Origin of the sequence: Plantibacter sp. ME-Dv--P-095 (assembly GCF_030209365.1) — a bacterium.
In the GTDB taxonomy this organism is placed as follows: domain Bacteria; phylum Actinomycetota; class Actinomycetes; order Actinomycetales; family Microbacteriaceae; genus Plantibacter.
Window position 1 is genome coordinate 341510 of record NZ_JARVSB010000004.1, and the last position, 113511, is coordinate 455020.

106 protein-coding genes, 5 tRNA genes and 1 riboswitch (2 of these 112 only partly in view) are annotated in these 113511 nt (G+C 69.3%); of the genes, 75 read left to right on the top strand and 36 right to left on the bottom strand.

The window, feature by feature from the left end; genetic code table 11:
* Nucleotides 1-373, top strand: partial view of a hypothetical protein gene (locus QRN26_RS06725; RefSeq protein WP_082455830.1) — the 3' portion only. The gene continues 224 nt to the left of window position 1, outside the view; only the last 373 of its 597 coding nucleotides appear in the window; the start codon falls outside the window, past its left edge; the stop codon is at nucleotides 371-373.
* Here the strand turns inward: QRN26_RS06725 and QRN26_RS06730 are convergent.
* Nucleotides 344-1669: an acyltransferase family protein gene (locus tag QRN26_RS06730; protein ID WP_285035978.1), complete on the bottom strand. Its 1326-nt coding sequence runs from the start codon at nucleotides 1667-1669 to the stop codon at nucleotides 344-346. The two genes, QRN26_RS06725 and QRN26_RS06730, sit on opposite strands and share 30 nt — an antisense overlap.
* Before the next feature lie 82 nt (nucleotides 1670-1751).
* Between QRN26_RS06730 and dinB the strand changes: the two genes are divergently transcribed.
* The 6 genes from dinB to QRN26_RS06760 all read left to right on the top strand — a co-directional run bounded on the left by dinB (nucleotide 1752) and on the right by QRN26_RS06760 (nucleotide 7052).
* Nucleotides 1752-3050 carry a DNA polymerase IV gene (gene dinB / locus QRN26_RS06735; RefSeq protein WP_285035980.1) on the top strand — a complete coding sequence of 433 codons (1299 nt, stop codon included), beginning with the start codon at nucleotides 1752-1754 and terminating at the stop codon, nucleotides 3048-3050.
* Between the two features lie 9 nt (nucleotides 3051-3059).
* Entirely contained in the window at nucleotides 3060-3389 is a 330-nt protein-coding gene (locus QRN26_RS06740; protein ID WP_056778008.1) for a hypothetical protein, read from the top strand.
* A gap of 50 nt (nucleotides 3390-3439) precedes the next feature.
* A riboswitch (TPP riboswitch) is annotated at nucleotides 3440-3548 on the top strand.
* A 36-nt stretch (nucleotides 3549-3584) separates the two neighbouring features.
* Complete coding sequence (locus tag QRN26_RS06745; RefSeq protein ID WP_056778005.1) at nucleotides 3585-4214, top strand: ECF transporter S component; 630 nt, start codon at nucleotides 3585-3587, stop codon at nucleotides 4212-4214.
* Between the two features lie 11 nt (nucleotides 4215-4225).
* The gene (locus QRN26_RS06750) at nucleotides 4226-5692 is read left to right on the top strand and encodes an ABC transporter ATP-binding protein (RefSeq protein ID WP_285035981.1); all 1467 of its coding nucleotides are present in this window, start codon (nucleotides 4226-4228) and stop codon (nucleotides 5690-5692) included.
* The gene (locus QRN26_RS06755) at nucleotides 5689-6489 is read left to right on the top strand and encodes an energy-coupling factor transporter transmembrane component T family protein (RefSeq protein WP_285035982.1); all 801 of its coding nucleotides are present in this window, start codon (nucleotides 5689-5691) and stop codon (nucleotides 6487-6489) included. The genes QRN26_RS06750 and QRN26_RS06755 overlap by 4 nt, the downstream gene beginning before the upstream one ends.
* Nucleotides 6486-7052, top strand: a complete 567-nt coding sequence (locus tag QRN26_RS06760) for a nucleoside/nucleotide kinase family protein (protein ID WP_285035984.1) — start codon at nucleotides 6486-6488, stop codon at nucleotides 7050-7052. The genes QRN26_RS06755 and QRN26_RS06760 overlap by 4 nt, the downstream gene beginning before the upstream one ends.
* Before the next feature lie 106 nt (nucleotides 7053-7158).
* Here the strand turns inward: QRN26_RS06760 and QRN26_RS06765 are convergent.
* Nucleotides 7159-7231 (bottom strand) — tRNA-Arg (locus QRN26_RS06765).
* Nucleotides 7232-7306: 75 nt separating this feature from the next.
* Between QRN26_RS06765 and QRN26_RS06770 the strand changes: the two genes are divergently transcribed.
* Complete coding sequence (locus QRN26_RS06770; protein WP_285035986.1) at nucleotides 7307-8323, top strand: acyltransferase family protein; 1017 nt, start codon at nucleotides 7307-7309, stop codon at nucleotides 8321-8323.
* A gap of 43 nt (nucleotides 8324-8366) precedes the next feature.
* On the opposite strand, the gene QRN26_RS06775 is transcribed toward QRN26_RS06770, so the two are convergent.
* On the bottom strand, nucleotides 8367-8585 hold the full coding sequence (locus tag QRN26_RS06775; protein ID WP_056006750.1) for an SCO4848 family membrane protein: 219 nt from the start codon (nucleotides 8583-8585) through the stop codon (nucleotides 8367-8369).
* A gap of 52 nt (nucleotides 8586-8637) precedes the next feature.
* Here QRN26_RS06775 and orn point away from each other — a divergent pair, with 52 nt between their 5' ends.
* The 4 genes from orn (at nucleotide 8638) to nadE (ending at nucleotide 10705) form a co-directional block, all read left to right on the top strand.
* Nucleotides 8638-9258: an oligoribonuclease gene (gene orn, locus QRN26_RS06780; RefSeq protein WP_056006747.1), complete on the top strand. Its 621-nt coding sequence runs from the start codon at nucleotides 8638-8640 to the stop codon at nucleotides 9256-9258.
* A 50-nt stretch (nucleotides 9259-9308) separates the two neighbouring features.
* Nucleotides 9309-9384 (top strand) — tRNA-His (locus tag QRN26_RS06785).
* A gap of 57 nt (nucleotides 9385-9441) precedes the next feature.
* Nucleotides 9442-9792 carry a metallopeptidase family protein gene (locus QRN26_RS06790; RefSeq protein ID WP_056006744.1) on the top strand — a complete coding sequence of 117 codons (351 nt, stop codon included), beginning with the start codon at nucleotides 9442-9444 and terminating at the stop codon, nucleotides 9790-9792.
* Nucleotides 9793-9883: 91 nt separating this feature from the next.
* Nucleotides 9884-10705, top strand: coding sequence for an NAD(+) synthase (nadE, locus tag QRN26_RS06795; RefSeq protein WP_285035987.1), 822 nt, complete (start codon nucleotides 9884-9886; stop codon nucleotides 10703-10705).
* Nucleotides 10706-10778: 73 nt separating this feature from the next.
* Here nadE and QRN26_RS06800 read toward each other — a convergent pair whose 3' ends face one another.
* Together QRN26_RS06800 and QRN26_RS06805 are read right to left on the bottom strand one after the other, a co-directional pair.
* Entirely contained in the window at nucleotides 10779-11492 is a 714-nt protein-coding gene (locus QRN26_RS06800) for a hypothetical protein (protein WP_157579805.1), read from the bottom strand.
* 79 nt (nucleotides 11493-11571) lie between these two features.
* A complete protein-coding gene (locus QRN26_RS06805; protein ID WP_056006735.1) occupies nucleotides 11572-11772 on the bottom strand; it encodes a hypothetical protein in 201 nt (66 codons plus the stop codon).
* Between the two features lie 281 nt (nucleotides 11773-12053).
* Between QRN26_RS06805 and QRN26_RS06810 the strand changes: the two genes are divergently transcribed.
* The 4 genes from QRN26_RS06810 (at nucleotide 12054) to QRN26_RS06825 (ending at nucleotide 15365) form a co-directional block, all read left to right on the top strand.
* Nucleotides 12054-12509, top strand: a complete 456-nt coding sequence (locus tag QRN26_RS06810; RefSeq protein WP_285035989.1) for a single-stranded DNA-binding protein — start codon at nucleotides 12054-12056, stop codon at nucleotides 12507-12509.
* Between the two features lie 22 nt (nucleotides 12510-12531).
* Entirely contained in the window at nucleotides 12532-13056 is a 525-nt protein-coding gene (locus QRN26_RS06815; protein WP_235522549.1) for a DUF6993 domain-containing protein, read from the top strand.
* A 68-nt stretch (nucleotides 13057-13124) separates the two neighbouring features.
* The gene (ettA, locus tag QRN26_RS06820) at nucleotides 13125-14807 is read left to right on the top strand and encodes an energy-dependent translational throttle protein EttA (protein ID WP_285035991.1); all 1683 of its coding nucleotides are present in this window, start codon (nucleotides 13125-13127) and stop codon (nucleotides 14805-14807) included.
* A gap of 84 nt (nucleotides 14808-14891) precedes the next feature.
* A complete protein-coding gene (locus QRN26_RS06825; RefSeq protein WP_056006727.1) occupies nucleotides 14892-15365 on the top strand; it encodes an acyl-CoA thioesterase in 474 nt (157 codons plus the stop codon).
* 26 nt (nucleotides 15366-15391) lie between these two features.
* Here QRN26_RS06825 and QRN26_RS06830 read toward each other — a convergent pair whose 3' ends face one another.
* On the bottom strand, nucleotides 15392-16264 hold the full coding sequence (locus tag QRN26_RS06830) for an acyl-CoA thioesterase (protein WP_056006724.1): 873 nt from the start codon (nucleotides 16262-16264) through the stop codon (nucleotides 15392-15394).
* A gap of 125 nt (nucleotides 16265-16389) precedes the next feature.
* Between QRN26_RS06830 and QRN26_RS06835 the strand changes: the two genes are divergently transcribed.
* The gene (locus tag QRN26_RS06835) at nucleotides 16390-17064 is read left to right on the top strand and encodes a DUF8185 domain-containing protein (protein ID WP_056777978.1); all 675 of its coding nucleotides are present in this window, start codon (nucleotides 16390-16392) and stop codon (nucleotides 17062-17064) included.
* A 3-nt stretch (nucleotides 17065-17067) separates the two neighbouring features.
* Here the strand turns inward: QRN26_RS06835 and QRN26_RS06840 are convergent, their stop codons facing one another.
* From QRN26_RS06840 to pepN, 6 genes are all read right to left on the bottom strand, one after another.
* Nucleotides 17068-18750 carry an FAD-binding dehydrogenase gene (locus QRN26_RS06840; protein ID WP_285035993.1) on the bottom strand — a complete coding sequence of 561 codons (1683 nt, stop codon included), beginning with the start codon at nucleotides 18748-18750 and terminating at the stop codon, nucleotides 17068-17070.
* Between the two features lie 76 nt (nucleotides 18751-18826).
* The gene (locus QRN26_RS06845; RefSeq protein WP_056006716.1) at nucleotides 18827-19255 is read right to left on the bottom strand and encodes a globin; all 429 of its coding nucleotides are present in this window, start codon (nucleotides 19253-19255) and stop codon (nucleotides 18827-18829) included.
* Nucleotides 19252-20259, bottom strand: a complete 1008-nt coding sequence (locus QRN26_RS06850; protein ID WP_056006714.1) for a mechanosensitive ion channel family protein — start codon at nucleotides 20257-20259, stop codon at nucleotides 19252-19254. Before QRN26_RS06850 ends, QRN26_RS06845 begins: the two co-directional genes overlap by 4 nt.
* Nucleotides 20260-20340: 81 nt before the next feature.
* On the bottom strand, nucleotides 20341-21015 hold the full coding sequence (locus QRN26_RS06855) for a response regulator (protein ID WP_056006712.1): 675 nt from the start codon (nucleotides 21013-21015) through the stop codon (nucleotides 20341-20343).
* Nucleotides 21012-22241: a sensor histidine kinase gene (locus QRN26_RS06860; protein ID WP_235528138.1), complete on the bottom strand. Its 1230-nt coding sequence runs from the start codon at nucleotides 22239-22241 to the stop codon at nucleotides 21012-21014. Before QRN26_RS06860 ends, QRN26_RS06855 begins: the two co-directional genes overlap by 4 nt.
* Before the next feature lie 201 nt (nucleotides 22242-22442).
* Nucleotides 22443-24986: an aminopeptidase N gene (pepN, locus tag QRN26_RS06865; RefSeq protein ID WP_285035996.1), complete on the bottom strand. Its 2544-nt coding sequence runs from the start codon at nucleotides 24984-24986 to the stop codon at nucleotides 22443-22445.
* A 144-nt stretch (nucleotides 24987-25130) separates the two neighbouring features.
* Between pepN and QRN26_RS06870 the strand changes: the two genes are divergently transcribed.
* The 4 genes from QRN26_RS06870 to QRN26_RS06885 all read left to right on the top strand — a co-directional run bounded on the left by QRN26_RS06870 (nucleotide 25131) and on the right by QRN26_RS06885 (nucleotide 28939).
* Nucleotides 25131-25754, top strand: coding sequence for a mycothiol-dependent nitroreductase Rv2466c family protein (locus QRN26_RS06870; protein ID WP_056777965.1), 624 nt, complete (start codon nucleotides 25131-25133; stop codon nucleotides 25752-25754).
* Nucleotides 25755-25789: 35 nt separating this feature from the next.
* Entirely contained in the window at nucleotides 25790-26278 is a 489-nt protein-coding gene (locus tag QRN26_RS06875; RefSeq protein ID WP_056006700.1) for a ribose-5-phosphate isomerase, read from the top strand.
* 62 nt (nucleotides 26279-26340) lie between these two features.
* Nucleotides 26341-27348, top strand: a complete 1008-nt coding sequence (locus QRN26_RS06880; protein WP_285035999.1) for an Fpg/Nei family DNA glycosylase — start codon at nucleotides 26341-26343, stop codon at nucleotides 27346-27348.
* A gap of 37 nt (nucleotides 27349-27385) precedes the next feature.
* Nucleotides 27386-28939: an amidohydrolase gene (locus QRN26_RS06885; protein WP_285036000.1), complete on the top strand. Its 1554-nt coding sequence runs from the start codon at nucleotides 27386-27388 to the stop codon at nucleotides 28937-28939.
* 113 nt (nucleotides 28940-29052) lie between these two features.
* On the opposite strand, the gene QRN26_RS06890 is transcribed toward QRN26_RS06885, so the two are convergent.
* Nucleotides 29053-29541 carry a Dps family protein gene (locus QRN26_RS06890; RefSeq protein ID WP_056006695.1) on the bottom strand — a complete coding sequence of 163 codons (489 nt, stop codon included), beginning with the start codon at nucleotides 29539-29541 and terminating at the stop codon, nucleotides 29053-29055.
* A 214-nt stretch (nucleotides 29542-29755) separates the two neighbouring features.
* Between QRN26_RS06890 and QRN26_RS06895 the strand changes: the two genes are divergently transcribed.
* Nucleotides 29756-30292 (top strand): gamma carbonic anhydrase family protein, encoded by a 537-nt coding sequence (locus QRN26_RS06895; RefSeq protein ID WP_285036001.1) that lies wholly within the window; start codon nucleotides 29756-29758, stop codon nucleotides 30290-30292.
* Here the strand turns inward: QRN26_RS06895 and QRN26_RS06900 are convergent.
* Nucleotides 30289-30480, bottom strand: a complete 192-nt coding sequence (locus QRN26_RS06900; protein ID WP_056006689.1) for a hypothetical protein — start codon at nucleotides 30478-30480, stop codon at nucleotides 30289-30291. The two genes, QRN26_RS06895 and QRN26_RS06900, sit on opposite strands and share 4 nt — an antisense overlap.
* A gap of 87 nt (nucleotides 30481-30567) precedes the next feature.
* Nucleotides 30568-30638: transfer RNA gene (locus tag QRN26_RS06905), tRNA-Gly, on the bottom strand.
* Between the two features lie 192 nt (nucleotides 30639-30830).
* Between QRN26_RS06905 and QRN26_RS06910 the strand changes: the two genes are divergently transcribed.
* The 6 genes from QRN26_RS06910 to clpX all read left to right on the top strand — a co-directional run bounded on the left by QRN26_RS06910 (nucleotide 30831) and on the right by clpX (nucleotide 35822).
* Nucleotides 30831-30904 (top strand) — tRNA-Pro (locus QRN26_RS06910).
* A 55-nt stretch (nucleotides 30905-30959) separates the two neighbouring features.
* Nucleotides 30960-32426, top strand: coding sequence for a trigger factor (gene tig / locus QRN26_RS06915; protein WP_056006686.1), 1467 nt, complete (start codon nucleotides 30960-30962; stop codon nucleotides 32424-32426).
* A gap of 81 nt (nucleotides 32427-32507) precedes the next feature.
* A complete protein-coding gene (locus QRN26_RS06920; RefSeq protein WP_056006683.1) occupies nucleotides 32508-33008 on the top strand; it encodes a tetratricopeptide repeat protein in 501 nt (166 codons plus the stop codon).
* 133 nt (nucleotides 33009-33141) lie between these two features.
* Nucleotides 33142-33735, top strand: a complete 594-nt coding sequence (locus tag QRN26_RS06925; RefSeq protein ID WP_056006680.1) for an ATP-dependent Clp protease proteolytic subunit — start codon at nucleotides 33142-33144, stop codon at nucleotides 33733-33735.
* A gap of 29 nt (nucleotides 33736-33764) precedes the next feature.
* Complete coding sequence (locus tag QRN26_RS06930; protein WP_056006676.1) at nucleotides 33765-34433, top strand: ATP-dependent Clp protease proteolytic subunit; 669 nt, start codon at nucleotides 33765-33767, stop codon at nucleotides 34431-34433.
* 111 nt (nucleotides 34434-34544) lie between these two features.
* Complete coding sequence (gene clpX, locus QRN26_RS06935; protein WP_056006673.1) at nucleotides 34545-35822, top strand: ATP-dependent Clp protease ATP-binding subunit ClpX; 1278 nt, start codon at nucleotides 34545-34547, stop codon at nucleotides 35820-35822.
* A gap of 68 nt (nucleotides 35823-35890) precedes the next feature.
* On the opposite strand, the gene QRN26_RS06940 is transcribed toward clpX, so the two are convergent.
* From QRN26_RS06940 to valS, 4 genes are read right to left on the bottom strand one after another with little or no spacing between them, the layout of a single operon-like run.
* Nucleotides 35891-37924: a M3 family metallopeptidase gene (locus QRN26_RS06940; RefSeq protein WP_285036005.1), complete on the bottom strand. Its 2034-nt coding sequence runs from the start codon at nucleotides 37922-37924 to the stop codon at nucleotides 35891-35893.
* Nucleotides 37925-37957: 33 nt separating this feature from the next.
* The gene (locus QRN26_RS06945) at nucleotides 37958-38203 is read right to left on the bottom strand and encodes a hypothetical protein (RefSeq protein ID WP_056777955.1); all 246 of its coding nucleotides are present in this window, start codon (nucleotides 38201-38203) and stop codon (nucleotides 37958-37960) included.
* Nucleotides 38203-38649, bottom strand: coding sequence for a GNAT family N-acetyltransferase (locus tag QRN26_RS06950; protein WP_056777952.1), 447 nt, complete (start codon nucleotides 38647-38649; stop codon nucleotides 38203-38205). The genes QRN26_RS06945 and QRN26_RS06950 overlap by 1 nt, the downstream gene beginning before the upstream one ends.
* Nucleotides 38646-41243 carry a valine--tRNA ligase gene (gene valS, locus QRN26_RS06955; protein WP_285036009.1) on the bottom strand — a complete coding sequence of 866 codons (2598 nt, stop codon included), beginning with the start codon at nucleotides 41241-41243 and terminating at the stop codon, nucleotides 38646-38648. The genes QRN26_RS06950 and valS overlap by 4 nt, the downstream gene beginning before the upstream one ends.
* 132 nt (nucleotides 41244-41375) lie before the next feature.
* On the opposite strand from valS, the gene QRN26_RS06960 reads away from it, so the two are divergent.
* Entirely contained in the window at nucleotides 41376-43580 is a 2205-nt protein-coding gene (locus QRN26_RS06960) for an acyltransferase family protein (RefSeq protein WP_285036011.1), read from the top strand.
* Here the strand turns inward: QRN26_RS06960 and QRN26_RS06965 are convergent.
* Genes QRN26_RS06965 through QRN26_RS06980 form a run of 4 tightly spaced genes read right to left on the bottom strand, consistent with a single transcriptional unit; the run spans nucleotide 43560 to nucleotide 48755 of the window.
* The gene (locus QRN26_RS06965) at nucleotides 43560-45233 is read right to left on the bottom strand and encodes a dipeptide ABC transporter ATP-binding protein (RefSeq protein WP_285036013.1); all 1674 of its coding nucleotides are present in this window, start codon (nucleotides 45231-45233) and stop codon (nucleotides 43560-43562) included. The two genes, QRN26_RS06960 and QRN26_RS06965, sit on opposite strands and share 21 nt — an antisense overlap.
* Nucleotides 45230-46108, bottom strand: a complete 879-nt coding sequence (locus QRN26_RS06970; RefSeq protein WP_056006654.1) for an ABC transporter permease — start codon at nucleotides 46106-46108, stop codon at nucleotides 45230-45232. Before QRN26_RS06970 ends, QRN26_RS06965 begins: the two co-directional genes overlap by 4 nt.
* The gene (locus QRN26_RS06975; protein WP_082455820.1) at nucleotides 46105-47082 is read right to left on the bottom strand and encodes an ABC transporter permease; all 978 of its coding nucleotides are present in this window, start codon (nucleotides 47080-47082) and stop codon (nucleotides 46105-46107) included. Before QRN26_RS06975 ends, QRN26_RS06970 begins: the two co-directional genes overlap by 4 nt.
* On the bottom strand, nucleotides 47079-48755 hold the full coding sequence (locus tag QRN26_RS06980; protein WP_502927371.1) for an ABC transporter substrate-binding protein: 1677 nt from the start codon (nucleotides 48753-48755) through the stop codon (nucleotides 47079-47081). Before QRN26_RS06980 ends, QRN26_RS06975 begins: the two co-directional genes overlap by 4 nt.
* A 155-nt stretch (nucleotides 48756-48910) precedes the next feature.
* Between QRN26_RS06980 and QRN26_RS06985 the strand changes: the two genes are divergently transcribed.
* The 5 genes from QRN26_RS06985 to ndk all read left to right on the top strand — a co-directional run bounded on the left by QRN26_RS06985 (nucleotide 48911) and on the right by ndk (nucleotide 55323).
* The gene (locus tag QRN26_RS06985; RefSeq protein ID WP_056006648.1) at nucleotides 48911-49555 is read left to right on the top strand and encodes a TetR/AcrR family transcriptional regulator; all 645 of its coding nucleotides are present in this window, start codon (nucleotides 48911-48913) and stop codon (nucleotides 49553-49555) included.
* 240 nt (nucleotides 49556-49795) lie between these two features.
* Nucleotides 49796-53164 (top strand): isoleucine--tRNA ligase, encoded by a 3369-nt coding sequence (ileS, locus tag QRN26_RS06990; RefSeq protein WP_285036014.1) that lies wholly within the window; start codon nucleotides 49796-49798, stop codon nucleotides 53162-53164.
* Nucleotides 53154-54533, top strand: a complete 1380-nt coding sequence (locus QRN26_RS06995) for a bifunctional folylpolyglutamate synthase/dihydrofolate synthase (protein ID WP_285036015.1) — start codon at nucleotides 53154-53156, stop codon at nucleotides 54531-54533. The genes ileS and QRN26_RS06995 overlap by 11 nt, the downstream gene beginning before the upstream one ends.
* Nucleotides 54530-54904, top strand: coding sequence for a DUF4233 domain-containing protein (locus tag QRN26_RS07000; protein WP_056006641.1), 375 nt, complete (start codon nucleotides 54530-54532; stop codon nucleotides 54902-54904). Before QRN26_RS06995 ends, QRN26_RS07000 begins: the two co-directional genes overlap by 4 nt.
* Before the next feature lie 2 nt (nucleotides 54905-54906).
* Nucleotides 54907-55323, top strand: coding sequence for a nucleoside-diphosphate kinase (gene ndk, locus QRN26_RS07005; protein ID WP_056006638.1), 417 nt, complete (start codon nucleotides 54907-54909; stop codon nucleotides 55321-55323).
* A 76-nt stretch (nucleotides 55324-55399) separates the two neighbouring features.
* Here the strand turns inward: ndk and QRN26_RS07010 are convergent, their stop codons facing one another.
* Nucleotides 55400-55999, bottom strand: a complete 600-nt coding sequence (locus QRN26_RS07010; protein ID WP_285036016.1) for a vitamin K epoxide reductase family protein — start codon at nucleotides 55997-55999, stop codon at nucleotides 55400-55402.
* A 320-nt stretch (nucleotides 56000-56319) separates the two neighbouring features.
* On the opposite strand from QRN26_RS07010, the gene QRN26_RS07015 reads away from it, so the two are divergent.
* On the top strand, nucleotides 56320-58704 hold the full coding sequence (locus QRN26_RS07015; RefSeq protein WP_285036017.1) for an Rne/Rng family ribonuclease: 2385 nt from the start codon (nucleotides 56320-56322) through the stop codon (nucleotides 58702-58704).
* A gap of 10 nt (nucleotides 58705-58714) precedes the next feature.
* On the opposite strand, the gene QRN26_RS07020 is transcribed toward QRN26_RS07015, so the two are convergent.
* Complete coding sequence (locus QRN26_RS07020) at nucleotides 58715-59005, bottom strand: DUF4031 domain-containing protein (protein WP_285036018.1); 291 nt, start codon at nucleotides 59003-59005, stop codon at nucleotides 58715-58717.
* A gap of 331 nt (nucleotides 59006-59336) precedes the next feature.
* Between QRN26_RS07020 and rplU the strand changes: the two genes are divergently transcribed.
* The 10 genes from rplU (at nucleotide 59337) to QRN26_RS07070 (ending at nucleotide 66465) form a co-directional block, all read left to right on the top strand.
* The gene (gene rplU, locus QRN26_RS07025; RefSeq protein WP_082455812.1) at nucleotides 59337-59645 is read left to right on the top strand and encodes a 50S ribosomal protein L21; all 309 of its coding nucleotides are present in this window, start codon (nucleotides 59337-59339) and stop codon (nucleotides 59643-59645) included.
* A 20-nt stretch (nucleotides 59646-59665) separates the two neighbouring features.
* The gene (gene rpmA / locus QRN26_RS07030; RefSeq protein ID WP_056006626.1) at nucleotides 59666-59923 is read left to right on the top strand and encodes a 50S ribosomal protein L27; all 258 of its coding nucleotides are present in this window, start codon (nucleotides 59666-59668) and stop codon (nucleotides 59921-59923) included.
* A 92-nt stretch (nucleotides 59924-60015) separates the two neighbouring features.
* A complete protein-coding gene (gene obgE / locus QRN26_RS07035) occupies nucleotides 60016-61590 on the top strand; it encodes a GTPase ObgE (protein WP_285036019.1) in 1575 nt (524 codons plus the stop codon).
* Nucleotides 61587-62366, top strand: coding sequence for a glutamate 5-kinase (gene proB / locus QRN26_RS07040; RefSeq protein ID WP_056006623.1), 780 nt, complete (start codon nucleotides 61587-61589; stop codon nucleotides 62364-62366). Before obgE ends, proB begins: the two co-directional genes overlap by 4 nt.
* A gap of 36 nt (nucleotides 62367-62402) precedes the next feature.
* Nucleotides 62403-63671, top strand: a complete 1269-nt coding sequence (locus tag QRN26_RS07045; RefSeq protein WP_285036020.1) for a glutamate-5-semialdehyde dehydrogenase — start codon at nucleotides 62403-62405, stop codon at nucleotides 63669-63671.
* Nucleotides 63672-63720: 49 nt separating this feature from the next.
* Nucleotides 63721-63930 (top strand): hypothetical protein, encoded by a 210-nt coding sequence (locus QRN26_RS07050; protein WP_056006618.1) that lies wholly within the window; start codon nucleotides 63721-63723, stop codon nucleotides 63928-63930.
* 10 nt (nucleotides 63931-63940) lie between these two features.
* Nucleotides 63941-64558: a nicotinate-nucleotide adenylyltransferase gene (gene nadD / locus QRN26_RS07055; protein WP_255353616.1), complete on the top strand. Its 618-nt coding sequence runs from the start codon at nucleotides 63941-63943 to the stop codon at nucleotides 64556-64558.
* 23 nt (nucleotides 64559-64581) lie between these two features.
* On the top strand, nucleotides 64582-65853 hold the full coding sequence (locus QRN26_RS07060) for a hypothetical protein (RefSeq protein WP_285036021.1): 1272 nt from the start codon (nucleotides 64582-64584) through the stop codon (nucleotides 65851-65853).
* Between the two features lie 55 nt (nucleotides 65854-65908).
* Entirely contained in the window at nucleotides 65909-66286 is a 378-nt protein-coding gene (rsfS, locus tag QRN26_RS07065; RefSeq protein WP_056006609.1) for a ribosome silencing factor, read from the top strand.
* A 106-nt stretch (nucleotides 66287-66392) separates the two neighbouring features.
* A tRNA-Ala gene (locus QRN26_RS07070) sits at nucleotides 66393-66465 on the top strand.
* A gap of 70 nt (nucleotides 66466-66535) precedes the next feature.
* Here the strand turns inward: QRN26_RS07070 and QRN26_RS07075 are convergent.
* On the bottom strand, nucleotides 66536-67363 hold the full coding sequence (locus QRN26_RS07075; RefSeq protein WP_056006606.1) for an aldo/keto reductase: 828 nt from the start codon (nucleotides 67361-67363) through the stop codon (nucleotides 66536-66538).
* 162 nt (nucleotides 67364-67525) lie between these two features.
* On the opposite strand from QRN26_RS07075, the gene QRN26_RS07080 reads away from it, so the two are divergent.
* Nucleotides 67526-69016, top strand: a complete 1491-nt coding sequence (locus QRN26_RS07080; protein ID WP_056006603.1) for a DHA2 family efflux MFS transporter permease subunit — start codon at nucleotides 67526-67528, stop codon at nucleotides 69014-69016.
* Between the two features lie 45 nt (nucleotides 69017-69061).
* Here QRN26_RS07080 and QRN26_RS07085 read toward each other — a convergent pair whose 3' ends face one another.
* From QRN26_RS07085 to QRN26_RS07095, 3 genes are read right to left on the bottom strand one after another with little or no spacing between them, the layout of a single operon-like run.
* Nucleotides 69062-70219 carry an FAD-dependent oxidoreductase gene (locus tag QRN26_RS07085; protein WP_285036022.1) on the bottom strand — a complete coding sequence of 386 codons (1158 nt, stop codon included), beginning with the start codon at nucleotides 70217-70219 and terminating at the stop codon, nucleotides 69062-69064.
* The gene (locus tag QRN26_RS07090; protein ID WP_285036023.1) at nucleotides 70216-70932 is read right to left on the bottom strand and encodes a methyltransferase domain-containing protein; all 717 of its coding nucleotides are present in this window, start codon (nucleotides 70930-70932) and stop codon (nucleotides 70216-70218) included. Before QRN26_RS07090 ends, QRN26_RS07085 begins: the two co-directional genes overlap by 4 nt.
* A complete protein-coding gene (locus QRN26_RS07095) occupies nucleotides 70932-72059 on the bottom strand; it encodes a type III polyketide synthase (RefSeq protein ID WP_056006593.1) in 1128 nt (375 codons plus the stop codon). Before QRN26_RS07095 ends, QRN26_RS07090 begins: the two co-directional genes overlap by 1 nt.
* A 47-nt stretch (nucleotides 72060-72106) precedes the next feature.
* On the opposite strand from QRN26_RS07095, the gene QRN26_RS07100 reads away from it, so the two are divergent.
* A complete protein-coding gene (locus tag QRN26_RS07100) occupies nucleotides 72107-72973 on the top strand; it encodes a UbiA family prenyltransferase (RefSeq protein ID WP_285036024.1) in 867 nt (288 codons plus the stop codon).
* On the opposite strand, the gene QRN26_RS07105 is transcribed toward QRN26_RS07100, so the two are convergent.
* Nucleotides 72960-74129, bottom strand: a complete 1170-nt coding sequence (locus QRN26_RS07105) for an aggregation-promoting factor C-terminal-like domain-containing protein (protein WP_285036025.1) — start codon at nucleotides 74127-74129, stop codon at nucleotides 72960-72962. The two genes, QRN26_RS07100 and QRN26_RS07105, sit on opposite strands and share 14 nt — an antisense overlap.
* A 116-nt stretch (nucleotides 74130-74245) precedes the next feature.
* On the opposite strand from QRN26_RS07105, the gene QRN26_RS07110 reads away from it, so the two are divergent.
* Nucleotides 74246-75418, top strand: a complete 1173-nt coding sequence (locus QRN26_RS07110) for a glycoside hydrolase family 3 N-terminal domain-containing protein (RefSeq protein ID WP_056006586.1) — start codon at nucleotides 74246-74248, stop codon at nucleotides 75416-75418.
* Between the two features lie 105 nt (nucleotides 75419-75523).
* On the top strand, nucleotides 75524-76078 hold the full coding sequence (locus tag QRN26_RS07115) for a YceI family protein (RefSeq protein WP_056006583.1): 555 nt from the start codon (nucleotides 75524-75526) through the stop codon (nucleotides 76076-76078).
* Nucleotides 76079-76141: 63 nt separating this feature from the next.
* Here QRN26_RS07115 and QRN26_RS07120 read toward each other — a convergent pair whose 3' ends face one another.
* From QRN26_RS07120 to QRN26_RS07130, 3 genes are read right to left on the bottom strand one after another with little or no spacing between them, the layout of a single operon-like run.
* Nucleotides 76142-77182, bottom strand: a complete 1041-nt coding sequence (locus QRN26_RS07120; protein WP_285036026.1) for an FUSC family protein — start codon at nucleotides 77180-77182, stop codon at nucleotides 76142-76144.
* 11 nt (nucleotides 77183-77193) lie between these two features.
* Nucleotides 77194-78231: an App1 family protein phosphatidate phosphatase gene (locus QRN26_RS07125; protein ID WP_056006577.1), complete on the bottom strand. Its 1038-nt coding sequence runs from the start codon at nucleotides 78229-78231 to the stop codon at nucleotides 77194-77196.
* Nucleotides 78232-78290: 59 nt separating this feature from the next.
* Nucleotides 78291-78971: a DedA family protein gene (locus QRN26_RS07130; RefSeq protein WP_056006574.1), complete on the bottom strand. Its 681-nt coding sequence runs from the start codon at nucleotides 78969-78971 to the stop codon at nucleotides 78291-78293.
* A gap of 200 nt (nucleotides 78972-79171) precedes the next feature.
* On the opposite strand from QRN26_RS07130, the gene QRN26_RS07135 reads away from it, so the two are divergent.
* The 9 genes from QRN26_RS07135 to holA all read left to right on the top strand — a co-directional run bounded on the left by QRN26_RS07135 (nucleotide 79172) and on the right by holA (nucleotide 93377).
* On the top strand, nucleotides 79172-80593 hold the full coding sequence (locus QRN26_RS07135; protein WP_056011283.1) for a cytochrome ubiquinol oxidase subunit I: 1422 nt from the start codon (nucleotides 79172-79174) through the stop codon (nucleotides 80591-80593).
* Nucleotides 80594-80602: 9 nt separating this feature from the next.
* Nucleotides 80603-81607, top strand: coding sequence for a cytochrome d ubiquinol oxidase subunit II (gene cydB, locus QRN26_RS07140; RefSeq protein WP_056006571.1), 1005 nt, complete (start codon nucleotides 80603-80605; stop codon nucleotides 81605-81607).
* Between the two features lie 9 nt (nucleotides 81608-81616).
* Complete coding sequence (gene cydD / locus QRN26_RS07145) at nucleotides 81617-83320, top strand: thiol reductant ABC exporter subunit CydD (RefSeq protein ID WP_285036027.1); 1704 nt, start codon at nucleotides 81617-81619, stop codon at nucleotides 83318-83320.
* A 4-nt stretch (nucleotides 83321-83324) separates the two neighbouring features.
* Nucleotides 83325-84983: a thiol reductant ABC exporter subunit CydC gene (cydC, locus tag QRN26_RS07150; RefSeq protein WP_350223913.1), complete on the top strand. Its 1659-nt coding sequence runs from the start codon at nucleotides 83325-83327 to the stop codon at nucleotides 84981-84983.
* The gene (locus QRN26_RS07155; protein WP_285036029.1) at nucleotides 84983-86344 is read left to right on the top strand and encodes an anthranilate synthase component I family protein; all 1362 of its coding nucleotides are present in this window, start codon (nucleotides 84983-84985) and stop codon (nucleotides 86342-86344) included. The genes cydC and QRN26_RS07155 overlap by 1 nt, the downstream gene beginning before the upstream one ends.
* Nucleotides 86345-86458: 114 nt before the next feature.
* On the top strand, nucleotides 86459-89020 hold the full coding sequence (gene leuS / locus QRN26_RS07160) for a leucine--tRNA ligase (RefSeq protein WP_056006556.1): 2562 nt from the start codon (nucleotides 86459-86461) through the stop codon (nucleotides 89018-89020).
* 125 nt (nucleotides 89021-89145) lie between these two features.
* Nucleotides 89146-89847 carry a ComEA family DNA-binding protein gene (locus QRN26_RS07165; protein ID WP_285036030.1) on the top strand — a complete coding sequence of 234 codons (702 nt, stop codon included), beginning with the start codon at nucleotides 89146-89148 and terminating at the stop codon, nucleotides 89845-89847.
* Between the two features lie 22 nt (nucleotides 89848-89869).
* A complete protein-coding gene (locus tag QRN26_RS07170) occupies nucleotides 89870-92296 on the top strand; it encodes a ComEC/Rec2 family competence protein (protein WP_285036031.1) in 2427 nt (808 codons plus the stop codon).
* A 25-nt stretch (nucleotides 92297-92321) separates the two neighbouring features.
* Nucleotides 92322-93377 carry a DNA polymerase III subunit delta gene (holA, locus tag QRN26_RS07175; protein ID WP_056006549.1) on the top strand — a complete coding sequence of 352 codons (1056 nt, stop codon included), beginning with the start codon at nucleotides 92322-92324 and terminating at the stop codon, nucleotides 93375-93377.
* Between the two features lie 177 nt (nucleotides 93378-93554).
* On the opposite strand, the gene rpsT is transcribed toward holA, so the two are convergent.
* The gene (gene rpsT / locus QRN26_RS07180; RefSeq protein ID WP_056006546.1) at nucleotides 93555-93815 is read right to left on the bottom strand and encodes a 30S ribosomal protein S20; all 261 of its coding nucleotides are present in this window, start codon (nucleotides 93813-93815) and stop codon (nucleotides 93555-93557) included.
* A 219-nt stretch (nucleotides 93816-94034) separates the two neighbouring features.
* On the opposite strand from rpsT, the gene lepA reads away from it, so the two are divergent.
* The 3 genes from lepA to hemW are packed head-to-tail and all read left to right on the top strand — an operon-like array spanning nucleotide 94035 to nucleotide 97763.
* Nucleotides 94035-95885: a translation elongation factor 4 gene (gene lepA / locus QRN26_RS07185; protein WP_056006543.1), complete on the top strand. Its 1851-nt coding sequence runs from the start codon at nucleotides 94035-94037 to the stop codon at nucleotides 95883-95885.
* Nucleotides 95882-96526: a DUF1990 domain-containing protein gene (locus QRN26_RS07190; RefSeq protein ID WP_056006540.1), complete on the top strand. Its 645-nt coding sequence runs from the start codon at nucleotides 95882-95884 to the stop codon at nucleotides 96524-96526. Before lepA ends, QRN26_RS07190 begins: the two co-directional genes overlap by 4 nt.
* A 10-nt stretch (nucleotides 96527-96536) precedes the next feature.
* The gene (gene hemW, locus QRN26_RS07195) at nucleotides 96537-97763 is read left to right on the top strand and encodes a radical SAM family heme chaperone HemW (protein ID WP_056006538.1); all 1227 of its coding nucleotides are present in this window, start codon (nucleotides 96537-96539) and stop codon (nucleotides 97761-97763) included.
* A gap of 111 nt (nucleotides 97764-97874) precedes the next feature.
* On the opposite strand, the gene QRN26_RS07200 is transcribed toward hemW, so the two are convergent.
* A complete protein-coding gene (locus QRN26_RS07200; RefSeq protein WP_235522547.1) occupies nucleotides 97875-98432 on the bottom strand; it encodes a DUF4870 domain-containing protein in 558 nt (185 codons plus the stop codon).
* A 215-nt stretch (nucleotides 98433-98647) separates the two neighbouring features.
* On the opposite strand from QRN26_RS07200, the gene hrcA reads away from it, so the two are divergent.
* The 14 genes from hrcA (at nucleotide 98648) to QRN26_RS07270 (ending at nucleotide 113342) form a co-directional block, all read left to right on the top strand.
* Nucleotides 98648-99670 carry a heat-inducible transcriptional repressor HrcA gene (hrcA, locus tag QRN26_RS07205; protein ID WP_056006531.1) on the top strand — a complete coding sequence of 341 codons (1023 nt, stop codon included), beginning with the start codon at nucleotides 98648-98650 and terminating at the stop codon, nucleotides 99668-99670.
* Nucleotides 99671-99724: 54 nt separating this feature from the next.
* A complete protein-coding gene (dnaJ, locus tag QRN26_RS07210; protein WP_056006528.1) occupies nucleotides 99725-100846 on the top strand; it encodes a molecular chaperone DnaJ in 1122 nt (373 codons plus the stop codon).
* Nucleotide 100847: 1 nt separating this feature from the next.
* A complete protein-coding gene (locus tag QRN26_RS07215; protein ID WP_056006525.1) occupies nucleotides 100848-101585 on the top strand; it encodes a 16S rRNA (uracil(1498)-N(3))-methyltransferase in 738 nt (245 codons plus the stop codon).
* 50 nt (nucleotides 101586-101635) lie between these two features.
* Nucleotides 101636-101989: an HIT domain-containing protein gene (locus tag QRN26_RS07220; protein WP_056006522.1), complete on the top strand. Its 354-nt coding sequence runs from the start codon at nucleotides 101636-101638 to the stop codon at nucleotides 101987-101989.
* A 76-nt stretch (nucleotides 101990-102065) separates the two neighbouring features.
* On the top strand, nucleotides 102066-103079 hold the full coding sequence (locus tag QRN26_RS07225; protein WP_082498636.1) for a PhoH family protein: 1014 nt from the start codon (nucleotides 102066-102068) through the stop codon (nucleotides 103077-103079).
* Nucleotides 103076-103543 carry an rRNA maturation RNase YbeY gene (gene ybeY, locus QRN26_RS07230; protein ID WP_056006516.1) on the top strand — a complete coding sequence of 156 codons (468 nt, stop codon included), beginning with the start codon at nucleotides 103076-103078 and terminating at the stop codon, nucleotides 103541-103543. The genes QRN26_RS07225 and ybeY overlap by 4 nt, the downstream gene beginning before the upstream one ends.
* Nucleotides 103543-104847 (top strand): hemolysin family protein, encoded by a 1305-nt coding sequence (locus QRN26_RS07235; RefSeq protein ID WP_056006513.1) that lies wholly within the window; start codon nucleotides 103543-103545, stop codon nucleotides 104845-104847. Before ybeY ends, QRN26_RS07235 begins: the two co-directional genes overlap by 1 nt.
* Nucleotides 104844-105752, top strand: a complete 909-nt coding sequence (era, locus tag QRN26_RS07240; protein WP_056006509.1) for a GTPase Era — start codon at nucleotides 104844-104846, stop codon at nucleotides 105750-105752. The genes QRN26_RS07235 and era overlap by 4 nt, the downstream gene beginning before the upstream one ends.
* A gap of 128 nt (nucleotides 105753-105880) precedes the next feature.
* Entirely contained in the window at nucleotides 105881-107152 is a 1272-nt protein-coding gene (locus QRN26_RS07245; protein WP_285036038.1) for an alpha/beta hydrolase, read from the top strand.
* Between the two features lie 156 nt (nucleotides 107153-107308).
* On the top strand, nucleotides 107309-109069 hold the full coding sequence (gene leuA, locus QRN26_RS07250) for a 2-isopropylmalate synthase (protein ID WP_056006507.1): 1761 nt from the start codon (nucleotides 107309-107311) through the stop codon (nucleotides 109067-109069).
* A gap of 128 nt (nucleotides 109070-109197) precedes the next feature.
* Nucleotides 109198-110382, top strand: coding sequence for an ATP-binding protein (locus QRN26_RS07255; RefSeq protein WP_285036040.1), 1185 nt, complete (start codon nucleotides 109198-109200; stop codon nucleotides 110380-110382).
* Nucleotides 110379-111068, top strand: a complete 690-nt coding sequence (locus QRN26_RS07260) for a response regulator (RefSeq protein WP_056006502.1) — start codon at nucleotides 110379-110381, stop codon at nucleotides 111066-111068. Before QRN26_RS07255 ends, QRN26_RS07260 begins: the two co-directional genes overlap by 4 nt.
* A gap of 106 nt (nucleotides 111069-111174) precedes the next feature.
* Nucleotides 111175-111933, top strand: a complete 759-nt coding sequence (locus tag QRN26_RS07265) for an ABC transporter ATP-binding protein (RefSeq protein WP_285036042.1) — start codon at nucleotides 111175-111177, stop codon at nucleotides 111931-111933.
* The gene (locus QRN26_RS07270) at nucleotides 111930-113342 is read left to right on the top strand and encodes an ABC transporter permease (protein ID WP_285036043.1); all 1413 of its coding nucleotides are present in this window, start codon (nucleotides 111930-111932) and stop codon (nucleotides 113340-113342) included. Before QRN26_RS07265 ends, QRN26_RS07270 begins: the two co-directional genes overlap by 4 nt.
* Nucleotides 113343-113349: 7 nt before the next feature.
* On the opposite strand, the gene QRN26_RS07275 is transcribed toward QRN26_RS07270, so the two are convergent.
* Nucleotides 113350-113511, bottom strand: partial view of a trimeric intracellular cation channel family protein gene (locus QRN26_RS07275; RefSeq protein ID WP_056006494.1) — the 3' end only. It continues 507 nt past the right edge of the window; the window shows 162 of its 669 coding nt (coding positions 508-669); its start codon lies beyond the right edge, outside the window; its stop codon occupies nucleotides 113350-113352.

Genomic DNA, 113511 nt, shown 5'->3' on the forward strand with positions numbered 1-113511 from the left:
GCGGTTGTTCCTGGCGGAGGTGCGTCCTCCGCACTTCGAGGTCTTCGATCGCGCCCTCGAACTGCAGGAACTCGCCTACCGTGCCTACGACGGCGCCTACCGGTGGGCGACGGACAGGATCCGCGAGTATGAGATCGCCCTGGCCGGACGCTCACCGAGCAGACTCGCCGACGTCTACGAGCTCATCCGCGAGCGCCAGTTCGAGTTACGTCGGCAATCCAGCTCGTTCCGACTGGACCTCGAGGTGCTTCCGATCTGCCGACCGGGTGCCTGGGTCGTCGCACCCGACACGATCGTGGTCAGTGAGTCGCTCCGGGACGACCGGGAGGCGTTTCGCGAGTGGCTACGACCGCTGGTCCACAGCCTGGTCTGATCCGCTCGCGACGCGCTCGACCGGCCGACGGGTCGGGTTCAGGAGCACGACCGCGATGATCGAGCCGGCGGCTCCGGCAGCGGCCATGGCGGCGGTGAGCGGGTGGGAGATCTCGGCGAAGGGCATGAGGAACGCGCTCACGACTGCGATCCACACAGCCACGTGCGCCGGCTTGCGCTCCGGGTCGAGGCGCAGCCTCCGGGGGTGCTCGACGCGGCCGAGGAGTGCTCCGACACCCGCCAGGAGGACCGCGACGACGAGCAACACGACCGGTCGGGTCCACCACCAGGCGGCGGTCAGCGGCTCCGCGAAGGGGATGCCGAGGGCGAGCTGCAGACCGGCGACGGCGATGATGAGGGGCAGGTGCCAGAGGTACACCGTCATCAGCCGGGACCCGATGAGGAAGACGACCGCTCGCGCGGCGCGGGTCCGCATGATGGCGGTGAGCAGAGGGTGCACCAGGGCGAGCAGGGCGAGCTGCCCGACGCCGAGGACGACGAGGGGGAGGGTCGGTGGGTTGAGGTTGCCGAGCATGCTGGTCGAGTACGGCAGCCAGGTCGTGATCGGCACGAGCGCGCCGTAGGAGATCAGCACCACGGCCACGAGGACGAGGCGCGGAACGGAGCGGAGACGTCCGTCGGCCAGGAAGAACCCGAACTGCTGCAGCAGCGGCCAGACGAACACGAGGTTGACGAGACCGATGCCCAGGAGGCCGGTCGAGTAACGGACGACGTCGACGAGGATCACGCCGGCCAGCAGTGCCGCACAGGTCAGGAAGGGGTGGCGGTCGTGGCAGGTGGCGAGGAACGGGGCGACCGTCTGGCACAGCAGGTAGGCGGCCAGGAACCAGAGCGGGGACCCGACGCCTGCGGCGACGGCCTCGATGATGGCGGGGTCGACACCGAGCGCCCCGGCCAGCCACAGCCCCGCGGCGAGGAAGAGCAGGACCGGGATCGTCGGCAGGGCGAGTCGGAAGACCCTGGACCGGAGGAAGTCGCTGGTCCCGCCACCACGTCGGACGGTGCTGCGCCAGCCGGTGATCGTCGCGAAGCCGCCCACGATGAAGAACAGCGGCATGATCTGGCCGAACCAGGTACCCGTGTCGAACCAGGGTTGCTGCTCCAACGCTCGGGAGATGCCGATCGTGCCGTCCGGCTCGACCGCCACCGCGACCATCAGGAGGTGGACGATGACGACCGTCACGACGCAGGCGACGCGCACGAGGTCGAGGGCGAGGTCCCGCCCGGAGAGGTCTGGGACCGCCGGGGCCGACCCGGTCCGCGTTCGCGTGCTCATCGCCGGACAGCCTAGCGCCGCCGAGCGCTCCCACCTCGGCCCCTGTGGGGAGCGTGTCGGAGGTGACTGCGACAATGGAGTCATGAGTCGGCAGGATGGAGCGTCTCGTCGCGTCTCGGCGCACGATGCCGACGACAGCGGTACCCCCATCCTCCACGTCGACATGGACGCCTTCTTCGTCTCGGTCGAGCTCTTGGAGCGGCCCGAGCTCCGTGGCCTGCCCATCATCGTCGGCAACAAGGAGGGCCGCTCGGTCGTCACCTCCGCGAGCTACGAGGCCCGCAGGTACGGGGTGCGTGCCGCGATGCCCGTGTCCCAGGCCATGCGCTTGTGCCCGAGCGCGGTCGTCCTCCCGCCGCATCACGGCCGGTATCGCGAGTACTCGGATCGCGTCATGGAGGTGTTCGATTCGGTGACCCCGCTCGTCGAACCGTTGAGCATCGACGAGGCGTTCCTCGACGTCTCCGGGGCGGTGCGGTTGCTCGGGAGTCCGCGCACGATCGCGGCGCTCGTCAAGCAGCGGGTCCTCGACGCCACGGGGCTTCCCTGCTCGGTCGGTCTGGCGGCGACGAAGTACGTGGCGAAGCTCGCGTCGGGGCTGTCGAAGCCCGACGGACTCCTGGTCGTGCCGGCTGCTGAGACGCTCTCCTTCCTGCACCCGTTGCCGGTCGGGGCGCTGTGGGGCGTCGGTGGACGAACCGAGGAACAGCTCACGAACCGGGGCATCCGGACCATCGGCCAGCTCGCCTCCACCCCGTTGTCCATGCTCCAGCGCGCCGTCGGCGAGGCGTCCGGACGCCGGCTCCTCGAGCTCGCGAACGGGATCGACCCGCGTGGAATCGAGTTGGCGCGGCGGGAGAAGAGCGTCAGCCACGAGGTGACATTCCCGACGGACGTCGCAGACCCCACCGTGCTGAAACGAGAGCTGTTGAACCTCGCGGGACTCGTCGCGATCCGCCTCCGGAAGGGCGGGTACGCCGGTCGGACGATCAGTATCCGAGTGCGCTACGCGGACTTCAGCGTCGTGACCCGGTCACGGACCATCGGCGAAGCGACGAACGTCGGACGTCGCGTCTACGACGAGGCGGCTTCGCTCTTCGACGACCTCGATCGCGGAGGGCGTCTGGTCCGCCTCGTCGGCGTGAAGGTCGATCAACTGGTGCCGGCCGAGGAGGCCGGATCGGCGTTGTGGGATCCCGATGAGGAGTGGCGCGGTGCTGAACAGACGATCGACCGGGTGGCCAGTCGCTTCGGCGACCTCGCGATCGCTCCAGCCTCGCTCCTCGGGAAACCGCGGCGACGAGGGCTCGGGAGTCGAGGCGACTCGCAGGGTGCTGGGAGCACGGATCAACCCCTTGGACCGGCGGATGCGCAGCGGTAGCGTGGCAGCATGACGAATCTCGTGGAGAAGCTGGCAGAACAGACAAAGGGCCTCGGCGTGACCGCGGCCTACGGGGAGCAGCAGGACATCGACGGCACCAAGCTCGTGCCGGTGGCCCTGACGTACTACGGCTTCGGTGGCGGGTCCGAGGGTGACGGCGACGACGCACCGAGTGGCGGCGGAGGCGGTGGCGTCTCCATCCCCGTCGGCGCCTACATCAAGACCGACGAGGGCCTCCGGTTCGACCCGAACCTCATCTCACTCATCGCCGTCGCCATCCCGTTCATCTGGGTGAGCGGCAAGGCGCTGTCCGGGCTCATCAAGGCGCTCAAGAAGTAGCCATCCCCGTCGTACCCCTGCCGAGCGATCCTGCGCGGCAGGGGTTAGACTCGTGCCACCACGGGAGTCCGGTGAACCGGGCTGAGAGGAAGGTATTCGCCTTCGACCGTCGAACCTGATCTGGATCATGCCAGCGCAGGGAGACCATTTCTCGCTATCCCGTGCTCTTTTCCGTCTACAGGAAGGGCACGTATCGTGTCAGCATCGACCAAAATCTCCTCGTCTGAACGCGCCGCCGCGCGGAACCTCCGCTGGAGGGTCGTCGACATCGTCGTGGTCGCCGTCCTCGGTGTCGCCACCGGCCTCATCTTCTGGGCGTGGAACACGCTCGGATCCCTCTGGTACGCCGGAGCGAGTGCCGTGACGCCCGGCTTCGGCGGCATCGCCGTCGGCATCTGGCTGCTCGGCGGCGTCCTCGGCGGGCTCATCATCAGGAAGCCCGGAGCGGCCGTCCTCGTCGAGACCATCGGAGCAGTCGTCTCCGCGCTCATCGGGAACGCCTGGGGCATCACCACCGTGTACTCGGGACTCGCCCAGGGGCTCGGCGCGGAGCTCGTGTTCGCCGCGCTGGCGTACAAGCGCTTCGGCCTCGTCCCGGCCATCCTCGCCGGTGCGGGCGCCGGTGCCGGCGCATGGCTGCTCGAGCTGTTCATGTCGGCGAACCTGGAGAAGGGTGCCGAGTTCAACGCGATCTACCTCGGCTCGCTGCTCGTCTCCGGCGCGATCCTCGCGGGCGTCGTCGGTTGGGTCCTCGTCAAGGCGCTCGCCTCCACGGGGGCGCTCAGCCGGTTCGCCTCAGGGCGGGACGCGCGGCGCGAGGTCTGAGCGTGGTCGGTATGACCGGTCCGGCGCGCGTCGTCGCCCGTGACTGGGGGTGGCGTCACGCCGGTCGGAAGGCATGGGCGGTCAGCGACCTGGACCTCGTCATCGAACCGGGGGAGCGGGTCCTCCTCCTGGGCGCGTCCGGCGCCGGTAAGTCGACCCTGATCCACGCGCTCGCTGGAGTCCTCGGCGGAGCGGACGAGGGTGAGTCCCACGGGTCGTTGCTCGTGGACGGGGTCGCGCCGGAACGGGCCAGGGGGCGGATCGGCCTCGTGCTGCAGGACCCCGATTCGCAGGTCATCCTGTCCAAGCTCGGCGACGACGTCGCGTTCGGCTGCGAGAACCTCGGGGTCGAGCGCGAGGAGATCTGGAGACGGGTCGTCTCGTCGCTCCAGGCCGTCGGCCTCGACCTCCCGTTGGACCACCCGACCTCCGCGTTGTCCGGCGGACAGAAACAGCGCCTCGCCCTCGCCGGGGTGCTCGCCATGCAGCCCTCGCTGCTGCTGCTCGACGAGCCGACCGCCAACCTCGACCCGATCGGCGTCGCCGAGGTCAGGGACGCCGTCGCGCGTGTGGTCGACGACGGTTCGTCGACCCTGGTCGTCATCGAACACCGCGTCGACGTCTGGCGCGATCTGATGACGCGGGTCGTCGTGCTCGATGCGGACGGAGGGGTCCTCGCGGACGGTCCTCCCTCCGTCGTCCTCGACGATGTCGGACGCCGGCTCGCCGACGCCGGCGTCTGGGTGCCGGGCATCCCGCTGGGGCTGCCGCCCCGCCGGATGGTGCAGCCGAGCGCAGCCGTCCTGACGACGTCCGACCTGACGATCGGACGGCTCCGTTCCCAGGCGGTGCAGGAGCACCTGGACCTCGCCGTGCCGGAGGGCTCCGCGACGGTGGTCGTCGGACCGAACGGGGCCGGGAAGTCGACGTTGGCCCTCACCTTGGCCGGACTGCTCCCCGAGCTCGCCGGAACGGTGGACGCTGCTCGCGGCCTCGCCGGCGGGATCGGTCCACGGCCCATCCGCTGGAAGTCGACCGAGCTGCTCACCCGCATCGGGACGGTCTTCCAGGACTCGGAGCATCAGTTCGTCGCCGCGACAGTGCGCAAGGAGCTCGGCGTCGCCCTGCAAGCGCTGCGGTGGACACGCGCCGCGATCGACGAGCGGGTCTCCGAAGTCCTCGACGCCTTGGGGTTGGCCGCGCTCGCCGAAGCGAACCCCTTCAGTCTCTCGGGCGGCCAGAAGCGACGACTGTCGGTCGCCACGGTGCTCGTGGCACGACCCGCCGTCCTCGTCCTGGACGAGCCGACGTTCGGGCAGGACCGCTTGACGTGGCTGTCACTCATGCGGCTGCTGCACCTGGAGCTCGAACGCGGCGCGACGATCGTGTCGGTCACGCATGATCCAGGGGTCATCGAGCATCTGGGCGACCATCGGATCCGGCTCGAGTCGCGATCGGCAGCGGGGCGTGCCGCATGACGCGGGTCACGGCACCGGACCGTCACGCGAAACTCCCTCGCCAGGCGCCGCTCGACCGGGTGAACCCGGTGACGAAGGTGCTCGCGGTGCTCATCCTGTCCGTCCCGCTGCTGCTCACGATCGACTGGGTCAGCGCCACCGCCGCGGTCCTCCTCGAGATGGCGCTGCTCCCGCTGTCCGGTCTCCGGCTGTCGCCGTTCCTGAAGCGGTCGATCCCGGTGCTCGTCTTCGCGCCCATCGGCGGGATCAGCATGCTGCTGTACGCGAAGCCGGGCGGGACGGAGTACCTGTCGCTCGGTTTCGTCCGGGTGACCGACAACTCGATCGAATTGGCCGTCGCCGTGACCATCCGGGTGCTGGCGCTCGGCCTGCCGACGATCCTGCTCTTCGCGCGGGTGGATCCGACCGACCTGGGCGACGGGCTGTCCCAGATCGCGAAGCTCCCGTCGCGGTTCGTCCTCGGGATCCTCGCGGGGGCGCGGATGCTCGGGCTCTTCATCGACGATTGGCGCAGTCTCGCGCTCGCCCGTCGTGCCCGAGGGCTCGGCGACCGTGGAGCGGTCCGGCGCTTCGCCTCGATGGCGTTCGTGTTGCTCGTGTTCGCCATCCGCCGGGGCAGCAAGCTCGCGACGGCGATGGAGGCACGGGGCTTCGGCGCCCCCGTCGAGCGAACGTGGGCCAGGCCGTCGCGGCTCGGCGTGATCGATCTCGTGGCGGTCCTGGTGGCGGTCGCGATCATGGCCGTCGCGTTGTCCACCGCCGTCCTCGCCGGTACGTTCCGGTTCGTGGGGCAATGAGTGCCGCAGCGCCCGTGCTCCTGATCGACGGGCGGTCGGGTACCGGGAAGACGACGCTCGCCTCTTCGGTGGCCGCCGCATTGACGGAGAGCACCGTCGTCCACATGGACGACCTGTATCCGGGATGGGACGGCCTCGAAGAGGGCTCGCGACTCCTCGTGGAGTGGATCCTGACCCCGTTCGCCGATCGGCGGCCGGGGGAGTGGCAGCGGTGGGACTGGGAACGGTCGAAGCGTGCGGACCGGCATGCCGTCCCGGCCGATCGGCCGCTCATCGTGGAGGGCTGCGGGTCCTCGTCGAGCGCGTCGCGGGTCTCGGCCGACACGGTGCTGTGGCTCGACGCGCCGGTGGACCAGCGCACCGACCGGCTCGTGGGCCGCGACGACGGCGTCGACTGGCTCGCAGCGTGGACGCTCCAGGAGGATGCGTTCATTGAACGGGAGTGTCCCGATCGCGACGCCGATCTGGTGGTCGAGGCGACGGGGTCGGCAGCGATGGTCGGTGCCCGCGTGTTGAGCGTGCTCGAGCGTGACGACCGTTGGCGGCCCTGGCTCCGCGCCTGATGCGGACGCGGCCGGTGCCGGTCTCGCTTCTGACTCCGCACACGGGCATACAACGCTTGACGCGGGGCCGAGGGTCCATCTCCGGTCCCTGAGCTTGTCGAAGGGGTGCCCCCGGCAGGATTCGAACCTGCGACCAAGAGATTAGAAGGCTCCTGCTCTATCCCCTGAGCTACGGAGGCGGGCATCCAACGATACCGCACGGCGCGTGCCATCCCGTTTGGTCACGCAGTCGCGAATACTATATATTAGTATTTATGACTACAGACCGAATTTCATGGTTCGACACCGCCCGCGGGTTCGCCGTCGTCCTCGTCGCACTCGGCCACGCGACGATGATCCTCGTCGAGGAGGGGGTGTCCTCCCCGGTCTGGTACGTCCTGTCGCAGCTGGCGCTCGCCATTCGCATGCCGTTGTTCTTCGCGCTCTCCGGGATGCTCGCCATCCGGATCGTCGACCGGTCGTGGAGGGACCTCTGGGACCGCAGGCTCGCACTGCTGCTCTGGATGATCCTGGTGTGGACGGTGATCCGGTTCGCCTGGTTCTCGCTCCTCCCGATCGATTCGTTCCCGCACTACGCCGACCCGAGCGTCGTGCTCATCAGCCCGGTCTGGCCGACCGGCATCTTCTGGTTCCTGCAGGCGCTCGCCCTCTACCTCGTCGTCGGCAAGGTGATGAACGGCAGAGTGCCCGTCTGGGTGCAGTTGTCGGGAGCCGCCGTCCTGTCGGCCGTCGCCCTGGGTGCCCTCGGGAGTGAGAGTGGGAGCTATCAGCGCGCTGCCGGCTACCTCTTCTTCTTCCTGCTGGGTCTGCACGGGCGTCGACGGATCGTCGCTCTGGCCGAGCGCCGTCGCCCGTTCGTCGCTGCCGGTCTCCTCGCCGCCGTGGTCCTCGCTTCAGGGCTGATCTTCGCGGTCGACCTCGACCACGTGCCCGGCGTGCTGACGGCGCTCGGTGTCCCGGCTGTCCTCGCCACCGTGCTGGCGCTCCGCGCCATCGACGGGACGTCGGTTGCCCGGATCCTGCAGTCGGTGGGGCGTCACAGCCTTCCGGTCTTCGTGATTCACGTGCTGGTCATCGTAGGGATCACCAGGGCGCTGCTCCTGCTTCCCGAGGTGCCCGCGCCCGTCCAGGCGGTCCTGCCGCCGGTGGTCGCGACGCTCGCGGTGGTGTCGAGCCTGGTCGTCTGGCGGCTGACGCGCCGGATTCCGGGTTTGTACACGGCTCCGCGGATCCTCATGACCCGGAGTCGTCTCCGCACCTCCGCTGTATGAGCGACGCTCCGCTCAGGGGCGCTCGGAGGGGCGCCGACGGGGGTTAGCCGACGACGATGCCGAGGACGCCGGCCACGAGTGACAGGGCGGCGAGGACGAGGGCGATGCTGATGAGGATGACGTGCACGCGGAGGAAGGTGGTGCCGCGACCCTGCGCGTCGCGTGCGCGCGGGTCGGCGGTGATGCGCTTCAGGAACCGCGGCCAGACGACGACGTTGTAGACACCGTTGATGAGCAGGAGGACGGAGACGGCGATGATCACCGCTCGAGTCTACGGAAGCGGCCGCGTCGGCGGTGCTGAGTAGACTCGACCCATGAGCACAGCTGGGGACCGATTGGTCTGGATCGACTGCGAGATGACCGGACTCGAGCTGGAGGTCGACGAACTCGTCGAGATCGCCGTCGTGATCACCGACTTCGAGTTGAACATCCTCGATCCGGGCTACTCGGTCGTCATCAAGCCCGACCAGTCGGCGCTCGACAACATGGGCGAGTTCGTCACGAACATGCACCAGACCTCGGGGCTCCTCGAGGAGATCCCGAACGGCGTGAGTGTCGCCGACGCGGAGTTCCAGGTGATCGAGTACATCCAGCGGTTCGTGCCCGACGAGTCGAAGGCGCCCTTGGCCGGCAACACCATCGGAACGGACCGTGCGTTCCTCGCCCGCTACATGCCGCGTCTCGACGCGCACCTGCACTACCGCAACGTCGACGTCTCGTCCATCAAGGAGCTCGCCCGCCGCTGGTACCCGCGGGTGTACTTCAACGCCCCGTCGAAGCACGGTGGTCACCGCGCGCTGGCGGACATCCTGGAGTCGGTCCGGGAGCTCGCGTACTACCGCGGTGCGCTGTTCGTCGATCTGCCCGGCCCGAGCTCGGACGACGCGAAGCAGGTTTCGGAGGCGGTCGTGTCACGATACGCCCCGAACATGTAATAGACTCGTCCAGTCGCTTGTGACGCGGTCTCCGCGGAACAGGTCGCATGGTGGGTATAGCTCAGTTGGCAGAGCGCCTGGTTGTGGTCCAGGAGGTCGCGGGTTCAAGCCCCGTTACTCACCCCATGTCGTACAGAAGCCGGAGGACTCCTCCGGCTTCTGTCGTATCCGGGGAGCACAGGCATGCTTGAGTTGGACACCGAGGCGTTCGAGGCGCTGGTCGTCGAGGAACTCGACCGCTTGCCCGATGAGATGGTGGACGGGCTCGACAACGTCGTCTTCGTCGTCGAGGATCGCCCTGAGAACGGCACGCTCGACACCCTGGGCCTCTACGACGGCGTGGCCCTGACGGAACGAGACCGCTACGGCTTCGGCGAGATGCCGGATCGGATCATCGTCTACCGGGAGCCGCATCTGGCCGCGTGCGAGTCGTTGGACGAACTCGCCGACGAGATCCACACCACCCTCGTCCACGAGATCGCCCACTTCTACGGCATCGACGACGACCGCCTGCACGAGCTCGGGTGGGCCTGACCGTCACCTGGTCAGCCGGCCGGTGTTTCCAGCGTGTTGCGGCTGCCTCGGAGTTCCGTGTCGGTCGCAGGAGAACGAGTAGCCTGGTCGCATGCGCGAGATCCAGGCCCGCATCATTGCGGAACTCCATGTCAGCCCCACGATCGACCCGGCGGCGGAGATCCGTTCGCGGATCGACTTCCTGAAGTCCTACCTGCAGGCCACGCACACGAAGGGGTTCGTCCTCGGGATCAGTGGCGGGCAGGACTCCTCGCTCGCCGGGAGGTTGTGCCAGCTCGCGGCCGAGGAGGTCCGGGCTGAGGGTGGCGACGCGCGGTTCGTCGCCGTACGGCTGCCCTACGCCGTGCAGCACGACGAGGAGGACGCCCAGCTCGCCCTGTCGTTCATCCGCCCCGACGAGTCGATCGTGTTCAACATCCAGCGGGCGGTGGACGGCTTCGAGGCTGAGTTCGCGGACGCCACCGGGCAGCCGCTCAGCGACTTCGTGAAGGGGAACGCGAAGGCGCGGGCTCGGATGGTCGCGCAGTACGCGATCGCCGGACAGCACGGACTCCTGGTCGTCGGCACGGACCATGCGGCGGAGGCGGTCACCGGCTTCTTCACCAAGTTCGGCGACGGCGGTGCCGACGTCCTGCCGCTGAGCGGGTTGTCGAAGCGTCAGGGACGCTCGCTCCTAGAGTCGCTGGAGGCGCCGGAGCGGTTGTACCTGAAGGCTCCCACCGCCGATCTGCTCGACGGGACACCCGGGCAGACCGACGAGGACAACCTGGGCCTCAGCTACCAGCAGATCGACGACTTCCTCGAGGGGCACGACATCGATGCTGCGGCCGCAGAAGCGATCGAGGGTCGCTACGCGAGCACCGAGCACAAGCGCCAGCTCCCGGTGAGCAAGTTCGACACCTGGTGGCACTGAGCCGGTTCCCCTGAGATGAAGACGGCGGCCCGATCGGATGATCGGGCCGCCGTTCTCCAGTGTGGTCTGGGCGTCAGCTGACGCTGGACGGCTTGCGCTCGGCTTCCAGGACCTTGACGTCGTCGATGATGCGCTGCGTGGTGCTGGTGTTGATCGTGCCGCCGGTGGAGCGGGTGATGTCTCCGGGCCGAGATCCTGCGGTGGCCGCCGGCTTGACCTCGGCGTACTGCTCGTGGTGCTGCTTGGCGACCCAGGACTCCTGCTCGGCGATCAGGGCCTGCTCCGACCCTGCCGACTCGGCTCGCCAACGACGGAGGTCCGCCTCGAAGTCCTTCCGTGCCCGCGCCGGCTTCTTCGACCACTCGACGAGACGGTCACGGAATTCCTCGACCACGGGGTCGAGCTCGTATCCGTAGGTCGCGGAGTTGCGTTTCATCTCGTGCAGCTGGTGGTTGGCCCAGTCCGCGGCAACCGCAGCGCCCTTGACCGGGCTGAGCCGGACGAGGGTGTCGGTCTGCGCGACCGCGCGATCGCTCAGCACCTGCTCCTGCGGGGTGAGCGAGTTCCAGACGCTCGCCTCCGTGGCTGCATCGACGAGCGCCATGATCGCCGCATGCTTCTGCTCGCGATCGCGCTGATCGACGATGCCGCGGAGCGCACGACGACTGGCGCCGGCGGCGACGAGGGAGGACACCACGACGGCCACGATGAAGAGGGCCGCAGAGAACAGCATGGGGCGGACCTCTGAAGAGGTCACCCACTCGACGAGATCATTCCACCATTGCATGCGCCGAACGTTACCCCTCGTTCGGGCGTGAACGCGGACGACGCCCCGCGGGCGCCGGGATCCGCTCTCGTGCCCGAAATCAGCTGCGGAACGCGTCGATCGCGACCGCAAGATCGGTGAAACTGCCGAGTGGAGCGTAGGCGAGTACTGCGGGGCGGAACCGACTGGCGCGGTACTCGGCGCCGCCGTCGGCACCGACGGCCTCGATGTTGCCGAGGACGCGGCCGTCGGCGCTCGTCACGCGCCAGTACCCGGGACGGATGCTCAGAGCGTTGGGCATGGGGACTCCTCGTGTATCGATCGGCGCGGCCTCCCGGCGAGTGCCGGCTGGTACTGGTCAGCGTATGGCCGACCACCGACATCGGGCTCGGCGGATTCGTGCGAGCGTCCTCCACAGGCGCACCGACGGTTGTGGACGTCGACCGACTGCGGATGGCCGAGCTGTGGGCGCTCGTGATCGGAGAGGCTGATGGAGCGTCCGGGGCGGTGAACGGCACGGACCCGCTCCGGACGCACGGCCGGTCCGCCGAATGGATCGAGACACCGAGCTGAGAGGATCAGATGAACGACCAGATCACCGTCTGCGGACACGTCGCGACGGAACCGAAGCACCACCGCACCGCCTCCGGGCTGGACATCACGAGCTTCCGTCTCGCGTGCCAGCAACGTCGCTACGACCAGAAGCAGGGCACGTGGGTCGCGCAGGAGACGAACTGGTACACGGTGAGCGCCTTCCGGGGCCTGGCGACCGCGGCCACCGAGTCACTGGTGAAGGGCCAACGCGTCATCGTGCTGGGGAGACTCCGGATCCGCGACTGGGAGCAGGGTGAACGACGCGGGACCTCGGTCGACATCGAAGCCGATCACCTCGGCTCGGACATCTCCTGGCAGCCGAGAGCCGCTGCGGAGTCGTCCGGCGCGAGCGAGACGAGCGCGGAGGGATCTCCGGCAGCACCGGCGGCGGCCGGAGCGCCGGCGGCGTGGGCCCCGGCTCCGCCCCAGGACACGCCGTTCTGACGTGCCGCGTAGACTGCTCGACGTGCAGAAGAGCCTTCGTGATCGCCCCGCCTCCGTCGTCAGCCCGGTCCGTCGTCGCTCGTCGTCCATCGGACTCGGCGTGGTCGTGGTGCTCGGTGCCCTCGGTCTCGGCCTGACCGGCTGCGCGCAGCCTGCGCCCGTCCCGACGCCCACGGCGACCCAGGCGCCGACGCCCACCGAGACACCGGCAGCGGCACCCGTGCTGCAGCCGGAGGGTACCGCCGCCGACAACCTGCCGTTCTTCGACACCGTGAACGCGGCCACCCTGGCGGCGAATCCGGCTGCCGGAGGCCAGGCCATCATCGACGGGCTCGTGGCGGCAGGGTTCCCGAAGGCGGAGATGGAGGTCTCCTCCGACACCACGAGCATCGGTGAGCCGGCGGACTCGATCCAGTTCTCGATCCGGTGGCAGGGACAGTGCATCCTTGGGCAGAACGGGCCGGCGACGGGGTATCACTCCTCCGTGGTGCCGCTGCTCGACACCGGCCGGTGCCTCATCGGCGCCACGCGTCCGATCGACTGGTAGCGGCCGGACGGCCATGGCCGTCGACGTGCAGCGCAAACGCCGGGTCCGCCCGTAGACTGGACGGCGACATGGCTGAATACATTTACTCGATGGTCCGCGCCCGCAAGGCGGTCGGCGACAAGCTCATCCTCGACGACGTGACGATGGCGTTCCTGCCCGGAGCGAAGATCGGCGTCGTCGGCCCGAACGGTGCCGGTAAGTCCACGATCCTGAAGATCATGGCGGGAATCGACACCCCCTCGAACGGCGAGGCGAAGCTCACGCCGGGCTTCAGCGTCGGCATCCTCATGCAGGAGCCGGAACTCGACGAGGACAAGACGGTACTCGAGAACGTCCAGGAGGGCGTCGGCGAGATCAAGGGCAAGATCGACCGCTTCAACGAGATCTCGCTCGCGATGGCCGAGCCCGACGCCGACTTCGACGCCCTGCTCGCCGAGATGGGTGTGCTGCAGGAGGCGATCGACGCCGCCGACGCCTGGGACCTCGACTCCCAGTTGGAGCAGGCGATGGACGCCCTGCGCTGCCCACCCTCCGACGCCACCGTCGCCCACCTCTCCGGTGGTGAGAAGCGTCGCGTCGCGCTCTGCAAGCTCCTCCTGCAGAAGCCCGACCTCCTGCTGCTCGACGAACCGACCAACCACCTCGACGCGGAGAGCGTGCTCTGGCTCGAGCAGCACCTGGCCCAGTACGCAGGCGCCGTGCTCGCCGTCACCCACGACCGGTACTTCCTCGACCACGTCGCGGAATGGATCTGCGAGATCGACCGCGGTCGTCTCTACCCCTACGAGGGCAACTACTCGACCTACCTCGAGAAGAAGGGCGAGCGCCTCAACGTCCAGGGGAAGAAGGACGCCAAGCTCGCCAAGCGCCTCGCGAGCGAACTCGAGTGGGTCCGCAGCAACGCCAAGGGTCGCCAGGTGAAGTCCAAGGCTCGTCTGGCCCGGTATGAAGAGATGGCGTCTGAGGCGGAGCGCACCAGGAAGCTCGACTTCGAAGAGATCCAGATCCCGGCCGGCCCGCGCCTCGGCTCGACGGTCCTCGAAGCTCAGAAGCTGCAGAAGGGCTTCGACGGACGCGTCCTCATCGACGACCTGTCGTTCAGCCTGCCGCGCAACGGTATCGTCGGCATCATCGGCCCGAACGGTGTCGGTAAGACCACGCTGTTCAAGACCATCGTCGGTCTCGAGCCGCTCGACGCCGGCGAGCTCAAGGTCGGTGAGACCGTGAAGCTCTCCTACGTCGACCAGTCCCGCGGGGGCATCGATCCCAACAAGACGCTCTGGGAGGTCGTGTCCGAAGGACTCGACTACATCCAGGTCGGCAACCAGGAGATCCCGTCGCGCGCCTACGTGTCGACCTTCGGCTTCAAGGGCCCAGACCAGCAGAAGAAGGCCGGCGTCCTGTCCGGTGGTGAGCGCAACCGCCTCAACCTCGCGCTGACGCTCAAGCAGGGTGGAAACCTCCTGCTGCTCGACGAACCGACCAACGACCTCGACGTCGAAACGCTGTCGAGCCTCGAGAACGCGCTCCTCGAGTTCCCGGGTTGTGCCGTGGTCATCACCCACGACCGGTGGTTCCTCGACCGCATCGCGACCCACATCCTCTCCTACGAGGGCACCGAGGAGAACCCGTCGAACTGGCACTGGTTCGAGGGCAACTTCGAGTCCTACGAAGAGGACAAGATCAAGCGCCTGGGCCCGGACGCCGCGAAGCCTCACCGCTCCGCGTACCGGAAGCTCACCCGCGACTGAGTGTGACGAGGACGGCCCATCGGCTCCGGCTGATGGGCCGTCACTCGCCCGTCTCCCACCAGCCTGAGCAGGGAAGGTTCACCGATGACCAGACTCCACGTGCCGATCCCGTTGCGATGGGGCGACCTCGACGCCTTCAACCACGTGAACAACGCGTCCATGCTGAAGCTCCTCGAAGAGGCGCGCGTGAGGGTGTTCTGGATCCCGACGCTCGCATCGGAGGAGGCGCCGCCGACGGCGGTCATCGACGCGAGTCTCGACGCGGAGACGATCACGCTCGTCGCCCATCAGGAGATCGAATACCTGGCCCCGATCCCGTATCAGCGCGATCCGCTCGACGTCCAGCTCTGGATGGGCAAGATCGGGGGAGCCAGCCTGCAGGTCGCCTACGAGGTCTACTCTCCGCGCGGTACCGAGCCGCAGACGCTCTACGCGCGCGCCGCGACGACGGTCGTGATGGTCGACGCGAAGACCATGAAGCCTCGACGGATCTCAGATGCGGAGCGCGCCGTGTGGGAACCGTTCATCGAGGACCCGATCGAGTTCTCGCGTCGCTGAGCGCGGCATCTCGTCATGACACCGGATCAGCGGGGTGTCGGGAAACGGACCATGCCTTCCTGAGCCACGCTCGCCACGAGCGACCCGGCCCGGTCGTAGATGCGGCCGAGTGACAGCCCGCGGCCACCGGTCGCGCTGGGGGAGTCCTGCAGGTAGACGAGCCACTCGTCCACCCGGGCCGGCCGGTGCCACCACATGGCGTGGTCGAGGCTGGCGATCTTGATGCCGGGGGTGGCCCATGGGACACCATGGCGTCGCATCACCGGTTCGAGGATCGTGTAGTCGCTCGCGTAGGCCAGAGCCGCGCGGTGGAGCGCCGGGTCGTCAGGTAGCTCGCCGATGGTCTTGAACCAGACCGCCTGCTGTGCCGTGCGTTCGCCCTCCACCCGGAGGTACACGGGGGAGCCGACGTGTCTGAGGTCGAACGGTCGCCCGGTGGCCCAGGCCTCGGCCGCCGGGTGGTCGATCCCGTGGAGGATCTCGGCGGCGGACGGCAGCGTCTCCGGATCGGGAAGGCCCGCCGGGAGGTCGATCTGGTGCTCAGGGCCCGCATCCTGCGTCTGGAAGGAGGCGATCATCGAGAGGATCGGTACGCCGTTCTGATACGCCTGGGTGCGCCGCGTCGCGAACGACCGGCCGTCGTGGATGCGGTCGACGGCGAAGGTGATGGGCTGGTCGACGTCGCCAGGACGCAGGAAGTACCCGTGCATCGAGTGAATGATGCGCTCCGCGTCGACGGTCCGCGTCGCGGCGACGACGGACTGCGCGAGGACCTGACCCCCGAACACCCGCCCCTGCGGCATCCACTGCGACGGCCCGGTGAAGATGTCCTCATCGGTGCGGACGCCGGGCGCGCTCAGGTCGAGCGCGGTGAGTAGGGATTCGATCGGTTCCTTCACGGGGACACGCCTTTCCGTCGGGGACCGGCGCACCACAGCGACGCCCGAGCCGACCCGCCGAGTCTATCCACGGCGGGCTCACGATGTCCCGGAGCCGACGCGGCGGTGGCGTACATTGAGAGGAGATGTCCACCACCCTGCACCTCCTCGACGCCGACTCGCTCGCCGACCTCCGCACGTTCCTCGCGCGAGCCAGCCGGATCGACGATTCCGGAGTCCGGCTCCTCGCCGCCGACCACGTCCTGGCGGTCTCCGCCCCCGTGCTGCACCCGCAGGGTCTGCTCGATCGCAGCCCGACGATCATCGGCATGCGCACCTTCGCCCTCGCCCACGCTGCCTCGGCCGACGTCCTGGCGACCCCGCGCGAACTCATCGACCGGATCGTGCGCACACTAGGCGGCTCGACGACCGGACGACCCGACGGATCAGCGTCGGCGTCGCTCGAGCTCCCGCCGTCGACCAGGACGGCCCCGTGGGTCGGCCAGGCGCCGCCGCGCGGCGGCTGGGAACGCGTCGGCGACGTGGACACCATCGAGCTCGAACTCGTCGCCAGGACGGGCGCCACGGAGATCGCCGAGGCGCTTCCGACGGCTGTCGGGGACCAGATCGTCCAGAAGGTGCGGTCGCAGGTGTGGTCGAGGCCCCTCGGCGACGGCTTCGGTCTTCCGACCGGGGCGGCGTTCGCGGCCGTGGGTCTCGGGTTCATCGCGGAACCGGAGCGAGCGACGGTGTTCCGTTCCGGTGGGTGGGTGCGACTGAGCACCCGGCGTGGTCACGTGCTGGCCAACGCCGTCTCCTAACGCTCAGACGCCGGCCATCGCGCGGCCGGCCACACGCCCGGTGAACAGGCAGCCGCCGAGGAAGGTCCCCTCGAGCGCGCGGTAGCCGTGGACGCCTCCTCCGCCGAACCCGGCAGCCTCTCCCGCCGCGAAGAGACCGGGCACCGGGTTTCCGTCGGCGCCGAGGACGCGGCTCGAGAGGTCGGTCTCCAGCCCGCCGAGGCTCTTGCGGGTCAGCACGTGCAGCTTGACCGCGATGAGCGGGCCGGCTTTCGGGTCGAGCAGTCGGTGCGGTGCCGCGACGCGGATGAGCTTGTCGCCGCGGTAGGCGCGCGCGCCGCGGAGAGCGGTGATCTGCAGATCCTTCGTGAACGGGTTGTCCATCTCGCGATCGCGCGCCTCGACCTCCGCGATGACGTTGCGGCCGTCGATCGCCGTCTCGGGGGTGGACGCCTGCATCCCCGCCACGAGTTCCGTGATCGTGTCGGCGACGATGAAGTCCACACCGTGTTCCTTGAACGCTTCGACCGGGCCGGGGGCGCCGGGTCCGATGCGCTTCGCGAGCAGGCCGAGGTCCTTGCCGGTCAGGTCGGGGTTCTGCTCGCTCCCCGACAGCGCGAACTCCTTCTCGATGATCCGCTGGGTGAGGACGAACCAGCTGTGATCGTGGCCGGTGGCGCGCAGGTGCTCCAGGGTGCCGAGCGTGTCGAACCCGGGGAAGAGCGGTACCGGGAGACGGTGACCGGTCGCGTCGAACCAGAGCGACGACGGCCCGGGCAGGATCCGGATGCCGTGCTGGGGCCAGATCGGGTCCCAGTTGGTGATGCCCTCGACGTAGTGCCACATCCGGTCGCGGTTGATGAGGCGTCCGCCCGCGCGTTCGCTGATGCCCAGCATGCGGCCGTCGACGTGGGCAGGGACTCCGGAGAGCATCGTCGTCGGCGGCTGGCCGAGACGGGCTGGCCAGTGCTCGCGGACGAGGTCGTGATTGCCGCCGATGCCACCGCTCGCCACGAGGACGGCCGGAGCGCGGCAGGTGAACTCGCCGACAACGTCGCGTGAGCTGCTCTCGCCCCGCATCGCGGTCGACGGGGCGAGGACGGACCCTCGGACGCCGACGACGGCACCGTCCTCGGTGAGGAGCTCGTCGACGCGGTGCCGGAAGTGCGGCGACACCGAGCCGTCGGCGACACCCTGGTTCACCCGGCGGACGAAGGGCTCCACGACGCCGGGGCCGGTGCCCCAGGTGATGTGGAACCGTGGGACGGAGTTGCCGTGTCCGATGGCGCCGTAGCCGCCGCGTTCCGCCCAGCCCACGACGGGGAAGAACCGCATGCCCTGCTCGTGCAGCCAGGCGCGCTTCTCGCCCGCGGCGAAGTCGAGGTAGGCCTCCGCCCACCGTTTCGGCCAGTGGTCCTCCGGACGATCGAAGGCGGCGGCACCGAACCAGTCCTGCGTCGCCAACTCGAGCGAGTCCCGCACCCCGAGGTGGCGCTGCTCGGGGGAGTCGACGAGGAACAGGCCGCCGAACGACCAGTGCGCCTGTCCGCCGAGGTTCGACTCCGGCTCCTGCTCCACCAGGATGACCCGTTTCCCAGCGGCGATGAGTTCGGCGGTGGCGACGAGGCCGGCCAGCCCACTCCCGATGACGATCGCATCGGCCTCGGTTCGGTCGGCGGACGGGGAGGGAGGGGCGGTTGCGGACATCTGGTGACTCCTTCGGCACGGACGTGCGTCCGATCCTACGGCCGCCGTGTCGGAACGCGCGGAGTCGGCGTCGAAATCAGAGAAGACTGCGGCGTGGTGCCCCTGGATCGTCGTCGAAGGTGTTCACCATCGCGTGCGCTGCGCGCTCCAGGTAGTCCCAGAGGGTCGCCTCGTGGACCGGGGCCAGGTCGAGGCTGTCGACGGCGCTGCGCATGTGGAGCAACCAGCGGTCCCGAGCGTCGGGATTCACGTGGAAGGGCTGGTGCCTGAGACGCAGCCGTGGGTGCCCGCGTTCGGCGCTGTACGTCCCCGGGCCGCCCCAGTACTGCTCGAGGAACAGCATGAGTCGTTCGGCCGCAGGGCCGAGGTCCTCCTCCGGATACATCGGTTTCAGGACAGGGTCGCCGGCGACTCCCCGGTAGAACTCGTCGACGAGCCGCTGGAACGTCGGACGACCGCCGACCTGCTCGTAGAAGGACATCCCTGGCGGCTGCTGGTCGGTCATCGTTCCGCTCTCGGGGGTCGCTTGGTCTTCGGCGCCCTGGGCGGGACGACCGTGGTCGGGTGGGTCCGCGGCGGCCGGGAACCGGTGACACTCGCGGCGCCTTCGAAGCCGGAGAGGACGATGCTGTTCAACGCCGGGAGCTTGACGCCCATCTCGTCGACGGCGCGCTTCAGTCGCATCCGGAGTTCGCGCGCGACGTCGTCCTTCGAGCTCGTGCGCGTCTTGATGACCAGGCGGATGATCAGGGCATCGGCCGAGACCGACTCGAGGCCCCACAGCTCGGGCTTCTCGAGGATGCGGGAACGCCACTTCGGGTCGTGGGCGAGGTCGTTCGCCGTGGTCAGCATGCGCTCCTGGACGGCTTCGACATCGGCGTCGTAGGGGATGGCCAGGTCGATGATGACCCGGGACCAGCCCTGCGACATGTTGCCGACGCGCAGGATCTCGCCGTTGCGGACGAACCACAGCGTCCCGTTCACGTCGCGCACCTGGGTGATGCGGATACCCACCGTCTCAACGACGCCGGTCGCCGGTCCGAGGTCGACGACGTCGCCGACGCCGAGCTGATCCTCGACCACCATGAACAGCCCGTTGAGGATGTCCTTGACGATGTTCTGCGCTCCGAAACCGAGACCGGCGCCGACCGCTGCGGTGAGGAGCGCGAAGGACCCGATGATGCTCGAGTCGATCACGTTCACGACGAGGATGGCGGCGACGATGACGATGGTGACGTTCACGATGTTGCTGAGGACGGTGCCGAGGGTCCTGGTGCGCTGGACGAGCCTGACCGCTGCGAGCGGCGAGGCCAGCAACGACTGCGTGTCGGTGACGTCGGCGCTCTTCTTGACGCCGCTGACGATGCGTCCGACGACCCGCCGGATCACGAAGCGCAACACCCAGGCGGCGGCGAAGGCCAATCCGATCACGACCACCACGCCGATGATCTTCCAACCCGCGGTCCAGAGGAAGGCGGTCACGTCCGGCCAGAGTTCATCCCAGTTCATATCCGGCTCAGTGTACTCAGCGTGCTGGAGTGAATCGTGTGAGCGGGCCGGACGGCAGCCGCACGTCGACCGGACGGACGGTCATGGACGGACGAGCCCGTGCTTGTAGGCGAAGATGACGGCCTGCACACGGTCTCGCAACTGCAGCTTCATGAGGACGCGCCCCACGTGGGTCTTGACCGTCGATTCGGAGAGGATGAAGTGCGCCGCGATCTCCGCGTTGCTGAGTCCTTCCGCCATGGCGACGAGGATGTCGTGCTCACGCGGGGTCAGGTCGGCGAGCCCCGCCGCCGATCCCTCGGCTGTGTCGGCCGCGCTGCCGGGGAGCGCCGTCGCGAAGAGCTCGAGCATCCGCTTGGTGACCCGGGTGGACACGGCGGCGTCGCCGGCGTGCACAGCGCGAATCGCGGACGTCAGCTCGTGGGGGAGGGCGTCCTTGAGGAGGAAGCCGCTGGCGCCGGCCCGCAGCGCGCCGAACGCGTACTCGTCGAGGTCGAAGGTCGTGAGGATGATGATGCGGCTGTCGGGGTGCGCCGCGACGATCCGGCGGGTCGCCTCGATCCCGTCGAGGCCCGGCATCCGGACGTCCATCAGGATCACGTCGGGTCGCAGCCTGGCGGCGAGGTCGATCGCCTCGGCACCGTTGGACGCCTCACCGATGACGCTCAGGTCGTCCTCGGCGCCGAGGACGAGGCCGAAGCCGAGTCGGATGAGCTGCTGGTCGTCGACGAGCAGGATGCGGATGGGGTCGGTCATGGTGTGGTTCCTCGCGGATCGGGGGTCGGACGGGATCGTGCTGCACCGGGATCCCTCGGGAGCACGGCGTGAACACGCCAGAGGCGATCGCCGACCACGCCCGCCGTGACCCGGCCTCCCTGGAACGCCACCCGCTCGCGGAGCCCGAGCAGCCCCTGACCTGCGCCGAGCGACGGCGCGTCCGGGATGGAGCCGTCGTTCTCGACGATGAGCTCGATGCGGTCGTCGTACGAGGTGATGACGACGTCGACGCGCTTCGGCCGTTCCGAATACCGTAGGGCGTTGGTGAGCGCCTCCTGGGTGATGCGGTGCACGGCGAGCAGGATCGAGGGGTCGTCGGTCGGGGGACCGGAGTCGGTCAGGGTGACCGGGAGTCCGAGCCCACGGAAGGTCTGCACGAGTGCGGGGATCGAAGCTGCGTCAGGCTGTGGTGCGAGGGGTGCGCTCCCGGTCTCGCGGAGCACGCCGAGCATGCGTCGCATGTCGACCAGTGAGGTGCGCGCGGCGTCGGTGACCGCGGTCATGGCGGCTCGCGACGCCGTCGGGTCCTTGGTCGCGAGGGCGCCTTCTGAGAGGGCGACGATGACCGTGAGACTGTGGGAGACGATGTCGTGCATCTCCCGCGCGATGCGGGTGCGTTCGGCGACGGCGGCGAGCTGGGCCTGCTGGTCACGCTCGCGCGCGAGCTGTGCTGCGCGGTCCACGAGGGCCTGGACGTAGCGCTTCCGGTTGCCGACGTTGATGCCGACGAGGAGGCCGAACAGCGCGAAGAGCACGACGGAGATGATGGTCTGCTCCGGCTCGCCTGGTGCCTGCGGCGCAGCCCACGGGAGGAACGGAGCCAGGATCGCCACGACCGCGGCTGCGGCGAAGGCCCGCCAGCCGAGGGCGACTCCGCGGTAGACGGCGACGGAGTACAGGAGGACCGGCACGGCGAAGGCATCGACGGCCACGGTCTGCGCGACCGACACGAGTCCGACCGCGATCACGATCAGTGCCATCGTGAGCGGTCTACGGCGCCGCAGGAGGACGGCGAGGGTCGTGACGGCGACGATGGCCACCGCGAGGGCGATCCGCGACGGCTGGGTCGCCAGGTCGACGTCGAACCACTCCGCCGTGCTGACGGAGAGTGCCACGAGGAGGTACCCCGCTGCGATCAAAGCGTCAGCCGTCCAGGGGTGCCTGGCCCACCAGCGCCGGACGACCCCCGGTGGCCGGGGGAGCATCAGGGAAGCCTCTGTCGCCGAACGGTCGCGGACGGACGCCTGCACCGGATCGGTCATCGCGACGACGACCCGGAGGGCAGGACATCGTTCACAGGGCCGCTCATCCTCCAAGGATACGGAGAACCCCTCCACGGTGGGTCGTGCCGTGGAGGGGTCCTCAGGTGGTGCGTCTGGTACCGCGGTGCTATCCGGTGGCGGAGGTCACGCGGCGTCCCGTGCCTGTGCCGCGAGCGCCCGTTCGACACCCGCGAGGGCCTCGACGAGCATGCGACGCAGCGCCGGGACCTCCGGGTTGGCGTCCAACCATGCACGGGTGCGGTCCCGCAGCTCGGTTGAGGCGAGCGCGGAGGGGTAGAGGCCCTCCACGATGTACTCGGCGATCTTGTAGCTCCGCGACTCCCAGACCGTCGTCAGCGCGGCGAAGTAGGGCTCCACGAGCGGCTCGAGGACTGCGGGGTCGATGACGTGACCGAACCCGAGTCCCACGTTCCGCACGATGGCGTTCGGCTGGTCGTCCTGCTCGACGACGGAGTCAAACGCGGCGCGCTTCCCCTCGGTCGTGGGGATGGTCGCACGCGCACGTGCGGCCGCCTGTGCGCCGTTGGCCGTGTTGTCCGCCGCCAGCGCCGCGTCGATGTCGGAACCGTCCGCGAGGCCCAGGAGCACCAGGCCCTCGAGCAGCTCCCATCGGAGGTCGGTGTCGATCTCGAGCCCCTGCAGTGAGGCCGTGCCGTCGCGCAGCGCCCGGAGGTGCTCGCCGTGCTCGGGCGTCGACGCGAGGGAAGCGAAGAACTTCACGAACTGGAACTGGGCGTCCGACCCGGCCTCCGCGTCCTGCGCGAGGGCCCAGAGGGCGTCGCCGACGCGCTCGACGGTGTCGAGGCGGCGTTCGGGGGCGACGTAGTTCCGCGCGGCGAGCCCGAGCTGTCCGAGCGTCGTGCGGAGCGTCGTCGACTCGGTCTCGGTCGCGATGTTGCCGAGCACGAGGTCGACGTAGTCGGACGCGGTGGACTCGGCGTCGCGCGTCGCATCCCACGCCGCGCCCCACACGAGCGAGCGGGCCAGCGGATCCTCGATCGAGGCGAGGTGGCCGATCGCCGTCGCGAGGGAGCGCTCGTCGAGTCGGATCTTCGCGTAGGCGAGGTCGTCGTCGTTCAGCAGGACGAGGTCGGGCTGCGTCTTGCCGAGGAGCTCCGGCACCTCGGTGAGGGAACCGTCGACGTCGAGTTCGACGCGCTCGGTGCGGACGAGCTTGCCGTCCTGCAAGCGGTAGAGGCCGATGGCGAGGCGGTGGGGACGCAGGGTGGCGTACGCCTCCGGAACCGTCTGGCGGACGGCGAACGCCGTGAACGTGCCGTCTGAGTCGACCGTGAACTCGGGGCTGAGCGTCCCGACACCGGAGGTCTCGAGCCAGAGCTTCGACCACTCGCGGAGGTCACGACCGCTCGTCGCCTCCAGTTCGACCAGGAGGTCGTCGAGCACGGTGTTCCCGAACTCGTGCTTCCGGAAGTAGTTGCCGACACCGGCGAAGAACGCCTCGATCCCGACCCATGCCGCGAGCTGCTTCAGGACCGAGCCGCCCTTCGCGTAGGTGATGCCGTCGAAGTTGACCTGCACGTCCTCGAGATCGTTGATCGTCGCGACGATGGGGTGCGTGGAGGGGAGCTGGTCCTGGCGGTACGCCCAGGTCTTCTCCATCGCGTTGAACGTCGTCCAGGCTTCGGTCCACTCCGTGGCCTCAGCGGTGGCGATCGTCGACGCCCATTCTGCGAAGGACTCGTTCAGCCAGAGGTCGTTCCACCACTTCATGGTGACGAGGTCGCCGAACCACATGTGGGCGAGCTCGTGCAGGATCGTGACGACGCGACGCTCCTTGATGGCGTCGGTCACCTTCGAGCGGAACACGTACGTCTCCGTGAAGGTCACTGCACCGGCGTTCTCCATCGCCCCGGCGTTGAACTCGGGGACGAAGAGCTGGTCGTACTTCTCGAACGGGTATGCGTAGGAGAACTTCTCCTCGTAGTAGGCGAACCCCTGCCGCGTCTTCTCGAAGATGTAGTCGGCGTCGAGGTATTCGGCGAGGCTCTTCCGCGCGAACACGCCGAGCGGGATGGTGCGACCGTCGCTCGAGGTGAGCTCGCTGCGGACCACGTCGTACGGGCCGGCGACGATCGCGGTGATGTAGGACGAGATGCGCTGCGTCGGCGCGAAGCTCCACGTCGCAGCGCCGTCGTGCGCGGGGACCGGCTCGGGCGTCGGGGAGTTGCTGACGACCTCCCAGGCCGCGGGGGCGGTGACGGTGAAGGTGAACGACGCCTTCAGATCCGGCTGCTCGAAGACGGCGAACACCCGGCGGGAGTCGGGGACCTCGAACTGGCTGTACAGGTAGACCTCGCCGTCGACCGGGTCGACGAAGCGGTGGAGGCCCTCGCCCGTGTTGGTGTACTCGGCGTCCGCGTCGACGACGAGCACGTTCTCGGCGGCGAGGCCGTCGAGCTGGATGCGGATCCCGTCGGACACCGTCGCCGGATCGAGCTCGACGCCGTTCAGCGTGACGGAGTGGACCGTGCGGGTGATGGCGTCGATGAAGGTCGAGGAACCGGGCTCACCCGTGAACCGGACCGTCGTGGTGCTGCGGAACACCTCAGGACCGGTCGTGAGGTCGAGCACGACCTCGTAGCTCGACGTGTCGACGAGCGCCCTGCGCTCCTGGGCCTCGACTCGGGTGAGGTTCTCTCCTGGCACAGCTGCTCCCTGGTGTGTTGATGGACACGTGACGTGTGAACTGCACGTGGTCGCTTGTGACGACCCCGGCACGAGCAACCAGCCTAGACCCGGTGTGCGTCCACTCCCGGAGCGATCGGGGCGGGTGGAGCGTAGGGTTGCGGCATGACGACTTCCGCCGCAGACACCACCCGCGTCGACTTCTGGTTCGACCCCTCCTGCCCGTGGGCCTGGATGACCTCACGTTGGGTCGACGAGGTCACCGAGGCCCGCAACCTCGACGTCACCTGGCACATCATGAGCCTGGCCGTCCTCAACGAGGACCAGGACGTGAGCGACGACTACCGGGCGTTCTTCCCCCGCGCGCTCCGGTACACCCGCCTCGTCGCCGCCGCGGCCCAGGAACACGGCCAAGAGGTCGTCAAGCCGCTCTACGACGCGCTCGGCACCCGGATCCACCCGGGAGGACGCGCTGAAGACGTCGACGCCGTCATCGCCGAAGCCCTCGTGGAGACCGGACTCCCCGCGGCGCTCGCCGAAGCGTCGAAGACGGATGCGTACGACGGCCCCATGCGCGAGAGCCACTTCGACGGCATCGGGCGGGTCGGGCAGGACGTCGGCACGCCCGTCATCGCGATCGACGACGTCGCCTTCTTCGGGCCGGTCATCTCGCCCGCACCGAAGGGTGACCAGGCCCTCGCCCTGTGGGACGGCGTCGTCGCCGCGGCCGCCTACCCGGGCTTCTTCGAGCTCAAGCGCAGCCGCACGGCTGACCCGATCTTCGACTGACCCGAGCTGCGCGTCCGGAACCCTAGACTTTCCACATGCGCATCCACATCGCCACCGATCACGCCGGTCTCGAGCTCAGCCGCACCCTTCAGGACCACCTGCGCGCAGCGGGTCACGACGTCGTCGACCACGGCCCCACGGTGTACGACGCTCTGGACGACTACCCCTCCTTCTGCATCAACGCCGCGAAGGCGGTCGTACGGGACCAGCAAGCCGGCGTTGAAGCGCTCGGCGTGGTGTTCGGAGGGTCGGGCAACGGCGAACAGATCGCCGCGAACAAGGTCATCGGTGTCCGCGCCGCGCTCGTCTGGAACCTGAGCACGGCCCAGCTCGCCCGGCAGCACAACGACGCCAACGTCATCTCCATCGGCGCCAGGCAGCACTCGATCGACGAGGCGGTGTCGTTCATCGACGCGTTCATCGCCGAACCGTTCAGCCTCGAGGAACGCCACGCCCGTCGTATCGCCCAACTCGCGGAGTACGAGGCGACCGGCACCATCGCCGGCAAGCACGTCGACGACTGACGCGTCCGCCATCGCCACTGCGGCGCCGCTCGACCGCGCCGCCACCCGAGTGAGGAGTCACCATGCCCGAGGGGCACTCCGTCCATCGCATCGCCCGCCAGTTCCGCCAGAACTTCGTGGGTCACCGCGTCGCGGTGTCGTCGCCGCAGGGACGGTTCGCGGAGGGCGCTTCGGTCCTCGACGGACGGACCGTCACGGACGCCAAAGCCGTCGGCAAGCAGATGTTCCTCGAGTTCGACGACGGCCTGTGGCTGCGGGTCCACCTGGGGCTCTACGGTGCATGGGACTTCGCCGGAGACATCCATTCCGACCCGACCATCGCCGCGTCGAACGGACGCATGGGACAGACGAACCAGCGCGGGACCGTCGTCGATGGCGACGACGAGGCCGACCCGATCCTGGACCTCGACGGGGAGAACTCGCTGCACAGCATCGGTGCACCGCGTCGGGCCCGCGTCCGGATGTCCGAGCAGTCGAGCCCCCTCGCCGAGCTGGACGAGCGGTTCCCTCCCGAGCCCGTCGGACAGGTGCGCGTGCGTCTGCTGACCGACACCACCGTCGCCGACCTCCGCGGCCCGACCGCCTGCGAGGTCATCGACTCGGCCGGGGTCCAAGCGGTCATCGACCGGCTCGGACCGGACCCGCTGCTCGACCCGAGCGCCGAGGCCGGCGAACGGTTCGTCTCCCGAGCACACCGCAAGGGTTCGCCGATCGGTCTGCTGCTGATGGACCAGCAGATCGTCAGCGGCATCGGCAACGTCTATCGCGCCGAACTGCTCTTCCGCGCGCGGCTGGATCCGCACCGCACGGGCAAGACCGTCCCGGAGGAGACGCTGCGCGAGCTCTGGGCCGACTGGACGAGACTGCTCGCGATCGGAGTGGAGACCGGGCAGATGATGACGATGGACGACCTCTCGCCCGCCGACTACCGACTCGCGATGGCCAACCGCGCCGATCGCCACTGGGTCTACAAGCGCGAGGGGCTGCCCTGTCGGGTCTGCGGGACGAACATCCTGCTCGAGGAGATGGGTGCCCGCAAGCTGTACTGGTGCCCGAACTGCCAACGCTGATCCGAACCCGCCCGACGAACCGACGAGGACCGATGTGATGACCGAGCACCGCCCTGGATCCGTCGGCGACGTCGTCACGACGATCGCCGACGTCCACCTGTCGGGCCCGCGCCGTGGAGGCGCGTCCGACACAGAACGGGTCGACGTCCTCCTGGAGGACGGTGTGATCGTCGCCATCCGTCCTGCGGACCCCGAGGTCCTCCGCGACGGCGACCCCGGCGTCCTGGACGGCGGCGGCGGCTTCCTGTTGCCAGGCCTCTGGGACCATCACGTGCACTTCACGCAGTGGGCGCGCACGGCCAGGCGCGTGGACCTGTCGTCGGCGGCGTCGGCCGCGGAGGCGGCGGCGCTGGTCGCCGAACGCATCGCGCAGGAGCCCGACGGCGACGGCTGGATCGAGGGCGCCCGGTTCCGGGACGCCCTCTGGCCGGACCTGCCGACGTTCGCGGTGTTGGATGAGATCGCCCCCGACCGCGCGGTCGTGCTCATCAGCGCCGACCTGCACTGCTGCTGGTTGAACAGCGCCGCGCTGCGGGCCACGGGCTTCGGGGACCACCCCACGGGTTTGCTCCGGGAGGAGGAGTCGTTCGCCGTCCTCAAACAGCTCGACCAGGTGGCGGCCGAGCTCTCCGACCGATGGGTCGACGCTGCAGCCGATCAGGCGGCGTCACGGGGCGTCGTCGGGGTCGTCGACCTCGAGATGCGGTGGAACGCCGCGGACTGGGTCCGACGCGTCGGGAACGGCACCCGCGCGCTCCGCATCTCGTTCGGGGTCTACGCGGAGCATCTCGAGCGCGCGATCGACGCCGGTCTCGTCACCGGTGGGGTGTTGGCCGGAACGGACGGGCTGGTGCAGGTCGGCCCCTTCAAGGTCATCACCGACGGCTCGCTCAACACCCGCACGGCCTGTTGCGACACGCCCTACCCCGGTTCCGCTCCGGGGTCGGATGCGCACGGCATGCTCAACGTGCCGCCGGAGCGGCTGACCGCCCTGCTCGCCCTGGCGACCGCCAACGGGCTCCACTGCGCGGTGCACGCCATCGGCGACCGGGCCAACACCCTCGCGCTCGACGCCATCGAGACCACGGGTGCGAGTGGGACGATCGAGCACGCGCAACTGCTGCGGGCATCGGACCTGGAACGGTTCGCCCGGACCGGGACGGCCGCGAGCGTCCAGCCGGAGCACGCGATGGACGATCGGGACATCGCGGAGGTGCACTGGGCCGGCCGCACGGACCGCGCGTTCGTGCTCCGCAGTCTGCTCGACGCCGGAGCGACCCTGCGACTCGGTTCCGACGCCCCGGTCGCGCCCCTCGACCCCTGGGTGTCCATCGCCGCCGCCGTGACCCGGAGTCGGGACGGACGCGATGCCTGGCACGGCGAGCAGGCCATCACGGTGGAGGAGGCGCTGGCCGCGTCGACCAGGGGCGACGACGACGTGGTGGCGGTGGGGAGCCTCGCCGACCTCGTCGTCGTGTCCGCCGACCCGTTCACCTGCCCTCCGGAGGCCCTCCGCACCATGCCGGTCCGTGCCACGCTGCTCGCGGGGCGGGTGACGGCCGCCGCGTCGTCGCCGCCGACGGGGGGATAGCCCCGATCCGGAGGAACGGGCTGCGGGACCTTCGAGGGTTCTGACAGCACGAAGGGGCAGTCACGGATGACTGCCCCTTCGGGATGGTGCATGCCGGTGCGCCCGGCGCTCGCCTAGCGGCTGAGGTGTGCGAAGAGGAACCAACGGTCCTTGTCGAGGCCGCGGGCGATCTCGATGGCGATGTCCTGGCTCGTCTGGTCGAGCTCGTCGAGCTCGTTGACGGCGGTGTTGACCGAGGCCGACGCGGCGTCGATCAGCGCGATGACCTCGGCGATCGTGCGGTCGGACTGCTGGAAGCCCTCGCTGAGTTCCGGGGTGCTGGTCTTCGCGGCGACCGTGCTGAGCCGTGCGTCGACGGGGAGGCCGAGGGCGACGATGCGCTCCGCGGCGAGGTCGGCCCACTCCTGCGCGTGGTCGACGATGTCGTCGAGCAGCTCGTGGACGCCGATGAAGTTCGCTCCGCGGACGTGCCAGTGGGCCTGCTTGCCGTTGACGACGATGGCGGTGAGGTCGAGGACGACGGGGCTCAGGAACTGTGCGGTGCCTGCCGCGACGTCCGGGTTGGCGACGGCCTGCGGAATGGAGGTGGTGATGTCGGTCATGGTGTTCCCCTTCGTTGACGAGTGAGGCCCTGGTCGGGCGTGTTCGCCGGTCTGCTTGGGTATAACGGTACTCAGGCCGAGACATTCCGCAAGGAAGTCGAGGCTCGGCTTACGAAGGCTGCACTCACGAAGGAAAGCCTGACCATATCGGCGATCCGAGCCGGGATCACGCGGTTCTCCGGTGTTCGACGACGCCTGCGGTACCGTGGTGCCCATGACTCTTCACGGTTCTGCCAGGAAGCTCCCAGGTGGGCGCGCGCCCGAGCTGGATCCGACCGCCTATACGGCGCCGGGCTCGATGCTGGTCGGGGCCGTCACCCTCGCTGCCGATTCGAGCGTCTGGTACAACGCGGTGCTCCGTGCGGACTCGGACTCGATCACCCTCGGCGCGGGGTCCAACATCCAGGACGGTGTCGCCGTCCACACGGACAGCGGCCACCCGACGGTCATCGGCCGGAACGTCTCGGTCGGACACAACGCGGTGGTCCACGGCTGCACGGTCGAGGACGACTGCCTGATCGGCATGGGGTCGGTCCTGCTGAGCGGAGCGGTGATCGGGGCCGGGTCGCTGGTGGCCGGGGGAGCGGTGGTCCTCGAGGGCATGATCGTGCCGCCCGGCTCGCTCGTCGCCGGGGTCCCTGCCAAGGTGCGGCGTGAGCTGTCAGCTGATGAGCAGGAGGCGATCCGGCAGAACGCGGCCCACTACGTCGCTCTCAGGGCGGTCCACGCAGCGGCGGTGGATGACGACTAGCGGCGGCGAGCGTCGCGCTTCTTGAGGCGACGTTGGGCCGCGAGCGAGCCGGACAGGCAGACGACGCAGCCGATCATGCAGATGAGGCCGACGCCGAGGCGGCCGGTGGCGAGGGCGTACACGCCGACGAAGAAGACCAGCGCGCCGGCCACGGTCCAGACGTGGGGCCAGAGGGCGTCGAGTCGCATGCGCTCAGCCTAGGGCCGGGAGATCCGTGCCCGGAGCCGAACCGTCGCACCCGCCTTCGCGGCGCTGCCTGGTTCTCATGAATACAGAGGGGATGACGGGAATCGAACCCGCGTAATCAGTTTGGAAGACTGAGGCTCTACCATTGAGCTACATCCCCGAGGCGCCGCGATGCGACGAACTCACCTGGCAATGCTACTGCATGCCGGAGGTGCGTCTGTGCAACGCGGGTCGTGCGCGGCCTGCAGCCCGGGAAACCGCACAGGTCGCGCCCAGATTCTGGGCTAGACTGACCGAGGCCATTTCGCCCGCCGCTCGTCGGTCGGGCCGGCTGGCCGGATTGTCGCCGATCCGGGGCGTAGCTCAGCTTGGTAGAGCGCCCGGTTTGGGACCGGGAGGTCGCAGGTTCGAATCCTGTCGCCCCGACTCCGTTTTGCGTCCTCAACTGAGGCAGAATCCCCGACACAGGAGAAGTAATCACGTGAAGACCACGGTCGAGAAGCTGAGCCCCACTCGCGTCAAGCTCGCCATCGCGGTGACGCCGGAGGAGCTCAAGCCGAGCATCACCCACGCGTACGGACACATCGCGGAGGACATCAACGTCCCCGGGTTCCGCAAGGGCAAGGTGCCACCGGCGATCATCGACCAGCGCGTCGGCAAGGGCGCCGTGATCGAGCACGCCGTCAACGAGGGTCTCGACGGCTTCTTCCGCAAGGCACTCGAGGAGAACGAGCTCCGTCCGCTCGGCCGCCCGCAGGCGGACATCGTCGAGTGGCCGAACGAGAAGGACTTCTCCGGCGACCTGCTGGTCAACATCGAGGTGGACGTCCGCCCCGAGATCACGCTCCCGGCCTACGAGGGCCTCAAGCTCACCGTCGACGCCCAGGAGGCCGGCGAGGCCGACGTCCAGGACGAGCTCGACCGCATCCGTGCCCGGTTCGGCACGCTCGTGACCGTCGACCGCCCGGCCAAGACGGGCGACTTCGCGCAGCTCGACCTGGTCGCCACGATCAACGACGCCGAGGTCGACCGCGCGAGCGGTGTCTCCTACGAGATCGGTTCGGGCGAGCTGCTCACCGGTATCGACGAGGCGCTCGACTCGCTCACCGCGGGCGAGACCACCACCTTCACGTCGCCGCTGCTCGGTGGCGAGCACGAGGGTGAAGACGCCGAGGTCACCGTCACGCTGACCGCTGTCAAGGAGCGCGAGCTCCCCGAGGCCGACGACGACTTCGCGCAGATCGCGAGCGAGTTCGACACCATCGACGAGTTCAAGGCGCAGCTGCGCGAGGTCGTCGAGCGTCAGCAGGTCATCACGCAGGGCCGCGACGCGCGCACCGCGCTCGTCGACGCCATGCTCGAGGCCGCGCAGATCCCGGTCCCCGAGAGCGTCATCGAGGACGAGGTCCACCGTCACCTCGAGGGCGAGAACCGCCTCGAGGACGACGAGCACCGTGCCGAGGTCACCGAGTCCAGCGAGAAGGCGCTCCGCACGCAGCTGCTGCTCGACGCCCTCGCCGAGTCGCTCAACGTGCAGGTCAACCAGAACGAGCTCACCGAGTACCTCATCCAGAGCGCGTCGCAGTACGGCATGGAGCCCGGCGAGTTCATCGAGGCCCTCGGTCAGCAGGGTCAGATCCCCGCCATGGTCGGCGAGGTCGCCCGCAACAAGGCCATCGCGATCGCCCTCGGCAAGGCCGAGGTCGTCGACTCGAACGGCAAGCCCGTCGACCTGAGCGACTTCGTCGCCGTCGTCGAGGACGAGGACGCCGCGGCTGAGCCCGCTGCCGACGAGACCACCGAGGCCGCGTCCGAGGACACCGCCGAAGAGGCTCCGGTCGAGGCCGAGCCGAAGAAGGCAGCTGCCAAGAAGGCTCCGGCCAAGAAGGCGCCCGCCAAGAAGGCTCCGGCCAAGAAGGCGGCGACCGACGAGGCTGCAGCCGAGTAGCACTCACCAGCAGTGACAGTAGGGGCGGAAGCGATTCCGCCCCTACTGTCGTCTTCGGACACGAACGGAAGGGAACGCGGGATGGACGAGGCGCAGGACTGGGACGCGCGGGTCGCGGCGGTCTGGGAAGATGCGGTGCTCAGCGACGAGGAGCGCATCGTGGCGATCGACGCCCTCGCCACGGAGCGACCTCACGGCGATGCCCGAGCGCTCTTCGAATCGGCGGGCGCACGCGACTCCGCCGGGCACGAGGTCGAGGCCGAGGCGCTCTACCGTGCCGCCCTCGACGCCGGACTCGACGACGAGCATCGTCCTCAGGCGGTCATCCAGTTGGCGAGCACCTTGAGGAACCTCGGGCGGGTCGCCGAGAGCGTGGGACTGCTGGAAGAGCAGCTCGCCGCCGAGGCGACGGGCCCCTACGCGGATGCCACGGCCGCCTTCCTAGCGCTGGCGCTCGCCAGCTCCGGTGATCCCCACCGTGCGACCGCGGTCGCCCTGCGTGCCCTCGTGCGTCACCTGCCGCGCTACCACCGGTCCGTGCGCGCCTACGCCGACGAACTCGAGTCGCGACCGCCCCGCTGAGTCCTGGGCTCCTGGCGTTCCGTCCGCCTCCGGCGAACCCCGGCGCCCGGGAGTCTGCCGAGGGCGAACAGGGCGTTGGTCGTGCGTCGCCTCCGATAGATTCGAACCACTGCACAACCGAAACGGAGCGATAATGGCCGAACCACAGTTCTCGCCCAGTGTCTTTGACCGCCTGCTGAAGGACCGGATCATCTGGCTGGGCGCCGAGGTCCGCGACGAGAACGCGAACGAGATCGCGGCCAAGCTGCTGCTGCTCGCCGCGGACGACCCGAAGCGCGACATCTACCTCTACATCAACTCGCCCGGTGGTTCCATCACGGCCGGCATGGCCATCTACGACACCATGCAGTTCGTGCCGAACGACATCGTCACGGTCGGTATCGGCATGGCAGCCTCCATGGGTCAGCTCCTCCTCACGGCGGGCACCAAGGGCAAGCGGTACATCACCCCGAACGCCCGGGTGCTCCTCCACCAGCCCCACGGCGGGTTCGGAGGCACCTCGAGCGACATCCAGACCCAGGCGCAGCTCATCCTCGACATGAAGCGCCGTCTCGCCGAGATCACGGCGGCACAGACCGGCAAGAGCGTCGAGCAGATCAACGCCGACGGCGACCGCGACCGTTGGTTCAACGCCGAGGAAGCGCTCGAGTACGGCTTCGTCGACCACCTCCGTGAGTCCGCGCTCGACGTGGCCGGCGGCGGCGGAACCGTCGACAGCGACAAGTAACCCGGCTTCGACAGACAGGAATGCAACACATGGAGACTCCAACGTTCAGTGCGGCGGGCCGCTCGCTGCAGATGCCGGGTGCTCGCTACATCCTCCCGAGCTTCGAAGAGCGCACGGCCTACGGCTACAAGCGCCAGGACCCGTACGCGAAGCTCTTCGAGGACCGCATCATCTTCCTCGGGGTGCAGGTCGACGACGCGTCGGCCGATGACATCATGGCTCAGTTGCTCGTCCTCGAGAGCATGGACCCTGACCGCGACATCGTCATGTACATCAACTCGCCCGGTGGTTCGTTCACCGCGATGACGGCGATCTACGACACGATGCAGTACATCCGTCCGCACGTCATGACGGTCGTCCTCGGGCAGGCGGCCTCTGCCGCCGCGGTGCTCACCGCCGCCGGCACGCCCGGGAAGCGCCTCGCGCTCCCCAACGCCAGGATCCTGATCCACCAGCCCGCCGTCGGCGAAGCCGGCCACGGTCAGGCATCGGACATCGAGATCCAGGCCGCTGAGATCCTCCGCATGCGCGGCTGGCTCGAGTCGACCCTGGCGCACCACTCCAACCGTTCGGTGGAGCAGGTCAACAAGGACATCGACCGCGACAAGATCCTCTCGGCCGCCGAGGCGCTCGAGTACGGTCTCATCGACCAGGTGCTCACCTCGCGGAAGAACCCGGTCGCGGCCATCACGGCCTGACCCGGTTCCCGTGCTCTCGACTCGGCGCGTCATCCCAGCGGGGTGGCGCGCCGAGTTGTCGCAGGGACAGGTTAGGCTCGGAGCACCGAATCTCCAGGGAGAGGGAAAGACATGGCACGGATAGGCGAAAGCGCCGATCTGCTCAAGTGCTCGTTCTGCGGCAAGAGCCAGAAGCAGGTCCAGCAGCTGATCGCTGGTCCCGGCGTGTACATCTGCGACGAGTGCGTCGAGTTGTGCAACGAGATCATCGCCGAGCGACTCGCCGAGGCGAGCGAAGAGACCGTGAGCGAGTTCGACCTCCCGAAGCCGAAGGAGATCTTCGCCTTCCTCGAGGAGTACGTCATCGGCCAGGAGAGCGCGAAGAAGGCGCTGTCCGTCGCGGTGTACAACCACTACAAGCGTGTCCGGTCGCGTGCGACCCTGGCTCCGGCCGAGACGGTGCACGACGACATCGAGATCGCGAAGAGCAACATCCTGCTCATCGGCCCGACCGGTTGCGGGAAGACCTACCTGGCGCAGACGCTCGCGAAGCGGCTGAACGTCCCCTTCGCGGTCGCCGATGCGACCGCACTGACCGAAGCCGGCTACGTGGGTGAGGACGTCGAGAACATCCTCCTGAAGCTCATCCAGGCCGCCGACTACGACGTCAAGCGTGCAGAGACCGGCATCATCTACATCGACGAGGTCGACAAGATCGCGCGGAAGGCGGAGAACCCGTCCATCACGCGAGACGTGTCGGGCGAGGGCGTCCAGCAGGCGCTCCTCAAGATCCTCGAGGGCACCGTCGCCTCGGTGCCGCCGCAGGGCGGACGGAAGCACCCGCATCAGGAGTTCATCCAGATCGACACGACGAACGTGCTGTTCATCGTCGCCGGTGCGTTCGCCGGACTCGAGGAGATCATCTCCTCCCGTGCCGGGAAGAAGGGCATCGGCTTCGGAGCCCCACTGCACAGCAAGGGCGACGATGTGAACCTCTTCGGCGAGGTGCTCCCTGAGGACCTCCACAAGTTCGGTCTGATCCCCGAGTTCATCGGTCGGCTGCCCGTGGTCACCACGGTCACGCCGCTCGACCAGCATGCGCTCATGGAGATCCTCACGGTCCCGAAGAACGCACTCGTCCGGCAGTACCAGCGCATGTTCGAGATCGACGGGGTCGAGCTCGAGTTCGATCAGGCGGCCCTCGAAGCGATCGCCGATCTCGCCGTCCTCCGGAAGACCGGCGCACGAGGTCTGCGGGCGATCATGGAGGAGGTCCTCGGGCCGATCATGTTCGAAGTGCCCTCCACCGACGAGGTCGCCCGGGTGGTCATCACGCGGGAGTCCGTCGTCGAGAACGCGGCGCCCACCATCGTTCCCCGCGCGGCGCGCCGTCAGGAGAAGTCGGCTTAGTCGACACGCTGCGGAGCGAAGCCGCCGCGACGGACCGGATTCCGGCTCCGTCGCGGCGGCTTCGTCGTTCAGCCTTCGAGGCCGCGGCGCCGCAGGAGCGGTTCGATCGCCGCGTCGCGCCCACGGAAGTCGCGATACGCCTCCAGCGGGTCCTTCGAACCTCCGACGCCGAGGAGCCTCGCCCGGAACCGGTCGCCGTTCGCCCGCGTCAGGCCCCCGTTCTCGGTGAACCAGTCGACCGTGTCGGCGTCGAGCACCTCGCTCCAGATGTACGAGTAGTAGCCGGCGTCGTACCCGCCCGAGAAGGTGTGGGCGAAGTACGTGCTCGCGTAGCGTGGCGGGACCGCTGGGTTGTCGAGACCCGCGGAGCGCAGGGCGGCCGCCTCGAACGCTTCGACGTCGTCCACGCGGTCGTCTGCACCGCTGCTGTGCCAGGCCTGGTCGAGCATCGCGGCCGCCAGGTACTCGCTGGTCGAGAAGCCCTCGTTGAAGCCCTCGGAAGCCTGCAGCTTCGCGACGAGTTCCTCCGGCATCGGCTCCCCGGTCTCGTAATGCCGCGCATACCCGGCGAGGACCTCAGGCCAGAGCATCCACATCTCGTTGACCTGGCTCGGGAACTCGACGAAGTCCCGGAAGACGTTCGTTCCGGAGAATCGGGGGTACTCGACCTCCGCGAACAATCCGTGCAGTGCATGACCGAACTCGTGGAAGAAGGTCGTGACCTCGTCGACACTCAGGAGCGTCGGCTCGCCGGCCGCCGGCTTCGGAACGTTGAGGTTGTTCACCACCACCGTGGGCTGGTCGAGCAGGCGGTTCTGGGAGATGAGCGCGTTCATCCAGGCGCCGCCGCGCTTGCTGTCGCGGGTGTAGAGGTCGAGGAGGTACAGACCGAGACCCGAACCGTCCTCGTTCCACACCTCGAAGACCCGGACGTCCGGGTGGTAGCCCGTGAGCTCCGGTCGTTCCGCGAAGGTGATGCCGTAGAGCTTGGTGGCCGCGGCGAACACCCCGTCGAAGAGGACCCGCTCGGCTTCGAAGTACGGGCGCATCTGTGCGGTGTCGACGTCGAACCGCTCGGCTCTCACCTGCTCCGTCGCGAAGGGCCAGTCCCAGGCCTCGATGGTCTCCAGACCGGAGACCCGCTCGAGTTCGCGCTGTTCCCGGTCGGCGTTGCGGGCGGCGGGGATCGCCAGCCGCGACAACAGCTCGGCGACCGCTTCGGGCGTCCCAGCAGTCTGGTCCGCCGTGACCGCAGCCGCGTGGGACGGGAAGCCGAGCAGGGCCGCGCGCTCGGCACGGAGATGGGTGATCTCGAGCACCAGGTCACGGTTGTCGTTGTGCCCGCCGCGCGTACCACGGGCCCGGGAAGCGGTCATGATCCGTTCGCGCACCCGGCGATCGGTGAGCGTCGAGAGTGCGGGGTGCCCCGTCGGGAGGACGAGCGTGATGAGCCAGCCCTCGAGTCCGCGCTCGGCTGCGGCCTGTGCTGCTGCGGAGCGCTCACCCGCGCTGAGTCCGTCGAGGTCGGAGGCGTCCGTGAGGTGGACGGCGAGGTCGTTGGTGTCGGCGAGCAGCTGCTTCTCGAACCGCGTGGTGAGGCTCGACAGGCGGAGGTTCAGCTCGGACAGTTCCCGCTTCTGCTCGTCGTCCAGACCAGCCCCGGCCAGGGTGTGCTCGGTGTGGACCCGCTGCACAAGGTAGGCGGCTTCAGCGGGGAGGTCGAGATGCTCCAGCTGGGCATGCACGGTGGAGATGCGGGCGTAGAGGGCCGGGTCGAGCCGGATCGCGTCCTCATGGGCGGCGAGCTGCGGGGCGAGTTCCTCTTCGAGGTCGTTCGTGAACGCCGAGCTGTCGGCGGAACTCCGGTTGAAGAACACGGCGGCGACGCGCCCCAGGATCGATCCGCTGCGCTCGAGCGGCAGGAAGGTGTTCTCGAACGTGGGCGGATCCGACTGCGCGGTGATCGCCGCGATCTCGGCGAGTTGCTGCTCGAACCCGGCGGTGAAAGCGGGCAGGTAGTGCTCCTCGCGGATCTCCGCGAACGGCGGAAGCTGGTAGGGGAGGGTGCTCGGCTGGAGGAACGGATTCGTGTGTGATTCCATACCTCACCCTATCCAGCATGCCCGGGAGACGACTCAGTCGTCGTCCGGATCCGGGCGGGTCAGGCTGATGGAGCCGTCGGCGTGCTGACGGATGGTGGTGCCGTCGTCGAGTTCGACCACCGGTCGGCGTTCGAGCCAGGTCAGGGTCCATCGCCAGGCGGTGGTGTCCACCTGCTGGTCGCGGAGGATCTGCTCCTCGCTGGCGATGGCGACACGGACGGCCGGCGGCACCGCCTCTGGCGCGGCCGCTCCGACCGACCACCGGGTTCCGAGTTGCATCACGGCTCCAGGTCGTAGGTGACCCAGCTCGTGCGGGTGGCGAGTTTGTCGTAGACGGCTTGCGCGCGCTCGTTGTCCGCGGCGGTGATCCATCGGACGACGCTGTGTCCGTCGGCCTTCGCGATCTCACGGACGCGCTCGATCAGCGACGTTCCGACACCGGCCGTGCGTGCCTCCTCGGCGACGAAGAGGTCGTCGAGGTACAGGCCGGTACCGCCGGCGAGGGCGCGCGGGAACACCCGGTAGTGCGCGAGGCCGACCAGGGCCCCGTGGTCATCCTCTGCGACGAGCGCCGTCAACGCGTGGTTGGAGTCGCTCAGCCAGCCCCACACGAGAACGGCCTTCTCGTCGGTGAGTGGATTGTCGTAGAACTCGCCGTACCCGGAGTACAGCGCGTGCCAGGCGAACAGGTCGCTCTCGACGACGGGCCGGATCACGATGCTCATGCGCCGGCCTCCGTGCCCTCGGCGGCCGGTGCGAAGACGATGTCCGCCACCGAGAGGGCGTCCGCGGTGCGGAACTCGAGGACGGCGATGCGTCCGACGGCGCGAAGGTCGTCCGCGACCTGGGCGAGGAGCTCCACCGAAGCTGCCGGGCCGGCGATGACCGCGGAGTCGACCGGGGTCTTCTGGGAAGCCTTCGCGTCGGTCTTCGCCCGACGGATGCCCGTGAGGGCCTCGCTCGCGAGCGCCAGCACCTGCGGTTCGCCCGCGGCGAGGCCGGCGAACTCGTCGTCCGACGGCCAGTCGGCGAGGTGGACCGAGCCGTCGTGTGACCACGACCAGGCTTCCTCCGCGGCGAACGGGATGAACGGGGCGAACAGGCGGAGCAGGGTCGACAGCGCGATCCGCAGCGCGGCCACCGCCGACGCCTGCTCGGGGCTTTCCTCGCCGTACGCGCGTTCCTTCACGAGCTCCAGGTAGTCGTCGCAGAAGGTCCAGAAGAACGCCTCCGTGAGCTCGAGGGCTCGTGCGTGGTCATACCCGGCGAGGGCGGTGCTCGCGTCCGCGACGGCCTTGCGGAGGACGCTGAGCATCGCGAGGTCGACGGCCTCCGTCACGGGGGCGTCCTCGCGTCCGGTGAAGCCGAGGATGAACTTCGAAGCGTTGAGCACCTTGATGGCCAGGCGTCGGCCGATCTTGATCTGCGTCGGGTTCTGCGGGTCGAAGGCCGCGTCGGTGCCGAGACGGCTCGAGGCCGCCCAGTACCGGACGGCGTCCGAACCGTGCTGTTCGAGCATCGCCGCCGGGGTGACGACGTTGCCCTTCGACTTCGACATCTTCTTGCGGTCGGGGTCGACGATGAAGCCGGACACGGACGCGTGCTCCCACGGCTTCCGGTCGTACTCGAGGACGCTGCGGAGCATGGTGGAGAACAGCCAGGTGCGGATGATGTCCTGGCCCTGCGGGCGCAGCGAGTAGGGGAACACCAGGTTCCAGAGCTCGGGGTCGCGCTCCCAGCCGCCGGCGAGCTGTGGCGTGAGGCTCGACGTCGCCCAGGTGTCCATGACGTCCACCTCGCCCATGAAGCCGCCGGGGACGCCGCGCTGGGACTCGTCGTAGCCGGGGGCCGCGTCGCTCGACGGGTCGACCGGCAGGGACGCGTGGTCCGGCGCGATCGGCTGGTCGTAGACCGGGTTGCCGTCGCCGTCGAGGGGGTACCAGAGCGGGATCGGCACGCCGAAGAACCGCTGCCGGGAGATCAGCCAGTCGCCCGACAGGCCACCGACCCAGTTCTCGTAACGGACCCGCATGAACTCGGGGTGCCATTCGAGCTCGGCACCGAGTTCGAGCAGTCGGCTGCGGAGCTGTTCGTCGCGCGCGCCGTTGCGGATGTACCACTGGCGGGTCGAGACGATCTCGAGCGGCTTGTCGCCCTTCTCGAAGAACTTGACGGGGTGGGTGATCTGCTTCGGCTCGCCGATGAGGTCGCCGGACGCCGCCAGGAGGTCGACGACGGCCTGCTTGGCGCTGAAGACCGTCTTGCCGGCGAGTTGCGCGTAGGCGTCGCGGCCCGCCTCGGTGGTGATCGCCTCGGGCGCCTCGGAGATGATCCGACCGTCGAAGCCGAGGATCGCGCGGTTCGGGAGGTCGAGTTCGCGCCACCAGACGATGTCGGTGATGTCACCGAAGGTGCAGACCATCGCGATGCCGGCGCCCTTGTCGGGCTGAGCGAGGTGGTGTGCGAGCACAGGCACCTCGACCCCGAAGACGGGGGTCGTCACCGTGGTGCCGAACAGCGGCTTGAAGCGCTCGTCGTCGGGGTGGGCCACGAGGGCGACGCACGCGGGGAGGAGTTCGGGACGGGTGGTCTCGATCTCGATCGTGCCACCGTCGGGACGGTGGAAGGACAGCCGGCGGTAGGTGCCCGGCTGCTCCTTGTCCTCGAGCTCGGCCTGGGCCACGGCCGTGCGGAAGGTGATGTCCCAGAGCGTGGGCGCCATGGCCTGGTAGGCCTCGCCCCGCTCGAGGTTCCGGAGGAACGCGAGCTGGCTGGCGGTGATCGACTCGTCGCCGATCGTCCGGTAGCTCTGCGTCCAGTCCACCGAGAGGCCGAGCGCACGCCAGACGGCCTCGAACTGCTGCTCGTCCTCGACGGTGAGGCGTTCGCAGAGCTCGATGAAGTTGCGGCGGGAGATCGGGATCTGGTCGGCGGCCTTCGTGCTCTTGTTGTCGCCGCCCTCGAACGGCGGCGTGAAGTCCGCGTCGTAGGGGAGCGTCGGGTCGCACCGCACGCCGTAGTAGTTCTGGACACGCCGCTCGGTCGGGAGACCGTTGTCGTCCCAGCCCATCGGGTAGAAGACGCGCTTGCCCGTCATCCGCTGGTAGCGGGCGACGATGTCGGTGTGGGTGTAGCTGAACACGTGCCCGATGTGCAGCGACCCGGAGGCGGTCGGCGGCGGGGTGTCGATGGAGTAGATGCACTCGCGCGTCGCGCCTTCGCGCTGGAACCGGTACGTCCCCGCGGACTCCCAGGAGGAGCCCCACTTCTGCTCGAGACCTTCGAGGGCCGGCTTGTCCGGGATGCTGGCAGCGGTCATGAGGGGATCTCCTGCTGATATGTGCGGCACCGTGTCTGCGTGCCTGAGTGTATGGGAACATCCCATGCTATCGCAGGGGGACGGGAGGACGCCGGACCGCAGACCGTCATCCTCGGCCGATAGCATCGAACCGTGTCGACCAGAGCCGCCTCCGGCCCCGTGAGAGCCGACCTCCAAGGCCTTCGTGCCGTGGCGGTCTCGCTCGTCGTGGTGTTCCATCTCTGGCCGGGGCTCGTGCCGGGCGGGTTCGTCGGCGTCGACGTGTTCTTCGTGATCTCCGGGTTCCTCATCACGGCGCACCTCCTCGCCGAGGTCGAGCGATCCGGTTCGGTCCGGCTCGGGCGGTTCTGGGCGCGGCGCGCACGACGGCTGCTCCCCGCCGCGCTCACCGTCCTCACCGCGACCCTCGTCGCAAGCTGGTACCTCGCGCCACTCGGGGACCTGCCCCGGTTCCTGCGCGAGATCGCGTGGTCGGGCCTGTACATCGAGAACTGGGCGCTCGCCGGATCCGCGATCGACTACCTCGCGGCGGAGGACGCTCCGTCGCCGGTGCAGCACTTCTGGTCGCTGTCGGTCGAGGAGCAGTTCTACCTCGTCTGGCCGATCCTGGTCCTCGTCGCCGGCTGGCTCGCCGTCCGGTTCGCCCGACGCGCTGCTGAGACGACGGCGCGGCGTCGGGGCGTCGCGATCGCGATCGGACTCGTCTGCATCGCGTCGGCCGCCTGGTCGGTCGTCTTCACCGCCCAGGACCCGTCTCCGGCCTACTTCGCCACGACGACGAGGGCCTGGGAGTTCGCCGCCGGGGGACTGACGGCGATCCTGGTGGCCGAGGGGGCCCGGCGCGGCTGGGCGCTGCGGGCGGGTGCGCGCACGGTCATCGCCTGGCTCGGGTTCGCCGCGATCGGGGCGGCTGCCGTCTGGTATTCGGGTGAGACGCCCTTCCCGGCGTTGACCGCGGCGCTGCCGGTGGGCGGGACGATCGCCGTGATCGCGGCCTGGGCACCTGACGTCCGGTGGTCGCCGACCGCGCTGCTCGCCCGGGCGCCGATCCAGTGGCTCGGCGACCGCTCCTACGCCGTCTACCTGTGGCACTGGCCCCTCATCGTGTTCGGCGGGATCGTGCTCGCTCGGTCGGCCTCCATCCCCGAGCAGATCGTCCTGCTCCTCATCACGGGCGCCCTCGCGGAGGTGACGACGCGATTCGTGGAGCGCCCGATCCGGTTCGGGCGGATCGCCGGTTGGCGGCCACGACGGGTCATCGGCGCGACAGCCCTCGCGATGAGCGTCCTGTCGATCGCTTCGATCGGGGTGCTCCCCGGTGCCGAGGCGCGCATCGCCGCCGAACAGCAGCGCATCGAGACCCTGGTCGCGACCCCGTCGAACTGCCTCGGTGCCGCGGAGCTCGTCGATGCTGCAGCGTGTCCGCGGGACGACGGAGCGTCATCGGACGGCAGGGAAGGCTCCGGTGGCGAGACCTCGCGCGACGGTTCCTCGGCGTCGCCCGGGGACGAGACCCGCGGGGTCGTCATTCCTGAGGCGTCGCTCGCCGACCTGCCGCCGGACCGCTGCATCACCGACATCCGAGCTGCAGCGTTCGAGGTCTGCGCTTACGGCGCCACCGCGGAGCGGGCGACGAGGACGGTGGCGCTCATCGGCGACTCGCACGCCGAGCAGTGGTTGCCGGCGTTCGCGACTGCTGCCGAGACGAACGGGTGGCGGCTCCTCGTCGCGGCGAAGAGCTCCTGCCCGTTCAGCGACGCCGAGCGCACGGAGCCCGGGACGAGCGCGGCGGTGCTCGCCGAGATGCGCGCCGGGTGCCTGAGCTGGAACCGCAACGCCCTCGAGCTGCTGCAGGACGAACCGGAGATCGACACGCTCGTCGTCTCGGCGCGAGCCCGGAACCCGGTCGTCGCCGAGGGGGACCGCGACTGGCGGGAGGTGGCTGCGGAAGCCTATGCGGAGCGCTGGGCGCTCGTGCCAGCGACGATCGAGCAGATCGTCGTCCTGCGCGACACCCCGACGATGTCGGACGACGTGCTGAAGTGCGTCCGCGACGACGCTGATCCGGAGGACGGGTGCGCCCGGGACCGGAGCGACGCGCTCACGGAGGATCCGCAGTATGAGGCCGCCCTCGCGAGCACCGACCCACGGGTCCGCCCCGTCGACCTCTCGGACGCCCTGTGCTCGTCCGATCGGTGCTCACCGGTGATCGGCGGTGTCCTCGCGTACCGCGACCATCACCACCTGAGCTGGGTGTACGCCGAGACCCTCGCGCCCGTCGTCCAGGCGGTGCTGGACCGGATCCCGACGCCGGAGTCAGACGGCGTCGCGCCCTGACGCCGCACCGGGCGCGATGAGGCGCGGAGCGTCGGCTGCGAGTCGGGCGGTGTAGGGGTGGGCCGGGGCGGTGAACACCTGCTTGGCGTCGCCATGCTCGACCACCCGCCCGTGCTGCATCACGGCGACCCGGTCGCTCATGTGTCGGATGACGCCGAGGTCGTGGGAGATCAAGAGGTAGCTCAGGCCGTGGCGTCGCTGCAGCTCGTCGAGGAGGTCCAGGATCCTGGCCTGGACGGTGACGTCGAGCGCGGAGACGGGTTCGTCGAGGATGAGCGTCGACGGTCGGCCCGCGAGTGCCCGCGCGATCGCCACCCGTTGTCGCTGCCCGCCGGAGAGTGTCCGCGGGCGCGCGCGAGCCAGCGAGGGATCGAGGCCGACGTCCGCGAGGAGACGGGTGATGTCGCGAGGTGCGGCTTGCCGCCCACGAACGGCGTCGGCGAGGATGGCGTCGACGCGCCAGCGTGGATCGAACGAGCTCAACGGATCCTGCGAGACCCAGCCCAGACGATTTCGTCGTGGACGACGCGCTCGCTCGGGGAGCTCCGACCACGGTTCGCCCTCCAGGAGCACGGTTCCCGACTGCGGCGCGGTGAGGCCGAGTGCGATGCGGGCGAGCGTGGTCTTGCCCGAACCGGACTCGCCGACCACGCCCAGGGTCGTCCCCGCTTCCAGGCGGAGCGAGACGTCGTCGACCGCCAGGATCGCCGAGGCGCCGCGGCCACGCTCGAAGCTCCGGGTGACGGATCGGAACTCCAGCGCGGGTGCGTCCGATCGGGCCTGCGTCGTCGGACGGGTGCCCATCGGCGGCTGTTCGGCCACCGGTGCCGCGTCGACCGCCGGGTCTGCGCTCAGGCGCGTCCCTCGAGCGCGGTCGGTGGGGACCGCGGCGATGAGGGCTCGGGTGTACGGGTGTGTCGGCCTGGTCAGCACCTGCTCGGCCGGCCCCTGCTCGACGACGACACCGTGCTGCATCACGACGAGGTGGTCGGCGATCGACGAGACGACGGCGAGGTCGTGGCTGATCAGGAGGAGGCCCGCGCCGCGCCGCTTGACGTCGTCGAGGAGGCCGATGACACGTGCTTGGACGGTGACGTCGAGGGCAGTCGTCGGTTCGTCGGCGATGAGGAGGTCGGGGTCCAGTGCGATCGCAGAAGCGATGAGCGCGCGCTGGCGGAGTCCGCCGGAGAGTTCACCGGAACGTTGGCCGATGCGGGAAGCCGGGTCGGGCATGCCGACGGAGTCGAGGAGTTCGAGCACCCGCCGGGTGCGGGCGGTCCGGTCGAGGTCGGTACCGAGTCGGAGTGCGTCGTCGATCTCGCGCCCGATCGGTCGCAGGGGGTCGAGCGACACGAGGGCGTCCTGGAGGACGAGTCCGATGCGACGCCCGCGCAGGCGTCGCCAGGCAGATGCTCCGAGTCCGCGGAGGTCGGTGCCGTGGAAGTCGAGTCGAGTGGCCGTCACCCGCGCCGATGCGCCGGCGAGGCCCAGGAGCGATCTGGCGGTCACGCTCTTGCCGGAGCCCGACTCGCCGACGATCGCGACGCAGGTGCCGCGCTCGACCTGGAAAGAGACGTCGGAGACGACAGCGTCGCCGCCGCCGAATCCGACCGTCAGCGCTTCCACCTGGAGCAGGGGAGTGGAGTCGCTCATCGGCCGTCCTCCCGTGATCGGCGCTGGAGACCCCGTCCGAGGACCGTGGTGGACAGGGCGGTCGAGACGATCATCAGACCGGGGAACGCCGTGAGCCACCACGCCGTCGCGAGGTAGGTGCGTGCTGCGGCGAGCATGGCACCCCACTCCGGCGCGGGTGGTTGCGCCCCGAGCCCGAGGTAGCTCAGGGCGGACGCCCAGACGACCGCCTGTCCGATGCCAAGGGTCGCGAGGACGAACAGCGGGGCGACGGCGTTCGGGAGGATGTGTCGGAACAGGATCCGGGCCGGCCCGTGCCCGAGCACTCGCGCGGCCTCGACGAAGTCGGAGGAGCGGACCTGGAGCAGTTGACCGCGGATGAGGCGCGCGTAGCCCGGCGCCGTCGACAGGCCGACCGCGATCGTCGCCGTGACGGGACCGGGCCCCGCGATGACGATCACGAGGAGCGCGAGCAACAGGCCGGGGAACGCGAAGAGCACCTCGAGGACGCGTCCCACGGCGAAGTCCGCGATCCGGCCGCCGACTGCGGCGATCGTCGCGAGGACCGCTCCGAGGATCAGTCCGATGGCCGTCGCGGCGACGCCGATGAGCAGCGAGGTCCCCGCACCGTGCACGACCCGGCTCCAGACGTCGCGGCCGGACTCGTCCGTGCCGAACCAATGGGTGAGGGACGGCGGCGAGAACGCGGCCCGCGGGTCGACCGCCGTCGGTGACGCTGTCGCGAACAGCTGGGGGGCGAGCGCACAGCCGAGCAGGAACAGCACCACGACGGCCGCGATGATCTCGGGAGCGCCGAATCCCGACGACCGGCGCCGTCCGCCGCGGACCCGGGCGTCGGGGCGTCCGGATGTCGGGGTGATCGCGAGCCCGCTCATGAACCGGACCGCCGGATCCGGTCGCGTGGGTCGAGCAGTTCCGCCGCGAGGTCCGCGAGGAACATGACGACGACGTAGGCCACCGCCGAGCTCAACACCACGCCGGTGACCACCGGGACGTCGCGCACGGTCACCGCTTGGAGCAGTGTCCGTCCGAGACCGGGCCGGGCGAAGATGGTCTCCACCACCACCGCACCGCTGATGAGGTACCCGAAGGCCCATCCCGACAGGTTCACCGCGGGCACGGCGGCATGACGCAGGCCGTGTCTGAGCAGCAGGCCGGTCGTCGATTCACCACGCGCGGCCGCGGAGACGGCGAACGGCGCGCTCCCCGCGTCGAGCAACGGTTCCCGCATCACCTGGGCCAGGAACCCGGCGACCGGGATGGCCAGGGTCAGCACCGGGAGGATGAGACCGACCGCATCACCCGTACTCACCGGAGGGAGCCATCCGAGCCAGGTGCTGAAGAGCGTGATGAGGACGGTCGCCAGCCAGAACTGGGGGAGCGACGCCGCCACGAGTTCGACGGCCGATCCGAGCGCTGCGGAGACCCGTCCGCCACGGGTCGACCAGACCGCGAGGCCGAGCGCCAGAAGCCAGGCGACGGCGAGCGACGCCGTCGCGAGCACCAGGGTGCCGCCGAGCTGTTCGGCGAGCACCTGAGCCACCGGCGTGCGGAGGGACGCCGACTCGCCGAGATCCCCCTGGACCAGTCGGACCAGTTGCGCGAGGTACTGGACGAGGAGCGGCTGGTCCAAGCCGTACTGTTCGCGAACCCGTTCGAGCGCTTCCGCGGACGCTTGTGAGCCCGGGCCGCCGAGATAGGCCTGCGCCGGGTCGCCCGGGATCAGTCGGACCGCGAAGAACGTGACCGTCGCGACCGCCCAGAGCACGAACACCGCGCCGGCCAGTCGCGCCCCGATCCGCGCGGCCAGGCGGCGGAGGTCGCGTCCCTCGCGGTGGATGACCGTCACTCCACGAGCCAGGCGTCCCCGAAGACCGGCGTCGACACCGTCGGCAGAGCGCGCACGCCCTGCAGGGAGGTGCTCAGCAGGAAGTGGTTCTGCTGGTCGTAGAGCGGGAGGATGTAGTAGCCGTCGAGGATGATCTGCTGCGCCTGCTCGTAGAGGAAGGCGCGCTCCTCGGGGTCGAGCGTGTCGCTCGCCTGCTTGAGGATGTCGTCGAGCGCCGGGTCGTCGAGCTGGGCGTGGTTCGCGAAGTAGCCGCTCGGTGCCGGCACGATGCCTGACGAGTCGTAGAGGACGCGGAGCACATCCGGGCCCACCTTCGTGTACGGCGCGCTGACGGCTTCGTACGCGTTGCTCCCGAGTGCCTCGTACCAGCTCGCGAGGTCGAGCAGTTCGAGCTGCACGTCGAACCCGACGTCGCCGGCGCCCGCCTGGATCTGCTCGAACAAGGACTGCTCGGCCGGGATCGACTGGTTGGTGCTGACCGGGAACCGCACGGTGAGGCGGACCCCGTCCTTCGTCCGGACCCCGTCCGCGTCCTTCTCGGTCCAGCCGGCCTCGTCGAGCAGCTTGTTCGCGGCGTCCACGTCGTAGCCGAACAGGCTCTCGTCGCCGTACGCGGTCGTCTCGGCACTCGAGAGCGGGGAGTAGGAACGCTTCGCCGTCCCGAAGAACAGCGACTCGATCCCGGCGTTCACATCCGTCGACCGCACGAAGGCCTCACGGACGCGCTGGTCGTCGAACGGAGCCTGACCGGAGTTCAGCTCGATGCGGTTCGAAGCGCCCGGACGGGGTGCGTCCAGGTCGACGATCGTCTTCGAGTCCTTCGCCTGCGCGATCGTGTCGGGCTGCGCGTTGTCGATGATGTCGACGTCACCGCTCTGCAGCGCGGCGAACCGGGACGCGGAGTCGGGGATGAACCGCCAGGTGATGCCGTCGAGATACGCGGGCCCGTCGTGGGCGGCGTCCCCGGGGGCGGAGTCGTAGTCCTCGTTGCGCACGAGCGACACATGGTCCTGCTTGACCCACTCGTCGACGACGAACGGTCCGGTGCCGACCGGTGCGTCGCAGTTCGCCGCTTCTCCACGGGCGATCCCCGTGGGCGACTCCATCGCGGTCCACGGCTGCGACAGGGATTCGAGCAGGGCGCTGTCCGGAGCGGAGAGGGTGAAGCGGGCCGTCGTGGCGTCGACCGCCTCGACCGAGGCGACCTTGCCGACCGCGAGGTATCCAGTCGACGACTTCGTCGCCGGGTCCTGGAGGTGTTCGATGTTCGTCTTGACCGCTGCGGCGTCGAACGCCGTCCCGTCGGTGAACGTCACGTCCGGGCGGAGGGTGAACTCCCACGTCAGGCCGTCCTCCGAGGTGGTCCACGACTCGGCGAGCCACGGGATGATCGCACCCTTCGCGTCGCGCGAGACGAGCGGCTCGAGGACCTGGGCGCTGAGCAGAGCCTGCGGGTAGTTGCCACCGACGTGCGGGTCGAGGCAGGTCGGCTCCGCATCCCCACTGGCGTAGACCAGCGTGCCGCCGGCTTTCGGGGTGCTGGACGCGGACGGTGCGCCGGGAGCACACGCTGCGAGCAGGACCGCGAGGGGGACGAACGCCACGACGACACGCGCCGTCCGGCGGCCCGACGATGCCCGACGAGGACGGACGGGGGAGAGGGATGCAGGCACAGGGACTCCAGGAAGCGTATCGACCGGGTGCTGTGGTCCCGGCGACCACGTCGGACGAATTATTGGACGCAGTCTCGGAACCAGCATACGGGCTCCCGTGATCCTGCCGACCCCTCGCGCGACGGCTAGGCTCGCAGGCGGCGGAAGGAGCGCACATGACACGACCACCGGCACGGAACGCCGTCGGGCGCCCTCGTCGATCGTCGCGGCGCATCCTCGAAGAGGCCGCGGCGGAACTCTTCCTGGAGCAGGGCTACCCGGGAACGACCGTCGATCAGATCGCCAGCCGCGCCGGCGTCAGCCGCAACACCTTCTTCAACTACTTCGGCTCCAAGAGCGACGTCCTCTGGGTGGACGTCGACGCGGCGCTCGCCGGACTCGAGCGGGCGCTCGCCGCAGGAGGCCCGGCGTCCACGGCCGACGAGGCGATGCCCGCACTGCAGGACGCCCTGCTCGGCATCGCCGAGGAACGCCCGAACGGCGCCGTGCCGTGGGCCCTCACCCAGATCGACCTCATGGACACGGCCTGGGAGCTGCAGGCGTCGGGGCTCGAGCGGCTGCTCAGACTCCAGGCCGTGCTGCGGGTGTACCTCGCGCGGCTGGCTCCCGGGGTCGACGAGTTGACGGTCCGCGCCGCGGCGGCCGCCACCGCCGGGGCCGTCGTCGCAGGGGCCGGCGCCTGGGCCGGTGCGGGCGTGAACCGCGGCGAGCTCGATGCCTACCTCCGAAGCGCGATCGCGCCGGTCATCGACGGGTTCGGCCGTGCGCTGGCCAGAGCCACCGGCCCCGTCACCTCCTAGTCGGACACCTCCGCGAACCGGTTCTCCAGGCTGTACCATGGGAGCAACGACATCGATCCGGCCATCACCGGGGAGTCCTCGGAAGAACAGCGACCGCCAGTCGGCCGCCCAGTAGAGCCGAGCGGGGCAGGCCCGTCACAGCCGGTGCAGAGCGGCCGTCACACGTGGACGGCAAGCGGGGTGGTACCGCGTCGGCGAGCCGGCGTCCTCGCAGGACCCACGAGACCTGCCAGGAGAACGATGAGCTACCCGAAGTCCCAGGAACCGAACGCTTCCGAGTCCGCCTCGAACGGTGCGGCCTTCGGCGTCACACCGTCGCCCAGCTTCCCCGCCATCGAAGAAGGCGTGCTCGCACGGTGGGCGGCCGACGGGACCTTCCAGGCGTCGATCGACCAGCGCGAAGGAGCACCCGAGTGGGTGTTCTACGACGGCCCTCCCTTCGCCAACGGCCTCCCGCACTACGGCCACCTCCTCACCGGCTACGCCAAGGACCTCTTCCCCCGGTTCCAGACGATGCGCGGCAAGCAGGTGCACCGGCGCTTCGGTTGGGACACCCACGGTCTCCCGGCCGAGCTCGAGGCGGAGCGCCAGCTCGGCATCACCGACAAGCGCCAGATCGACGAGATGGGTCTCGCCGCGTTCAACCAGGTCGCCCGCGACTCGGTGCTCCGGTACACCGAGGAGTGGCAGGACTACGTGACGCGCCAGGCGCGCTGGGTCGACTTCGAACACGACTACAAGACGCTCGACGTGACCTACATGGAGTCGGTCATCTGGGCGTTCAAGCAACTGCACGACAAGGGCCTCGCCTACGAGGGCTACCGGGTGCTGCCCTACTGCTGGCGCGACCAGACCCCGCTCTCCAACCACGAACTGCGCATGGACGACGACGTCTACCGGTCCCGCCAGGACCAGACCGTCACCGTCACCTTCCCACTCGTCGGCCCCAAGGCCGAGAGCCTCGGACTCACCGCGGTCCGAGCGCTGGCCTGGACGACGACCCCCTGGACCCTGCCCACGAACGCGGCGCTCGCCGTGGGTCCCGACATCGAGTACGCGGTCGTCCCGGCCGGCCCGAACGGTACCCCGGACGCGACCGTCCTGCGCGAAGAGGGCGCTGCCCACGCCGACACGGAGGTGCTCGCGGGGGAGTACCTCATCGCCTCGGCGCTGCTCGGCAACTACGCCAAGGACCTCGGGTACGACTCCGCGGCAGACGCGCAGGCCGCCGTGTCCCGCACGGTCGTCGGCCGCGACCTCGAGGACGTCTCCTACGACCGCCTGTGGGACTACTACGCCGACGCCGAGTGGGGCATGGAGCACGCGTGGCGCATCCTGGTGGCCGACTACGTGTCGACCGAGGACGGTACGGGCATCGTCCACCAGGCTCCCGCCTACGGCGAGGAGGACCAGAAGGTCTGCGAGGCCGCGGGCATCCCGGTGATCGTCTCCGTCGACGACGGCGGGAAGTTCCTCCCCGAGGTGTCAGACGTCGTGGGCCTGCAGGTCTTCGACGCGAACAAGCCGCTCACGCAGCTGCTGAAGTCGCAGGGACGCCTCCTGCGACAGGCGAGCTACGAGCACTCCTACCCGCACTGCTGGCGGTGCAAGCAGCCTCTCATCTACAAGGCGGTGTCGAGCTGGTTCGTCCGCGTCCCGGAGTTCCGCGACCGCATGGAGGAGCTCAACCAGGAGATCACCTGGGTGCCGGAGAACGTCAAGGACGGGCAGTTCGGCAAGTGGCTCGCCGGTGCGCGCGACTGGTCCATCAGCCGCAACCGGTACTGGGGATCACCCATCCCCGTGTGGAGGAGCGACGACCCGGCGTACCCGCGCATCGACGTCTACGGCTCGCTCGACGAGCTCGAGGCCGACTTCGGTGTCCGTCCGACGGACCTGCACCGCCCGTACATCGACGAGCTCACCCGGCCGAACCCCGACGACCCGACCGGTCGCTCCACCATGCGTCGCATCACGGACGTCCTCGACGTCTGGTTCGACTCCGGCTCGATGCCGTTCGCGCAGGTGCACTACCCGTTCGAGAACCGCGAGTGGTTCGATTCGCACAGCCCTGCCGACTTCATCGTCGAGTACATCGGGCAGACGCGTGGCTGGTTCTACCTCCTCCACGTCCTGTCCACCGCACTCTTCGACCGGCCGGCGTTCACGAGCGTCGTGAGCCACGGCATCGTCCTCGGCAGCGACGGCCAGAAGATGTCGAAGTCGCTGCGCAACTACCCGGACGTCAACGAGGTGTTCGACCGCGACGGTTCCGATGCGATGCGCTGGTTCCTCATGTCGAGTTCGGTCCTCCGCGGCGGCAACCTGGTCGTCACCGAGGAGGGCATCCGCGAGGGTGTCCGTCAGGTGATGCTGCCGCTGTGGAACAGCTGGTACTTCTTCTCGCTGTACGCCAACACCGCGGTGCCCGGCGGGTACGACGCCGTCTGGCGGACGGACTCGAGCGACGTGCTGGACCGGTACATCCTCGCCAAGACGCGTGAACTCGTCGTGACCGTCACCGACCACCTCGAGGCGTTCGACGCGACGCTCGCCGCCGCCTCGCTGCGCGACTTCGCCGACGTGCTCACCAACTGGTACGTGCGTCGTTCGCGCGACCGGTTCTGGGCGAGCGACGGCGGAGAGCTCGACCGTGACGCCTTCGACACCATGTACACGGTCCTCGAGACCTTCACCCGGGTCGCCGCGCCACTGCTGCCCCTGATCTCCGAGCAGATCTGGACCGGGCTGACCGGGGAGCGCAGCGTCCACCTCACGGACTGGCCGGAACCACAGGCCTTCCCCGAGGACGCCGCCCTGGTCGCGGCGATGGACCGGGTCCGCGAGATCTCCGGGGTGACCCTCGCGCTGCGGAAACAGGCCGGCCTCCGGGTCAGGCTGCCGCTCGCGTCGCTCACCGTCGTGACGCCCGACCCGGCGTCGCTGGCGCCGTTCGAGGCGATCCTCCGCGAGGAGCTCAACCTCAAGGCGGTCGTGTTCGCCGAACTGACCGACGCCAGCGGCGCCGAGTACGGGGTGACCTCACGGCTCTCGGTCAACGCCCGGGCAGCCGGGCCTCGGCTCGGGAAGACGGTGCAGCAGGCGATCAAGGGCGCTCGGAGCGGCGACTGGTCCGAGGTCGACGGGACGGTCACCGCCGGTGGTATCGAACTCGTCGCGGGCGAGTACGAGCTCGTCATGGAGGCGTCTTCGGGTGCCGCCGGTGGGGTGGCGCTCGCGTTGCTCCCGTCGGGTGGGTTCGCCCTGCTCGAGACGACCCTGACGCCGGAACTCGAGGCCGAGGGTCTCGCCCGCGACGTCATCCGCGCCGTCCAGGACACCCGGAAGGCCGCCGATCTCCAGGTGAGCGACCGCATCGCCCTCGGACTCCGGTTCGACGAGGAAGCCGACGAGCGCGCGGTACGGAGCGTGCTCGACGTGGTCGACCTCGCCGGCGACACGCTCGCATCCTCGCTGAAGTGGGCCGGCACCGTGGTGTCGTCGGCATCGTCCGGCTTCTCGCAGACCTTCGCGGCGGGGAAGTTCGGCAACACCGGCGCCTTCACCGTCACCGTCGAGCGCGCAGAGGAGACCGCGCATGTCCGATGACCTGAACGAGCCTGACGACCGCTCGGCCGCGGACGCGGCGGACGCCGTGTACCGCGAGCTGCTCGACCGTCTCGGAGAGGCCCAGCCGCAGCCCCGACTCGGCGCCACCAAGCGAGCGCTCGAGCTGCTCGGCAACCCCGAGTCGTCGTTCGCGATCATCCAGATCGCGGGCACGAACGGCAAGACGAGCACGGCACGCATGATCGAGAGCATCCTCCGCGCCCACGGTCTCCGGACGGGTCTCTTCACGAGTCCGCACCTCGTCCGGTTCACCGAGCGCATCGGGGTCGACGGCGAGCGGATCTCCGACGAAGCCGTCGCGAGGAACTGGGACGACATCCGGCCCTACCTGGCCATGGTCGACGCCGAACTCACGGCGGCCGGGGAGCCGGCGCTGACCTTCTTCGAGGCGCTGACGGTGCTCGGGTTCGCCTGCTTCGGCGACGCGCCCGTCGACGTCGCGGTGGTCGAGGTCGGCATGGGCGGGGCGTGGGACTCGACGAACGCGGCAGACGCCGAGGTCGCGGTCTTCACCCCGATCGACCTCGACCACGTGCAGCGGCTCGGATCCACGATCGCCGAGATCGCGCGGACGAAGGCGGGGATCATCAAGCCCGGCGCTCAGGTCGTGTCGGCCGCGCAGCACCCGGACGCGAGACGTGCACTCACGGAGGCGGCGGCCGCCGCGTCCGACCCCATCGTGTTCGAGGGCGACGAGTTCGCCTTGGAGCAGGACGCCGTCGCCGTCGGCGGACAGCTCATCACCGTCCGAGGCCGCGCGGGGACCTACCCGGAGCTCTACCTGCCCTTGTACGGCGACCATCAGGGACGGAACGCCACGCTCGCGATCGTCGCCGTCGAGGCGTTCCTCGGCGGTGCGACGCAGGCCATCGCCGAAGACGTCCTCGCCGAAGGGCTCACGGAGGTCGCCTCACCGGGGCGGCTGCAGCTCGTCGGCACCGATCCCACCGTGCTCGTCGACGCGGCGCACAACCCCCACGGCGCGGCGTCACTCGTCGCGGCGCTCGGGACGTACTTCGACGTCGACGAGATCGCCTTCGTCGTCGGCATCCTGCAGGACAAGGACGCCGCGGGGATCCTGACGACCCTGGCGCCGGCGGCGTCCGGGTTCTTCTTCACCCAGTCCGAGTCGGAGCGCGCGATCCCCGCCGAGGAGCTCTCGCGGCTCGCGGCGTCGCTCGAGCTGCCGGCCTCGACGTTCGCCGACACCCTCGACGAGGCCGCGGAGGACGCCCGTCGTTGGGCGGAGGAGGCGCCTCGCCGGCTCGTCGTGATCACCGGCTCCATCACGCTCGTCGGTGAGGCGATCGAGGTCGCCGACGACCGCGAATGGAAGGCGAAGGCATGAGCGGCATGTCGGCTCGGCGTGGTCCGCGGAGCATCAAGCAGACGCTCGGATCGATCATCCTCGGATTCGAGATGGTCGTCATGTTCCTCGGTTCGCTCGTCATCTTCGGGCTGAAGGCACTGCCGGCCCCGGTCGCGTTGATCGGCGGCGCGGTGCTGTGTCTGATCATCGTCGCGACGATCCCGCTCCTGCGATTCCGCTGGGGGTATTGGCTGGGCTGGGCGGTGCAAGCCGCTATCGTGGCTACCGGTCTGCTCGTGCCGATGATGTTCCTCGTCGGTGGCATGGCCGCAGCCGTCTGGACCTATGCGATGGTCCAAGGCGACAAGATCGAGCGTCAGCAGGCGTTCTACCGAGAAGCGAAGGATTGACCGTGGCTGTTGAAGAAACCCTGGTACTCGTGAAGCCCGACGGCGTCGCACGCAACCTGACCGGCGAGATCCTCCGCCGGATCGAGGCGAAGGGCTACTCCCTCGTGGACCTCCGCATGGTCGAGCCCGACCGCGAACTCCTCGCCGCGCACTACGCCGAGCACGAGGGCAAGCCGTTCTACGAACCGCTCGTCGAGTTCATGCTGAGCGGCCCGGTCGTCGCCATCCGCGTGGCCGGTAACCGTGTGATCGAGGGGTTCCGTTCGCTCGCGGGCACGACCGATCCGACGACGGCGGCCCCCGGCACCATCCGCGGCGACTTCGGTCGTGACTGGGGCCTCAAGGTGCAGCAGAACCTCGTGCACGGCTCGGACAGCGTCGAGTCCGCCTCGCGCGAGCTCGCGCTCTGGTTCGCCTGACGTCGGTCCGTCCATCGGACGACGAAGCCCGCCCCCGGTCTCCGGGGGCGGGCTTCGTCGTTCTGCAGGGCAGGGGTCAGAGGTAGGACAGGACGTCGAGCCGCAGCTGCGCGATGACCGCGACGGCGAGGTAGCAAGCGAGGGTCACCACGACGATCCAGGAGGAGACGACGCCGGCGACCCGGCGGACGGCCGGCGAGGCCGGGATGATCCCGTTCTTGAGCGTGAACGCCGTCACGGCGATGAACGACGGGATCGTCACCGACCAGGTGACCATGCACCACGGGCAGAGCGTGCCCAGGACGAAGATGCTCTGGGAGATCAGCCAGATGACGAACCCGAGGGCGCCGAGGAGTCCGACGTTGAAGGCGATCCAGAACCACCGCGCGAACCGCGCGCCGGCCAGGATCGCGATCCCGACGGCGATCGGCGCGATCCAGGCGGAGAGACCGATGAGCGGGTTCGGGAACCCGAGGATGGCGCCCTGCCAGGAGTTCAGGTTGACGCCGCATTGCACCAGGATGCTCAGGTTGCAGCCCAGTTGTGCGTCGGGGTCCTGCAGGAGCTGGAACTTGTCGAGCGTGAGCGCGAACGCGGCGATCCACCCGATGACGCCTGCGAGGATGAGGAAGATCGCGAGGCCCTTGGGGCGCGCGTCGATGACCGGAGCTGACACGCTCCGATTGTCGCACGCGGAGCTGCGCGCCGGCTCAGACGCTCCAGGACATGCCCGGGCAGGTGGCGCTCAGGAGTGCCGGCCCCGTTCGTGCGATAATCGAGGGGTTGTGCCCGAGCCGCGCTCGACCGCACGACACAACAGGCTTGTTGGGCAATGAGAGCCCAGGACCCGCCGGCACGTGCCGGCACGATCGTGAGAGCTCCGAGAGCCAGCGATCACACAGGATTTGCGAACGACTGCACCCGCAGACGCTCGCACGAGATGAAGAACCGGAGGGTGGCGCGGCCACCGACCCGGCATAGGGGAGTACACCAGGAATGGTGAAAGAGCACACCGAGGACCCGGCCACGCCGGAGACCGAGCACGAACCGACCGACCAGCAGCTCACGACACCTGACGCCGCCGACGGGTCCACCGAGACCGAGCAGCCGACGACGCAGGAGGAATCGACCCCCGTCGCACCGGTGCGTCCGCCGACGACCATGCTGCTGTTCCAGGCGCCGGACCTCCCGCCGATCGTGCACCGCGACGACGAGCCGCTCGAAGCGGAACTCAGTTCGTCCCGGCGACGCACCCGTCGTCGTGCCGGCGAGGACGGACCGGAGCAGGCCGAGCGCGGCGATTCGCGTTCCGAGAGCCGCAACGTCGTCAAGGTCCGCACGCCTCGCGAGCCGGAGCTCATCACCGAGCCGCAGAAGGTGCGCGGCTCCACCCGGCTCGAGGCCAAGAAGCAGCGCCGCCGCGACGGACGTGACGCGGGTCGTCGTCGTCCGGTCGTCACCGAGGCCGAGTTCCTCGCGCGACGCGAGTCGGTGGACCGCGTCATGGTCGTCCGCTCCAAGAACGGCAAGACGCAGATCGGCGTCCTCGAGGACGGCGTCCTCGTCGAGCACTACGTCGCCAGGAGCCAGGAGGCCTCGCTCATCGGCAACGTCTACCTCGGGCGCGTGCAGAACGTCCTGCCGAGCATGGAGGCGGCCTTCGTCGACATCGGCCGCGGGCGTAACGCCGTGCTCTACTCCGGTGAGGTCGACTGGGACTCCGTGGAGACGGGCAACCAGCCCCGCCGGATCGAGCTCGCACTGAAGGGCGGCGACACCGTCCTCGTGCAGGTCACGAAGGACCCCGTGGGCCACAAGGGTGCGCGCCTCACGAGCCAGGTCTCCCTGCCCGGACGCTACCTCGTCTACGTGCCGAACGGCTCGATGAACGGGATCTCGCGAAAGTTGCCGGACACGGAGCGCGCACGCCTGAAGAAGATCCTCAAGGAGGTCCTTCCGGAGAACGTCGGCGTCATCGTGCGCACGGCCGCCGAGGGCGCCACCGAGGAGCAGCTCACGCTCGACGTCACGCGGCTGAAGTCGCAGTGGGCGGAGATCTCGCGTCAGATCGAGACCGTCCAGTCGCCGGCACTGCTCCACAGCGAGCCCGACCTCCTCATCAAGATCATCCGCGATGTCTTCAACGAGGACTTCCAGAAGCTCGTCATCCAGGGCTCCGACGCCCTCCAGGACATCCAGAGCTACCTCCGCGGCGTCGCGCCCGACCTGCTCGAGCGGGTCGAGGCCTACGACGGCACCGGCGACGCTTTCGTCGACTACCGCATCGCCGAGCAGATCGAGAAGGCGCTCGACCGCAAGGTCTGGCTCCCCTCCGGCGGTTCACTCGTCATCGACCGCACCGAGGCGATGACGGTGGTCGACGTCAACACGGGCAAGTTCGTCGGTTCAGGCGGCAACCTGGAGGAGACGGTCACCAAGAACAACCTCGAGGCCGCCGAGGAGGTCGTGCGTCAGCTCCGACTCCGCGACATCGGTGGCATCATCGTCGTCGACTTCATCGACATGGTGCTCGAGACGAACCGCGACCTGGTCCTCCGACGTCTCGTCGAATGCCTCAGCCGCGACCGGACGAAGCACCAGGTCGCCGAGGTGACCTCGCTCGGACTCGTCCAGATGACGCGCAAGAAGCTCGGTCTCGGGCTCCTGGAGACGTTCAGCGAACCGTGTGAGGTCTGCGCCGGGCGTGGCGTCGTCGTGCACCACGACCCCGTCGTCCGTCACCGCCAGACCCCGCAGCCGGAGCAGCAGCGTCGTCGCGGCAAGGGTGGAGCGCAGGGCGGTCAGCCGTCAGGCGGCCAGAACGCGCAGCAGAAGCCGGCCGGTCAGACGCACGGGATCACCGACGACGCGAAGAACGCGCTCGCGCTGATCGCCGCTCGCACGCTGCACCACGAGGAACTCGCCGCGGCCGAGGCGGTCGCCGATGCGGTCGTCGCAGAGGCGGCAAGCGCCGAGGACCGGACCACCGAGGAATCCACGCCCCAGCAGGATGACCGGTCGGCCGCGTCCGCCGGACAGCAGCAGGAGGGCCGCCGCAGCCGCCGCGAGAAGCGCGAGCCGCGACGTCGAGGCGGCGACGACGCCCGTCGTGGCTCCACCGAGGACCGTTCCGCCGACACCACGGCGGAATCCGCGTCACCCGCGCTGGCATTGCTGGACCTGCCGATCGCCCCGGTGGCCGACAAGCCGCGGCGTGCTGCCGTGGTCGATCCGGAGCACCTGCTGGAGTCCGTCCTCGACGCGCTTCCTGAGCCGAAGCAGCCCGGTCAGGGTCGTGGCCGGAGCCGACGCGTGTCGACGGCTTCGCTCGCCGGTGGGCAGGCTGTCGGATCGGACGCGTCGCAGCGCCAGGCCGAGTAGGACTGATCGATCAGGACGGCGCGTCTCCGCGGGAGGCGCGCCGTTCTCGTGCGGTGATGCGCAGGCCGCTGGCGATCAACCGGCGGACGAGCTCCCCGCCGGTGACGGCCACCGCCCCGGCCGCGACGAGGGTCTCATGCCGTTCGGCGGGGACGTCGTAGTGGTCCAGGTCGAACGAGCGTGGCGGCAGACCGGTGCGCTCGGCGAACGCGTGCAGCTCCTCGAGCGAGCTGTCGCTCACGACGTGCGACCACAGGGTGCCGTGTGCCGGCCAGAGCGGGGGGTCGATGAGCACGGTCATGCCCCCATCCAACCACCGTCGCCGACGGTGGATTCCCGGTCGGGTCCGGACGCGCCGGGCACCCGGCCTTCGTTCAGGAGGCCCCGGGGTACACTGGTCGAGTGCATCCGGTGTGGGAGCCGTGAGGAACAGCCTCGATCTCGAGCGTCTGTCCTGCTGGTTTGACCTGGACTGCACGATGAAGTAAACTCGACCGTTGGTGTGCATTGAGTTTTCATTGCCACCCACGGTTTTCTGCCATCAAGGTGTCCCACGTGTTCGAGCCTTTCCGAGCAGTAACTTCCAGCAACAGTCAGTCGGAGCGTTTCGCTCCCCAAAGAACGGGTACGTAGTGGTTTACGCAGTTGTGCGCGCCGGAGGACGGCAGGAGAAGGTCGAGATCGGAACCATCGTCACGATGGACCGGGTCAAGGCCGACAAGGATGGCAACATCGAGCTTCCCGCGGTGCTCCACGTCGACGGTGAGAACATCATCTCCGACGCGAAGTCGCTCGCGAAGATCACGGTGACGGCCGAGGTGCTCGAGAACCTCCGCGGTCCGAAGATCATCATCCAGAAGTTCAAGAACAAGACCGGGTACAAGAAGCGTCAGGGGCACCGTCAGGAGCTCACGCGCGTCAAGATCACCGGCATCAAGTAAGGCATCGAGGAGAAGAAGAGATGGCACACAAGAAGGGTGCGAGTTCCACTCGCAACGGTCGTGACTCCAACGCACAGCGTCTCGGTGTGAAGCGCTTCGGCGGCCAGGTCGTCCTCGCGGGCGAGATCCTCGTCCGTCAGCGCGGCACGCACTTCCACCCCGGCGCCAACGTCGGCCGTGGCGGCGACGACACGCTGTTCGCTCTCGAGGCTGGCTCCGTCCAGTTCGGCAACAAGGGCGGCCGCAAGGTCGTCAACATCGTCGCTGCTGCAGAGTAGCAACACCGATCTTTCCAGCAGGGGGCGGGCTTCGGCCCGCCCCCTGCTGTCGTACAACCGAGTTACATGATCCAGAGAGGGGCTGAGCGTCCATGGTCACATTCGTCGACCGGGTCACACTGCACCTGCGAGCGGGCGGCGGCGGCAACGGCTGCGTCTCCGTGAAGCGCGAGAAGTTCAAGCCGCTGGCCGGCCCCGATGGCGGCAACGGCGGACACGGTGGCGACATCGTGCTCGTGTCGGACCCTCAGATCACGACCCTGCTCGGGTACCACCGGTCTCCGCACCGGAGCTCCGACACCGGCGGCTTCGGCATGGGCGACCACCGGAACGGCTTCCAGGGCGAGACGCTCATCCTGCCGGTGCCCGTCGGCACCGTCGTGAAGGACGTCGACGGCGTCGAACTGGTCGACTTCGTCGAGCCAGGTATGGAGTTCGTCGTCGCGCCCGGCGGGCAGGGTGGCCTCGGGAACGCGGCGCTCGCCTCGACCAAGCGCAAGGCCCCGGGCTTCGCGCTCCTCGGCACGCACGGCTGGGAGGGCGATGTCCTCCTCGAGCTGAAGACCGTTGCCGACGTCGCGCTCGTCGGCTACCCGTCGGCCGGGAAGTCGAGCCTCATCGCCGCGATGTCTGCTGCCAAGCCGAAGATCGCCGACTACCCCTTCACCACGCTGCACCCGAACCTCGGCGTCGTCGAGGCCGGCGAGGTGCGCTACACGATGGCGGACGTCCCCGGCCTGATCGAGGGCGCGAGCGAGGGCAAGGGGCTCGGCCTCGAGTTCCTCCGTCACGTCGAGCGGTGCTCCGCGTTGTTGCACGTCCTCGACTGCGCGACGCTCGAGCCGGGCCGCGACCCGATCAGCGACCTCGACGTCATCCTCGCCGAGCTCGCCGCCTATCCCGTCCCGGAGGGCCAGACGCCGCTGGTCGAGCGCCCGCAGCTCATCGCCCTCAACAAGATCGACGTCCCGGAGGCGAGGGAGCTCGCCGAGTTCCTGCGTCCCGACCTCGAGGCACGCGGCTACAAGGTCTTCGAGATCTCGACGGTCTCGCGCGAAGGTCTCCGACAGCTCTCGTTCGCGTTGAGCGAGCTCGTCGAGGAGAGCCGCGCCCGCGCAGCCCTCGAGGCCGCCAAGCCTCGGATCGTGCTCCGCCCGAAGCCGGTCGACGACTCCAAGTTCACCGTCACGGTCGAGGGTGGCACCTACGGCAACCTCTACCGCATCCTCGGCGCGAAGCCGGAGCGCTGGGTGCAGCAGACGGACTTCAACAACGAGGAGGCCGTCGGGTTCCTCGCGGACCGCCTGGCGAAGCTCGGTGTCGAAGAGGCGCTGTTCAAGGCCGGCGCCGTCGCCGGTGCCACCGTCATGATCGGTGCGGGTGGCGGCGTGGTCTTCGACTGGGAGCCCACACTCACGAGCACCGCGGAACTGCTGACGCAACCGCGTGGAACGGACCCGCGTCTCGACGCGAGCCACCGCCCGACCCGCAACCAGCGTCGTGACGAGTACTTCGAGCGCATGGACGCCAAGGCCGAGGCGCGCGCGGAGCTGCTCCGCGAACGCGCGGCCGGTCTCTGGAACGACGATGAGGGCTTCGAAGTGGGCTCCGTGCCGGCTGACGCCCAGCAGGACGAGGGTGGCGCGTCGGAGGACGACGAACGGTGACCGTCAGCCAGCGCAGTGCGATCCCTGGTGCCCGCCGCATCGTCGTGAAGGTCGGTTCCTCTTCGATCAGCGGTGAGAACGCCGGGCAGATCACTGCGCTGGTCGAGGCTCTCGCCGGAGCGCACGACAGGGGGACCGAGGTCGTCCTGGTGTCCTCCGGCGCCATCGCGACCGGGATGCCGTACCTGCGCCTCGATGCACGCCCGAGCGACCTGGCGACGCAGCAGGCGGCTGCGGCCGTCGGGCAGAACGTCCTCATCTACCGGTACCAGGACAGCCTCGACCGGTTCGGCATCGTCGCCGGTCAGGTGCTCCTGACGGCGGGCGATCTCGAGAACCCGAGCCACCGGAGCAACGCCCAACGGGCGATGGAACGGCTGCTGGGGCTGCGCATCCTCCCGATCGTGAACGAGAACGACACCGTGGCGACGCATGAGATCCGGTTCGGCGACAACGACCGGCTCGCTGCGCTCGTCTCGGTGCTGGTCGCGGCGGACGTCCTGATCCTGCTGAGCGACGTCGACGCGCTGTACACGCGTCCTCCGCAGGAGCCCGGTGCCGAGCGCATCGAAGAGGTGCCGTTCGGCGACCCGCTCACCGGCGTGACGTTCGGCGACATCGGGTCAGCGGGCGTTGGAACGGGCGGTGCCGGCACGAAGGTGTCCGCGGCCCGGTTGGCTGCTGAGGCAGGGACCTCCGTCCTGGTGACCTCGACGGCGAACGTCGCCGCCGCGCTCCGGGGCGAGCAGCTCGGGACCTGGTTCCAGCCGGCCTGAGCCGGCTCCGCTGGGGTCGCTGAGTACAATCGACGCATGTCGTCGTCTCTCACCACCGCGCTCCCGCTCATGGATCGTCTCGCCGCTGCGAAGCGTGCGTCCCGGATGCTCGCTCAGACGACCACCGCGCAGAAGAACCGGGCGCTGGAAGCGATCGCCGTGGCGATCGTGGAGGGCGCCGACGCGGTGATCGCCGCCAACGAGCTCGACCTCGCCAGCGGGCGGGAGCAGGGGATGGCGGTCGGCCTGCAGGACCGTCTCCGCCTCGACCGCGGACGGATCGAGGGGCTGGCGGTCGCGGTGCGCGACGTCATCGCGATCGTCGACCCCGTGGGTCAGGTCGTCCGGGGCAGCAACACACCGGACGGCGTGAAGCTCGAGCAGGTCCGCGTCCCGTTCGGCGTGGTCGGCGCGATCTACGAGGCCAGACCGAACGTCACCGTGGACATCGCCGCCCTCGCGATCAAGAGCGGTAACGCGGTCGTCCTCCGCGGTGGTTCCGCGGCAGAGCACACCAACGCGGTCCTCGTCGGTCTGCTCCGATCGGCGCTGGAGTCCGTCGGATTGCCCGGTGACGCGGTGCAGACGATCGACGAGTTCGGCCGGGACGGCGCGAAGCAGCTCATGAACGCCAGGGGCCTCATCGACGTCCTCATCCCGCGGGGGAGCGCCTCGCTCATCGAGACGGTGGTCCGGGAGTCGACGGTGCCGGTGATCGAGACCGGCGCCGGTGTGGTGCACGTGTTCCTCGACGCGAGCGCGGACCGCGACTGGGCGGTGGACATCGTCCGCAACGCGAAGATCCAGCGCCCCTCGGTCTGCAACGCGCTCGAGACCGTGCTCGTCCACCGCGACGCGGCTCAACGCCTGCTGCCCGCCGTGCTTGGCGACCTCCGGGAGCACGACGTGCTCATCCATGCGGACGAGCAGGCGCGCGAGATCTTCCCCGATTCGGTCGCCGCCGTCGAGGAGGACTGGTCGACCGAACACATGTCGCTCGAGGTGTCGGTGCGCGTCGTCGACGACCTCGATGCCGCGCTCGAGCACATCGACCGCTACTCCACCGGCCACACGGACGCGATCGTGACGAACGACGTCGTCAACGCCGACCGCTTCCTCGCGGAGGTGGACTCGGCGGTCGTCATGGTCAATGCGTCGACCCGGTTCACCGATGGCGCGGAGTTCGGGTTCGGCGCCGAGGTGGGCATCTCCACCCAGAAACTGCACGCCAGAGGGCCGATGGGCCTCCCGGAACTCACGAGTACGAAGTGGCTCGTGCGTGGTACGGGCCACACCCGTCGGTAGTCGCTAGACTGAGGTGGGCGTCACCAGGCGTCGCACAGAAGGAGAGATCATGTCGATTGCCGCGTCCGTATTGGCTGCCACCGTTCTGGCCGAGTCGGAGCACGCCGTCGAACTCGCCGCTCCGACCTGGGTCTTCGGCGCTGTCGCTCTCGTGCTGTTCGCCATCCTCGGCGCCGTGACCTTCAGCTATCGCGACGTCGCCAACCGCCACGGTGGCAAGGACGAGCCGACGCTGGCGCACGGCGAGCACGGTCACTGAGCTGTCCGGCGTGAGCGCGCCCGTCGCCGAGACGACGACACGTCGTCCTCGGATCGGCGTCATGGGTGGAACGTTCGACCCCATCCACCACGGGCACCTCGTCGCCGCTTCCGAAGTCGCGCAACACTTCGACCTCGATGAGGTCGTGTTCGTCCCGACCGGCATGCCGTACCGCAAGTCGGGTGTGAGCGACAGCGAGCACCGCTACCTCATGACGGTCATCGCCACCGCGGCGAACCCCCGTTTCACCGTCAGCCGCGTCGACATCGACCGCGCCGGTCCCACCTACACGATCGACACCCTCCGCGACCTGCGACGCAAGCGGCCGGACGCCGAGCTGTTCTTCATCACCGGGGCGGACGCGATCGCCCAGATCCTCAGCTGGAAAGACGTCAGAGAGGTCTGGGATCTGGCGCACTTCGTTGCTGTGAGTCGTCCGGGACACGATTTGAACGTTTCCGGATTACCGCAGCACGACGTAAGCTTGCTGGAAGTTCCGGCCCTTGCGATATCGTCGACGGATTGCCGGAGCCGGGTGAGCAAAGGCTTTCCAGTCTGGTATCTGGTTCCCGACGGTGTCGTGCAGTACATCACCAAGCACCACCTGTATCGGAGTGAAGCCACATGACCGCGTTGCCAGAAGACGCGCCCTTGACCAGGCGACAGGCTCGAGCGAGCCAGCAGTCGTCGACGCCCGCCGACGATGCAGCGCCCGAAGCGGCTGCACCGCGGAGCCGTCGCGCATCGACGTCGGAGCCGGTCGCCGGGGGAGCGATCCCCGAGCCGGCAGTGTCGGAGGCCAGCGGCGCTCCACGTGTCGAGCCGGCGTCACCCGCACCAGCGTCAGCTGCGCCCGCCTCGAGCCCCGGCACGACGCCGTCGACCGGCGCGCCGAGCCCGGCTCCCACCGGTGGGCTCACTCGTCGTCAACTCCGCGAGTTGGAGCGGACCGGCTCGATCGAACAGATCCCGGCGGCGACCGCGCCGGTCGCACCCCCTGTGGAGCAGCCCGTGCCGTCGGTCGCTCTGCCGCCGCGCACGCCGGATCAGGTCGTCGCTCCTCCCCAGAAGCAGAACAAGGCCGCCCGGCAGCAGGCCGCGAAGCTCGCGCAGCAGACGGCCGCCGCCGAGGCTGAAGCCGCTGCGGAGACCGAACGCCGTGAGGCCGCGGCCCGCAAGCTGCACGAGCAGCAGGACGCGGATCGCCTCGCTGCCGAGCGCAAGGCCGATGAGCGCAAGGCGGCCGAGCGTCAGGCAGCCGAGCGTGCCGCCGCGGAGGAGCGAGCCGCCAAGGCTCGGGCGTCCGAGGCTCCGGCACCCCAGGTGACGCCGGCGAGCGACAAGCCCGTCGCGTCCGGCTCCCTGTTCGACGTCTCCGACCGCGACGACATCTCCGAGGACCCCGCGTCCACGCTCTCGAAGGGGTTCGGGCGCGACTCCATGCTCGTGGCGGCGCTCGAGGCCGAGCGCGCTTCACAGGTCGACAACGAGGTCGCGTTCGAAGACCTGCTCGGCAGCAGCATGACGACGACGGGCCAGATCACCACGAGCTCGCTCATCATCCCCGTGGCCCCCGCGCAGGCGGAGGCCGGTGCGACGTCGAACTCCACGGGCGAGATCCTCATCACCGGAACGATCGACCTCCCTCGGGGGCTCGGTTCCGCCGGCCAGGACCCGAACCACTTCGACGGCGCGGGCATCGACCGCCTCGTCGAGGGGGACGAACTCCCGGCCTCCGTCACCGCCGCTTCGCCCGTCGCGGCGAGCCGCGCGGTCAGTAGCCACGGATCGACGCGTGACGTCGTCCCGGCCACCACCAACCAGAGCAACAAGCTGCTGATGACCCTCGCGATCGCCGCCGCGGTGCTCGCGGCGGGCGTCATCGCGGTGCTCATCATCGGATTCTTCGGCGGGGCGTTCTAGCCCTTCCGCCATTCACCCGACCGCATCCGCTGCGGTCGTCAGAGGAGTACACCACATGACCCTGTCCGACACCACGCTGGACGCCGTCCAGCTCGCATCGACCGCAGCCGAGTCGAAGGGCGGCGAGGATCTCGTCGCACTCGACGTCTCTGGCCCGCTGCCGTTCGTGGACGCCTTCCTGCTCGTCACCGGGCGGAGCGAGCGTAACGTCGTCGCCATCGCCGGCGAGGTCGAGGATCGCCTGAACGCGAGCGGCGTGAAGACCTTGCGTCGCGAGGGCAAGTCCGAAGGTCGCTGGATCCTCCTCGACTTCGGCGAGGTCGTCGTCCACGTCTTCCACGAGGAGGAGCGGATGTACTACTCGCTGGAGCGCCTGTGGAAGGACTGCCCGGTGATTCCGCTGGTGTCGTCGGCTCCACAGCCCGCGAGCTGACCGACGCGTCGGTGTCGGCATCGAAAGTGGTCACAACCGCTCTCAAGATGTAGTAACCTATTCAAGTTGCTTCCGCTGAAACAGCAGGGGCAAGCAACGTGAATATGGGTCTGTGGCGCAGCTGGTAGCGCACCTGCATGGCATGCAGGGGGTCAGGGGTTCGAGTCCCCTCAGATCCACTGGAACATCAAGAAGTCCCCGTCAGCCGAACAGCTGACGGGGACTTCTTCGTTGGGCCGGAACCCGAGGTCAGTTCACCTCGTCCGGGTGGCTGCCGACGCGCTTCCCCGAGTCGAGGGCGTCGATCGCGGCGATCTCGTCGGCCGACAGTTCGAAGCCGAACACGTCGAAGTTCTGCGCGATGCGCTCGCGCGAGTTCGACTTCGGGAAGACGATCAGGCCGTTCTGGAGGTGCCAGCGGATGACGACCTGTGCGGGCGTCACACCGTGGGCCTCGGCAGCAGCCGCGACCGACTGCTCACCGAAGAGGTCGTACTTGCCCTGACCGAGGGGCCCCCACGACTCGATGTGGATCCCGTGCTCAGCGCCGAACGTCCGCAGCTCGCGCTGCGCGAAAGCCGGGTGCAACTCGATCTGGTTGACCGCCGGGACGGTGTCGGAGTTGGCGAGGAGCTTCTCGAGGTGCTCGACCTGGTGGTTCGAGACGCCGATCGAGCGCGTCTTGCCGGCGGCCTTGATCTCCTCCAGCGCCAACCACGCCTCGAGGTAGTCGTCCTTGCCGGGCGTGGGCCAGTGGGTGAGGTAGAGGTCGACGTGGTCGAGACCGAGCTTGTCGAGGCTCTCGTCGATCGCCGCGTGCGCGGACGCCTTCTGGTGACGGTCGTTCCAGAGCTTCGTGGTGATGAAGAGTTCGTCGCGGGGGATGCCGGACTTGGCGATGGCGGCGCCGACGCCCTCCTCGTTCTTGTAGATCGCGGCGGTGTCGATGTGGCGGTAGCCGACCTCGAGTGCATCGGAGACGATGCGCTCCGCCTCCTGCGGGTCGACGAGGAAGACGCCGAAACCGAGCTGGGGGATGGTGTGGCCGTCATTGAGCGTGATGGTGGGAACAGTCATGGCTTCATGGTGGCACCGGAACCGTTCATCCGGAACGGGTCTTCGCCCTGCGCGTAACCGGTCGACACGCCTGGGAATACCCGCGGCGATCCGGTGCTTGTCCTTCCAGAGGGCAGGCATCTGCCCTGACGACGGCCGAGGCCTGAGAAGGATGACACCGCTATGACGACTGACACCGTGCCCAATCCGACAGGTTCGGTCCCGACCTCCGGGAAGTCCTCGGCAGATCGCCTCCCGCCCGGGTCGAAGCTCCTCATCGGACTGCTGCTCGTGTCGGCGTTCGTCGTGATCCTCAACGAGACGATCATGAGCGTCGCCCTGCCGCGGCTCATGGAGGACCTCGACATCACGGCGAGTTCGGCGCAGTGGCTGACGACCGGCTTCATGCTCACGATGGCCGTGGTCATCCCCGCCACCGGGTTCCTGTTGGAGCGGTTCTCCCTCCGCGCCATGTTCATCACGGCGATGGTCCTCTTCAGCCTCGGCACGCTCATCGCCGCGCTGTCACCCGGCTTCGGCACCCTGCTGCTCGGCCGCGTGGTGCAGGCCAGCGGAACCGCCATCATGATGCCGCTGCTGATGACGACGGTGCTGAACATCGTGCCGGTCTCGGCTCGCGGTCGGACGATGGGCGCGATCTCGATCGTCATCTCGGTCGCCCCGGCGGTCGGACCCACGGTGTCGGGCCTGATCCTGAGCGTGCTCGACTGGCGATGGATGTTCTGGATCGTGCTCCCGATCGCCGTGGCCTCGCTGATCCTCGGCGCCCTGCTGGTGCGCAACGTGACCGAGCCGAGGAAGGTCCGGTTCGACGCGCTCTCGCTCGTGCTCTCCGCGCTCGCCTTCGGTGGCCTCATCTTCGGGCTGAGCAGTATCGGGGAGTCGGCGGAGGGCCATGCGCTCATGCCGGTGTGGATCCCGCTGGCCGTCGGCGTCCTCGCGCTCCTGGCGTTCGTATTGCGTCAGCGCGGACTCGTACGTGAGAACCGGCCGTTCATGGATCTGCGCACCTTCGCGAACCGCTCGTTCACCGTGTCGATCATCCTCGTCGTGATCGTCATGATGGCGCTGTTCGGATCGTTGATCATCCTGCCCATCTACCTGCAGAGCGTCCTGCAGGTCGACACGTTGACCACGGGACTCATGCTGCTCCCCGGCGGGCTGACCATGGCCGCGCTCGCGCCGCTCGTAGGGTCGTTGTTCGACCGCTTCGGGCCGCGTCCGCTGGTGATCCCCGGCGCCTTCGCCGTGAGCGCCGCCCTCTGGCTCCTGACGATGCTCGGAGTCGACAGCGCCATCGTGATGATCATCGCCGTCCACATGCTCCTGAGCGCGGGTCTCGCGTTCATGTTCACGCCGCTCCTGACCTCGGCCCTCGGCTCCCTTCGAGCCGAGCTCTACCCCCACGGCAGCGCGATCGTCGGCACGGTCCAGCAGCTCGCCGGCGCCGCAGGGACGGCGGTGTTCATCACGATGATGTCCACGACGGCTGCCGCTCGCGCGGCGGCCGGGAGTTCCGCGGTCGACGCGACGGCAGCGGGCGTGCAGGCGGCGTTCCTGTGCGGCGCCGTCCTCTCGCTACTCGCGGTGGGCGCGTCGTTCCTCATCCGCCGGACCGACCAGACGCCCTCGGGCGTGCACGTCGGTCACTGATGCGCGAACGGCGGGGGATCACCGTCGCCTGAGGACGCCGTCGGTTCAGCGCAACCAGCGCATCGTGTAGGCGTCGGCGAGCACCGGCATCAGTGGGCCGCTGAGGGCGGCCCGCAGGCCGAGATCGCGGACGCCCACCAGTGCGGTGGGGATCGGGCGACCCAAGCGCATGTTGAGCGCCGCCTGCCAGGAGGCACGTCTGACCGCGCGCCGCTGCTGTTCGGCGGCGGCCGCGAACTCGCGCTCGAGCGTCCCTCGCCCGGTGACCGCGCGCGCGACCAGCGGCGCGAACACGCGGGCGTCCGCCCAGCCGAGATTCATGCCCTGGCCGCCGATCGGGCTGATCTCGTGCGCGGCGTCGCCCACGTGGACGATCCGTCCGTCGACCACACGGCTCCGACGACGACTCCGCACCCCGAACGCGCTGAGCATGGTGTTCGTCGCCGCATCGGCCTCCTCGCCGGTGCGATCCGCGACGAGGGTCGCGAGGTCGTCGGCACTCGGCTGCAGACCGGTCTCGTCACGAGGGGAGGTGTACCCGGTGTGGACGACGTACCGGCGCATGCCGCGGGGGAGTGGGAACGACTCGACGACGCCGTCACGATGCAGGTGGACCCGCGCGATGGGCCCGGCGCCACTCCGGTCCGCGACGTCGCCCATGAGATAGCGGTCGCGGTAGCGGTGGACCGGCCCGGGATTCTCGGCTCCGGGGAACCCGGCTCGCCCACCGGCTGCGACGATGACCATGGTTGCACGAGCGCTCACGGGGCCGGAGGCGTCGGTCCCTTCGACGACGACCTCGTCCCCGACGGTGCGGACACTGGTGCACGCGGTCCCCGTCGACAAGGACCCCGGGGCGATGGACTCCAGGCGCGCACGGAGGATCCGCTCGGTCCGCCACTGCTCGAGCGCGGCGACATACGGGTGGGCGACCGGACGATCACGGAACACGACGGTGCCGAGTCGCCGACCGCCGCTCCACGCCTCACCCTGGTCGATTCGGACGGCGTCGACGCGGATGTCGTCGAGGACGCCGAGCACGTCGAACAGCTCGAGGGAGGGCGGGTGGATCCCGATCGCCCGCGTTCCCGACGGAGGGTCCGCCCGCTGCTCCCAGACCGTGACGTCGACACCGTCCTGGGCGAGCAGGATCGCCGACACCAGTCCGACCGGTCCTCCGCCGATGACGAGCACCCCGGTCATCGGCGTCCGTCGGTCGTCGCGTCGAAGCTCCTCGACACCAGCAGCCGCATGGGGAATCGACGCTCGACGAGCCATCCGTCGGGGACGACCTCCTGGAGTTCCCGCTGCCGGTAGCTGCGGCGAATGGAGCGGAGGCCGTCGACGTGGAGGAAGGAGCGCCGCCGTCCCGGCAGAGTGACGAGTCCGTACGCGGCGTACGCCAGCCGGTCCCGCTCCAGGTCGCTGTGCAGCACGAGCCTTCGGGCGATGGAGGCGCTGTCGGACAGGAGACCGGCCAGCTGGGCCGGGTCGAGGTGGTGCAGGACATGGTTGGACAGCACGATGTCGACCTGATCGCCCCGGGCGACCAGGTCGCTGCTGTGCGCCGAGCGGAAGTCGACCGGTCCCTCCGCGTACCGGCGGCGGGCGAAGTCGACCGAACGCTCATCTGGGTCGATCGCCGTCACCTGGACCGGCAGCCCGTCGGCTCGTGCCCAGGAGGCGACGGCCGTCGGGACGTCACCGCCGCCGAACCCGATGTCGACGATCGACGTCGTGCGCGACGGGTCCAGACGAGGCCGGATGTGCGAACGGTAGAGACTGCGCCACCCCGAGACGAGCCTGTTCACCGTCGCGAACCGGGCATAGGTCGCGTCGAGCAGCACCGGGTCGCACTCGGGGTCGTCCATGAGCTCGACGAGCTCCGTCGCACGCCGCGTGAGATCGACCCGCATCAGGCTCCGCCGGCGCGGAGCCGGAGCAGCGCGCTCTCGATCGTCAAGCCGGGACCGAACGCCAGCGCACAAACCCGTTCATCGACCTCGGGGCCCGCGCCGTCGAGGAGGCGCTTGAGGATGAACAGGACGGTGGCGCTCGACATGTTGCCGAAGTCGCGCAGCACCGCCCGCGACGGTTCCAGCAGCTCGTCGTCGAGGGCGAAGCCCCGCTGGACGCGGTCGAGAATGCTCCGACCACCGGGGTGGATCGCCCACCGGTCGATCGATGACACCTCGGCGTCGTCCGCCGCCGCGAGGAGTGGGCGCAGCGCGATCTCGAGGTGCTCGCCGATGAGTTTCGGGACGGCTCCGCTCAGGACCATCTCGAATCCGTGGTCGCCGATCGTCCAGGCCATCTCCGTCTCGCCGTCGGGGACGAGTGCCGTGGACCATCCGTCGAACTCGAAGACGGGCGCCGACGAGCCGGTGTCCCGTCCGGTGACGACGGCTGCGGCGGCTCCATCGGCGAAGACCGAGGATCCGAGGATCACGTCGGGGTCGTCTGAGGAACGGAGATGGATGGAGCAGAGCTCGATGCACACCACGAGCACGACGGCGTCCGGCTCGGCGGCGCAGAACGCCGCGGCGGCGCGGAGGGCGGGGAACGCGGCGAAACACCCTTGGAAGCCCAGGTGGTAGCGCTCGGTGCCCGGATCGAGGCCGAGGTCGCGGACGAGGAGGTACTCCGGTCCCGGGGCGAAGAACCCGGTACAGGACGCGGTCACGACGTGGGTCACGTCGGCCGCCGTCAGGCCGGGCGCCTCGTCGAGCGCTCGCCTCGCCGCTTCCAGGAGGAGCGGGGGAGCGTGCTCGATGTAGGCGTCGTTCCGGAGGCCGGTCGGGGGTGAGCGGACCAGCCGTTGTTCCGCGTCGTAGAACGCGGCCGTGGTCGTCGGGACCTCGTCGTCGAACGCGTCGATCACCGTGTGCCTCGTGTCGATCGCGGAGGCGTCGAAGGCGGCGCCGATCAGTCGTTGTGCGAGGCGCGTCCTGCCCGGCTGATCACGGAAGACGTCTCTGATCTCGTCTTGATGGAGGATGGTCTGAGGAACGGCCACGCCGATCGCCCTCACGGAGACGGTCATGCTTCAGTGTATCGCCGTCGTCCGGGCAGCCACCCTAAGCTGAGGCGGTGTTCTCCACCGCCCACCGTCTGTTCGCGTCCTCCCATCCCGGCCCCACCGTCGCGGTCACGGTCCTGGCCGTCGTCCTGGCTTCCGCCGTCGGGGTCGAGCCGCTGCGGACGCTGCTCCTGGCGCTGGTGGTCTTCGTCGGTCAGCTCTCGATCGGGTGGTCGAACGACTGGCTCGACGCGCGTCGCGACCGCCGGTCAGGGCGGCTGGACAAGCCCGTCGCGCGTGGTGACCTCAGCGTCGGGACGGTCCGTCTGGCGGCGCTCCTGGCCGGAGCCGCGAGCATCCCGCTCTCCTTCACCCTCGGCTGGGCGGCGGCAGCGGCACACCTGCTCTTCCTCGCGTGCGGTTGGGCCTACAACCTCCACCTCAAGGCGACCGCGTGGTCGGTGGTCCCGTTCATCATCGGGTTCGGCGCACTGCCCGCCGTGGTCACGTTCGCGGCGATCCCGCCCATCCCGCCGGCCGGTTGGACCCTCGCCGTCGGCGGCCTGTTCGGCATCGCGATCCACTTCACGAACGCGCTCCCGGACCTCGACGACGATCTCCGGACCGGTGTCCGTGGTCTGCCGCACCGCCTCGGAGCACGGACGGCAGGTCGGGCCGCGTTCGGGGCGCTCGGGGTGGCGGGCGTCGTCGCCGTGCTGGGGCAGAGCGGCGTCTTCACCGGGCGCCTCGCCGCGCCACCGCTCGTCGGGCTCATCGGCTGCGCCGGGGTCCTCGGGCTCGTGATCTGGGGGCTCGTGCTGGTCGGCAGCCGTCAGCCGGACCGGCTCCTCTTCCGGCTCATCATCAGCGCGGCCTTGCTCGTCACGGTGGTCTTGGCCGTCTCGGGCACGAACCTCGGGGTCGTCAGTACCAGTTGACGGCTTCGGAGTGCGCCCAGGCGCCACAGGGTGAGCCGTACCGGCTGTCGATGTAGTTCAGACCCCAGGTGATCTGCGTCGCTGCATTGGTCCGCCAGTCGTCGCCGACACTGGCCATCTTGCTGCCCGGGAGCGATTGCGGGATCCCGTAGGCCCCGCTGGATTCGTTGTAAGCGTTGACCCGCCAGCTGGATTCGCGCGTCCACAACTGGAGCAGGCACTGGAACTCGCCGCTACCCCAGCCGTAGGCCCCGATCGCCGACTGGGCGTACGCCTTCGCCCCTGCCGGATCGGCCGAGAGGTCCGGCGGCGGTGCGCTCGTGGCACCCTCTCCGCCGGTCGCCTCGTTGCGTCGCTGCTCCTCGGCGGCGATCGCCTCCTGGCTCTGGGCGTAGGCCTGTTCGATCGCGGCAGTCGTGTTCTTGAGGACGGCGAGTTGCTGGTAGAGCCGATCCCGGTTCGCCTGCTGCTCCGCGACTGCAGCGTCGGCCGCGTCGCTCGCCGACTGCGCGGTCTCGTAGCTGGCGTCAGCGGCTTCGGACAGGCGCTGCCGTTCCGCCTCGGCGGTGGTGGCCTGCTCGGCGAGCGCGGACGCGGTGTTGCTCGCGGCGGTCGCGGACGCGAGGTCCTGAGCCGAGGTCTCGCTCAGCTTGCTGATGGCGCTGAGCTTCGAGAGCAGGTCGTCGTCGGCGACGCCGGAGAGGACGAGGGAGAGCGTCGGGTCGACGCCTCCGGTGCGGGTCATCTGCGCGATGACCGCCCCGGCCTGGCGTTTGCTCGACGCGGCGGCCGTCGCTGCGGCCGTCGCCTGCGCGCTGATCGTGTCGGCGACGGCGGCCTGCGCGTCGAGCGCGGCTTTGGCCTCGCCTGCCGCTGCACCCTGGCGGACGGCTTCGTCGCCGAGCCGGGCGGACTCGTCGCGCAGCCCGTCGAGGAGGGACACGATGCGGTCGGCCTCGGCCTGGGCGGTCGATTCGTTCGACTTCGCCGCTTGGACGTCGTCCCAGCTCGGGTAGTCGGCGGTGCGGACCGCCGTCGGGCTGACAGCGGCTGCCGGACCTGCACACGACACCGCGATGATGACCGCGGCGCCGAGGGCGGCGGCTCGCGAGACGCCCCTCGAACGAGGCGATCGGTTCGTCAGCGGCTTGCGCATGCGTCCATCCTGGCTGTCACCCACGTAAGTGTAGCCGTCGAAGTCACATCCGTCACTTGTGCCACACCGGCGAAGACGTCCAGCCGTCATGGATGATCCGAGCCTAGACTCGCCCGGTGCAGGTGGGACGGCGACGCTTCCTCGTCACCGGCGCCTCCGTGGCGGTCGGTGCGATGCTCGGCCTGTCCGCATGCACGGGCCCGCCTCCGCCTGAGCGATCGGGACGACCGGCAGCCACCGGGCCGGACGCCGGCGAACTGCGCGCCGCGGCGGAACTGGCCTCGATGACGCTCGAACAGCGCATCGCCTCCATGTTGATGCTGCACACCCCGGGCACCGATCCCGCGGCGCTCCGAGCCTTCGTCGAACGCTACCGACCGGGCGGCTTCATCCTCATGGGCGACAACGTGCCGGGACTCGCCGGACTGCCCGCGGTCACGGACGCCCTCAGCCCAGACCCCACCATGCCCCTGCTCATCGGCATCGACCAGGAGGGTGGCGACGTCCGTCGCATCGACGAGGACGTCGCGGCCGCGGCGGACACCCTGAAGTCAGAACCGCCGGAGGCGACGGAGACGGCGTTCACGGCGCGCGCGACCATGCTCGCTGCGGCGGGGTGTTCCGTCAACTTCGGCATCGTCGCCGATGAGACGGCCGATCCGACCTCGTTCATCTACGACCGTGCGCTCGGGACCAGCCCGGACGCCGCTGCAGCGCGCGTTGCCGCCGCGGTCCGAGGAGAGCGCGGGGCGGTCCTCAGTACGCTCAAGCATTTCCCCGGGCACGGTCAGGCCCCCGGGGACTCCCACTCGACGGTCCCCTCCACGTCGCTGGGGCTCGAGGAGTGGAGGGCGAGCGACGCCGTCCCGTTCGCGGCGGGCATCGACGCCGGTGCGGAGGTCGTCATGTTCGGCCACCTCGTCTACTCGGCGGTCGATCCGGCGCCCGCGACGCTCTCGTCCGCCTGGCACGCGAAGCTCCACGACGATCTCGGCTTCTCCGGTATGACGATCACCGACGACATGCTCATGCTGCAGCACACCGGTCTCCCGGAGTACCAGAACCCGTCGGAGAACGCGATCCGTGCGGTGGCGGCCGGCAACACGATGCTGCTCTACGTCCTGGGCGCGGATCCTTCCTCGACGGGTGTCGACCCCGACGTGCTCATCGCCGACATCGCGGCTGCGGTGCGCTCGGGGAGGATCTCGGAGGACGTCGTCGCCGAAGCGGCGCACCACCTGCTGCGTGTCCGGCTGGGCCTTCCCGCGATGCGGCCGATGTCGTCCTGATGACGTCGAGGAGAATTTCTCGGACACGTGGGAATAGCCACGATGTCCTTGCGTTTGAATAGAACGTGGCGCGAGCGCGCCGCACATCGACGCAAGGAGTACCGCATGACCGACACCCTGACGATTCCCGGCTACAAGGTTGGCACCTGGGAGGTCGACACCACGCACAGCGAGGTCGGCTTCAGCATCCGCCACATCATGGTCTCGAAGGTCAAGGGCAAGTTCGAGCGCTTCAACGCGACGTTCGTCACGCCGGAGAACCCCCTCGAGACGAAGGTCACCGCGTCCGCCGAGGTCGCTTCGATCAACACGAACCAGCCCGACCGCGACGGTCACCTCCGCACCGGCGACTTCTTCGACGCCGAGTCCTACCCGACGATCGACTTCGTCTCGACCGGCGCCCGCGCGAAGGGCGACGACTTCCTCGTCGACGGCGACCTCACGATCAAGGGTGTGACCAAGCCCGTCACCTTCACCGTCGAGTTCGGCGGCTTCGCGACCGACCCCTACGGCAACTACAAGTTCGGCGCGACCGCGACCACCAAGATCAACCGCGAGGACTTCGGCCTCACCTACAACGCGGCGCTCGAGACCGGCGGCGTGCTGCTCGGCAACGACGTCACGATCACCATTGAACTGCAGGCTGCGCACCAGGCGTAGTCCCAGGACGTCGAAGGGCCGGTGGAGCGTCGCTCCATCGGCCCTTCGTGGTTTCCGGTCGGCTCAGGTCGGCTCGCCGACGATCTCGTCGCGGACCCGGCGGAGGTCCTCCATGAGCGATCCGATGAGGATCCAGTGCTGCGGGTGCGGTCGGTGGATCACCAGGGGTGCGGTGAGCGCGGGGAGTTCGGCGGTCTCGGTCGGGGGTTCGCGGGAGGCTGCGCGGTCGTTCACGAGCAGCCGGAGGTCGTGCGCCGCGCGGCCGAGTTCGACGGCGATGTCGGCCACCGTCGGCTCCTCGTGCAGGGTCGGGTCGTCGTGGTCGTGCACCGAGCGCGCCATGCCCAGCGTCCGTGTGACCACCGGCTCGAGTCGACGCAGCAGGAGTCGTTGACGGTCCAGCTCCTCACGGTGCCGTGACCGGCGCGGGTTGAGCAGCAGACTGTCGTCGCCCTCCTTCACCGCGGCGATCGCGCGTTCCCGCAGTGGTTTGAGCGCGCGGGCTTCCGTGAGGAGCGCGGCCAGCTCGGCGTCCGTGTTGGCCCTGGTGAGCGCGGTCGCGAGGTGGTCCAAGGTGTCGGCGCAGGCGAGCGCGAGTGCACCGACCGCTGTTCTGGCCGGCGCGAGCAGGACGGGGGCGACGAGGACGACGTTGACGAGCAGCCCGATCCCGGCGCCGAGGACGGTCTCGATGATGCGCGCGAAGGCGTAGTCCGGCGTGGCGGCGCCGATCGAGAGGACCAGCATCGCGCTGATCGGGAGCTGGTTCGCGGAACCCGGCCCGAGGCGGAGGACCCAGCCGAGCAGGATGGCGACGACGATGGCCAGGAGCACGATCCAGGCGGAGTGTCCGAAGACGCTCCCTATCGCGGTCGCGAGGACCACGCCGGTGATCACCCCGAGGCTGCGTTCGAGTGCCTTGCCGAACGACTGGTTGACGCTCGGCTGCACCACGAGGATGGCGGCGATGGCGGCGAAGACCGGCAGTTGGCCCGGGATGATCGTGATCGCGACGATCCAGGCGGCGATGGCGGCCAGCGCCGTCTTCAGCACCTGGAGCAGCGGGAGCCGCGACCGGGTGCGCAGGACGGGGACGACGGACATGCGGAGCGCCGTCAGAGCTTGCCGTGGAGCTGGTCGAGCAGTTCCGCGCCGTTCCCGGCGTACACCCAGGGCGCCCCCTCGTGTTGTCCACCGACCTTCGAGCGACCGCCGGCCAGCACCGCCTCGCCGGGGGAGAGCTGACGGATCGCGACGGCGGCGACGCGGTCGGGGTGACGCTCCTCGAAACTGCGGTAAAGCGATTCGTCGTGCTGCCCGTCGTCACCGACGAGGAGCCAGCGCAGCCGCGGGAAGTCCTCGGCGAAGCGGTCGAGGTTGGTCCGCTTGTGCTCGCGTCCGCTCCGGAAGAAGCGGTCGTGGGTCGGGCCCCAGTCGGTGAGGAGCAGGGCCCCTGCGGGGTAGAGGTTGCGGGAGAGGAACCGGGTGAGCGTCGGGGCGACGTTCCAGGCGCCCGTCGAGAGGTAGATGATCGGGGAGCCCGGGTGCTCACGGGCGGTCCGCTCCAAGAAGACGGCCATCCCCGGGACCGGGGTCCGCGCATGCTCGTCGAGGACGAAGGTGTTCCACGCGGCGACCAACGGGCGGGGGAGTGCCGTGACCATCACGGTGTCGTCGATGTCGGACACGATGCCGAACTCGATGTCGTCGCCCACGATGAAGACGGGGGCCTCGACGGGGTCGCTGCCCTCGGAACTCAGGCGGAGGGTGTGCCATCCCGGCGTCAGGGAGACCTGGACCACCGCATCCACCACGCCGCCGCGATCTCCCGTGACCGTGTGGCGTCGGCCGTCGATCTCGACCTCGACGGTGGGGTCCGCGATGCTCAAGGCGAAGAAGCTCTTCCAGCCTCGCACCTTCTGCTGCGGTTTCACGGTGGTCTTGCCGGGTTCCGCCAACACCACTCGTGCGAGGACGCGGATCCACGACGTCGAGCCGTAGCCGGTGAAGGGGATGATCGCCGCCTCGCGCCCATGCCGCCGTGCGCGCCGCTGCCGGCGCAACTGGATGGCGTCCTCCATCCGAGCGGCGAAGTGCCGGATCTGCTGGGCGGCGTCGGATGAGGCCGTTGGACGATCGTCGGGTGCCTTCACCCGTTCAGTCTGTCATGCCGGTGCGTCTGTTCAGCCGCTGGAGCCCGCGGACCGCCGGGTCACTCCGGCGTGGACGCTCCGCCCGGGGATGCCGGATCCTCCTGGTCGAGCATGTGCCGTTCCTCGCTCCGCTGCAGGACCCGCTTGACGATGAGGACGACGACGGCGAACAGCACGATGATCCCGACGAACACGTATCCGGCCCAGTGGAGGCGCTCGGAGAGTTCACGGTAGCTCCCGGCCGCCACCGCACCGACCGAGACGTAGGCGGAGGACCAGATGACACAGGCCGGCAGGGTCCACGAGATGAACCGACGGTACGTCATCGTGCTCATGCCGACCGTCAGGGGGATGAGCGAGTGGAGCACGGGGAGGAACCGTGAGACGAACACCGCGATACCGCCTCGCCGGTCGAGGTATCGCTCCGCTCTGACCCAGTGTCGTTCACCGATCCTGCGGCCGAGCCGACTCGCACGGATGCGCGGACCGAACCATCGGCCGAGGGCGAAGCCGACGGATTCCCCGATGAGTGCACCGGCGATCACGACGAGGATCATCGAGATCCACTGCACCGGACCGACCACGGCGGTGCTGGCGACGATGACGACCGTGTCGCCGGGGACGACGAGACCGACGAGTACGGAGGTCTCGAGCATGATGCCGAGTCCGGCGAGGAGCGTGCGGGTGACGGGGTCGACGCTCTGCACCAGGTCGAGGAGCCAGCCGAGCACGTCGTTCACGGGTCAGAGCCTAGCTCTCGGCCGGGTTCTGAGGCTCTGAAAGCCCTGTGCACGACAGGCGACACGTGTGGTCTGACCACAGGCGCTTTTTGGTGTACCATGGGATTCGACGACACGGATCGAAGCCTCGGGGATGATCAACCCGATCGGGCTGCACCTGCGCCGCCTTCCCTGGATGCCGCGAACATGGAGTGTTCATCGTGAACGATCTTCTCGACCCGCTACTGCTGTCCCGCTGGCAGTTCGGCCTCACCACCGTCTACCACTTCATCTTCGTGCCGCTCACCATCGGCATGGCGGTGACGGTCGCCGGGTTCCAGACCGCCTGGGTCCGGACGGGCAAACTGCACTACCTGCAGTTGACCCGCTTCTTCGGCAAGATCTTCCTCATCAACTTCGCCATGGGCGTCGTGACCGGGATCGTGCAGGAGTTCCAGTTCGGCATGAACTGGTCCACCTACTCGCGGTTCGTCGGCGACGTCTTCGGTGCGCCACTGGCACTGGAAGGCCTGCTCGCGTTCTTCCTCGAGGCCACGTTCATCGGACTCTGGATCTTCGGCTGGGACAAGCTCTCACCGAAGCTCCACCTCGCGACCATCTGGATCGTCGCGCTCGGCACCGTGCTCTCGGCCTACTTCATCATCGCCGCGAACGCCTTCATGCAGAATCCGGTCGCCTACCGGATCAACGAGGAACGCGGCCGGGCCGAGCTCACCAACATCTGGGAGCTCCTGACCAACAAGGTCGCGCTCGCCGCCTTCCCGCACACGATCTTCGCCTGCTTCATGGTCTCGGCCGCCGTCATCATCACCGCCGCCGCCTGGCACCTGGCCCGCGGTCAGCACGTCGAGATGATGCGGCCCGCGCTGAAGGTCGGTGCCTGGAGCATGCTCATCGCCGGTGGAGCCACGATGCTCGCCGGCGACCAGCTCAGCCTGGCGATGGTCGAGACGCAGCCGATGAAGATGGCCGCAGCCGAGGCCATGTACAACACCTCGACCGGCGCGGACGCCTCGTTCTCGATCTTCACGCTCGGTACCCCGGACGGCGTCCACGAGCTCTTCTCGATCAGGATCCCGTACCTGCTCTCGTTCCTCTCGACCCACACCTTCGACGGCACCGTGGAAGGCATCAACGACCTGCAGGCGCAGTACACGCAGCTCTACGGCCCCGGCGACTACTCGCCGGTCATCTGGGTCACCTACTGGGCCTTCCGCTGGATGATCGGCCTCGGGCTCGCCTCCATGCTCGTGGCGGCCGCAGGCCTCTGGTTCACCCGGAAGGGCCGCGAGCCGAAGCGCTGGATGTGGCGGGTCGCCGTGTGGGCCGTGCCGATGCCGTTCCTCGCGATGACGATGGGGTGGGTCTTCACCGAGATGGGCCGTCAGCCCTGGATCGTCTTCAGCCTGCTGAAGACCGAGGATGCCGTCTCGCCGAACACCACCGGTCTCGACGTGCTGATCTCGCTCATCGCCTTCACCGTCGTCTACGGCTCCCTGCTGGTCGTCGAGTTCGGGCTGTTGAAGAAGACCATCACCGCCGGACCGGATGCCATCGAGATGTCCCCGCCCGACGACGACGGCGTGCAGAAGCCCGCCGCCCCGGCAACCACGGTCTACTAGGAGCGCATCATGGACCTCACGATTCTCTGGTTCTGGATCATCGCCGCCCTGTTCGTCGGATACTTCGTGCTCGACGGGTTCGACTTCGGCGTCGGAATGACGATCCCCTTCCTCGGCAAGGACGAGACCGACCGCCGGATGCTCATCAACACGATCGGGCCGGTCTGGGATCTGAACGAGACCTGGCTGATCGTCGCCGGCGCGAGCCTGTTCGCCGCCTTCCCGGAGTGGTACGCGACCCTGTTCAGCGGGTTCTACCTCCCGCTGCTGTTCATCCTGCTCGCCCTCATCGTCCGCGGGGTGTCGTTCGAATACCGGCACCAGCGTCCCGAAGCGTCCTGGAAGCGGCGGTTCGACCTCATGATCATCGTGGGGTCGGCGCTCCCGGCCTTCCTCTGGGGCGTCGCGTTCGCGAACATCATCCAGGGCGTGCCGCTCGACGCCGACCACAACTTCACGGGCACGCTCTTCACGCTGCTCAACCCGTACGGGATCCTCGGTGGTCTCACCACGCTGGTGCTCTTCTTCGCACACGGGGCCGTCTTCGCCTCGCTGAAGACCGAGGGCGACATCCGTGAACGCGCCCGTCGTCTCGCGAGCCGTGCGGGCCTCCTCGCCATCGTGTTGGCCGCCTCGTTCCTCGGATGGACCGTCCTCGCGCACTTCTCGCTGCCGGTCCTCATCCTCGCGGCGATCGCCGCGGTGTCGCTGATCAGCGCCTGGTTCGCGAACAGCCGTGGGCTCGAGGGACGAGCCTTCGCGCTCATGGCGGTGACGGTCGCCGCCGCGGTGCTGACCCTGTTCACCGCGCTGTTCCCCGCCGTCATGCCGGCGAGCAACGACCCCGCGAACAGCCTGACGATCGCGAACGCGTCCTCCACGGAGTACACGCTCACGGTGATGTCCTGGACGGCCCTGATCTTCCTCCCGCTCATCCTCGCCTATCAGGGGTGGACCTACTGGGTGTTCCGGAAGCGCATCACCCGTCAGCACATCGAAGCGGCCGCGCACTAACCTGTCATCGTGCGCCCCCTCGATCCGCGACTGCTCCGCTATGCCCGGGGAGCCAGGTCGGTCCTGGCCCTCGGCGCGGTCATCGCCCTGGTGCAGACCGCATGCACGCTCGGCTTCGCCTGGTTCGTCGCGCAGCTGGTGTCCCGCTCGATCGCCGGCGATCCGATCGAAGATCTGCTGCCGTCGCTGTGGCTGCTGATCGGCATCGTGGTCCTCCGTTCGGCAGCGGTCCTGGCTGCGGACGCCGTGAACGCCCGCGGCTCCGCCGTGGTCCGGAGCGAGTTGCGGCGCGCGCTCGTCGGAGCATTCGAGGCGCTCGGTCCCGGCTGGGTCTCCCGGCGGAGCTCAGCGGCGCTCACCACGGTGGCGGGCCGTGGCTTGGACGCGCTGGACGCGTACTTCGGCCGGTACGTGCCGCAACTCATCCTCACTGCCATCGCGATGCCGATCATCGCAGCGGTCATCTTCCTGCAGGACCCGATCAGCGGGATCACGGTCATCGTGACCCTGCCCCTCATCCCCGTCTTCATGATCCTCATCGGGTTCGCGACGCAGGCGGTGCAACGACGCCAGTGGGACACCCTGGCGCATCTGTCGCGCGGATTCCTCGAACTCGTCGCGGGCATGGCGACCCTGAAGCTCTTCGGCCGGCAGCATCGACAGGTGGCGCGGGTCCGGTCGGTGACGGAGGAGTACCGCGTCGAGACCATGAAGGTGCTGCGGTTCTCGTTCATGAGCGGGTTCGCCCTCGAACTCCTCTCGAGTCTCGCGGTCGCCGTGGTGGCCGTCGGCATCGGGCTCAGGCTCCTCGACGGCTCGCTGCTCCTCGGCACCGGGCTCTTCGTCCTCATCCTCGCCCCGGAGGCCTTCCTGCCGCTGCGGAACGTCGGCGCGAACTACCATGCCGCGGCGGAGGGGGTCACCGCGGCCGAAGAGGTCTTCGAGATCCTCGACGAGGCGGCGCTGTCCGAGCAGGCCACCCCGGGCGCGTCCGCACGGTCGGTGTCGACGGCGGGTCACCGGACGCAGTCGGCACCGGGCCTGCTGCTCCACGGGCTGGACGTCCGGTACGGCGACCAGGTGGTGCTCGATGCACTCGACGCCTCGTTCCCCGCCGGGACGATGACCGCGGTCGTCGGGCCCAGCGGTGCGGGGAAGACGAGTATGGCCTCCGCGATCCTCGGCTTCGTCGAGACCGGTGGAACGATCCGGCATGACGGCGTCGAGGTGTCGCCCACGTCCGCAGACCGACCTTGGTTGTCGTGGGCAGGCCAACGTCCCGCCCTCATCGCGGGGACCGTCGGCGGCAACGTGGCACTCGGCGACGAGACGCCCGACGACGCGCTCGTCGCCCGATCGCTCTCGAGGGTCGGACTGTCCACACTTCCGCTCGAGCACCCGATCGGTGCGGTCGGCGACGGGGTCAGCGGTGGGCAGGCGCAGCGGATCGCGATCGCGCGGGCGTTGTACCGCCTGGCGCGCACCCCCGCCGCCGCCGGGACGCCCGTCCTGCTCCTCGACGAGCCGAGTTCGGCCCTCGACTCCGCGTCCGAGGCGCTCGTGATCGACGCCGCGCGTGAGGCCGCCCACGCCGGAGCAGTTGTCATCGTCATCACGCACCGCCCCATGATCAGCGAACGCGCCGATGCCGTGCTGGAGATCCCCGTGCGTGCCTCGCGTGCCCACGATGAGCCGGCGGTGCTCCATGGATGAGCGCGTGAAGCAGATCATCCGCCTGGCGCAACCGCCGGTGCGACGCTTCCTCCCAGGGCTCCTCGCCGGCATCCTCTCCGCCGGAGCAGCCGTCGCCCTCCTCGCCTCCAGCGCGTTCCTCATCACCAAGGCCGCCGAGCAACCGTCGATCGTCGAGCTCGGCGTCGCCGTCGTCGGCGTCCGTGCGTTCGCCCTCGCCAGGGCGTCGTTCCGGTACCTCGAACGACTGCTCAGCCACGACGCGGCCTTCCGCCAGTTGTCGCAGTTGCGCGCCGGCATGATCGAGCGGGTCATCCCCGTGGCCCCGGACGGCCTGCAGCTCACCGGGCGAGGGGATCTGCTCACACGACTCGTGACCGACGTCGACGAGCTGCAGAACGTGCCGTTGCGCGTCGTCCAGCCGCTGGTGGTGTCGGGCGTCATCGCCGGTGCCGCGGTCATCCTGACGACCGCGCTGCTTCCGGCAGCGGGGATCGCCTTGGCGGTGTGCCTCATCGTCGCGTTCCTCGTGTCCTGGCTGCTGGTCAGTCGTGTGGCCGCGCGAGCCGAACGCGACCTGGCTCCACTGCGCGGCACGCTGTCGGAAGCGCTCCTGGAACTCGTCACCGGATTGGACGTGTTGACGGCGTACGGTGCTGTGGGGGCCGCACGGGCCAGGATCGAGCGGGCGGACGCTGCGCTGACGCGCGCGATGGTCCGGCGGGCGGCCGGAGCCGGTGTTGCCGGGGCCGTGCTTGCGCTCGCCTCGGGCTCAGCCGTCGTCGCGGCCCTGGGGGCGGGTATGCCGGCCCTCGGCTCGATCGGCGGACCCGCGCTCACGGTGGTCGTGCTCGTTCCACTCGCCGTCTTCGAGGTCTGTTCGATGGTGCCGCTCGCCTTCGGCGCCTGGCGCGAGGCGGTAGCCAGCGCCGAACGGGTCGCCGAGGCGGTCCCGAGCACCCGTCCCGAGGAGATCCCGGACGAGGACGCCGGCATCGCCGAGCTACCGGCGTCCGACGGGGTCCTGCTCGAGGTCGAGCACCTGAGCGCGCGCTGGCCGGGCGATGCGCGGCCCGCTCTTGCACCGATCAGCTTCCGGCTGTCGGCGGGGGATCGCCTCCTCGTCGAGGGCGACAGCGGCGCGGGGAAGACCACGCTCGCTCACGTGCTCGTCCGCTTCCTCGAGTACGAGGGCCGGTATCGCGTCGGAGGGGTGGAGGCCCGCGAGATCCGCGCGGACACACTCCGTGAGACGGTCGGTCTCGTCGAACAACGACCGTTCCTGTTCGACGCGGACATCCGTCAGAACCTGCTCTTCGCCCGTGACACGGCGGACGACGCAGCCCTCGAGTCGGTGTTGGAGCGGGTCGGGCTCTCGTCCTGGCTGGCGGAGCGCGGCGGACTCGACCGGCCGGTCGGGGAACACGGGGCCCTCGTGTCCGGGGGACAGGCGCAACGGATCGCCCTTGCTCGGGCGCTCCTCCGCGAGTTCCCCGTGCTCGTCCTCGACGAGCCGACGGCCAACGTCGATCCCGAACGGGCGAATGCGCTCCTGGAGGACCTGCTCGGCGCCGCGGGTTCGGACGGCCGTGCCGTCGTCGTGATCTCCCACACCCCGGTACCGGCAGCGCTGCTGACCGACCGACTCCGGATCGTCGCCCCGCCGCTGGCGACGTTCCGGTGATGCCGACGCCTCGGGAGCGACGACAGCTCGTGCTGCCGAGCTGGTCTGAGCCGGAGGACGTCTTCCGTCGGGTGTTCGTCGACGAACCGTGGGCGTGCTGGTTGGACTCCGGGCCGGGGGCGGAGACCGGCGTCAGCCTGATGGGACGAGGCGCGGAGCGGCTCGTCGCCGATGCGGTCCTCGGCACGGTGGAACACGTGAGCGTCGCGTCGCACTCGACCGTCCGTCGGGGGTCGCTGCTGGAGTCCCTCCGCGCGCTCCGCGCAGACGCGCCAGAGGATCCGGGTGACTGGGTGGGGTGGTTCGGCTACGAGTTCGGGGCCGGACTCGTCGGCGCTCCGGCTCGCGAGACCTCCGTCCCCGCCGCGTCGATGATGCGCCTCGACGACCAGGTGCGGTTCGACCACGCTGCGCGGACGGTGACCATCTCCTCGGCCGATCCCGCTTGGCTCGCGTGGGCAGCTGAGCGGGTGCAGGACCGGTCGCCGCTGCCGCAGCTGGCGCCCACGGCCGGCGGGGTCTGTATGCCGCGCCACGCGGACCCGGCGTACGTCCGGCTCGTCGGGGCCTGCCAGGAGCACATCAGGCGTGGCGACGCCTACCAGCTCTGCCTGACCAACACCCTCCGGGTCGACGGCGTCCACGATCCGCTCGCCACCTACCTCCGTCTCCGGGCGATGAGCCCGACCCACCACGGCGGTCTCCTCCGCTTCGGGCAGCTGTCCCTCGCGAGTTCCTCGCCGGAGCAGTTCCTCGAGGTCTCCGCGGGCGGCCGGGTGCGGACCAGACCGATCAAGGGGACACGTCCGCGCGGCGCGGACCCGGTGGACGACGCGCGGCAACGCGCGGAGCTGCTCGCCAGTCCGAAGGAACGGGCGGAGAACCTCATGATCGTCGACCTGATGCGCAACGACCTCTCGCGAGTGTGCGAGCTCGGCTCGGTCGCGGTCACCGCCCTCCACCAGGTGGAGAGCTACCCGCAGGTGCATCAGCTGGTGAGCACCGTCGAGGGTCGACTCCGATCGGGGCTCGACGCGCTCGACGTCGTCGAGGCCGCGTTCCCGGCCGGCTCCATGACGGGCGCGCCCAAGCGGCGGGCCATGGAACTGCTCCATGACCTCGAGGCGGGACCACGTGGCGTGTACGCGGGGGCCTTCGGGCTGCTGTCCGCGGACGGATCGATGGATCTCGCGATGGTCATCCGCTCCATCGTCATCAATCCGGACGGCGCTTCGATCGGCACGGGTGGCGGCATCACGGCGCTCTCCGTCCCCGAGGAGGAGCTGGAGGAGACCTGGACCAAGGCGGCTGCTCCGCTGAGGGCCCTCGGCGTCGGACGGCCGGAGCCGGAATCCCGGTAGGCTTGACCGTTGGACGGAGCGCCGGCGTGCGCTCCAACCCGCCCATCCTGCGGCCGACCGCCGTGCGAGCAACCCACGGGTTCCACCCCAGCACCTGCAGTGATTGAGAGTGACGTGTCAGACGAGCGCAACACCGAGGACCGCCGCGACGGCGAGCGGTACGACTTCCAGGCGATCCAGGAGAAGTGGCTTCCCGTCTGGGACGAGCTGAAGCCTTTCGCCACCGCCGATCCGGCCGACAAGCGTCCCCGGAAGTACGTCCTCGACATGTTCCCCTACCCCTCCGGCGACCTCCACATGGGTCATGCGGAGGCCTTCGGCTTCGGCGACATCGTGGCGCGTTACTGGCGCCACCAGGGATTCAACGTGCTGCACCCGATCGGTTGGGACTCCTTCGGCCTCCCCGCCGAGAACGCGGCGATCCAGCGCGGCGTCGACCCGCGCGAGTGGACGTACGCGAACATCGCCCAGCAGAAGGCGAGTTTCCGCCAGTACGGCCCGTCGTTCGACTGGGACCGTGAGCTGCACACCAGCGACCCCGAGTACTACCGCTGGAACCAGTGGCTGTTCCTCCAGCTGTTCGAGAAGGGCCTCGCGTACCGCAAGGCGAGCCCCGTCAACTGGTGCCCGAACGACCAGACCGTGCTCGCGAACGAGCAGGTCGTCGACGGTCACTGCGAGCGCTGCGGCGCCGAGGTGACGAAGAAGAAGCTCACCCAGTGGTACTTCCGCATCACCGACTACGCCGACCGCCTGATCGACGACCTCAACCAGCTCGAGGGCACCTGGCCGTCCAAGGTCCTCAGCATGCAGCGGAACTGGATCGGTCGTTCGAACGGTGCCGACGTCGCGTTCAGCATCGAAGGCCGCGACGAGCCGGTGTCCGTGTACACCACGCGTCCCGACACCCTGTACGGCGTGACGTTCATGGTCGTCGCGCCCGACTCGGAGCTGGCCGCCGAGCTGGTCGCCGACGCCTCCGACGAGGTCAAGGGACGGTTCCAGTCCTACCTCGACAGCGTCAAGGGTGAGAGCGAGATCGCGCGTCTCGCGACCGACCGGCAGAAGACCGGCGTCTTCCTCGAGCGGTACGCCGTCAACCCGCTGAGCGGGGAGCGTCTGCCGATCTGGGCCGCCGACTACGTCCTCGCCGACTACGGGCACGGCGCGATCATGGCGGTTCCCGCGCACGACCAGCGCGACCTCGACTTCGCCCGAGCCTTCGACCTGCCCGTGCGCGTCGTGGTCGACACCACCCAGCCCGTGACGGGTGCCATCCCGATCATCGTCGACGGCGAACTGCCCGAGGACCTGCCGTCGATCGATCCCGCGAAGACGGGTGTCGCGCTCACCGGCGAGGGACGCCTGACGAACTCCGGCCCCTTCGACGGTCTGAGCAAGTCGAACGCCATCCCGAAGGTGACGGCCGCGCTCGCGTCGAGCGGTCTCGGAGCGAAGACGAAGAACTACCGTCTGCGCGACTGGTTGATCTCCCGGCAGCGCTACTGGGGGACGCCGATCCCGATCATCCACTGCGAGGCCTGCGGTGAGGTGCCGGTGCCCGAGGACCAGCTGCCGGTGCGTCTGCCGGATGCCGCCGGGCTCGACCTGCGTCCGAAGGGCATGAGCCCGCTGGCCGCGGCTGAGGACTGGATCAACGTGGACTGCCCGTCGTGCGGGAAGCCTGCGAAGCGGGACTCCGACACGATGGACACCTTCGTCGACAGCTCCTGGTACTTCCTGCGGTTCCTGAACCCGACCTCGGACGAGATCGCGTTCGACCCGAAGGAGGCCGACAAGTGGGCTCCGGTCGACCAGTACGTCGGCGGCGTCGAGCACGCCATCCTCCACCTGCTGTACTCGCGATTCATCACGAAGGTCCTCTTCGACCTCGGCAAGGTGGGCTTCACCGAGCCGTTCAGTGCCCTGCTCAACCAGGGCATGGTCATCCTCGACGGCTCCAAGATGAGCAAGAGCAAGGGCAACCTCGTGGAGTTCGCGCAGGAGCTGCGGTCCTACGGAGCCGACGCACTGCGTGTCACGATGGCGTTCGCCGGACCTCCGGAGGACGACATCGACTGGGCCGACGTCTCGCCGGCGGGGTCGGCGAAGTTCCTGGCACGTGCCTGGCGCGTGGCGCACGACGTCACCAGCTCGCCCGACGTCGCCTGGAAGGACGGCGACGAGAAGCTGCGCAAGCTGACGCACCACTTCCTGGCCGAGGCTCCCGGGCTCATCGAAGCGGGCAAGTTCAACGTCGTCGTCGCGCGGCTCATGGAGCTCGTCAACGCGACTCGGAAGGCGATCGACGGTGGCCCCGGTGCCGGCGACCCTGCCGTGCGCGAATCCGCAGAGGTGACCGCCATGGCGCTCGACCTGTTCGCGCCGTTCACGGCCGAGGACATGTGGGCCAAGCTCGGCTACCAGCCGTCGATCTCGCTGGTGCCGTGGCGGAAGGCCGACCGGTCGCTGCTCGTCGAGGATCAGGTGACGGCTGTCGTCCAGGTCGACGGCAAGGTCCGCGACCGGCTCGAGGTGTCGCCGAAGATCTCCGGCGAGGAGCTCGAGCAGCTCGCTCGCGCCAGCGCTGCCGTGCAACGTTCCGTGGGTGACCGCGAGATCGTCAACGTCGTGGTCCGTGCCCCGCGCGTGGTGAGCATCGCCACGAAGGGCTGACGCGGTTCGGGGCGGGTCTCTCGGCTCGCCCCGAGCCCGCTCCACAGGGACCTCGACGGCGCGCTCCATGCCCGGAGCGAGGACGAGCGACGGGGGAGGTGCGCCCCGACTCGTAGCGTTCGAGGATGACCAGCGATCAGGCTCCCGCATCCCCGCAGATGCCGTCCGGGCGTCCATCGGCCTTTGCCCGCCTCCGACGACGGCCGCGGCCCGAGTTCCGAGCCGGAGCCGCCGTGGTCCTGGTGATCGCAGCGCTTGTGGTCGCGATCGTCGTGTCGACGCTCAGTTCTGGTGGCGCGGTCCGGACCATCGGCGGCGCGGAGCTCTCGGCCGACACCGGCTCGGCGCCCGCGTCCTCAGCCGGCGCGACGGCTCCGTCGACGACCACCACCGGTGAGCTTTACGTCCACGTCCTCGGAGCCGTCGCCGCTCCCGGGGTCTATCGCCTTCCGGGTGGTTCCCGCGCGTTCGACGCCGTGGCGTCCGCCGGCGGACTCCTCCCGGACGCCGACACGACCGCGGTCAACCTCGCGCGGTTCGTGAACGACGGGGAACAGCTGCACGTGCCCGTCATCGGTGAGGTACCGACCGGGGGAGCGGTGAACGGTGCAGGCGCCGGGAGCCCGTCCGGTGGGCAGCTCGTCAATGTGAACTCGGCCTCGGCCTCGGAGCTGACCGCGCTGCCGCGTATCGGTGAGGCCCTGGCGGAACGGATCGTGGCTTGGCGCGAGGCGAACGGTCCGTTCGCGACGCTCGACGATCTCAGCGCGGTGGAGGGCATCGGGACGAAGACGCTGGAGGGGTTGCGTGCGGCGGCCACCGTCTGACGTGGCCCGCGGTCGCTGACCCGTGGGTGAACGCGACGGCGCCGCGTCAACGTGGCCCCGGATGCTCGTCCCGGCGGCGGTCACCTGGATCGGGGCCGCGATCTGCTGTGGGATGCCCGGCGCGGCATGGGGGACGGCGCTGGTCGCGTTCGTGACCGCGACGCTCTGCCTCGTCTGCGCCGTGTCGATCCAGCGGCGTGGAGCCGACGCGGCGACACGTGCCGCCGGTCAGGGGGAGATCTGGGCGACGATGCTCCTGCTGGGAGCGTGTTGCGCGGCGACGCTCGGCCTCGTGACCGCCTCCGTCGCCGCGCACGCGCCCGATCGTCAGCCCGCGGCCTTGCGGGCGCTCGGGTCCTCGCGGGTGACCGCCGAGGTCGTGGTGACCGCTGACGCGGTCCCGTCGGGTACCGCCTCCTCGGGGTCGTCCATCCGGTTCGCCGCCGACCTCGTGTCGGTGTCGCACGGACGGGTGCTGCAGGAGTCCTCCGTGCCCGTCCTCGTGTTCGCGCCGGCTGAGGCGGACCGATCCCCGCGGGTCGGCGAGCGGTGGCGGATCACGGGAGCGTTGCGATGGAACGCTCCCGGCGATGCGCGCGCCGCGTTGGTGTTCGTGCGCGATCCGCCGACGCGACTGGAGGAGACCCCTGCCGCCCTCGGCTGGTCGACGTCGCTCCGGTCCGGGCTCATCGAGCTCGCCGGCTCGCTTCCTGGGCCGGGTGGTGAGCTCCTACCCGGTCTCGCCATCGGCGACGTCAGCCAGGTCGGCGACGAGGTGACCGGCTGGATGCAGCAGAGTTCCCTGTCACATCTGACGGCCGTGTCCGGCGCGAACTGCGCCGTCATCGTCTGGTTGATCAGCTCAGCGGTCGCGGCGCTCGGAGGAGGACGGGCGCTCAGGATCAGCTGCGCGCTCCTCGCACTCACGGCGTTCGTGGTCCTCGTCACGCCGCAGCCGAGCGTGCAGCGGGCGGCGCTCATGGCCGCGTTCGTCCTGCTGATGGGCGGCTTCGGACGACCGCTCCGGGGCCTCGCCGCACTGGCTCTCGCCGTGATCGTGCTGCTCGTGAACGATCCCTGGTTGGCAGGACAGTACGGGTTCGGCCTGTCGGTGCTCGCGACCGGCGGGCTCCTGCTGCTCAGCGGCCCACTCACGGACCTCCTCGCCCGCTGGTTGCCGCGACGGATCGCGGCCCTGATCGCGATCCCGGCGGCCGCGCAACTCGCCTGCCAACCGATGCTCGTCCTGCTGGATCCGAGCATCCAACTCGGCGGTGTCCCGGCCAACCTGCTGGCCGGTCCGGCGGCCGCACCGTCCACGTTGCTCGGGCTCCTCGCCTGCCTCCTCGCCCCGGTGTCGACGCCACTCGCGATGTCGGTCGCCTGGCTCGGGTGGGTGCCGGCCAGCTGGATCGCCGCGGTCGCGCGGTGGTTCGCGGGGATCCCCGCGGCGCGGGTCCCGTGGCCGGAGGGGCCCCTGGGCGTCGTGCTCGTCACGATCCCGACGCTCCTCATTGCCATCCTCCTCCTGCGCGGGCGCGAGCTTTCGGCCGGATGGAGGAGGGCGATCGCCGTGGTGGTGGTGCTGTCACTGGTCGTGTTGTGCGGTCGAACGGTGGGGGTCGGTCTCGGCACCGCCTTGCACCGCCCAGGTGACTGGACGATCGCTGCCTGCGACGTCGGACAAGGCGACGCCGTGCTGCTCCGACAGGGCGGTTCCACCGCGCTGGTCGACGTGGGACCGGACCCGGAGCCGCTCCGGTCCTGCCTCGACGGACTGGGCGTCACCCGGATCGATCTGCTCGTCCTCACGCACTACGACCTCGACCACGTCGGCGGGCTCGAGGCCGTCGTCGGTCTGGTCGACCACGCCCTCGTCGGGCCGGTGGACGATCCGGCGGACGAGCGCATCGGGCGGGTCCTGCGAGACGCCGGCGCGGAGGTGCGGCAGGCGGCGGCCGGCGACCAAGGTCTCCTCGGGGATCCGCAGACCGGCGCCCCGTGGCAGGTGCTGTGGCCGGATCCCGCTGCCGGCGGCATCGAACCGGGCAACGACGCGAGTGTGGTGGTCCGGTTCGACCTCGCGGCCGCCTCGGTCCTGCTGCTGGGCGATCTCGGTGCCGAGGCACAGGACCGACTCCTCGGTCGACACACCCTCGGGCAGGCGATCGACGTCGTCAAGGTGTCCCATCACGGGTCGGCCGATCAGAGCGAGCGCCTGGCGCGTTCGGTCGCAGCGAGCGTGGCGCTCGTGTCGGTCGGCGCCGACAACGGCTACGGGCACCCGACGCGTTCCGCCCTGGACCTCTACGCGGGCACCGGCGCCGAGATCCTGCGGACGGACGAGTCGGGCACGATCCTGCTCGCGCCGGGGGAGGCCGGGGCGTTCCGGGTTTGGTCGGAACGTGCCGGAGCCGCCGACCCGACCGGCGTCGGCGGCCGCCGGTAGACTCGGACGGTCGAGAGGAGCCGCTGTGGCTGCACCACGTTCCGCCGGTCGCGGTAAGGCCAAGACGGCCGCCAAGGCCTCCGCGGCGATCCCCCAGCTCGGTTGGTCGGAGATCCGGCCGGCCCCGATCGTGCTCGTCTCCGGCACCGAATCCTTCCTGGCCGAACGTGCCATCCGCCGCCTGCGCGACTTCCTCGTCTCCGAGGACCCCTCGCTCGAGGTCAACGACGTCGCCGCAGACAGTTATGCGCCGGGGGAACTCCTCACGGTCGCGAGCCCCTCCCTGTTCGGCGAGCCGCGGCTCGTCCGCGTCAGTCAGGTCGAGAAGTGCTCCGACCAGTTCCTCACCGAGGCCATCCGCTACCTCGAGGCACCACCGGAGGGCGCGTACCTCGTGCTGCGGCACAACGGCGGCGTGCGGGGCAAGAAGCTGCTCGACGCGATCCGTTCCGGGACCGGAGGCGGTGTGGAGATCGTCTGCACCGAGCTCAAGCGCGACAGCGACAAAGCGGACTTCGCTGCCGCGGAGTTCAAGGCGGCGGGCCGACGGATCACTCCACAGGCGTTGCGCGCACTCGTCGGGGCGTTCTCCGACGACCTCGCCGAGCTCGCCGCGGCGTGCAGCCAACTCATGGCCGACGCGTCGGCGGAGATCACCGAGCAGACGGTGGACAAGTACTATGGCGGCCGCGTGGAGACGAGCGCCTTCGACGTGGCCGACGCCGCGATCGGAGGGCGCCACGGTGAGGCCTTGCTCGCCCTCCGTCAGGCGCTCGACTCCGGCGCCGACCCCGTTCCGATCGTGGCCGCCTTCGCGATGAAGATCCGCACGATGGCCAAGGTGTCGTCGGCCCGCGGTGGCTCCGGTCAGATCGCACAGCAGTTCGGCCTGGCTCCCTGGCAGGTCGACCGAGCCCGCCGAGACCTGTCCGGGTGGACGGACGCGGGAATCGGCCGTGTCGTGCAGATGCTCGCCGAGACCGATGCCGGGGTGAAGGGCGCGACCCGCGACCCGGTGTTCGCGCTCGAGCGCCTCGTCGGCGTCATCGCCGCGCGCGGCGTCGATCCGGCCGCGCGGTAGCCGGTCACGCTCGACGCGCCGCCGATCGGGCTGCCCTTCGACAAGCTCAGGGACCGGCACTGGCTTCAGGGAGCGGGGCGGGCTTCATGGGCCGCGGCTGGTTCGATGCGGGTTGCCCGGCAACGCGAAAGGCCCCGCACGTTCCGAAGAACGCCGGGGCCTTGCAGCTGGTGTCGCTTAGAGCGCGTTGACCTGCTTGGCGATGGCCGACTTGCGGTTCGCTGCCTGGTTCTGGTGGATGACGCCCTTGCTCACGGCCTTGTCGAGCTTCTTCGCGGCGAGCTTGAGAGCGGACTCGGCCTGAGCCTTGTCGCCGGCGACGACGGCCTCGCGCGTGGCGCGGATGGCGGTCTTCAGCTGGCTCTTGACGGCCTTGTTGCGCTCGTTGGCCTTCTTGTTGGTGCCGATGCGCTTGATCTGCGACTTGATGTTTGCCACGTTGGGTCAACTTTCGGTTCGAGGAAATGATGTTCGGTGCCGTCGGACGGAAGAGGGCGTCTTCAAGCGAGTTCTCGTGTGGTCTCAACTCACACGCAAGCCAACAGGCAACATTACCAGTCAGGCCGAGTTCTGGCAATCCAGGGTACCGCAGCGCGGGTGCTCTCCGCCGTGGGACAATGAGGGTTGCCCGATTCCACCCCTGACCCCGAGGAACGCGTGAGCCCCCAAGCAGTGAAGGCCCTCGAGCCGGCATCGACCGACCCGGCGTTCATCCGGAACTTCTGCATCATCGCCCACATCGACCACGGCAAGTCGACGCTGGCGGACCGCATGCTGCAGATCACGGGTGTGGTGTCGGACCGCGACATGCGGGCGCAGTACCTCGACCGCATGGACATCGAGCGCGAGCGTGGCATCACGATCAAGAGCCAGGCCGTCCGGATGCCGTGGTCGTTGAACGGTGAGACCTTCGCGCTCAACATGATCGACACCCCCGGGCACGTGGACTTCACCTACGAGGTCTCCCGATCGCTCGCCGCCTGCGAGGGCGCGATCCTCCTCGTCGACGCCGCGCAGGGTATCGAGGCGCAGACGCTCGCGAACCTCTACCTGGCGCTTGAGAACGATCTCGAGATCATCCCGGTGCTCAACAAGATCGACCTGCCGGCCGCGGACCCCGACAAGTACGCTAAGGAACTCGCCAGCCTGATCGGTGGTCGACCGGAGGACGTGTTGCGCGTCTCCGGCAAGACGGGCATGGGCGTCGAGGAACTCCTCGACCGGGTGGTCGGCCGCATCCCGAACCCCACCGGCGACCCGGACGCACCGACGCGCGCCATGATCTTCGACTCCGTCTACGACACCTACCGCGGCGTCGTGACCTACGTCCGGATGATCGACGGCCAGCTGAGTCCACGCGAGCGCATCCAGATGATGTCGACCCGCGCCGTACACGACCTCCTCGAGATCGGCGTCAGCTCACCGGAGCCGACGCCCACCAAGGGGCTGGGCGTCGGTGAGGTCGGCTACCTCATCACTGGCGTGAAGGACGTCCGGCAGTCGAAGGTCGGCGACACCGTGACGACGGCGGTCAAGCCGGCGACGGACGCCCTGCCCGGCTACACGGATCCGAAGCCGATGGTGTTCTCCGGTCTGTATCCGATCGACGGCAGCGACTACCCGATCCTGCGCGACGCGCTCGACAAATTGAAGCTCTCCGACGCCTCGCTGAACTACGAGCCGGAGACCTCGGTCGCCCTCGGCTTCGGGTTCCGCGTCGGTTTCCTCGGGCTGCTGCACCTCGAGATCGTCACCGAGCGGCTCCAGCGCGAGTTCGACCTCGACCTCATCGCCACGGCCCCGTCGGTCACCTACGAGGTGAAGACCGAGGACAAGCAGGTCGTCACCGTCACGAACCCGAGTGAGTTCCCGTCGGGCAAGATCCTCGAGGTCTCCGAGCCCATGGTGAAGGTGGGCATCCTCGCGCCGAAGGACTATGTCGGCACCATCATGGAGCTCTGCCAGAGCCGCCGTGGCGCGCTCCTCGGCATGGAGTACCTGGGCGAGGACCGCGTCGAACTCCGGTACACGATGCCGCTCGGTGAGATCGTCTTCGACTTCTTCGACCACCTGAAGAGCCGCACGCAGGGCTACGCCTCGCTCGACTACGAGCCCTCCGGCCAGCAGGCCGCGGATCTCGTGAAGGTCGACATCCTGCTCCAGGGCGATCAGGTCGACGCGTTCAGTGCCATCGTGCACCGCGAGAAGGCTTATGCCTACGGCGTGCTCATGACCGAGCGGCTGAAGAAGCTGATCCCTCGGCAGCAGTTCGAGGTCCCGATCCAGGCGGCGATCGGTGCGCGCATCATCGCCCGCGAGTCCGTCCGTGCGATGCGCAAGGACGTCCTGGCCAAGTGCTACGGCGGTGACATCACCCGCAAGCGGAAGCTCCTCGAGAAGCAGAAGGAGGGCAAGAAGCGTATGAAGATGGTCGGCAAGGTCGAGGTGCCCCAGGAGGCGTTCATCGCGGCGCTCTCCGGGGACGTCGAGACGAAGGACAAGAAGTGACCGCCCGACGCAGTTCGTTCGAGGACGAGGCCGTCGACTACGCGGCGGTCGGCGCGACGCAGCGCAGCGACCTCATGCAGTACCCGCCGGAGGGCTACGTGCCCTCGGAGGACGAGTTCCGACTCGGCAGCGGGGAGGAACGGTTCGCCCTGGCGACCACGGCGCTGCTCACCTGGGGACTGCACCGGGCGAGCGGCGTCGAGATCACCGACGTGCACCCGGGGACGGGCGTGCAATACGGCGGCATCGCCTTCGCGGAGGACGGCACCCCGCTGGAGCCGATCGAGACGCACGAGGAGCAGCGGTTCGCCGAGGACGGTACGCCGTTCATCACGCCGGGAACGACGGTCGTGTTCGCGGGTGCCGTCGGCGGGGAACCGCTCGCGGGCCCGCACCGGGTCATCTCGGTGACCGAGGAGCCGGGGCACGTCAGCCTGGCCATCGGCACGATGGACGGCGACCCCGAGAGCGGCGAGCAGTCCTTCACGATCGAACAGCGTGAGGACGACTCCGTCTGGATCGTGGTGCGCTCCTTCTTCCGCCCGACGAAGGGCGCCGCGAAGCTCGTCGGCTCGAAGCGCCGTCGGAAGACCATGAACGACGCCTACCTGCGCGCACTCCTGCCGTCGCGCGGCCTCTGAGCGACGGATCGTGCCGAGCGCGCTTCCCCTCGCCGATCCGGCGCCGTCCGACGGGCTGCTGCCGGAGTCGGCCGCCGTCGGTGCCCACGAGCGTGCGTTCGGTGTCTACCTGCACGTGCCGTTCTGCCGGGTGCGCTGCGGGTACTGCGACTTCAACACCTACACGTCGACGGAACTCCGCGGCGCGAAACAGTCCGACTACGCCGACGAGGCGGTGGCCGAGATCCGCTTCGGACGCGGCGTGCTGGAGGCGTCCGGCGTCCCCGACCGCGAGGTCTCCACAGTCTTCTTCGGGGGAGGCACCCCGACCCTGCTGCCGGCGGACGACCTGGTCCGCATGCTGCGTGGTGTGACCGACTCCTTCGTCCTCGCGCCCGGCGCCGAGGTGACGACGGAGGCGAACCCGGATTCCGTCGACGCCGCGTACCTCCAGACGCTGGCGGACGCCGGCTTCACCCGCGTCTCGTTCGGCATGCAGTCTGCGGTGCCGAGCGTCCTGGCGACGCTCGAACGAACGCACGACCCGGCCCGGGTGCCGCTAGTGGTGCAGTGGGCGCGCGACGCCGGTCTCGGCGTCAGCCTCGACCTCATCTACGGGACGCCGGGGGAGACGCTCGCCGACTGGCGGGTCTCACTCGAGACCGCCATCGCCTGCGCCCCAGACCATGTGTCGGCCTATTCGCTCATCGTCGAGCCCGGCACGAAGCTCGCCCGCCAGATCCGTTCCGGCGTGGTCGGCACGCCCGACGAGGATCTGCAGGCCGACATGTACGAGCTCGCCGACGACCTCCTGACCGCAGCCGGATACGGCTGGTACGAGGTCAGCAACTGGGCCACGTCCGACGCTCACCGCTCCCGGCACAACCTGTCCTACTGGACGGGTGAGGACTGGTGGGGTGTCGGTCCCGGCTCCCACAGCCACGTCGGCGGGGTGCGCTGGTGGAACGTCAAGCACCCGGCGGCCTACGCCCAGCGCATCGCGGCTGACGAGTCGCCCGCCGCCGGTCGCGAGACCCTCGACGACGAGACCCGCGAACTCGAACGCATCCTGTTGCTCACCCGGACGCGCGACGGCATCCCGATCCGCACCCTCGCCCCCGAGGCGCGAACCGCCGTCGCGGGGCTCATCGCCGAGGAGCTCGTCGATGCGCGGCAGGCGCTCCTCGGCCGCCTCGAGCTCACGCGACGCGGTCGACTCCTCGCCGACGCCGTCGTCCGTCGACTCGTCGGCGACTGACGCGGTCCGGGCGCGTCCCGGCCGGGAGACCGTCGGACGGCGTCAGACCGCCGGAAGACCGACAGCCCCGACCGGCGGACCGGACGGGGCTGTCGAGTGGGGCTCGGAGGATCAGGCCTTGATGAACTGGATCGTGAGCGGGTAGCTGTACAGCTCGCCCTTGTTCGCCTTGATCGCGGCGATGATGCTGAAGACGATCACGACGATGTACACGGCGATGATGACGAGGATGCCGACCACGACGATCGTGAGGATCGAGCCGACCACGAGCGCGATCAGCATCGTCAACTGGAAGTTGAGCGCGGTGAGCGTGTGGGCCTTGATGAACGGCCCGCGGTCCTTGAGCGCCAGGTAGCCGATCAGCGGCGGGATGAACCCGAAGAAGATCCCACCGATGTGGATGAGGGTCGACCAGAGCTTCTCGTCGGACGGGCTCATGGGCTGCGCGACGGGGTAGGGCTGCTGGTACTGCGGAGCGCCGGCGGGCGGCGGCGGGTAGGAACCGGCACCGGGCGGCGGCGGCGCGTAGCCACCGGCGGGCGGCGGCGGGTAGGAGCCTGCCGGCGGCTGGTGAGGAGCTGCGGGCGGGGGCGTCGCGCCGTCTCCTGCAGGCGGAACCGACCCGCCCTTGGCAGGGTCGACGGGCGGTTGAGCGTTCGGATCGGACATCTTCGCACCTTTCACGGAGAGTGATATTCAATTGGTCCAGCAGAGCGTATCGCACCAGGTGTCGCGGAAACGGGACCCACGCCTGTCGCCAACGGTATTCCTGGGCCGCCACGGCGCGCAAGGGATGCCTTCCGGTGGGCCGCGATATGATTGGCAGTCAGGGTGTTCGAGTGCTGACGGTCGGTGTTCGGCGGAGACGAGGAGAGGGGTTCGCCATGGTGTCGGATCGCGGTCTCGAGGTCCTCCGGGTCATCGTCCAGGACTACGTCGCGTCGCGTGAGCCGGTCGGATCGAAGACGATCGTCGATCGTCACTCCTTCGGCGTCTCGGCGGCCACCATCCGGAACGACATGGCCCAGCTCGAGGACGAGGAGCTCATCGCCGCGCCCCACACCTCCTCGGGGCGCGTCCCGACGGACAAGGGCTACCGCATGTTCGTCGACCACCTCGCCGACCGGCGTCCCCTGAACAATGCACAACGGACGGCGATCGAGACGTTCCTCGGCGCCTCCGGCGACCTCGACGAGGTGCTCCACCGCACGGTGAGGCTCCTGTCGCAACTCACGAACCAGGTCGCGCTCGTCCAGTACCCCATGTTCTCCCGTGCCCGCGTCCGGCACCTCGAGCTCGTGAGCGTCACGCCGAACCGGGTGCTCGCCGTCATCATCCTCGACAACGGCCGGGTGGAGCAGCGTCTCATCGAGACGGAGCGGCCGGTCGACGACGACCTCATCGCGCGCCTCCGCGGTGCGTGCAACGAGGCGGTCGCCGGACGCCCCCTCCTCGACGCCCACGACGCCCTCGGCGACGTCCCCGACACGATCGCCGAACTCGACCGGTCCTCGGCGGTCCGCATCGTCGACGCGGTGCGCGAGCAGCTCTCGGCCCAGCGCCAGGACCGCCTCGTGATGGCGGGCGCCGCGAACCTCGCTCGCACGGAGGACGACTTCCCGGGCAGCATCTACCCGGTGCTCGACGCGATCGAGCAGCAGGTGGTCCTCCTCAGACTCTTCGGCGAGATGGAGTCGGAGCGGGACGGGGTCGTCGCCAGCATCGGGCGGGAGAACGCGTCGTTCGGCCTCGAGACGACGAGTGTCGTCGCGGGGAACTACCGTTCCTCTGGTGGCGAAATCGCCCGCCTCGGCGTGCTCGGCCCCACGAGAATGGACTACGCGAGCAACATGGCGGCGGTCCGAGCCGTCGCCAGATACCTCTCGCGCATCCTCGACGCCGAGTGACGCCTCCTCGTCGCGTCCACCAACACCTTCCGCACCTCGAACGAAAGGCCCTCAGTGGCTGACTACCCCGACCACTACGCAGCCCTCGGCGTCGCCAAGGAGGCGACGCCCGAAGAGATCAAGAAGGCCTACCGCCGCCTCGCGCGCGAGCTGCACCCCGACGTCAACCCGGGATCCGACGCCTCGGAACGGTTCAAGGAGGTCACGCACGCCTACGACGTGCTCAGTGACCCCAAGCAGCGCCAGCAGTACGACCTGGGTCCGCAGGCGGGTGGGTTCGGTGGCGGCGACGCCGGCTTCAGTGGGTTCGGCGACATCTTCGACACCTTCTTCGGCGGTGGCGGCCAGCAGCGCGGCCCGAAGTCGCGTCGCTCGCGCGGCGAGGACGCCCTCCTCCGCGTCGAGCTCGACCTCGACGAGGTCATCTTCGGCACCCACCGCGACCTCGAGGTCGACACCGCGGTGCTCTGCGGCACCTGCAACGGCTCCTGCTGCCAGCCGGGCACCTCGCCGGTCACCTGCGACATCTGCCACGGCACCGGTTCCATCCAGCGCGCCGTCCGCTCGCTGCTCGGGAACGTCATGACCTCGGCACCCTGCGGCACCTGCCGTGGCTACGGGACGATCATCGCGACCCCGTGTGTCACCTGCCAGGGGCAGGGACGCCTTCGCGCCCGTCGCACCGTGTCGGTCGACATCCCGGCCGGTGTCGACACCGGTCTGCGGCTGCAGATGCCCGGGAGCGGCGAGGTCGGTCCGGCCGGAGGCCCCAACGGCGACCTCTACCTCGAGATGAAGGTCAAGCACCACGACGTCTTCAGCCGCGACGGCGACGACCTGCTGTGCACGCTGGAGGTCCCGATGACGGACGCCATCTTCGGGCGCCACGTCACGGTCCACGCACTCGACGGAGACGTCGAGGTGGAACTGCGTCCGGGCGTCCAGAGTTCCGAGGTCATCACGGTCAAGGACCGCGGCGTGACCCGGCTCCGCGGCAACAGTCGCGGCGATCTCAAGATCGGCGTCCAGGTCGTCACCCCGACCAAGCTCGACCACCGCGAGCGGGAACTCATCAAGAGCTTCGCCTCGGGCAGGCGTCAGGGTCCTCCTGCGCTGGCGCAGTTCCAGCAGGGCCTGTTCGCGAAGATCCGCGACCGTTTCCACGGCGTCGGTTGAGATGAGCTCGCTGTACGTCCGCGAGGACCTCGAATCGACCGGCGTCGGCGACTCGGTCACCCTCCGGGGGCCGGAGGCGAAGCACGCCGTGTCGGTCAGCCGATTGCGGGTGGGGGAGACGACGTCGATCGGCAACGGTCGCGGACTGATCGCCACGGGAACCGTCGTCCGGAGCGAACCGGGCGAGCTCGAGATGCGCGTCGAGTCGGTGGTCGTGCATCCGGAGAACCGTCCGGCACTCGTGCTCGTGCAGGCGCTGGCCAAGGGCGATCGCGACGAACTCGCCATCCAGGCGGCGACCGAGCTCGGGGTCGACCGGATCATCCCTTGGGGTGCTGAGCGCAGCATCTCCCGCTGGCAGGGCGAGAAGGCGAGCAAGGGCCGAGCCCGCTGGCAGCTGATCGTGCGCGAGGCGGCCAAGCAGTCGATCCGCGCCCGGGTGCCCGAGGTGTCCGAGGTCGTCGACGCGCGTGGCCTCGCCGCCCATGCCGACGGACGGACCGTACTCGTCCTGGAGCCCACGGCCGCGCTCAGCCTGACGGACCTCGACCCGTCGACCTTCGACACCGACGAGGTGGTGCTCGTCGTCGGCCCCGAGGGCGGGATCTCGCCCGCCGAGCTCGAGCGACTCGTCGACGCCGGCGCGGTCGCCGTGCGGATCGGCTCGGGTGTGCTGCGCACCTCGACGGCGGGGCCGGCGGCGATCGCAGCGGTGAACGTGCTGCTCGGCCGCTGGTGACCCGGGTCCAGCCCGCGCAGGACGCCGCTGCGAACCTTAGACTGGTGGGCATGAGTGAAGCACCGTCCGTTTTCAGCCGCATCGTGTCCGGGGAGATCCCGACGACCCTCCTCGCCGAGACCGATCGGGTGATCGCCTTCGCCGACATCAACCCCCAGGCGCCGGTGCACCTGCTGGTCGTCCCGAAGACCGCCGAATACCGCGATGTCGTGGCACTGGCGGCCGGCGACCCCTCGCTGCTCGCCGAGATGGTCGAGGTCGCGTCGTCGCTCGCACAGGAACACACGGGCGGCGACTTCCGCCTGGTCTTCAACACCGGTGAGACCGCGGGCCAGACGGTCTTCCACGTGCACGCGCACGTCCTCGGCGGTTCCCTCCAGGAGGGCTCCCTTGGCGGAGCCTGAAGCAACGACCCCTGACGTCCCCGCCGGTCGACGGGAGGAGGACGTGGAGCATGTGCTCCATGTCGACGGCATCGCGATGGTCCGGCTGCTCGGGCCGCAGGATCGCCTGCTCACCACCGTCGAGCGCGAACACCCCGGCGTCTCCGTGCACGTGCGCGGGAACGAGATCACCATCACCGGCCCCTCGGCGCAAGCCGATGCGGCCAGACGACTCGTAGAGGAACTCATCACCATGGTCCGAGAAGGACACGACCCTGGCCCGGCGGAGGTCAGCACCTCGGCCCGGATCCTCGGCCAGGACGGCACGGCCTCGCCGTCCGAGGTCCTCGGCCAGGTGATCCTGACCTCCCGTGGCAAGACGATCAAACCGAAGACCGTCGGTCAGCGAGCCTATGTGGACGCCATCGACGAGAACACGATCGTCTTCGGCATCGGTCCGGCCGGCACCGGCAAGACGTACCTCGCCATGGCGAAGGCGGTCCAGGCGCTCCAGCGCAAGGAGGTCAACCGGATCATCCTGACGCGCCCGGCGGTCGAAGCCGGCGAACGGCTCGGTTACCTGCCCGGCACCCTCACGGACAAGATCGACCCGTACCTCCGTCCGCTCTACGACGCGCTCAACGAGATGATGGATCCCGAGATCGTCCCGAAGCTGCTCGCGGCCGGCACGATCGAGGTCGCTCCGCTCGCCTACATGCGCGGACGCACCCTGAACGACTCCTTCATCGTCCTCGACGAGGCGCAGAACACCACGCCGGAGCAGATGAAGATGTTCCTCACGCGGCTCGGGTTCGGTTCCAAGATCGTCGTCACCGGCGACGTCACGCAGATCGACCTCCCGACGGGTGCATCGGGACTCCGTCTCGTCACCCGGGTCCTGAAGGACATCGACGACATCCACTTCGCCAACCTGACGAGCGACGACGTCGTCCGTCACACGCTCGTCGGTCGCATCGTCGACGCCTACGGCGAGTACGACGCCGTCCGCCAGGCACAGCGCTTCGAACGCGAGCAGGCGGCCGAGTTCGCCAACCGCGCGGAGCGTCGTGGGTCAGCGCGAGACCACCAGCCGAAACGAGGACGTTCATGACCATCGAGATCAACAACGAATCAGGCGTGGCGGTCGACGAGTCGCGGATCCTGGCACTCGCGTCCTTCGCGCTCGACGCCATGCATGTCAGCCCCGACGCCGAGCTCGCCATCGTCCTCGTCGACGAGGGCGCCATGGAACAGCTGCACGTCCAGTGGATGGACGAGCCCGGCCCGACGGACGTCCTGAGCTTCCCCATGGACGAGCTGCGCCCTGGGACGGAGGAGAACCCGACACCACCCGGACTCCTGGGCGACATCGTCCTCTGCCCGCAGGTCGCCGAGACGCAGGCGACCGCCGCGAAGCACTCCACGATGGAGGAGCTCCAGCTCCTGACCTGCCACGGCGTCCTGCACCTGCTCGGCTACGACCACGCCGAGCCCGACGAGGAGAAGGAGATGTTCGGCATCCAGCGCGACATCCTCCTCGCCTTCGCGCTGCAGGAGAGACGACGCACCAGCTGATGTCCCTCGTCGCCGTCTTCGTCATCGTCGCGTTCCTCCTCGTCGCCTTCGCCGGTCTCATGGCCGCGGCCGACGCGGCGATCGGCGTCCAATCGGGCGCCGACATCCTCGACCTCGCCGAGGGCGCGCGCTCGGCGTCGGCGCTCCGGGCGATCGCCGCGGACCCCGGCGCGCACGTCAATGCCATCAACTTCATCCGGATCCTCGCGGAGACGACCGCGGCCGTCCTCGTGACGCTCGCGCTCGCCTCCTCGATCGATGAACTGTGGCTGGTCCTCGTCCTGGCCGTCATCATCATGACGGGCACCTCCTTCGTCCTCGTCGGCGCGAGCCCGCGAGGGGTCGGGCGGACCCACGCCAGCGGGGTGCTGCGGTTCAGCGCCCCTGCGATCCGCACCGCCCGGGTCGTCCTCGGGCCGATCGCCAACGTCCTGGTCTCCCTGGGCAACCGGGTCACTCCCGGCCTCCCACGCTCGGTCTCCTTCACCTCCGAGGAGCAGCTGCTCAGCATGGTCGACGAGGCGACGGCGCACTCGGTCCTCGAGGAGGACGACCGCGAGCTCATCCACTCGATCTTCGAGTTCAACGAGACGCTCGTCCGGGAGGTGATGGTGCCGCGCACCGACCTCGTCGGCCTGCAACGCGACCTCAGTGTCCGTGAGGCGCTCGAGGTGTTCCTGGAGACGGGCATCTCGCGGGCACCGGTGAGCGACGGCGACATCGACGACCTGGTCGGCATCCTGTACCTGAAGGACCTCGTGAAGGCCATGTTCGGCGGCGAGGGCGCGGCCGAGGTCGGATCGATCGAGCCGCTGCTGCGGCCGGCGAGCTTCGTCCCGGAGTCGAAGAAGGCCGACTCGCTGCTGCAGCAGATGCAGAAGGACTCGAACCACATCGCGATGGTCGTCGACGAGTACGGCGGCATCTCCGGTCTCGTCACGCTCGAAGACCTCATCGAGGAGCTCGTCGGCGACATCTCCGACGAGTACGACACCGACACCCCCGAGGTCACCGACCTCCACGACGGTCGGTTCCGGGTCGACGCCCGTCTCGCCGTCGACGAGCTGGGGGAGTTGTTCGGTCTCGAACTCGACGACGACGACGTCGACTCCGTCGGTGGTCTGCTGGCCAAGGCGCTCGGACGTCTGCCCGTCGTCGGATCCACCGTCTCGACCAACGGACTCGAACTCACCGCCGAGCGGGTCGAGGGGCGGCGGGGACGCATCCTCACCGTCATCGTCCAGCGCGACGACCAGCTGCAGGACGCCCAGCAGGCGTCCACCGAACACCGGGAGCACCCATGAGCGACACCACCCCTCCGTCCGACTTCCGCGCGGGGTTCGTGTCCTTCGTCGGGCGTCCCAACGTCGGCAAGTCCACGTTGACCAACGCCCTCGTGGGGGAGAAGGTCGCGATCACGAGTTCGAAGCCCCAGACCACTCGACGCGCCATCCGCGGCGTCGTGCACCGCGAGCACGGTCAGCTCATCGTCGTCGACACCCCGGGCATCCACCGCCCGCGGACGCTGCTCGGACAGCGGCTCAACGATCTCGTGCAGTCGACGCTCTCGGACGTCGACGTGATCGGCTTCTGCATCCCGGCCAACGAGAAGCTCGGTCCCGGCGACCGCTTCATCAACGAGTCGCTCGACGGCTTCCCGCGGGCGAAGAAGGTCGCGATCGTCACGAAGACCGACACCGCGAGCCGCACCACGATCGCCGAGCAGCTGCTCGCGATCTCCGAGCTCCGCGACTGGGACGCGGTCATCCCGCTGTCAGCCGTGACGGACGACCAGCTCGACATCCTGGTCACCGAGGTGACGAAGCTCATGCCGCTCTCGGAGCGCCTCTACCCCGCGGAGGCGACGACCGACGAGACCGTCGTCGACCGGGTGTCCGAGCTCATCCGTGAGGCCGCCCTCGAGGGTGTCCAGGACGAGCTGCCGCACTCGCTCGCGGTGACCATCGACGACATGATCCCGCGTGAGGGCACCGACCTGCTCGACATCTACGCCAACGTGTTCGTGGAGCGGGACAGCCAGAAGGCCATCATCATCGGCAAGGGCGGCTCGCGCCTGCGCGACGTCGGCGCTCGCGCCCGGGCCGGCATCGAACCGCTCGTGGGGTCACGGGTGTTCCTCTCGATCCGCGTGAAGGTCGCGAAGGACTGGCAGCGCGATCCGAAACTGTTGGGACGCCTCGGATTCTGACCCGCGGTGTCGGCTAGCTGACAGATGGTTGAGCACGGACTGAGCGCTTGCTGTGGGACAGCGATCGCGCAGGGCGTCCGGCGCTGCGCGCGGACATACTGATCCCGGGGTCGGGAGAGGGTGTCCACGTGTTCGACGGATTGCTGGGATTCCGGCTGGATCAGCCGGTGCTGCTCGTCTGGGCGGCGATCGTCGCCGCGCTGATCGCCGTGATCCTGATCACCGGCCGTCGATCCGTCCGTTCCGTGATCACCAAGGTGCTCGCGGCGGTGTGCGGCGCCGTCTTCGCGTACGTGCTCGCCTGGGTCCTCGGTGACGTCCTCGACGTCTTCGGGATCGGGCTGACCCCGACGACGCGGGCGTGGGCGGCCGTCGCCTGCGCCGGTGCCGCACTCGCGATCGTCAGCATCCCGCGGGCCAGAGCCTGGCGCGTCGTCACGGCCGTCGTCGCGGTGCCGGTGTTCCTGCTCATCGGTGCCCTCGGGATCAACCAGGACTTCGGTCAGTTCCCGACCGTGCGGGCGGCGCTCGGGATCAGTCCCTACGGGGCGTTCACCTCGGTGGCTGCGGCGCGCGGGACGACCGCGGACTGGCGTGCTCCGAGCGCCCTCCCCGCCGCCGGCCGCGTCGAGCGGGTCGACATCCCGGCCACGACGTCCGGGTTCCGACACCGGGAGGCACTGGTCTACCTGCCGCCCGCTGCGCTGACCGCCCACCCGCCGGCGCTGCCCGTGATCGAGGCGTTCAGCGGTCAGCCGGGCCAGCCGGCCGACCTGTTCGCGTCGGCCGGATTCGCGGGTCTCCTCGACCGGTTCGCGGCATCCCACCACGGTCTGGCGCCGATCGTGGTGGTGCCGGACCAGCTCGGGGCACCGGACGCCAACCCGATGTGCGTCGACGGCCCGCTCGGGAACTCGGCGAGCTATCTCACCGTCGACGTCCCGGCGTGGATCACGGCGCACCTCCCCGTCTCCTCCGCTCGGACGGACTGGTTCATCGCCGGCTTCTCGCAGGGCGGCACCTGTTCCATCCAGCTCGGCGCCGCTCATCCCGAGCGCTTCGGCGGCATCCTCGACATCTCCGGAGAGGTGGTCCCCACCATCGGTCCGGCCACGGTCGCGAAAGGGTTCCGCGGGTCGGAGGCGGCCTACGCCGCTGCGGCCCCGTCCGCGATCATGGCCGAGCGGGCCCCCTACGCGGACACCGTCGCGATCTTCGGGTACGGCAGCGCCGATGCGCGCTACGGGCCTGGCGTCGAACGGATCCAGGCGGCCGCAGCCGCCGCCGGTATGCGGACGACCACCTTCGTGTCGCAGGGGACCGCGCACGACTGGCACACCGTCCACACGGTCCTCCAACGGGCGCTGCCGGCGGTCGCGTCGCGGTTCGGCCTCGGCTGAGGGCACTCGGACGGACCCGTGGGTCAGTGCTATGCTGGCGACGTGTTCACCGGTCTGCTCCTCCTTAGCTGCCGCGACGAGTCCTAGTTCCAGGCCTCCCTCGTCGCGGAGTTCGTCATTGGCTCACCCCCAATCCCACGAGGAGATCCCAGGATCATGAAGAACACCCAGAAGCCTTCAGGCATGCCGGTCCATCGCTACCGCGCCTACCAGGACCAGTTCGCCGTGTCACTGCCCGACCGCACCTGGCCGGACCGCCGAATCACCGAGGCGCCGCGCTGGTGCGCCGTCGACCTGCGTGACGGCAACCAGGCGCTCATCGACCCCATGAGCCCCGAACGGAAGCGCATCATGTTCGACCTCCTGGTGAAGATGGGCTACAAGGAGATCGAGGTCGGGTTCCCGAGCGCGAGCCAGACCGACTTCGACTTCGTGCGCAGCCTCATCGAAGAGGGCGCGATCCCCGAGGACGTCACCATCCAGGTGCTGACCCAGGCGCGCGACCACCTCATCGAGCGCACCTACGAGTCGCTGCACGGCGCGAAGCAGGCGATCGTGCACCTCTACAACTCGACCAGCGTCCTGCAGCGGGACGTGGTGTTCCGGAGCGACAAGCAGGGCATCATCGACCTCGCCCTGCACGGGGCCCGGAAGTGCAGGGAGATGGAGTCCACCGTCCCAGGGACGGAGATCTACTACGAGTACTCGCCGGAGAGCTACACGGGGACCGAGCTCGAGTTCGCCGTCGACATCTGCAACCAGGTGGTCGAGGTGCTCGAAGCGACGCCGGACCGCAAGGTCATCATCAACCTCCCGGCCACCGTCGAGATGGCCACGCCGAACGTCTACGCGGATTCGATCGAATGGATGAGCCGCAACCTCGCCAATCGCGAGAACATCATCATCTCGTTGCACCCGCACAACGACCGCGGTACGGCGATCGCCGCTGCCGAGCTCGGCTACCAGGCGGGTGCCGACCGCATCGAGGGTTGCCTCTTCGGGAACGGCGAGCGGACCGGCAACGTCGACCTCGTCGCACTCGGCATCAACCTGTTCACCCAGGGTGTCGACCCGCAGATCGACTTCAGCGACATCGACCAGGTCAAGCGGACCGCCGAGCACTGCAACCAGCTGCCGGTGCACGAACGGAGCCCCTGGGCGGGAGACCTGGTCTTCACGGCGTTCAGCGGCTCGCACCAGGACGCGATCAAGAAGGGCTTCGAGGCGATGTCTGTCGAAGCGGCGTCGCAGGGCAAGGACGTCTCCGACCTGGAGTGGGCGGTCCCGTACCTCCCCGTCGACCCGCAGGACCTGGGTCGCAGCTACGAAGCGGTCATCCGCGTCAACTCGCAGTCCGGCAAGGGCGGCGTCGCCTACCTGCTGAAGAACGACCACGCACTGGACCTCCCGCGTCGACTGCAGATCGAGTTCTCCGGAGTCGTGCAGGCCAAGACCGACGCCGAGGGCGGCGAGGTGACGAGCGGCCAGATCTGGGCGGTCTTCCAGGACGAGTACCTCCCGGCGGCTGCAGCCGATGCGAAGTGGGGCCGGTTCGAACTGCAGTCCACCAAGACGTCGAGCGACCTCGCGGGCACCGTGGTGCTCGAGGTCGCCCTCCGCGACGGCGAGGCCGTGGAGGAGCGCACGTCGACCGGGAACGGTCCGATCGCGGCGTTCCTCAACATGCTCTCCGACCGCGGCATCGAGGTCACGCTCTACGACTACGTCGAGCACACGCTGAGCGCCGGTGGTGACGCCGAGGCCGCCGCGTACGTGGAGCTGCAGGTGAACGATCAGCGACTCTGGGGCGTCGGTATCGACGGTGACATCGCGACCGCATCGTTGAAGGCCGTCGTGTCGGCGGTCAACCGCGCCGTGCGGTCCGGTGTCGAGGCTCGGGAGCTGGCGGCCATCTGACGTCTCCCGCTGCGCCGGGTCCTCCTTCGGGAAGACCCGGCGCAGCGGCGTTCTCTGGACGTACACCCGGAGGATGATCTTGCGCCGTGGGTGCAGGCCCTCCGGTGGGCAGGTCGTACGGTTGGAGGATGCTCCGCACGCTCCGGCCCGGCCAACTGGCCGTCGACATCGCACTGCCGTCCGTGCTGTTCATCCTCACGTTCCTGTTGTACGCGACGAGGCCGCAGCAGTACGTGATCGTGCTCCTCGGCATGTGCGCCGCCCTCGCCGTGCGCCGGCTCGCCCCGGGGATCTCGCTCGCCATCGCCTGGGTGACGGCCCTCGTGCAGATGCTGCTGCTCCTCGCGCCGGACCCCGCGAACTTCGCGATCCCCGTGGTGTTGTACGCCGCCGCGACGTACGGCGGGAAAGTCGCACGATGGCTCTCCTTCGCCTCCGCCTTCCTCGGGGCTGCGCTCATCGTGGTCTACGTGATCGTCGTCCCGAGCTGGACGACGGGCGTGAACGCCGAGATCAACTCCTTCGGACTGGCGACCGACCTGACCCCGATCGCGAAGGTGACGATCGGGCTCTTCATGTTCCTCGCGTTCGCGGCGTTCTTCGGGCTCGCGTGGACGGCCGGTGTCCTCATGCGGACCTGGCGCCGAGCCAGGGACAGTCGCCAGGCGCAGTTGCTGGCCGAACGCGACGTCGCCGTCGAACAGGAGCGCAACCGCATCGCCCGCGACATGCACGACGTCGTCGCGCACTCGCTGGCGGTCGTGATCGCACAGGCCGACGGAGCCAGATACGCCCTGGCCGCCGACCCCGATTCGGCGGACCAGGCGCTCCGGACGATCTCGAGCATCTCCCGGGAGGCCCTGGCCGACGTGCGGGTGCTGCTCGGGCAGTTGCGGTTCCAGCAGAGTGAGGGTCCGCAGCCGGTCATGGCCGACCTCGACCGCCTGTACGAGCAGCTGCGCGGGGCTGGCGTCGACGTCGTGGTCGAGAACCACGGAGCGGAGCGGCCGGTGGCGACCGGGTCGCAGCTCGCGGTCTACCGGATCATCCAGGAGGCGCTCACGAACGCCCTCCGCCACGGCGACCACCGCGCTCCGATCGACGTCCACCTCGACTGGACCGGCCTGGAGCTGCAGGTGTGGATCGTCAACCGCGCGAAGTCGGAACCGCCCAAGCCCGGAACCGGTCACGGACTCGCCGGGATGAACGAGCGCGCTACGCTGGCAGGCGGCAGGTTCGGGACGACCCTGGTGGACGGTCTCTTCACCGTGTACGCATCGATCCCGTTCACGACGGCAGGAGTGACGAGATGACCGATCCACACGGCAACGCGGCGGCGGAGGCGATCACCATCGCGCTGGTGGACGACCAGGCCCTGTTCCGCGGCGGCATCCGCATGCTCATCGGCTCCCAGCCGGACCTGCGGGTCGTCGGTGAAGCGTCCGACGGACGACAGGCGGTGGAGCTCGCTGCCCGCACCCGTCCGCAGGTGATCCTCATGGACGTCCGGATGCCGGTCATGGACGGTATCGAGGCGACCAAGGCGATCCTGGCGGAAGCGGACGCGCGCGGGACGGAGCGCCCCCGCATCATCGTGCTGACCACCTTCGACCTCGACGAGGCGGCCGCGACGGCGATCCGGGCCGGGGCGAGCGGTTTCGTGCTGAAGGACGCCGAACCGGAGTTCCTCCTCGCGGCGATCCGCACGGTGCATGCAGGGAACGCGGTCATCGCGGCGTCCGCGACGCGGGAGCTGTTCGAGCACTTCCGCCAGGCGCCCGCGCCGCCGGTCGCACCCCAGCGCTACGCCGAACTCACCGCTCGGGAGCGGGAGATCTTCCTCCTCGCGGCGCGCGGGCTGAGCAACTCGGAGATCGCGGCGGCGGAATTCCTCAGCGAGGCGACGGTGAAGACCCACATCAGCCGGATCTTCGGCAAGCTCGAAGTGCGTGACCGCGTGCAGCTCGTCGTCTTCGCCTTCGAGCACGGGCTCGTCTGACCGGTCGCCCGCTCCACCGCCGGGGTTCGAGGATCATCCGTCCGATGTAGGCGGATCGCTCGGGCGCACGACGCGGACGAAGGGGCTCCCTCCATAGCGTCGAAGTATGGACAATTCAGCACAACCAGCCGTCGTCGCCAGCGTTCGCGGTCTGCGCAAGAGCTACGGCCCGTCGGGCAATCAGGTCGTCGCGCTCGACGGCGTCGACCTCGAGATCCAGCGTGGTCGGTTCACGGCCATCATGGGGCCGAGTGGATCGGGGAAGTCGACGCTCATGCACATCATGGCGGGCCTCGATCAGGCCACCGAGGGCCGCGTCCGGCTCGGTGACCAGGACATCACCGACCTCGACGACGGGCAGCTCACCATCCTGCGCCGGCGCCGGGTGGGGTTCGTCTTCCAGGCGTTCAACCTCGTTCCGACCCTCGACGTCGCCGCGAACATCCGGCTGCCGTTCGAGCTCGACGCCAGACGTCCGACGAGCGAGGAGCAGAGCTGGATCGACGTGCTCGTGAGCACGCTCGGACTCGCGTCGCGGCTGGGGCACCGACCCCATGAGCTCTCGGGCGGCCAGCAGCAGCGGGTCGCGATCGCGCGTGCCCTGGCGACGCGGCCCGAGTTGCTCTTCGCCGACGAGCCGACCGGCAACCTCGACTCACGCACCGGCCGGAGCGTGTTGGCGCTCCTCGCAGCCGCGAGCACGGAGTACGGGCAGAGCATCGCGATGGTCACCCACGACCCCATCGCCGCGAGCTACGCGGACCGGATCGTGTTCCTCGCCGACGGCAAGGTCGTCGAGGACCGTCCGCGGTCGACACCCGAGCAGATCTCCGCACTGATGCTGGGTATGGAGCGTGCGGCGTGAGCGGCTCGGCGCTCGGCCCGCGCGCGAGTGAGCATCGGGCGAGCCTGCTCGTGGCGACGCTGAGCGCGTCGTTCGGGGTCCTCCTGCTGATGGTCACCAGCATCCTGTCGACGTTCATCCTCGCGGACGACGTCACGGGGTCCAGCGGGTCCGTCGTGATCATGCTCGTGCTGGCCGCAGCCGTCTTCGTGTCGCTCGCGGTGTACGTGGGTGCGATCGTCACGGCCAACACCTTCGCGACCATCGTCGCCGGCCGGACGAGGACGATCGCGCTCCTCCGGCTCATCGGATCGACCGCGAGGTCCCAGCGCCGCGCCGTCGCGCGGGAAGGCGTCGTCGTCGGTCTGCTCGGCGGTGGGGCCGGCCTCGTCGTCGGCCTCCTCGCCGCCTTCGCCCTCGTCCGCGTCGGCGTGGCCACCGGTGTGTTGCCGGAGCTGCAGTACCCGATCGCCGAGCCGGCGGTCCTCCTCCCGGTCGCCGCCGTCGTCCTGACGACCTGGCTCGCATCGTGGATCGGTGCTCGTCGGGTCCTGTCGGTCACCCCCATGCAGGCGATCGGCGGATCCCAGGAGCTGAGCCGGGAGGAGACCGTCGCGCGACCCGCTCGGAACGCGGTCGCGATCGGCCTGTTCGTCGTCGGTGTCCTGCTCCTCCTCGCCGGGGTGGGCGTGGGGCTCGTGTCGCCGCTCGGGGTGCTCATCGGCATCGTCGGCGGGATCGTGTCCTTCTCCGGCCTCATCCTCGGTGCGCACCTCGTGATGCCGCCGGCGTTGCGTCTCGTCGGCCGGCTGTTCGGGGGTTCCGCGACGGCCAGGCTCGCCGCCGAGAACGCGGTCCGCTACCCGGAGCGCAGCTCACGCACCACGATCGGTCTCGTGATCGGTGTCACGCTCGTGACGATGTTCGCCGTCGCGGCGGCGAACTTCCAGGAGCTCGTCATGAACGCGCAGGCGATGGAGCCGGAGCTCTATGAGGGGACCCAGACCGTGGTCGCGACGACCGTCGGCGTGTTCTCCGCACTCATCGGGCTGAGTGCGCTCATCGCCGCCGTCGGCATGGTGAACAACCTGTCCCTCAGCGTGCTCCAGCGCACCCGCGAACTCGGGCTGCTGCGGGCGCTCGGGTTCTCGGCTCGACAGATCCGCCGGATGATCGTGATCGAGTCGGCGCAGCTGACGATCGCCGCCGTGGCCGTCGGGCTCGTGCTCGGCACCTTCTACGGGTGGGCGGGGGCGCAGTCGATGTTCGGCGCGATCAACGGCTCGCCGGGACTGATCGTGCCGGTCATCCCGTGGGGCATCGTGCTCGTGATCGTGGTGCTCGCCGCGCTGCTCACCGCTGCGGCGTCGGTGGCTCCCTCACGACGGGCCACCCGCATCGCCCCGGTCGCCGCGCTCGCGGTCGACTGAGCCCCGCTCAGCCTCGTGTCGAGCGGCGCCAGATCCGCCATCCGCCGATCTGGCGCTGCTCGGGCAGCGTCCACCCGAAGCGCACCGCCAGGAGCCGGATCACCGCGGTCGATGAGACACCGACGATCGCCGCGATCCCGAGCGGAGCGCCGAAGGTGACGGCGAGGAC

Coding starts and splice junctions, on each gene's coding strand:
- QRN26_RS06730 (WP_285035978.1), bottom strand. CDS start 1,669: ATGAGCACGCGAACGCGGACCGGGTCGGCCCCGGCGGTCCCAGACCTC.
- dinB (WP_285035980.1), top strand. CDS start 1,752: ATGAGTCGGCAGGATGGAGCGTCTCGTCGCGTCTCGGCGCACGATGCC.
- QRN26_RS06740 (WP_056778008.1), top strand. CDS start 3,060: ATGACGAATCTCGTGGAGAAGCTGGCAGAACAGACAAAGGGCCTCGGC.
- QRN26_RS06750 (WP_285035981.1), top strand. CDS start 4,226: ATGACCGGTCCGGCGCGCGTCGTCGCCCGTGACTGGGGGTGGCGTCAC.
- QRN26_RS06755 (WP_285035982.1), top strand. CDS start 5,689: ATGACGCGGGTCACGGCACCGGACCGTCACGCGAAACTCCCTCGCCAG.
- QRN26_RS06760 (WP_285035984.1), top strand. CDS start 6,486: ATGAGTGCCGCAGCGCCCGTGCTCCTGATCGACGGGCGGTCGGGTACC.
- QRN26_RS06770 (WP_285035986.1), top strand. CDS start 7,307: ATGACTACAGACCGAATTTCATGGTTCGACACCGCCCGCGGGTTCGCC.
- orn (WP_056006747.1), top strand. CDS start 8,638: ATGAGCACAGCTGGGGACCGATTGGTCTGGATCGACTGCGAGATGACC.
- QRN26_RS06790 (WP_056006744.1), top strand. CDS start 9,442: ATGCTTGAGTTGGACACCGAGGCGTTCGAGGCGCTGGTCGTCGAGGAA.
- nadE (WP_285035987.1), top strand. CDS start 9,884: ATGCGCGAGATCCAGGCCCGCATCATTGCGGAACTCCATGTCAGCCCC.
- QRN26_RS06800 (WP_157579805.1), bottom strand. CDS start 11,492: ATGCAATGGTGGAATGATCTCGTCGAGTGGGTGACCTCTTCAGAGGTC.
- QRN26_RS06805 (WP_056006735.1), bottom strand. CDS start 11,772: ATGCCCAACGCTCTGAGCATCCGTCCCGGGTACTGGCGCGTGACGAGC.
- QRN26_RS06810 (WP_285035989.1), top strand. CDS start 12,054: ATGAACGACCAGATCACCGTCTGCGGACACGTCGCGACGGAACCGAAG.
- ettA (WP_285035991.1), top strand. CDS start 13,125: ATGGCTGAATACATTTACTCGATGGTCCGCGCCCGCAAGGCGGTCGGC.
- QRN26_RS06825 (WP_056006727.1), top strand. CDS start 14,892: ATGACCAGACTCCACGTGCCGATCCCGTTGCGATGGGGCGACCTCGAC.
- QRN26_RS06835 (WP_056777978.1), top strand. CDS start 16,390: ATGTCCACCACCCTGCACCTCCTCGACGCCGACTCGCTCGCCGACCTC.
- QRN26_RS06840 (WP_285035993.1), bottom strand. CDS start 18,750: ATGTCCGCAACCGCCCCTCCCTCCCCGTCCGCCGACCGAACCGAGGCC.
- QRN26_RS06845 (WP_056006716.1), bottom strand. CDS start 19,255: ATGACCGACCAGCAGCCGCCAGGGATGTCCTTCTACGAGCAGGTCGGC.
- QRN26_RS06850 (WP_056006714.1), bottom strand. CDS start 20,259: ATGAACTGGGATGAACTCTGGCCGGACGTGACCGCCTTCCTCTGGACC.
- QRN26_RS06855 (WP_056006712.1), bottom strand. CDS start 21,015: ATGACCGACCCCATCCGCATCCTGCTCGTCGACGACCAGCAGCTCATC.
- QRN26_RS06860 (WP_235528138.1), bottom strand. CDS start 22,241: ATGCTCCCCCGGCCACCGGGGGTCGTCCGGCGCTGGTGGGCCAGGCAC.
- QRN26_RS06870 (WP_056777965.1), top strand. CDS start 25,131: ATGACGACTTCCGCCGCAGACACCACCCGCGTCGACTTCTGGTTCGAC.
- QRN26_RS06875 (WP_056006700.1), top strand. CDS start 25,790: ATGCGCATCCACATCGCCACCGATCACGCCGGTCTCGAGCTCAGCCGC.
- QRN26_RS06880 (WP_285035999.1), top strand. CDS start 26,341: ATGCCCGAGGGGCACTCCGTCCATCGCATCGCCCGCCAGTTCCGCCAG.
- QRN26_RS06885 (WP_285036000.1), top strand. CDS start 27,386: ATGACCGAGCACCGCCCTGGATCCGTCGGCGACGTCGTCACGACGATC.
- QRN26_RS06890 (WP_056006695.1), bottom strand. CDS start 29,541: ATGACCGACATCACCACCTCCATTCCGCAGGCCGTCGCCAACCCGGAC.
- QRN26_RS06895 (WP_285036001.1), top strand. CDS start 29,756: ATGACTCTTCACGGTTCTGCCAGGAAGCTCCCAGGTGGGCGCGCGCCC.
- QRN26_RS06900 (WP_056006689.1), bottom strand. CDS start 30,480: ATGCGACTCGACGCCCTCTGGCCCCACGTCTGGACCGTGGCCGGCGCG.
- QRN26_RS06920 (WP_056006683.1), top strand. CDS start 32,508: ATGGACGAGGCGCAGGACTGGGACGCGCGGGTCGCGGCGGTCTGGGAA.
- QRN26_RS06925 (WP_056006680.1), top strand. CDS start 33,142: ATGGCCGAACCACAGTTCTCGCCCAGTGTCTTTGACCGCCTGCTGAAG.
- QRN26_RS06930 (WP_056006676.1), top strand. CDS start 33,765: ATGGAGACTCCAACGTTCAGTGCGGCGGGCCGCTCGCTGCAGATGCCG.
- clpX (WP_056006673.1), top strand. CDS start 34,545: ATGGCACGGATAGGCGAAAGCGCCGATCTGCTCAAGTGCTCGTTCTGC.
- QRN26_RS06940 (WP_285036005.1), bottom strand. CDS start 37,924: ATGGAATCACACACGAATCCGTTCCTCCAGCCGAGCACCCTCCCCTAC.
- QRN26_RS06945 (WP_056777955.1), bottom strand. CDS start 38,203: ATGCAACTCGGAACCCGGTGGTCGGTCGGAGCGGCCGCGCCAGAGGCG.
- QRN26_RS06950 (WP_056777952.1), bottom strand. CDS start 38,649: ATGAGCATCGTGATCCGGCCCGTCGTCGAGAGCGACCTGTTCGCCTGG.
- valS (WP_285036009.1), bottom strand. CDS start 41,243: ATGACCGCTGCCAGCATCCCGGACAAGCCGGCCCTCGAAGGTCTCGAG.
- QRN26_RS06965 (WP_285036013.1), bottom strand. CDS start 45,233: ATGAGCGACTCCACTCCCCTGCTCCAGGTGGAAGCGCTGACGGTCGGA.
- QRN26_RS06970 (WP_056006654.1), bottom strand. CDS start 46,108: ATGAGCGGGCTCGCGATCACCCCGACATCCGGACGCCCCGACGCCCGG.
- QRN26_RS06985 (WP_056006648.1), top strand. CDS start 48,911: ATGACACGACCACCGGCACGGAACGCCGTCGGGCGCCCTCGTCGATCG.
- ileS (WP_285036014.1), top strand. CDS start 49,796: ATGAGCTACCCGAAGTCCCAGGAACCGAACGCTTCCGAGTCCGCCTCG.
- QRN26_RS06995 (WP_285036015.1), top strand. CDS start 53,154: ATGTCCGATGACCTGAACGAGCCTGACGACCGCTCGGCCGCGGACGCG.
- QRN26_RS07000 (WP_056006641.1), top strand. CDS start 54,530: ATGAGCGGCATGTCGGCTCGGCGTGGTCCGCGGAGCATCAAGCAGACG.
- QRN26_RS07015 (WP_285036017.1), top strand. CDS start 56,320: ATGGTGAAAGAGCACACCGAGGACCCGGCCACGCCGGAGACCGAGCAC.
- QRN26_RS07020 (WP_285036018.1), bottom strand. CDS start 59,005: ATGACCGTGCTCATCGACCCCCCGCTCTGGCCGGCACACGGCACCCTG.
- rpmA (WP_056006626.1), top strand. CDS start 59,666: ATGGCACACAAGAAGGGTGCGAGTTCCACTCGCAACGGTCGTGACTCC.
- obgE (WP_285036019.1), top strand. CDS start 60,016: ATGGTCACATTCGTCGACCGGGTCACACTGCACCTGCGAGCGGGCGGC.
- QRN26_RS07045 (WP_285036020.1), top strand. CDS start 62,403: ATGTCGTCGTCTCTCACCACCGCGCTCCCGCTCATGGATCGTCTCGCC.
- QRN26_RS07050 (WP_056006618.1), top strand. CDS start 63,721: ATGTCGATTGCCGCGTCCGTATTGGCTGCCACCGTTCTGGCCGAGTCG.
- rsfS (WP_056006609.1), top strand. CDS start 65,909: ATGACCCTGTCCGACACCACGCTGGACGCCGTCCAGCTCGCATCGACC.
- QRN26_RS07075 (WP_056006606.1), bottom strand. CDS start 67,363: ATGACTGTTCCCACCATCACGCTCAATGACGGCCACACCATCCCCCAG.
- QRN26_RS07080 (WP_056006603.1), top strand. CDS start 67,526: ATGACGACTGACACCGTGCCCAATCCGACAGGTTCGGTCCCGACCTCC.
- QRN26_RS07085 (WP_285036022.1), bottom strand. CDS start 70,219: ATGACCGGGGTGCTCGTCATCGGCGGAGGACCGGTCGGACTGGTGTCG.
- QRN26_RS07090 (WP_285036023.1), bottom strand. CDS start 70,932: ATGCGGGTCGATCTCACGCGGCGTGCGACGGAGCTCGTCGAGCTCATG.
- QRN26_RS07095 (WP_056006593.1), bottom strand. CDS start 72,059: ATGACCGTCTCCGTGAGGGCGATCGGCGTGGCCGTTCCTCAGACCATC.
- QRN26_RS07105 (WP_285036025.1), bottom strand. CDS start 74,129: ATGCGCAAGCCGCTGACGAACCGATCGCCTCGTTCGAGGGGCGTCTCG.
- QRN26_RS07115 (WP_056006583.1), top strand. CDS start 75,524: ATGACCGACACCCTGACGATTCCCGGCTACAAGGTTGGCACCTGGGAG.
- QRN26_RS07120 (WP_285036026.1), bottom strand. CDS start 77,182: ATGTCCGTCGTCCCCGTCCTGCGCACCCGGTCGCGGCTCCCGCTGCTC.
- cydB (WP_056006571.1), top strand. CDS start 80,603: ATGGACCTCACGATTCTCTGGTTCTGGATCATCGCCGCCCTGTTCGTC.
- QRN26_RS07155 (WP_285036029.1), top strand. CDS start 84,983: ATGCCGACGCCTCGGGAGCGACGACAGCTCGTGCTGCCGAGCTGGTCT.
- QRN26_RS07165 (WP_285036030.1), top strand. CDS start 89,146: ATGACCAGCGATCAGGCTCCCGCATCCCCGCAGATGCCGTCCGGGCGT.
- QRN26_RS07200 (WP_235522547.1), bottom strand. CDS start 98,432: ATGTCCGATCCGAACGCTCAACCGCCCGTCGACCCTGCCAAGGGCGGG.
- hrcA (WP_056006531.1), top strand. CDS start 98,648: ATGGTGTCGGATCGCGGTCTCGAGGTCCTCCGGGTCATCGTCCAGGAC.
- QRN26_RS07215 (WP_056006525.1), top strand. CDS start 100,848: ATGAGCTCGCTGTACGTCCGCGAGGACCTCGAATCGACCGGCGTCGGC.
- QRN26_RS07220 (WP_056006522.1), top strand. CDS start 101,636: ATGAGTGAAGCACCGTCCGTTTTCAGCCGCATCGTGTCCGGGGAGATC.
- QRN26_RS07225 (WP_082498636.1), top strand. CDS start 102,066: ATGGTCCGGCTGCTCGGGCCGCAGGATCGCCTGCTCACCACCGTCGAG.
- ybeY (WP_056006516.1), top strand. CDS start 103,076: ATGACCATCGAGATCAACAACGAATCAGGCGTGGCGGTCGACGAGTCG.
- QRN26_RS07235 (WP_056006513.1), top strand. CDS start 103,543: ATGTCCCTCGTCGCCGTCTTCGTCATCGTCGCGTTCCTCCTCGTCGCC.
- era (WP_056006509.1), top strand. CDS start 104,844: ATGAGCGACACCACCCCTCCGTCCGACTTCCGCGCGGGGTTCGTGTCC.
- leuA (WP_056006507.1), top strand. CDS start 107,309: ATGAAGAACACCCAGAAGCCTTCAGGCATGCCGGTCCATCGCTACCGC.
- QRN26_RS07255 (WP_285036040.1), top strand. CDS start 109,198: ATGCTCCGCACGCTCCGGCCCGGCCAACTGGCCGTCGACATCGCACTG.
- QRN26_RS07260 (WP_056006502.1), top strand. CDS start 110,379: ATGACCGATCCACACGGCAACGCGGCGGCGGAGGCGATCACCATCGCG.
- QRN26_RS07265 (WP_285036042.1), top strand. CDS start 111,175: ATGGACAATTCAGCACAACCAGCCGTCGTCGCCAGCGTTCGCGGTCTG.